The 114332-nt window shown below is 56.8% G+C and carries 110 protein-coding genes and 1 other RNA gene (1 of these 111 cut by a window edge); 69 read left to right on the top strand and 42 right to left on the bottom strand.

Annotated elements, in window-relative coordinates; genetic code table 11:
* Nucleotides 1-127: 127 nt before the first annotated feature.
* The 5 genes from H9X81_RS02250 to H9X81_RS02230 all read left to right on the top strand — a co-directional run bounded on the left by H9X81_RS02250 (nucleotide 128) and on the right by H9X81_RS02230 (nucleotide 4580).
* The gene (locus H9X81_RS02250; protein ID WP_191392935.1) at nucleotides 128-1015 is read left to right on the top strand and encodes an AraC family transcriptional regulator; all 888 of its coding nucleotides are present in this window, start codon (nucleotides 128-130) and stop codon (nucleotides 1013-1015) included.
* A 212-nt stretch (nucleotides 1016-1227) separates the two neighbouring features.
* Complete coding sequence (locus H9X81_RS02245; RefSeq protein WP_204719481.1) at nucleotides 1228-2133, top strand: MBL fold metallo-hydrolase; 906 nt, start codon at nucleotides 1228-1230, stop codon at nucleotides 2131-2133.
* A gap of 177 nt (nucleotides 2134-2310) precedes the next feature.
* Nucleotides 2311-3072 carry a transporter substrate-binding domain-containing protein gene (locus tag H9X81_RS02240; RefSeq protein WP_204719479.1) on the top strand — a complete coding sequence of 254 codons (762 nt, stop codon included), beginning with the start codon at nucleotides 2311-2313 and terminating at the stop codon, nucleotides 3070-3072.
* A gap of 100 nt (nucleotides 3073-3172) precedes the next feature.
* Nucleotides 3173-3856 (top strand): amino acid ABC transporter permease, encoded by a 684-nt coding sequence (locus H9X81_RS02235; RefSeq protein ID WP_177502534.1) that lies wholly within the window; start codon nucleotides 3173-3175, stop codon nucleotides 3854-3856.
* Complete coding sequence (locus tag H9X81_RS02230) at nucleotides 3849-4580, top strand: ATP-binding cassette domain-containing protein (protein WP_177502533.1); 732 nt, start codon at nucleotides 3849-3851, stop codon at nucleotides 4578-4580. The genes H9X81_RS02235 and H9X81_RS02230 overlap by 8 nt, the downstream gene beginning before the upstream one ends.
* 295 nt (nucleotides 4581-4875) lie before the next feature.
* On the opposite strand, the gene H9X81_RS02225 is transcribed toward H9X81_RS02230, so the two are convergent.
* Complete coding sequence (locus H9X81_RS02225) at nucleotides 4876-6282, bottom strand: Na+/H+ antiporter NhaC family protein (protein ID WP_204719477.1); 1407 nt, start codon at nucleotides 6280-6282, stop codon at nucleotides 4876-4878.
* A gap of 204 nt (nucleotides 6283-6486) precedes the next feature.
* Here H9X81_RS02225 and H9X81_RS02220 point away from each other — a divergent pair, with 204 nt between their 5' ends.
* From H9X81_RS02220 to H9X81_RS02210, 3 genes are all read left to right on the top strand, one after another.
* Nucleotides 6487-6993 carry a GNAT family N-acetyltransferase gene (locus H9X81_RS02220; protein ID WP_204719475.1) on the top strand — a complete coding sequence of 169 codons (507 nt, stop codon included), beginning with the start codon at nucleotides 6487-6489 and terminating at the stop codon, nucleotides 6991-6993.
* Nucleotides 6994-7107: 114 nt separating this feature from the next.
* Nucleotides 7108-7656 carry a hypothetical protein gene (locus H9X81_RS02215; RefSeq protein WP_191392940.1) on the top strand — a complete coding sequence of 183 codons (549 nt, stop codon included), beginning with the start codon at nucleotides 7108-7110 and terminating at the stop codon, nucleotides 7654-7656.
* A 291-nt stretch (nucleotides 7657-7947) separates the two neighbouring features.
* A complete protein-coding gene (locus H9X81_RS02210) occupies nucleotides 7948-8739 on the top strand; it encodes a DUF6612 family protein (RefSeq protein WP_177502529.1) in 792 nt (263 codons plus the stop codon).
* Nucleotides 8740-8857: 118 nt separating this feature from the next.
* On the opposite strand, the gene ruvX is transcribed toward H9X81_RS02210, so the two are convergent.
* From ruvX to H9X81_RS02195, 3 genes are read right to left on the bottom strand one after another with little or no spacing between them, the layout of a single operon-like run.
* Nucleotides 8858-9283, bottom strand: a complete 426-nt coding sequence (ruvX, locus tag H9X81_RS02205; protein WP_204719473.1) for a Holliday junction resolvase RuvX — start codon at nucleotides 9281-9283, stop codon at nucleotides 8858-8860.
* A 9-nt stretch (nucleotides 9284-9292) separates the two neighbouring features.
* Nucleotides 9293-10204, bottom strand: coding sequence for a dihydroorotate dehydrogenase (locus H9X81_RS02200; protein ID WP_177502527.1), 912 nt, complete (start codon nucleotides 10202-10204; stop codon nucleotides 9293-9295).
* A complete protein-coding gene (locus H9X81_RS02195; RefSeq protein WP_177502526.1) occupies nucleotides 10204-10977 on the bottom strand; it encodes a dihydroorotate dehydrogenase electron transfer subunit in 774 nt (257 codons plus the stop codon). Before H9X81_RS02195 ends, H9X81_RS02200 begins: the two co-directional genes overlap by 1 nt.
* Nucleotides 10978-11248: 271 nt before the next feature.
* Between H9X81_RS02195 and H9X81_RS02190 the strand changes: the two genes are divergently transcribed.
* The 3 genes from H9X81_RS02190 (at nucleotide 11249) to H9X81_RS02180 (ending at nucleotide 13258) form a co-directional block, all read left to right on the top strand.
* Nucleotides 11249-11788 (top strand): QueT transporter family protein, encoded by a 540-nt coding sequence (locus H9X81_RS02190; protein ID WP_191392942.1) that lies wholly within the window; start codon nucleotides 11249-11251, stop codon nucleotides 11786-11788.
* 220 nt (nucleotides 11789-12008) lie between these two features.
* A complete protein-coding gene (locus H9X81_RS02185) occupies nucleotides 12009-12206 on the top strand; it encodes a hypothetical protein (RefSeq protein WP_204719471.1) in 198 nt (65 codons plus the stop codon).
* Nucleotides 12203-13258 (top strand): hypothetical protein, encoded by a 1056-nt coding sequence (locus H9X81_RS02180; protein ID WP_204719469.1) that lies wholly within the window; start codon nucleotides 12203-12205, stop codon nucleotides 13256-13258. The genes H9X81_RS02185 and H9X81_RS02180 overlap by 4 nt, the downstream gene beginning before the upstream one ends.
* A gap of 434 nt (nucleotides 13259-13692) precedes the next feature.
* Here the strand turns inward: H9X81_RS02180 and H9X81_RS02175 are convergent, their stop codons facing one another.
* Genes H9X81_RS02175 through polA form a run of 4 tightly spaced genes read right to left on the bottom strand, consistent with a single transcriptional unit; the run spans nucleotide 13693 to nucleotide 17978 of the window.
* A complete protein-coding gene (locus tag H9X81_RS02175; protein WP_191392944.1) occupies nucleotides 13693-13833 on the bottom strand; it encodes a hypothetical protein in 141 nt (46 codons plus the stop codon).
* A gap of 43 nt (nucleotides 13834-13876) precedes the next feature.
* Nucleotides 13877-14908, bottom strand: a complete 1032-nt coding sequence (gene tsaD / locus H9X81_RS02170) for a tRNA (adenosine(37)-N6)-threonylcarbamoyltransferase complex transferase subunit TsaD (protein WP_204719467.1) — start codon at nucleotides 14906-14908, stop codon at nucleotides 13877-13879.
* A 15-nt stretch (nucleotides 14909-14923) separates the two neighbouring features.
* Nucleotides 14924-15382 carry a ribosomal protein S18-alanine N-acetyltransferase gene (gene rimI, locus H9X81_RS02165; RefSeq protein WP_204719464.1) on the bottom strand — a complete coding sequence of 153 codons (459 nt, stop codon included), beginning with the start codon at nucleotides 15380-15382 and terminating at the stop codon, nucleotides 14924-14926.
* A gap of 1 nt (nucleotide 15383) precedes the next feature.
* Complete coding sequence (polA, locus tag H9X81_RS02160; RefSeq protein WP_204719462.1) at nucleotides 15384-17978, bottom strand: DNA polymerase I; 2595 nt, start codon at nucleotides 17976-17978, stop codon at nucleotides 15384-15386.
* A gap of 239 nt (nucleotides 17979-18217) precedes the next feature.
* Between polA and dusB the strand changes: the two genes are divergently transcribed.
* On the top strand, nucleotides 18218-19189 hold the full coding sequence (gene dusB, locus H9X81_RS02155; protein WP_243423894.1) for a tRNA dihydrouridine synthase DusB: 972 nt from the start codon (nucleotides 18218-18220) through the stop codon (nucleotides 19187-19189).
* Nucleotides 19190-19282: 93 nt separating this feature from the next.
* Nucleotides 19283-19561, top strand: coding sequence for a hypothetical protein (locus H9X81_RS02150; protein WP_191392949.1), 279 nt, complete (start codon nucleotides 19283-19285; stop codon nucleotides 19559-19561).
* Between the two features lie 83 nt (nucleotides 19562-19644).
* Here the strand turns inward: H9X81_RS02150 and H9X81_RS02145 are convergent, their stop codons facing one another.
* From H9X81_RS02145 to H9X81_RS02120, 6 genes are all read right to left on the bottom strand, one after another.
* Nucleotides 19645-20382, bottom strand: a complete 738-nt coding sequence (locus H9X81_RS02145; RefSeq protein WP_204719458.1) for a M23 family metallopeptidase — start codon at nucleotides 20380-20382, stop codon at nucleotides 19645-19647.
* Between the two features lie 41 nt (nucleotides 20383-20423).
* Entirely contained in the window at nucleotides 20424-20816 is a 393-nt protein-coding gene (locus tag H9X81_RS02140; RefSeq protein WP_204719455.1) for a TSUP family transporter, read from the bottom strand.
* Nucleotides 20804-21163 (bottom strand): sulfite exporter TauE/SafE family protein, encoded by a 360-nt coding sequence (locus H9X81_RS02135; protein WP_204719453.1) that lies wholly within the window; start codon nucleotides 21161-21163, stop codon nucleotides 20804-20806. The genes H9X81_RS02140 and H9X81_RS02135 overlap by 13 nt, the downstream gene beginning before the upstream one ends.
* A gap of 188 nt (nucleotides 21164-21351) precedes the next feature.
* A complete protein-coding gene (locus tag H9X81_RS02130; RefSeq protein ID WP_204719451.1) occupies nucleotides 21352-22083 on the bottom strand; it encodes a tRNA threonylcarbamoyladenosine dehydratase in 732 nt (243 codons plus the stop codon).
* Between the two features lie 88 nt (nucleotides 22084-22171).
* Nucleotides 22172-22364, bottom strand: a non-coding RNA gene (ssrS, locus tag H9X81_RS02125) — 6S RNA.
* 8 nt (nucleotides 22365-22372) lie between these two features.
* Complete coding sequence (locus H9X81_RS02120; protein WP_177504402.1) at nucleotides 22373-22675, bottom strand: DUF1292 domain-containing protein; 303 nt, start codon at nucleotides 22673-22675, stop codon at nucleotides 22373-22375.
* A gap of 937 nt (nucleotides 22676-23612) precedes the next feature.
* Here H9X81_RS02120 and H9X81_RS02115 point away from each other — a divergent pair.
* Entirely contained in the window at nucleotides 23613-24392 is a 780-nt protein-coding gene (locus H9X81_RS02115; RefSeq protein ID WP_204719449.1) for a peptidylprolyl isomerase, read from the top strand.
* 521 nt (nucleotides 24393-24913) lie between these two features.
* Here H9X81_RS02115 and upp read toward each other — a convergent pair.
* From upp to H9X81_RS02090, 5 genes are all read right to left on the bottom strand, one after another.
* On the bottom strand, nucleotides 24914-25546 hold the full coding sequence (upp, locus tag H9X81_RS02110) for a uracil phosphoribosyltransferase (protein WP_177504398.1): 633 nt from the start codon (nucleotides 25544-25546) through the stop codon (nucleotides 24914-24916).
* Between the two features lie 65 nt (nucleotides 25547-25611).
* A complete protein-coding gene (gene rpiB / locus H9X81_RS02105; RefSeq protein ID WP_177504396.1) occupies nucleotides 25612-26049 on the bottom strand; it encodes a ribose 5-phosphate isomerase B in 438 nt (145 codons plus the stop codon).
* A 6-nt stretch (nucleotides 26050-26055) separates the two neighbouring features.
* Nucleotides 26056-26766, bottom strand: coding sequence for a tRNA (adenosine(37)-N6)-threonylcarbamoyltransferase complex dimerization subunit type 1 TsaB (tsaB, locus tag H9X81_RS02100; protein ID WP_345941513.1), 711 nt, complete (start codon nucleotides 26764-26766; stop codon nucleotides 26056-26058).
* Nucleotides 26763-27194: a tRNA (adenosine(37)-N6)-threonylcarbamoyltransferase complex ATPase subunit type 1 TsaE gene (tsaE, locus tag H9X81_RS02095; protein ID WP_224762477.1), complete on the bottom strand. Its 432-nt coding sequence runs from the start codon at nucleotides 27192-27194 to the stop codon at nucleotides 26763-26765. Before tsaE ends, tsaB begins: the two co-directional genes overlap by 4 nt.
* A gap of 31 nt (nucleotides 27195-27225) precedes the next feature.
* Nucleotides 27226-28893 (bottom strand): formate--tetrahydrofolate ligase, encoded by a 1668-nt coding sequence (locus H9X81_RS02090; RefSeq protein WP_204719447.1) that lies wholly within the window; start codon nucleotides 28891-28893, stop codon nucleotides 27226-27228.
* A gap of 329 nt (nucleotides 28894-29222) precedes the next feature.
* Here H9X81_RS02090 and H9X81_RS02085 point away from each other — a divergent pair, with 329 nt between their 5' ends.
* The 7 genes from H9X81_RS02085 (at nucleotide 29223) to H9X81_RS02055 (ending at nucleotide 38932) form a co-directional block, all read left to right on the top strand.
* Nucleotides 29223-30341 carry an FtsW/RodA/SpoVE family cell cycle protein gene (locus H9X81_RS02085; RefSeq protein ID WP_204719445.1) on the top strand — a complete coding sequence of 373 codons (1119 nt, stop codon included), beginning with the start codon at nucleotides 29223-29225 and terminating at the stop codon, nucleotides 30339-30341.
* Nucleotides 30342-30528: 187 nt separating this feature from the next.
* Nucleotides 30529-31905, top strand: a complete 1377-nt coding sequence (glmU, locus tag H9X81_RS02080) for a bifunctional UDP-N-acetylglucosamine diphosphorylase/glucosamine-1-phosphate N-acetyltransferase GlmU (RefSeq protein WP_204719443.1) — start codon at nucleotides 30529-30531, stop codon at nucleotides 31903-31905.
* A gap of 89 nt (nucleotides 31906-31994) precedes the next feature.
* Nucleotides 31995-32954, top strand: a complete 960-nt coding sequence (locus tag H9X81_RS02075; protein WP_191392960.1) for a ribose-phosphate diphosphokinase — start codon at nucleotides 31995-31997, stop codon at nucleotides 32952-32954.
* Between the two features lie 127 nt (nucleotides 32955-33081).
* Nucleotides 33082-33687: an aminoacyl-tRNA hydrolase gene (gene pth, locus H9X81_RS02070; protein ID WP_204719441.1), complete on the top strand. Its 606-nt coding sequence runs from the start codon at nucleotides 33082-33084 to the stop codon at nucleotides 33685-33687.
* Between the two features lie 13 nt (nucleotides 33688-33700).
* Nucleotides 33701-34123: a GNAT family N-acetyltransferase gene (locus tag H9X81_RS02065; protein ID WP_177504376.1), complete on the top strand. Its 423-nt coding sequence runs from the start codon at nucleotides 33701-33703 to the stop codon at nucleotides 34121-34123.
* Between the two features lie 34 nt (nucleotides 34124-34157).
* Nucleotides 34158-37640: a transcription-repair coupling factor gene (mfd, locus tag H9X81_RS02060; RefSeq protein WP_204719439.1), complete on the top strand. Its 3483-nt coding sequence runs from the start codon at nucleotides 34158-34160 to the stop codon at nucleotides 37638-37640.
* 182 nt (nucleotides 37641-37822) lie between these two features.
* Nucleotides 37823-38932, top strand: a complete 1110-nt coding sequence (locus H9X81_RS02055) for a hypothetical protein (protein WP_204719437.1) — start codon at nucleotides 37823-37825, stop codon at nucleotides 38930-38932.
* 191 nt (nucleotides 38933-39123) lie between these two features.
* On the opposite strand, the gene H9X81_RS02050 is transcribed toward H9X81_RS02055, so the two are convergent.
* From H9X81_RS02050 to H9X81_RS02040, 3 genes are all read right to left on the bottom strand, one after another.
* Nucleotides 39124-39870, bottom strand: a complete 747-nt coding sequence (locus tag H9X81_RS02050) for a DUF1624 domain-containing protein (RefSeq protein ID WP_204719435.1) — start codon at nucleotides 39868-39870, stop codon at nucleotides 39124-39126.
* Nucleotides 39863-40378 carry a flavin reductase family protein gene (locus H9X81_RS02045; RefSeq protein WP_204719433.1) on the bottom strand — a complete coding sequence of 172 codons (516 nt, stop codon included), beginning with the start codon at nucleotides 40376-40378 and terminating at the stop codon, nucleotides 39863-39865. The genes H9X81_RS02050 and H9X81_RS02045 overlap by 8 nt, the downstream gene beginning before the upstream one ends.
* A gap of 116 nt (nucleotides 40379-40494) precedes the next feature.
* The gene (locus H9X81_RS02040; protein ID WP_204719431.1) at nucleotides 40495-41025 is read right to left on the bottom strand and encodes a hypothetical protein; all 531 of its coding nucleotides are present in this window, start codon (nucleotides 41023-41025) and stop codon (nucleotides 40495-40497) included.
* Nucleotides 41026-41237: 212 nt separating this feature from the next.
* Between H9X81_RS02040 and H9X81_RS02035 the strand changes: the two genes are divergently transcribed.
* The 12 genes from H9X81_RS02035 (at nucleotide 41238) to aspS (ending at nucleotide 54479) form a co-directional block, all read left to right on the top strand.
* The gene (locus tag H9X81_RS02035; RefSeq protein WP_204719429.1) at nucleotides 41238-41609 is read left to right on the top strand and encodes a cell division protein ZapA; all 372 of its coding nucleotides are present in this window, start codon (nucleotides 41238-41240) and stop codon (nucleotides 41607-41609) included.
* Between the two features lie 12 nt (nucleotides 41610-41621).
* Nucleotides 41622-43700 carry a U32 family peptidase gene (locus H9X81_RS02030; RefSeq protein ID WP_204719427.1) on the top strand — a complete coding sequence of 693 codons (2079 nt, stop codon included), beginning with the start codon at nucleotides 41622-41624 and terminating at the stop codon, nucleotides 43698-43700.
* A 96-nt stretch (nucleotides 43701-43796) separates the two neighbouring features.
* A complete protein-coding gene (dut, locus tag H9X81_RS02025) occupies nucleotides 43797-44228 on the top strand; it encodes a dUTP diphosphatase (RefSeq protein ID WP_204719425.1) in 432 nt (143 codons plus the stop codon).
* Nucleotides 44229-44268: 40 nt separating this feature from the next.
* Entirely contained in the window at nucleotides 44269-44532 is a 264-nt protein-coding gene (locus H9X81_RS02020; RefSeq protein ID WP_177504358.1) for a DUF4321 domain-containing protein, read from the top strand.
* Nucleotides 44533-44545: 13 nt separating this feature from the next.
* Nucleotides 44546-45115, top strand: coding sequence for a Maf family protein (locus H9X81_RS02015; RefSeq protein ID WP_204719423.1), 570 nt, complete (start codon nucleotides 44546-44548; stop codon nucleotides 45113-45115).
* 402 nt (nucleotides 45116-45517) lie between these two features.
* Nucleotides 45518-46549: a rod shape-determining protein gene (locus H9X81_RS02010; RefSeq protein WP_191392970.1), complete on the top strand. Its 1032-nt coding sequence runs from the start codon at nucleotides 45518-45520 to the stop codon at nucleotides 46547-46549.
* A gap of 130 nt (nucleotides 46550-46679) precedes the next feature.
* Entirely contained in the window at nucleotides 46680-47534 is an 855-nt protein-coding gene (gene mreC, locus H9X81_RS02005) for a rod shape-determining protein MreC (RefSeq protein WP_204719421.1), read from the top strand.
* A gap of 30 nt (nucleotides 47535-47564) precedes the next feature.
* Complete coding sequence (gene mreD, locus H9X81_RS02000) at nucleotides 47565-48089, top strand: rod shape-determining protein MreD (protein WP_177502393.1); 525 nt, start codon at nucleotides 47565-47567, stop codon at nucleotides 48087-48089.
* A gap of 13 nt (nucleotides 48090-48102) precedes the next feature.
* Nucleotides 48103-50181, top strand: coding sequence for a penicillin-binding transpeptidase domain-containing protein (locus H9X81_RS01995; protein ID WP_204719419.1), 2079 nt, complete (start codon nucleotides 48103-48105; stop codon nucleotides 50179-50181).
* 310 nt (nucleotides 50182-50491) lie between these two features.
* The gene (locus tag H9X81_RS01990) at nucleotides 50492-50896 is read left to right on the top strand and encodes a methylglyoxal synthase (RefSeq protein WP_177502395.1); all 405 of its coding nucleotides are present in this window, start codon (nucleotides 50492-50494) and stop codon (nucleotides 50894-50896) included.
* A gap of 399 nt (nucleotides 50897-51295) precedes the next feature.
* Nucleotides 51296-52636 (top strand): histidine--tRNA ligase, encoded by a 1341-nt coding sequence (gene hisS, locus H9X81_RS01985; RefSeq protein ID WP_204719417.1) that lies wholly within the window; start codon nucleotides 51296-51298, stop codon nucleotides 52634-52636.
* Between the two features lie 61 nt (nucleotides 52637-52697).
* Nucleotides 52698-54479 (top strand): aspartate--tRNA ligase, encoded by a 1782-nt coding sequence (gene aspS, locus H9X81_RS01980; RefSeq protein WP_204719415.1) that lies wholly within the window; start codon nucleotides 52698-52700, stop codon nucleotides 54477-54479.
* 105 nt (nucleotides 54480-54584) lie between these two features.
* Here aspS and H9X81_RS01975 read toward each other — a convergent pair whose 3' ends face one another.
* Complete coding sequence (locus H9X81_RS01975) at nucleotides 54585-55583, bottom strand: methyltransferase (RefSeq protein ID WP_204719413.1); 999 nt, start codon at nucleotides 55581-55583, stop codon at nucleotides 54585-54587.
* Nucleotides 55584-55745, bottom strand: coding sequence for a hypothetical protein (locus tag H9X81_RS01970; RefSeq protein WP_204719411.1), 162 nt, complete (start codon nucleotides 55743-55745; stop codon nucleotides 55584-55586).
* Nucleotides 55746-55970: 225 nt separating this feature from the next.
* Here H9X81_RS01970 and rbr point away from each other — a divergent pair, with 225 nt between their 5' ends.
* A complete protein-coding gene (rbr, locus tag H9X81_RS01965) occupies nucleotides 55971-56513 on the top strand; it encodes a rubrerythrin (protein WP_177502399.1) in 543 nt (180 codons plus the stop codon).
* A gap of 488 nt (nucleotides 56514-57001) precedes the next feature.
* Here the strand turns inward: rbr and H9X81_RS01960 are convergent, their stop codons facing one another.
* The 4 genes from H9X81_RS01960 to H9X81_RS01945 form a co-directional block, all read right to left on the bottom strand.
* Complete coding sequence (locus H9X81_RS01960; protein ID WP_177502400.1) at nucleotides 57002-57547, bottom strand: ECF transporter S component; 546 nt, start codon at nucleotides 57545-57547, stop codon at nucleotides 57002-57004.
* A 148-nt stretch (nucleotides 57548-57695) separates the two neighbouring features.
* The gene (locus H9X81_RS01955) at nucleotides 57696-59102 is read right to left on the bottom strand and encodes an amidohydrolase (RefSeq protein WP_177502401.1); all 1407 of its coding nucleotides are present in this window, start codon (nucleotides 59100-59102) and stop codon (nucleotides 57696-57698) included.
* A gap of 114 nt (nucleotides 59103-59216) precedes the next feature.
* The gene (locus H9X81_RS01950) at nucleotides 59217-59642 is read right to left on the bottom strand and encodes a hypothetical protein (protein WP_204719409.1); all 426 of its coding nucleotides are present in this window, start codon (nucleotides 59640-59642) and stop codon (nucleotides 59217-59219) included.
* On the bottom strand, nucleotides 59635-59865 hold the full coding sequence (locus H9X81_RS01945; protein WP_204719407.1) for a hypothetical protein: 231 nt from the start codon (nucleotides 59863-59865) through the stop codon (nucleotides 59635-59637). Before H9X81_RS01945 ends, H9X81_RS01950 begins: the two co-directional genes overlap by 8 nt.
* Nucleotides 59866-59966: 101 nt before the next feature.
* Here H9X81_RS01945 and H9X81_RS01940 point away from each other — a divergent pair, with 101 nt between their 5' ends.
* The 6 genes from H9X81_RS01940 to H9X81_RS01915 all read left to right on the top strand — a co-directional run bounded on the left by H9X81_RS01940 (nucleotide 59967) and on the right by H9X81_RS01915 (nucleotide 65212).
* Nucleotides 59967-61412 (top strand): sodium/glutamate symporter, encoded by a 1446-nt coding sequence (locus tag H9X81_RS01940; RefSeq protein WP_204719405.1) that lies wholly within the window; start codon nucleotides 59967-59969, stop codon nucleotides 61410-61412.
* Between the two features lie 108 nt (nucleotides 61413-61520).
* Entirely contained in the window at nucleotides 61521-62963 is a 1443-nt protein-coding gene (locus H9X81_RS01935) for a M20 family metallopeptidase (RefSeq protein ID WP_204719403.1), read from the top strand.
* A gap of 177 nt (nucleotides 62964-63140) precedes the next feature.
* A complete protein-coding gene (locus H9X81_RS01930; RefSeq protein WP_177504619.1) occupies nucleotides 63141-63371 on the top strand; it encodes a DUF896 domain-containing protein in 231 nt (76 codons plus the stop codon).
* The gene (locus H9X81_RS01925) at nucleotides 63349-63678 is read left to right on the top strand and encodes an MGMT family protein (protein WP_177504620.1); all 330 of its coding nucleotides are present in this window, start codon (nucleotides 63349-63351) and stop codon (nucleotides 63676-63678) included. The genes H9X81_RS01930 and H9X81_RS01925 overlap by 23 nt, the downstream gene beginning before the upstream one ends.
* Before the next feature lie 13 nt (nucleotides 63679-63691).
* Nucleotides 63692-65008, top strand: coding sequence for a 4-alpha-glucanotransferase (locus H9X81_RS01920; protein ID WP_204719401.1), 1317 nt, complete (start codon nucleotides 63692-63694; stop codon nucleotides 65006-65008).
* 15 nt (nucleotides 65009-65023) lie between these two features.
* Complete coding sequence (locus tag H9X81_RS01915; RefSeq protein WP_204719399.1) at nucleotides 65024-65212, top strand: DUF4177 domain-containing protein; 189 nt, start codon at nucleotides 65024-65026, stop codon at nucleotides 65210-65212.
* A gap of 77 nt (nucleotides 65213-65289) precedes the next feature.
* Here H9X81_RS01915 and H9X81_RS01910 read toward each other — a convergent pair whose 3' ends face one another.
* The gene (locus H9X81_RS01910; RefSeq protein WP_204719397.1) at nucleotides 65290-66396 is read right to left on the bottom strand and encodes a sensor histidine kinase; all 1107 of its coding nucleotides are present in this window, start codon (nucleotides 66394-66396) and stop codon (nucleotides 65290-65292) included.
* Nucleotides 66397-66654: 258 nt separating this feature from the next.
* On the opposite strand from H9X81_RS01910, the gene gap reads away from it, so the two are divergent.
* On the top strand, nucleotides 66655-67674 hold the full coding sequence (gene gap, locus H9X81_RS01905) for a type I glyceraldehyde-3-phosphate dehydrogenase (RefSeq protein WP_191392980.1): 1020 nt from the start codon (nucleotides 66655-66657) through the stop codon (nucleotides 67672-67674).
* Between the two features lie 340 nt (nucleotides 67675-68014).
* Nucleotides 68015-68347, top strand: coding sequence for a helix-turn-helix domain-containing protein (locus H9X81_RS01900; RefSeq protein WP_204719394.1), 333 nt, complete (start codon nucleotides 68015-68017; stop codon nucleotides 68345-68347).
* A 61-nt stretch (nucleotides 68348-68408) separates the two neighbouring features.
* Here the strand turns inward: H9X81_RS01900 and rsmA are convergent, their stop codons facing one another.
* Nucleotides 68409-69299 (bottom strand): 16S rRNA (adenine(1518)-N(6)/adenine(1519)-N(6))-dimethyltransferase RsmA, encoded by an 891-nt coding sequence (gene rsmA, locus H9X81_RS01895; protein ID WP_204719392.1) that lies wholly within the window; start codon nucleotides 69297-69299, stop codon nucleotides 68409-68411.
* A gap of 193 nt (nucleotides 69300-69492) precedes the next feature.
* On the opposite strand from rsmA, the gene H9X81_RS01890 reads away from it, so the two are divergent.
* The 7 genes from H9X81_RS01890 to H9X81_RS01860 all read left to right on the top strand — a co-directional run bounded on the left by H9X81_RS01890 (nucleotide 69493) and on the right by H9X81_RS01860 (nucleotide 76217).
* Nucleotides 69493-69981, top strand: coding sequence for a deoxycytidylate deaminase (locus H9X81_RS01890; RefSeq protein WP_177505124.1), 489 nt, complete (start codon nucleotides 69493-69495; stop codon nucleotides 69979-69981).
* Between the two features lie 256 nt (nucleotides 69982-70237).
* Nucleotides 70238-70984 carry a ClpP family protease gene (locus tag H9X81_RS01885; RefSeq protein ID WP_191392982.1) on the top strand — a complete coding sequence of 249 codons (747 nt, stop codon included), beginning with the start codon at nucleotides 70238-70240 and terminating at the stop codon, nucleotides 70982-70984.
* Nucleotides 70981-71193, top strand: coding sequence for a YlzJ-like family protein (locus H9X81_RS01880; RefSeq protein WP_191392983.1), 213 nt, complete (start codon nucleotides 70981-70983; stop codon nucleotides 71191-71193). Before H9X81_RS01885 ends, H9X81_RS01880 begins: the two co-directional genes overlap by 4 nt.
* Before the next feature lie 97 nt (nucleotides 71194-71290).
* Nucleotides 71291-72172 carry an undecaprenyl-diphosphate phosphatase gene (locus tag H9X81_RS01875; RefSeq protein ID WP_204719390.1) on the top strand — a complete coding sequence of 294 codons (882 nt, stop codon included), beginning with the start codon at nucleotides 71291-71293 and terminating at the stop codon, nucleotides 72170-72172.
* Between the two features lie 151 nt (nucleotides 72173-72323).
* Nucleotides 72324-74996 carry an FtsK/SpoIIIE family DNA translocase gene (locus H9X81_RS01870; protein ID WP_243423892.1) on the top strand — a complete coding sequence of 891 codons (2673 nt, stop codon included), beginning with the start codon at nucleotides 72324-72326 and terminating at the stop codon, nucleotides 74994-74996.
* 11 nt (nucleotides 74997-75007) lie between these two features.
* Nucleotides 75008-75973 carry a ComEC/Rec2 family competence protein gene (locus tag H9X81_RS01865; protein ID WP_204719388.1) on the top strand — a complete coding sequence of 322 codons (966 nt, stop codon included), beginning with the start codon at nucleotides 75008-75010 and terminating at the stop codon, nucleotides 75971-75973.
* A gap of 13 nt (nucleotides 75974-75986) precedes the next feature.
* Nucleotides 75987-76217, top strand: a complete 231-nt coding sequence (locus H9X81_RS01860; protein ID WP_191392986.1) for a DUF3006 domain-containing protein — start codon at nucleotides 75987-75989, stop codon at nucleotides 76215-76217.
* Between the two features lie 201 nt (nucleotides 76218-76418).
* On the opposite strand, the gene H9X81_RS01855 is transcribed toward H9X81_RS01860, so the two are convergent.
* Nucleotides 76419-77084: an HD domain-containing protein gene (locus tag H9X81_RS01855; RefSeq protein ID WP_224762479.1), complete on the bottom strand. Its 666-nt coding sequence runs from the start codon at nucleotides 77082-77084 to the stop codon at nucleotides 76419-76421.
* A 285-nt stretch (nucleotides 77085-77369) separates the two neighbouring features.
* Between H9X81_RS01855 and cls the strand changes: the two genes are divergently transcribed.
* Complete coding sequence (gene cls / locus H9X81_RS01850; RefSeq protein WP_243423889.1) at nucleotides 77370-78950, top strand: cardiolipin synthase; 1581 nt, start codon at nucleotides 77370-77372, stop codon at nucleotides 78948-78950.
* A 238-nt stretch (nucleotides 78951-79188) separates the two neighbouring features.
* Here cls and H9X81_RS01845 read toward each other — a convergent pair whose 3' ends face one another.
* Genes H9X81_RS01845 through H9X81_RS01835 form a run of 3 tightly spaced genes read right to left on the bottom strand, consistent with a single transcriptional unit; the run spans nucleotide 79189 to nucleotide 82770 of the window.
* Nucleotides 79189-81525 (bottom strand): DUF6449 domain-containing protein, encoded by a 2337-nt coding sequence (locus H9X81_RS01845; RefSeq protein ID WP_204719384.1) that lies wholly within the window; start codon nucleotides 81523-81525, stop codon nucleotides 79189-79191.
* Complete coding sequence (locus tag H9X81_RS01840) at nucleotides 81500-82399, bottom strand: ATP-binding cassette domain-containing protein (RefSeq protein ID WP_204719382.1); 900 nt, start codon at nucleotides 82397-82399, stop codon at nucleotides 81500-81502. The genes H9X81_RS01845 and H9X81_RS01840 overlap by 26 nt, the downstream gene beginning before the upstream one ends.
* The gene (locus H9X81_RS01835) at nucleotides 82396-82770 is read right to left on the bottom strand and encodes a GntR family transcriptional regulator (RefSeq protein ID WP_177505137.1); all 375 of its coding nucleotides are present in this window, start codon (nucleotides 82768-82770) and stop codon (nucleotides 82396-82398) included. Before H9X81_RS01835 ends, H9X81_RS01840 begins: the two co-directional genes overlap by 4 nt.
* A 330-nt stretch (nucleotides 82771-83100) precedes the next feature.
* Here H9X81_RS01835 and pyk point away from each other — a divergent pair, with 330 nt between their 5' ends.
* From pyk to H9X81_RS01815, 4 genes are all read left to right on the top strand, one after another.
* Complete coding sequence (gene pyk, locus H9X81_RS01830) at nucleotides 83101-84870, top strand: pyruvate kinase (protein WP_204719380.1); 1770 nt, start codon at nucleotides 83101-83103, stop codon at nucleotides 84868-84870.
* Complete coding sequence (locus H9X81_RS01825) at nucleotides 84870-85808, top strand: class B sortase (protein WP_204719371.1); 939 nt, start codon at nucleotides 84870-84872, stop codon at nucleotides 85806-85808. Before pyk ends, H9X81_RS01825 begins: the two co-directional genes overlap by 1 nt.
* A 202-nt stretch (nucleotides 85809-86010) precedes the next feature.
* A complete protein-coding gene (locus H9X81_RS01820; protein WP_191392990.1) occupies nucleotides 86011-86661 on the top strand; it encodes a redox-sensing transcriptional repressor Rex in 651 nt (216 codons plus the stop codon).
* Nucleotides 86662-86841: 180 nt separating this feature from the next.
* Nucleotides 86842-87267, top strand: a complete 426-nt coding sequence (locus H9X81_RS01815) for a hypothetical protein (RefSeq protein ID WP_204719369.1) — start codon at nucleotides 86842-86844, stop codon at nucleotides 87265-87267.
* A 155-nt stretch (nucleotides 87268-87422) separates the two neighbouring features.
* On the opposite strand, the gene thrS is transcribed toward H9X81_RS01815, so the two are convergent.
* The gene (gene thrS, locus H9X81_RS01810; RefSeq protein WP_191392992.1) at nucleotides 87423-89339 is read right to left on the bottom strand and encodes a threonine--tRNA ligase; all 1917 of its coding nucleotides are present in this window, start codon (nucleotides 89337-89339) and stop codon (nucleotides 87423-87425) included.
* Nucleotides 89340-90029: 690 nt separating this feature from the next.
* On the opposite strand from thrS, the gene rny reads away from it, so the two are divergent.
* The gene (gene rny / locus H9X81_RS01805) at nucleotides 90030-91574 is read left to right on the top strand and encodes a ribonuclease Y (protein ID WP_204719367.1); all 1545 of its coding nucleotides are present in this window, start codon (nucleotides 90030-90032) and stop codon (nucleotides 91572-91574) included.
* Nucleotides 91575-91830: 256 nt separating this feature from the next.
* On the top strand, nucleotides 91831-93618 hold the full coding sequence (locus H9X81_RS01800; RefSeq protein ID WP_177502641.1) for a M23 family metallopeptidase: 1788 nt from the start codon (nucleotides 91831-91833) through the stop codon (nucleotides 93616-93618).
* A 763-nt stretch (nucleotides 93619-94381) separates the two neighbouring features.
* Here the strand turns inward: H9X81_RS01800 and H9X81_RS01795 are convergent.
* Both H9X81_RS01795 and H9X81_RS01790 read right to left on the bottom strand, forming a co-directional pair.
* On the bottom strand, nucleotides 94382-95656 hold the full coding sequence (locus H9X81_RS01795) for a replication-associated recombination protein A (RefSeq protein WP_204719365.1): 1275 nt from the start codon (nucleotides 95654-95656) through the stop codon (nucleotides 94382-94384).
* 26 nt (nucleotides 95657-95682) lie between these two features.
* Nucleotides 95683-96480: an alpha/beta hydrolase gene (locus tag H9X81_RS01790; protein ID WP_204719363.1), complete on the bottom strand. Its 798-nt coding sequence runs from the start codon at nucleotides 96478-96480 to the stop codon at nucleotides 95683-95685.
* A gap of 290 nt (nucleotides 96481-96770) precedes the next feature.
* Between H9X81_RS01790 and H9X81_RS01785 the strand changes: the two genes are divergently transcribed.
* The gene (locus H9X81_RS01785) at nucleotides 96771-97364 is read left to right on the top strand and encodes a hypothetical protein (RefSeq protein WP_204719362.1); all 594 of its coding nucleotides are present in this window, start codon (nucleotides 96771-96773) and stop codon (nucleotides 97362-97364) included.
* Nucleotides 97365-97439: 75 nt separating this feature from the next.
* Nucleotides 97440-97937, top strand: a complete 498-nt coding sequence (locus tag H9X81_RS01780) for an adenylate kinase (RefSeq protein ID WP_204719361.1) — start codon at nucleotides 97440-97442, stop codon at nucleotides 97935-97937.
* 111 nt (nucleotides 97938-98048) lie between these two features.
* Here H9X81_RS01780 and H9X81_RS01775 read toward each other — a convergent pair whose 3' ends face one another.
* From H9X81_RS01775 to H9X81_RS01765, 3 genes are all read right to left on the bottom strand, one after another.
* Nucleotides 98049-98585 carry an inorganic diphosphatase gene (locus H9X81_RS01775; protein ID WP_177502646.1) on the bottom strand — a complete coding sequence of 179 codons (537 nt, stop codon included), beginning with the start codon at nucleotides 98583-98585 and terminating at the stop codon, nucleotides 98049-98051.
* Between the two features lie 137 nt (nucleotides 98586-98722).
* Nucleotides 98723-99721, bottom strand: coding sequence for a GGGtGRT protein (locus H9X81_RS01770; protein ID WP_204719360.1), 999 nt, complete (start codon nucleotides 99719-99721; stop codon nucleotides 98723-98725).
* A 21-nt stretch (nucleotides 99722-99742) separates the two neighbouring features.
* A complete protein-coding gene (locus H9X81_RS01765) occupies nucleotides 99743-100435 on the bottom strand; it encodes a hypothetical protein (RefSeq protein WP_177504537.1) in 693 nt (230 codons plus the stop codon).
* A gap of 244 nt (nucleotides 100436-100679) precedes the next feature.
* Between H9X81_RS01765 and H9X81_RS01760 the strand changes: the two genes are divergently transcribed.
* From H9X81_RS01760 to H9X81_RS01725, 8 genes are all read left to right on the top strand, one after another.
* On the top strand, nucleotides 100680-100916 hold the full coding sequence (locus tag H9X81_RS01760; RefSeq protein WP_204719359.1) for a hypothetical protein: 237 nt from the start codon (nucleotides 100680-100682) through the stop codon (nucleotides 100914-100916).
* Nucleotides 100913-102589, top strand: coding sequence for a hypothetical protein (locus H9X81_RS01755; RefSeq protein WP_204719358.1), 1677 nt, complete (start codon nucleotides 100913-100915; stop codon nucleotides 102587-102589). Before H9X81_RS01760 ends, H9X81_RS01755 begins: the two co-directional genes overlap by 4 nt.
* A 91-nt stretch (nucleotides 102590-102680) precedes the next feature.
* On the top strand, nucleotides 102681-103709 hold the full coding sequence (locus H9X81_RS01750; RefSeq protein WP_204719357.1) for a hypothetical protein: 1029 nt from the start codon (nucleotides 102681-102683) through the stop codon (nucleotides 103707-103709).
* Between the two features lie 952 nt (nucleotides 103710-104661).
* Complete coding sequence (gene secA / locus H9X81_RS01745; RefSeq protein ID WP_204719356.1) at nucleotides 104662-107316, top strand: preprotein translocase subunit SecA; 2655 nt, start codon at nucleotides 104662-104664, stop codon at nucleotides 107314-107316.
* A gap of 373 nt (nucleotides 107317-107689) precedes the next feature.
* Nucleotides 107690-109321, top strand: a complete 1632-nt coding sequence (locus tag H9X81_RS01740) for a hypothetical protein (protein ID WP_204719355.1) — start codon at nucleotides 107690-107692, stop codon at nucleotides 109319-109321.
* Nucleotides 109322-109499: 178 nt separating this feature from the next.
* Nucleotides 109500-110606, top strand: a complete 1107-nt coding sequence (locus H9X81_RS01735; RefSeq protein ID WP_204719354.1) for a hypothetical protein — start codon at nucleotides 109500-109502, stop codon at nucleotides 110604-110606.
* 187 nt (nucleotides 110607-110793) lie between these two features.
* A complete protein-coding gene (locus H9X81_RS01730; RefSeq protein ID WP_204719353.1) occupies nucleotides 110794-111168 on the top strand; it encodes a hypothetical protein in 375 nt (124 codons plus the stop codon).
* 86 nt (nucleotides 111169-111254) lie between these two features.
* Nucleotides 111255-111623 carry an immunoglobulin-like domain-containing protein gene (locus H9X81_RS01725; RefSeq protein ID WP_204719352.1) on the top strand — a complete coding sequence of 123 codons (369 nt, stop codon included), beginning with the start codon at nucleotides 111255-111257 and terminating at the stop codon, nucleotides 111621-111623.
* 142 nt (nucleotides 111624-111765) lie between these two features.
* On the opposite strand, the gene H9X81_RS01720 is transcribed toward H9X81_RS01725, so the two are convergent.
* Nucleotides 111766-112008 (bottom strand): AbrB/MazE/SpoVT family DNA-binding domain-containing protein, encoded by a 243-nt coding sequence (locus H9X81_RS01720; protein WP_177504547.1) that lies wholly within the window; start codon nucleotides 112006-112008, stop codon nucleotides 111766-111768.
* A 231-nt stretch (nucleotides 112009-112239) separates the two neighbouring features.
* Here H9X81_RS01720 and H9X81_RS01715 point away from each other — a divergent pair, with 231 nt between their 5' ends.
* The 3 genes from H9X81_RS01715 to H9X81_RS01705 all read left to right on the top strand — a co-directional run bounded on the left by H9X81_RS01715 (nucleotide 112240) and on the right by H9X81_RS01705 (nucleotide 114003).
* Nucleotides 112240-112827 (top strand): nucleoside recognition domain-containing protein, encoded by a 588-nt coding sequence (locus H9X81_RS01715; RefSeq protein ID WP_204719351.1) that lies wholly within the window; start codon nucleotides 112240-112242, stop codon nucleotides 112825-112827.
* A complete protein-coding gene (locus H9X81_RS01710) occupies nucleotides 112817-113335 on the top strand; it encodes a spore maturation protein (protein WP_204719350.1) in 519 nt (172 codons plus the stop codon). Before H9X81_RS01715 ends, H9X81_RS01710 begins: the two co-directional genes overlap by 11 nt.
* Nucleotides 113336-113412: 77 nt before the next feature.
* Nucleotides 113413-114003 carry a GNAT family N-acetyltransferase gene (locus tag H9X81_RS01705; protein ID WP_204719349.1) on the top strand — a complete coding sequence of 197 codons (591 nt, stop codon included), beginning with the start codon at nucleotides 113413-113415 and terminating at the stop codon, nucleotides 114001-114003.
* A gap of 129 nt (nucleotides 114004-114132) precedes the next feature.
* Here the strand turns inward: H9X81_RS01705 and trhA are convergent, their stop codons facing one another.
* Nucleotides 114133-114332, bottom strand: the end of a protein-coding gene (gene trhA, locus H9X81_RS01700) for a PAQR family membrane homeostasis protein TrhA (RefSeq protein WP_204719348.1). Its footprint extends 457 nt past the window's final position; the window shows 200 of its 657 coding nt (coding positions 458-657); its start codon lies beyond the right edge, outside the window — the gene reads right to left on this strand; it ends in the stop codon at nucleotides 114133-114135.

Genomic DNA, 114332 nt, shown 5'->3' with positions numbered 1-114332 from the left:
CGATATGAGGCATAATTTACACAATTTATATAAAAAAACAGAAAATTAAGCTCAAAAATTGTCATAAAACCTTGAAGCCTGCCGAAAGATACGATATAATAAAAATAACGATGCGGAGGCGATGAATATGACACTGAAACGAGTAGGAGATCGTCCGATCCAATACCAGGCCGATACCCACAGCAATTTGCTCGACCAGGCAGTGTTCACTGTGCGCAGCGTCAACGAAGCCGTCTGGGATGGCGCCAATCAGCCGGTTACAGCAGTGCTCAGCAACTATGAGCTGCTCTTCCTGCTGGAGGGCGAAGCTGCCTTTACCCAGAAGGATTATCATTCCGACGCGCGGACCGGTGATGTAGTACTGCTCTCCCCGTTTACACCGTATACCGTCTGTCCGGTGGAGGGGCAGCCGCTGCGCTGTCTGTCGATCCACTTCCTGCTGTCACCCAGCTATATGGAACGGGTCTTTGACGGTATGTTCCACAGCAAGTCCGGGCTGGCTGTGAAGCCCTCGGACCCCAATGCCATCCATACGCTCATGCAGATGCTCCTGGAGAGCTGGAACGCGGGCTCCGGCAATGCACCGGCTCTGGCCCGGGCAGTGCTGTATGCCGTGCTGCCCCAGATGGCAGATGAATCCTTTGATCCCAAGGCGGAACCCTATGCCTATACCCGGTCCCAGGCAGACCTGATCGACCGGGCAGTGCGTCTGGCAGCGGAAGGACTGGCAGGTCCGGTGCGCATCCAGAGCCTGGTTCGGCATCTGGGCGTGAGTGAAAGCCGCCTCAACAAGACCTTCAATGATGTACTGGGAATCCCGCCCAGCCGGTACTTTATGAATATGAAGATGCGCCGGGTGGAAGAGATGGTGGCCTTCACCGATATGACCATGGAGGAGATCTCCTCCGGCATGGGTTTCTCGTCGGCGTTCCATCTGTCCCGGGCGTATAAAGATACCTTCGGTGTATCGCCGTCCCAGTTCCGCAAGCAGTTCCGCATGGGCTTTGTGAAGTAGCCCGGTTTCACTGCAAATTTATGCAGCCGATATGCAGATATACTGTATATCGGCTGTTTTTATGCACTCTTTGGGCAAACTGCGGGGAAACAGGGGGATATTCCCAGGGGATTTTGTGGATTTCCCGCCGGGAAAGCGGGGGAATAGGGGTTGACAATCCTCGGGAAGGATTGTATAATTATACATAAATTTGCGGAAAGGAAGTGGCACTCATGCAGGAAACAGCCGTACAGAAGCCGGACAGCGCCATGCAGCCGGAACACTGGTACGATGCCCTGCCCCGTCCGGCGTATGCGTCGCTGGAACGGGTCCCGGTGACAGAGGACTGGTTTGAGGTCTACCGGATTCAGCCGGATCTGTATGCCATCTATGAGCCCGGGCATTTCCAGGAGGTCATCTCCTATCTCATCACCGGCAGTGAAAAGGCCCTGCTGGTGGATACCGGACTCGGCATGGGGAATATCCGCAAGGTGGTGGAGGAGCTCACCAGCCTGTCGGTCATTGTGATGAATACCCATACCCACTTCGATCACATCGGCGGCAATGCCCTGTTTGATACAGTCTATGCCCCCGATCATCCCGAGGCACGACGACGGCTTTCCGCTGGAGCCACTGCCGCGGAGCTGGCAGCGGAGGTCACCGAGGGCTCCAATGCCCGACCCTGGCCCGAGGGCTTTGACCCGGCCCATTACACCATTGCCCCCTGTGCCTTTACTCCGGCGCCGGAAGGAACGGTCTTTGACCTGGGCGGCTGGAAGCTGCGGGTCATCGACACCCCCGGACATTCCCCGGACAGCATCATGCTGGCAGAGGACGACCGGAAGCTGCTCTTCACCGGAGATACCTTCTATCCGGCGGCGCTCTATGTGGCGCTGGCATCGGACCGTCCGGTCCCGGAGCTGCTGAAGATCTACCAGGGGACCATGGCACTGCTTGCCAAGGAGTTTTCCGGATACACCCTGATCTGTTCCCATAATGAACCGGTACGGGGCGGCGAGATGCTGGGAAAAACCGCCGATGCCCTGGCGGAGATCCTGGCAGGCAAGGAGCCGGATGAGATCGGCAGCGCCGGTCTGCGACGATATGAGTTTGATGGTTTTGCTGTAATTACACGATAGAGAATTCTGACTGAAATTTAGATTGAGGAGTGTTTTTGATATGCTGAAGAAGATTGCCGCGGCACTGCTGGCTGCTATGATGGCACTGTCCCTGACCGCCTGTTCCGGCGGTGATGAAAAGCAGAGAGCTACACCGGCAAGGCATACGAGTCGGAGATCCTCACCCCCGGTGAGATCGTGGTAGGCGTATCCGCTGACTATCCGCCCTATGAGAGCCTGAACCCCTCCACCGGCGAGCTGGAAGGCTTTGATATTGACATGACCGAGACTCTGGCTACCTACATGGGCGCCGAGGGCAAGGAGGTCAAGGTGGTACGGAAGCAGATGGAATTCTCCACCATCATCACAGCCCTGCAGTCGGGTCAGATCGACCTGGGTGTTGCGGCCTTCACCTATGACCCCGAGCGGGAATGCCTGTTCAGTGACCCCTATCTGGAGTCCAAGCAGGTGGTCGTTCTGCCGGCTGGTTCCACCATCACCTCCTTTGATGAGTTCGATGGCCTGACTGTCGGCGCTGGCCTGGGTACCACCGGTGAGGCAGCTGCCAAGGAGCAGCTTACCGGCGCCAAGGTGACCAACCCCGGTGATTACACCGTTATGTTCGAAGCCCTCAAGAACGGCGCTCTGGACGCTGTGGTCTGCGATGGCATCGTAGCGCAGAACTATGCCGACACCTATGGCTTTGTCATCATGGAAGAGCCGCTGGTGCTGGAGGAGAACTCGGTGATCGTTGCCACCGGCAATGAGGAACTGCTGGCTGAAGTCAACAATGCCATTGCTCAGTTCAAGGCATCGGAGGCCTATGTGGATCTGCAGGTGAAGTGGGGTCTGACCGCCGCGGAGACCGGGACCACCGAAACCGAAGGCACTGAGGAATCCTCGGAAGCCGAGGGCACTGAATCCACTCCTGAGGAGAGCAGTTCTTCGGAAGCTGCCTAAAAAATCAGCCTGAATCGCTTTGAAAAACAGCCTTGCATCCCAGTTCTGGGGTGCAAAGCTGTTTCCTGTTCTTATAAAAAATCAAACAGAGAGGAATTTTATGGAAACACTGCTGGAAAAATATCTGACTCCCGACAATATCACCTTTATGCTGCAGGCAGCGGTGGTGTCGGTGGTGATCGCGGCCCTGGCGCTGACCTTCGGCCTCTGTCTGGGCATTCTGGGCGCAGCCGGACGCATTTCCAAAAACAAGGTCGCCCATGGCATCGCCACCTTCTATGTGGAAACCATCCGCGGTACTCCTATGATGCTGCAGATTCTGTTCTTCTATCTGGGCGTGCCGTCCATTGTGCGCTCCATCACCGGCAATCCCTTTAACCCCAGTGTCTATCTCATCGGCGTGGTGGCGCTGAGCATCAACTCCGGCGCCTATACCACCGAGCTGATCCGTTCGGCGATCCAGGCGGTGGATGCCGGTCAGTGGGAAGCCAGCCGCACCCTGGGACTCGGATACCGGCAGATGATGCGCTTCATTATCCTGCCTCAGGCATTCAAGCGCATTATCCCGCCGCTGGTGAGTGAATTCATCACCCTGATCAAGGATTCCTCGCTGCTTTCCACCATCGGCGTTGTGGAACTGCTCCAGAGCGCCAAAACCATCGGTACCTATACCTACAACTATGTACCGCCGCTGCTGATGGCTTCGGTGGTCTATCTGGCACTCACACTTACGATTTCCCGCTTCTCCTCGAAGCTGGAGGAAAGGATGGCACTCAGTGATTAGTCTTAAACATGTTTCCAAGAGCTTCGGACCCCTCAAGGCGGTGGATGACGCCAGCCTGGAAGTGAAAAAAGGGGAGATCATCTGTCTGATCGGCCCGTCCGGTTCGGGTAAATCCACCCTGCTGCGGTGTATTGCCGGTCTGGAGGACCCCGAGGAAGGCGAGGTATGGATTGACGGCGAACGCCTGGATCTCCACTCCAAGGACCAGAAGAAGCTGGAAAAACTGCGCATCAAGATGGGCTTTGTATTCCAGCACTTCAATCTCTTCCCCCACATGACCGTGCTGGAGAACCTCACCCTGGCGCCCATTCAGGTGCTGGGCATGGACAAGGCCGCCGCGGAACAGCGTGCTATGGAACTGCTGGCCCGTGTGGGTCTGGCTGACAAGCGGGACGCTTATCCTTCCAAGCTGTCGGGCGGTCAGAAGCAGCGTGTTGCCATTGCCCGCAGCCTCTGCATGGACCCGGAGATCATGCTCTTTGATGAGCCCACCTCGGCTCTGGACCCGGAGATGGTCGGTGAGGTACTGGATGTTATGAAGGAGCTGGCAAAGGCTGGTATGACCATGGTGCTGGTTACCCATGAGATGGGCTTTGCCCGGGAGGTTGCCACCCGTGTGATCTTCCTGGCGGACGGCAAGATGCTGGAGGAAAATACACCGGCAGAGCTGTTTGCAAACCCCCAGAACCCCCGTCTGAAGGACTTCCTGAGCAAGGTGCTCTGATCCTTCCCAGAACTGATACACCCAAGGGACAGCCGTACGGCTGTCCCTTTTTGCGTAGAAGATGGGAGGCCACACAGGAGCGCAGTCCAGTGGCTTCTGTGTGCGTATGGCCTTTTCGCAGGGCTTCGGCAAGATGCAGGCCGATTCTCGCCGCAATGCCCCCAGGGGACAGCCGTACGGCTGTCCCCTTTTGTGTGGGCTGTCCGCCGCATACCGGGGCGAGGCGCAAAAAAATACCGTATCCCGTCAGTTTCGGGATACGGCATTTTGAGAAAGGAGTGAATGAACGGGGGAATCAGCCCTGCCAGCCGATCTGTGCCAGTACGAACAGGCATATATAGCTTACCACTGCCAGGATCACCAGGATGGGCAGTACCCATTTGGCGTACTTGTTGTAGGGGATATTGGCAAGGGCCAGCGAACCAACGGTGATGCCCAGGAAGGGGGACAGGATATTGGTGAGCTTATCACCGAACATGAATGCGCTGACACCCACCTGCAGCGGGATACCCAGAGTTTCGCACATGGGCTGGATAATGGGGCAGAGGATCGCAACCTTGGCGGAAGCCGACGGGATTACGATGTTGATCAGGGTGATGACAAAGGACATACCGATCGTAGCAGTGCCGACGCTCAGTTCCTTGAGGGGCAGGCAGGCGTAGTAGACGATGGTATGCAGGATATTGCCCTGGCTCATTACCAGGCTCATGCTGGCGGCGCAGCCGATGATGAAGCCTACAAAGGCCATACCGCCGGCACCCTTGGCGAAGCGTCCGCCGATCTCATCGGTGGAGAGACCCTTGATCTTGCCGCAGAGGAAGGCCCAGATGAGCATGACTGCCACCATGGCGCCCCGGGGCTCACCGATCACCGATACCAGGATCAGGCTGACGATGGGCTGCAGCAGGAAGAGCACAACAACGATTGCCGAACTGCGGCTGAGTTCCACAGCCTTGAGGGAGTCCGCGGCGCCGGTGGATTCCTGATCCAGCCAGTCAGCGGGGTCCATCACAGAGTTTCTGGGGTCCTTGGCAACCCGCTTGGCATACCGCAGTACAAACAGCATGGCAACGGTGCTGAGCACCAGGAAGATGACAAACCGTACAAAGAAGCCGGAATAGAGTTCCAGGCCCATGGTGAGCTGGGGGAGCATCGCGCCGGTGGGGGAGCTGAGTCCGCCCACAAAGTAGGCCAGGATTACAATGGACATACCGATGATGGGGTCCAGACGGAGCTTCTTGGCGAACATCAGGCCGACGGGGACCATGGCAATGATCTGGTCACCGGAGGCGAATGCGCCGATGAAGCAGTAGATGAAGAATACCACCGGCACCAGGACATTGATACCCTTGTCCTGGAGCTTGTAGATGGCATAGTCCACTGTTTCATCAATGGCTTTGGTGGACAGTACCACGCCGGTATAACCGCCGGCTGCCAGCAGCAGACCGACGATCATGCCCGAACTGGTCAGACCGTCCAGGATCAGGGTCAGGGCCCGCCAGGGATTGACCGGGGTCTGATAGCCCAGCAGATGGAACTGATCGCTCAGGATAGCGCCGGTTTCCGGATCGGTGCCGAACTGACCTGCGGGAATAATGTAGGTCATCAGGCTCATCAGGACCAGCAGCGATAGGATCAGTACCAGCAGATGGGGCATTTTCAGGCCTTTTTTCTTTGGTTTGCTTGTTGCAGCATTTTGCATAATACCCTCTCCTTTTCCGCAATGTAGCATTTTTCATAGTTTTTTATGAAAAATGTGTAAATAATTATCTTTATTTTACCGAGTTGAATCGCGGATTCTCTGTATCATTTGCTACAAGCCGTAAAAAATCTGTCGAATCAGGGAATTGACATCAAAGCGTCTTTGCGTTTATGATGAAAGAAAAACAGAATTGAGGGGATCAGAATGAAAATACGCAAAAGCCGTCCGGAGGATCTCGAGCGGATGCTCCGGCTCTATGCCGATGCCCGTGTCTTTATGGCGGAGCATGGCAATCCCACCCAGTGGGCCAATGGCTATCCGGAACCGGAAATGCTCCAGGAGGACATCCGGGCCGGGGTCAGCTATGTGTGTGAGGACGATCAGGGCCGGGTTGTAGGCACCTTTGTCTTTTTCGTGGGCGAGGACGAGAGCTACAAGGTGATCGAACAGGGGGACTGGAAGGATCACCGGGTCCCCTATGGCGTTGTGCACCGCATCACCAGCCAGCGGGGCGAGGGCGCTCCCAGGGGTGTGGGGAGCTTCTGCCTGCAGTGGTGCTTTGAGCAGTGCGGCAATGTGCGCATCGATACCCACCGGGACAATCTGCCCATGCAGGGCGCCCTGGCGAAAAACGGCTTTGAACGCTGCGGAATCGTCTATGTCCGGGGCGGAGAGGAGCGAATCGCCTTCCAGAAAGTCGCCCGTTCCTGATGGCTGGAAATAAAAGTGAGAATTCATACCCTGTTAAAAATTGACTGATATTTTTGTGCGATTTTCCGAACTATGATAGGGGCATACAAGGAAAGAAAGGCAAGTGTATTGGCTATGAAAAAGATTCTGGCTGTACTTCTGTGCGGGTCTTTGATGATGTTTGCCGGCTGTTCGGCAGAGCAGAGCTCTTCGTCCGAACCGGAAACCGAGCAGAGCTCCTCGTCCCAGGCGGAGGAGAGTTCTTCCCAGGAGGAAGAGAGCTCGTCTGCGGCAGAAGGGGAGATTGACCCCGCTGTCCAGGAGATGATGGATGCCCTGGCGGCTTATCAGCCGGGTACTGCGGGCAGCAGCCTCAAGGTCTATATAGCAGCCTGCGGCGTCCTCAACTATGCCGAGGAGTATGACTCCTCCATGGAGGACACCCTGCGCAGCAGCGTAGAAGCCTGGATGGCCCAGGCCGATGAAACCACCCTGGAATGTCTGCGGGAAGGCCGGGAAGCTGTGGGCATTGCCGCGGCGGAGATCCTCACCGAAAGTGAGGAGAGCAAGGCTCTGCTGGCAGATGCCGGCAACCCCAACAAGTATGAAACCTACCATCCGGAAAAGTATGACGAAGTCGTACTGGTGCTGCATGAGCTGCTGGATGGGGATTCCAACAACTGAATCAAGTTCCCTGTAAAAGAGGAGGACCGCTTGACGGCCCTCCTTTTTTAGTACAGAAAACCGGATTCTGTGAAAAAAAGAAAGCCCCCTGCTTCCGGGAGCAGGGGGCGCAAAAATGGCATCAGTACCGCATTTTTTCAACATTTTGCCCAAACAGGGGAATCTCTGTAAGAATCGGAACGATGATTTTGTATAAAAAAGTACTTGCGCCGCTGGCTGGAATCTGATACCATAAATTTATGGTGTAAACCATGTGGAGTTTCCACAGAAAATGTTATGGAGGGATAACAAATGAAAAGAATCCTTGCAGTTCTGATGAGTACTGCGATGGTACTGTCACTGGCCGCTTGCAGCCAGGAAACCGCAAAGACTCCTGAAGAGATCTATGACGAGGCTCTGGTCAAGAGCATGTCGCTGGATGCGCTGGATGGCGATATGGAGATCGCCATGGACATGGATATGGGCGGCATGACTCTGGGCATGAAGATGTCTGCGGATATGCAGATCAAGAAGATCTCGGACACTGAGTCGGAGATGGCTATGGTGATGAACACCAGCATCCTGGGTCAGGAAGTTGTAATCGAAGAGTACTTCAAGGACGGCTATCTGTATATGAATGACGGCGCCGGCACCAAGGTAAAGGCTCCGTTTGAGTATTCGGAGATTGCCGGTCAGGCTACCATGAACACTGCCACTTCCCGTGACTTCATGGACAAGCTGGAGATGACCGAAGATGAAAACGGCAACTATGTCTTCAACTACACCATTGCACAGGACAAGATGAACGAGTACCTGAGCGATGCTCTGGAAGGCATGGATGAGCTGGTAGGCGATACCGGCAGCTACACCATCGGCGAGATGACCGGTACCTGCGTTATCGACAAGGACTACAATGTTCTGAGCGATAAGGTACACATGGTAATGAATATGACCGCTGAGGGTCAGGAAGTTGCCATGAGCGTGGATGTCAGCATCGTATACAACGCTGTTGGCGACGCTGTAACCGTATCCTTCCCGGACGATCTGGACAGCTACACCGAAGTGGACCACGATCTGCTGGCTGGCGCACTGGCTGCTGCTTAATCGGATATCCTTTCTGGAAAATCAGAGGACACTGCAAAAGCGGTGTCCTCTTTTTTGCGTCAAAAAAGACCGGCTCCCGTTTTATGGGGAGACCGGTCCTTTTTAGTTTCATCGGGGGTCAGGATTCGGGATTGTTCTTCCGCCAGGCCAGATAGCTTTCCAGGATAATGGTCGCAGCCACAGCATCCACTACAGCCTTGCGCTTTTTGCCTCGGGTATCGGTGGCATTGAGGTAGCTGATGGCGGTGACAGTGGTGCTGCGCTCGTCCCAGAGCACCACCGGCAGACCGGACGCTTCCCCCAGCTTTGCGGCAAACTCCTGACAGAGCTCACTCCGGGGGCCCCGGGTGCCGTTCATATTGATGGGATTTCCGACCACGATCCGTTCGGCCCGCTGTTCCCAGGCGGCTTCTGCTGCCTTCTGCACCACTTCGTCCATGCGGTGGGAATGGATCACTCCCACCGGGGAAGCCAGCAGCTCACCGGCATCACAGATGGCAAGGCCGGTGCGGGCATCGCCGTAGTCCACTGCAAGGATCTTCATAGCCGCTCCTTACCAGGGACGCACCTGACCGATGATCTCACCCACATCGGCAATGCCGTTGCGGTCCAGCCATTCATTCATGCCCTCGATGATCTTCAGCGGGGCATAGGGATCATAGAACATGGCAGTACCCACCTGCACACCGGTGGCACCGGCGAGCATCATTTCAATGGCATCCTGCCACTTCTCCACGCCGCCCAGACCTACAACGGGGATCTTCACGGCATTGGCAACCTTCCATACCATGGCCAGGGCCACCGGGAACACAGCCGGGCCGGACAGGCCGCCGGTGTTCTGATGGAGAATGGGACGGCGGGACTCAATATCGATGCGCATGCCCACCAGGGTGTTGATGAGGGAGACAGCATCTGCGCCTTCTGCCTCCACCGACTGGGCAATGGATACGATGTCGGTGACATTGGGGGAGAGCTTGACCATCAGCGGCTTGGAAGTGGCCTTGCGGATCTCCCGGACGATCTCCGAAGCGCTTTCACAGCTGGCGCCGAAGGTCATGCCGCCGCTCTTGACATTGGGGCAGGAAATATTCAGCTCGATCATATCCACAGCGGACTGATCCAGTTCCTCAGCCAGCATCCGGTAGTCCTCCAGGGCGCTGCCGGCAGCGTTGGCAATGATTACAGTACCCTTATCCAGCAGATAGGGCAGTTCTTCCTTGATAAAATGCTTGACGCCGGGGTTCTGCAGGCCAACGCTATTGAGCATACCCGAAGCGGTCTCTGCGATCCGGGGCGGGGGATTGCCCAGACGCTCGGCATAGGTTGTCCCCTTCAGGGACATACCGCCCAGCTTTTCCAGCGGATACATCTTCTCATATTCCCGACCGAATCCGAAACAGCCGGAAGCAGTGATAATGGGGTTCTTGAACTCCACACCGGCGATATTTACCTTCAGGTTTGCCATCAGAAGATCACCTCTTTCGCGTCAAATACAGGACCATCCTTGCAGACATGCTTATAGGTCATGCCGCCATCCGCAGTCCGGATGGGGGTAGCGCAGCCCAGACAGGCACCGATGCCGCAGGCCATCCGCTCTTCCAGCGAAACTTCGCAGCGCACACCGAATTCCTCGGCAATGGCAGCCACAGCCTGCAGCATTCCCTTGGGGCCGCAGGCATAGATGATGTCGGCGCCGCCTTCTTCCAGACGCTGACGGAGCAGGTCGGTTACAAAGCCATGATGTCCCTTGGAGCCATCATCGGTAGCCAGACGCACATCACAGCCGCAGGCGTCAAAATCTTCGTCCAGGATCACATGGGCCGCATCCCGGAAGCCCAGGATCGCGGTACAGTTTTCCGCGTAATGCTTGGCAGTTTCCAGCATGGGCGGGGTACCGATACCGCCGCCGACTACAATCGCCCGGGAATCCGGGGACAGCAGTGTGAATCCATTGCCCAGCGGACCCATGACATCCATCAGATCGCCCACCGACAGCATGGACATGGCTTCTGTACCGGAACCGCGTACTTCAAATACCAGACGCAGGGTACCCTTTTCGCGGTTCACTTCACAGATGGAAATGGGCCGGCGCAGGGTATGGCCTGCCACCCGGATATGCACGAACTGTCCGGCATGGCTCTGGGAAGCAATATCCGGGCAGGCAACGACATAGTCGAATACATCCCGGGCAATGGCGTCCCGTGACTGGATAGGATATACATTCTGTATATACGACATAAAAACGCCCTCCTGTAATAATTACCCGATTTTTCCCCGGACGGAAAAAATCTCTATACAACAGTTTAATGGAATCGGTGAAAATTGGCAAGAGAGGGGGCGAAAAATATTTGCAATTTCCCGACAAAAGTTGTATAATGTCAGACGCCCCTGACCGGAGAAGCTCCCGATCAGGCCTGTATTTTTCCCTGGTTTCTCAGACAGGGGGAGAAAGACAGAGTCAGTCGCAAGTTCCTGACTATAAACCACACTACGAAAGGACATCAGAATCATGACTAAAACAGGTTCCGCGCGGCGTCTTGCCGCAGCCGGACTGATCGGCGCTGCTTATCTGGCACTTTGCGCCGCGTTTCCGGCACTCTCCTTCGGACAGATCCAGGTACGGTTTGCCGAAGTATTCACCCTGCTGCCGCTTTTCACACCGGCAGGCATCTGGGGTGTGACCATTGGCTGTGCGCTTTCCAATATTTATGGATTGGCACTGGGTACCAATATTATTGGTATCTGGGATATTTTCCTGGGTACAGGTGCTACTTTTGTGGCTGCGGTACTCACCTATAAGTTCCGGGATATTCAGTTCCGGGGCCTGCCGATTCTCTCGGCTCTGATGCCGGTGCTGCTCAATGCACTGGTGGTGGGCGGAGAGCTGACCATGGTAATGTCGCCCACCTTTGACCTGCGTATTTTCTGGCTCAACTTCGGCAGCGTAGGCCTGGGTGAATTCATTGCCTGCTTTGTGATCGGTCTGCCGCTTTACCGGTATCTCCAGTCCAGCGGACTGGCTTTCCGGGTATTCTCGAATATTGACTGACGGAACTTGCGGCCTGTCTGTCCCTGTCCTGCCATAGGGCAAAAACACATACAGATCAAAAACCGGTTCTCCCGCTGGGGAGGGCCGGTTTTTTTATGCCCGGGACACAGGATTCCACAGAAAGTTTTCCACAAAGTGAAGAACTCAGGCCGGAAATTTTCCAAAATATGCAGGAAAAATGACAAAATAGAGCGGAAATTCCCCTCGAATTGCCCGAAAAATGCAGGATTTTCCTCCAAAATGGAAGGATCAGGCAGAAAAAGCTGAGAAAATTACAGAAAAATTACAAAAAGGCATCAAAAAAGGGTTGACAAAGTGCGGGGGGGGGTATAATGGCCTTACAGCAACAGATTTTCAATCGACGGGAAAATTTGTTGATTGTTTCACAGAAAAATTTTTAGGAGGAAAACAAACATGAAGAAGATTTTTGCTCTTGCTCTGGCTGCAGTTATGACAGCTGGCATGACAACTGTTGCCTTCGCTGCCAATGAGGAACCCAAGGCTTGGATTGTTCCTGGCACTGGCGCTTCTGTGCTGGTAGACGTTAATGACGATGGTAAGTTCTACACAGACGATGATGACATGGATTCCCATGACAAGGGTGCTATTCCCTATTCCGTAGATAAGGCTGCTGATGTAAGCGTTATCGAGGGCGGTACTAAGGTTGCTCTGCCTCTGTATACCCGTAATGCTAAGGGTGAAGAGGTTATGTTCAGCGATAAGGATACCGTTAAGGGTCTGAAGGTTAAGGCTGACTGGACTGTTGGCAAGCTGGAAGAGAAGCCTGAAATTGAACTGGTGAAGATTGGCGATAATTACTTCTATGCTATTACTTTCACCGTCCCCGAGGGTGAAGCAACCAAGACCACTGATCTGTGCGGTGAAATTTCTATCTACAAGAATTCTTCTGATCTGAAGGATAGCAATGCTTACAAGAAGCATATCACTGCTGCTATTGGTTCTGAGTACGGCTTTGAGGCAGAAAATCTGTATGATATTTCTGACCTGACCGATGCCAAGCTGGTTGCTTTTAAGGACAAGGCTGGCGAGAAGCTGGAAGGCGAAGAGACTCTGACCTTTGGCGACCTGTTCGAGTTCGAAGTTGATGTTACTGGTCAGGGCAAGCTGAACCTGAAGAACAACACTGACTTCAACAAGGAATTCGCTGCTATGTATGACTATGCTAACATCGATTTCCTGACTTTCGAGTACGCTCCTTCCTTCAACAAGATCGGTACTGCCTACATCTACGTTGATGAGGATGCTTATGTATACGAAGTAACCGAGGACGGCGCCAAGGCTATCAAGGGCCTGGAGTGGGACGAGGACTATGAGGCCTGGACCTTCAAGACCCGCAAGCTGGGTGCCTACGCTATCTCTGATGTAGAGCTGGACGAGAAGACCGTTACTGAGGACAACACCTCCAGCACCACCGATGGCGGCAAGACCAACCCCGACACTGGTAGATAAATCCTAGCGGATTTATCCACGCAGCGAGTTTTGCTTCGCAAAACATCGTGGTTTACCTGTGAATTTTAAGCACCTGCCTGTCATGCGTCGAGTGCGGGCAGGCGGCATGGAAGGGAGCGTTCCCAGCCGGGGACGCTCCTTTCTGTTAAAACCGGGAACACAGGCTCCCCGGTTTTAACAGAGGGGATTTCCCTCTATGCAGTCTGCCAAAACAGATACCCGTTGATCCCCTTCAAGAGCAGGTGTCCGGGTGTTTTGGATGAAACGCTGTGCCATTCTGAGCGGCTCTCTCCAATTTATTTAGCTGCCGGTTTCCGGTACAGTCTGTTTCTTTTTCTCCAGGAGCTTCCGTAGTTTTTCTGCGGGGGCTCTTTTTTATGCAGAAAAATACCCCCTGCCCGGGTCGGACAGGGGGCTGTTTTGTCTGTCTGGGGTCAGTCAGCCTTTTTCATAATGAGCATGGCGGAAATGCAGCTCAGTACAAAGCAGGCACTGCCGCCTACTACCATCAGCATGGCAATAATGGCATGCCAGCCCTTGGAATGGAAGCTTTCCTTGCGTACGATCTCGGTCATGTTGATTCCTCCTTGTAATATTATGACTGCTTATAGCACAGAGTTATTGTCCGGCATAGTCGGCAAAGCTCTTGTCAATGGACATGGTTGCCATGGCATTGAGGGAGCTGTCCGCTGTATTGCCAGCCAGGTACTCATAATACGCCTGAGCGCCGATCATGGCAGCATTGTCGCCGCACAGCGAAAGCGGCGGCAGACACAGCCGCAGACCCCGCTTTTCACATTCCGCTGTGAGCATGGCCCGGAGCTGACTGTTGGCAGAGACACCGCCGGCTACAACGATCGTCTTGCGTCCGGTATGCTGCTGGGCCAGGAACAGCTTTTCACAGAGGATGGTTGCCACGGTATGTCCGAAGCTGGCAGCCAGATCCTCCCGGCAGATTTCCTCCCCCCGCTGGGCAGCGTTATGTACCAGATTGATGACATAGGTCTTGAGCCCCGAAAAACTCAGGTCAAATTCGCTGCCGTCCACCTTGGGGTGGGGGAACTGATAGGCATGGATATTGCCCTGTCCGCTGACCTTGTCCATATTCACGCCGCCGGGATAGGGGAAGCCGATGGACCGTGCCACCTTGTCAAAACTCTCGCCGGCAGCGTCGTCCCGGGTGCGTCCGATGACATGGAAATGGGTGTAGTCCTGTACATCAATGATATGGGTGTGACCGCCCGACACCACCAGACACAGGAACGGCGGTTCCAGGTCGGGGTGGGCGATGTAGTTGGCGGCGATGTGTCCCCGGAGATGGTTCACCGGGATCAGGGGCTTGCCGGCGGCGGCAGCCAGACCCTTGGCAAAGCCAACCCCTACCAGCAGGGCGCCGATAAGTCCCGGGGCGGCAGTCACAGCTACGGCGTCGATCTCCGGGAGGGTGAGCCCCGCGTCGGACAGCGCCTTTTCCACTACGCCGCAGATATTTTCAGTATGACGGCGGGAGGCAATCTCCGGCACAACACCGCCATATTTCTTGTGTTCCTCGATCTGGGTATTCACCACCGATGAGAGCACAGTGCGTCCGTTTTCCACCACGGCGGCAGCGGTCTCATCGCAGGAGGATTCAATGGCTAAAATTTTCAAACAATTCCACCTCTTTCAAAGGGAGAGATCCCGTTTGGTCATCAGAATGGCATCCTCGGTGGGCTGACGGTAGAAATTCTTCCGCCGTCCCTCGGGGAGGAAGCCCATGGATTCATAGAGCGCGATAGCGGGGGCGTTGGACTGGCGCACTTCCAGGGTGAGGAAGGAAGCTCCGCTCTCCCGACAATGGTCGATGAGAGCGCCGAGCATAGCCCGTCCCAGACCCTTTCGGCGGCAGGACTCCGCCACAGCGATATTGGTGATATACCCCTCGTCCAGCACCTGCTGCATACCCGCAAAGCCCACCACTTCTTCCCCCAGCACTGCCACTACATAGAAGGAGGAGGGGGTGCGTGCTTCCCGGAGGAAGGCTTCTTCGCTCCAGGCTTCGCCGGGGAAGGTGATCTGATCCAGCCGGGCAGCGCCGGGGGCATAGGCTTCGGTCATGGGGAGGAGAGTGATCCTTGTATCCATATCACTTTGCCTCATACCAGGTCTTGCCCACGCCTACATCCACCACCAGCGGAACCGACAGCTCCGCCGCGCCGGACATCTCCTGCTGAACCAGTGCCTTGACGGTATCGATCTCGTCCGGGGTGGTCTCGACGATGAGTTCATCGTGTACCTGCAGGATCAGCCGGGATTTGAGCCCCTCGGCCTGAAGCCGCCGGTAGACCCGCACCATGGCGATCTTGATGATGTCGGCGGCAGTGCCCTGGATGGGGGTATTCATTGCCACCCGTTCGCCAAAGGCCTTGGTGATGCGGTTGGTGGCGCTCATCTCGGGGAGATCCCGGCGGCGTCCGAACAGCGTCTTGACATAGCCGTGATCCTTGGCGAACTGCTTGGTGTCCTCCATATACTGACGCACGCCGTGATAGGTACGCAGATAGCCGTTGATATAGGCATTGGCCTCCGCCACCGTGACGCCGATGTCCTTGGAGAGGGAATAGGCGCCGATGCCGTATACAATGCCGAAGTTGACTGCCTTGGCCCGGCTGCGCATCTGGCTGGTGACATACTCCGGCGGCATGCCGAATACCTGGGCGGCAGTCTGGGTGTGAATATCGGCGCCGGAGCGGAAGCCTTCGATCATATTCTCGTCCTGGGCGATGTGGGCCAGCACCCGGAGTTCGATCTGGGAGTAGTCAGCGTCCACCAGGGTGCGGTCCCCGGCGGCATAGAAGAATTTGCGGAACACACTGCCCACATCGGTGCGCACCGGGATATTCTGCAGGTTGGGCTCGGCAGAGCTGATGCGTCCGGTGCGGGTTTCAGTCTGCTTGAAGATGCTGTGTACCCGTCCGTCCTCGCCCACCACCTTGATGAGCCCGTCCACATAGGTGTTCTTGAGCTTTGCCAGCTTGCGGTAATCCAGAATGCAGTCGATGATGGGGTGCTTGTCCCGGAGGGATTCCAGCACATCGGCATTGGTGGAATAGCCCCGCTGGGTCTTTTTGCCGTGGGGCAGTCCCAGCTTTTCAAACAGCACATTGCCCAGCTGCATGGGGGAATTGATGTTGAACTGTCCCCCTGCCAGCTCATAGATCTCCTCGGCCCGGGCGGTGAGCTGGGTGTCCAGCTCCTGTCCGTAGGCGGCGAGACCCTCGGTATCCAGCGAGAAGCCGATGAGCTCCATCGAAGCCAGCACCTCTGCCAGCGGCTGTTCCACCTCGGTGAGCAGCCACTGCTGCTCCTGCTGGGCGATCTTCGCCTCCAGTGCCGCAGCCAGGGGGATCAGCTTTGCCATCTCCTGGGCCAGGGGGTCCTCGCTCTCACAGGGGAGCGGAACCACGGCATATTCCGCCGCCAGACGGTCGGTGGTGTAGTCACTGGCGGTGGGGCGCAGCAGATAGGCTGCCAGCTCACAGTCCAGCTTCACCTGGGGCAGCGGGTGCTCCCCTGCCATGCAGTGGCGGTAGAGCAGCTTGGAATCCCGTGTAATGAGCCCCTTTGCCCCGTAGAGGGCAGCACAGACCCCTTCAAAGGCCGGTTCCCCTGCTGCGCAGAGCAGCAGCTCCCCGCCGTCGCTGAGCGCCAGGGCGGTGATGGCATCGTTTTCGTACCGGCCCAGCAGGTAGGGGGTCTCCCCGCCCAGCAGACGGGCTGCCGCCTCTGCCGAAGCCGGGCAGAGCCGCAGCGCGGCGGCAGGCTTTATCTCCTCGGGCACCGGCTCGCCGGCGGCTTCCAGCTCGGCAACTCCGGGGATCTCCATACGCTTCATCAGGCTGAACAGCTCCAGCTCGGTCATCAGCCGGGAACAGCCGGCGGTGTCCCGGGGCTTGGGAATGTAGCGGGTCAGATCCGATTCGATGGGGGCATTGCGGTCGATCTCCGCCAGGGTCAGGCTCATGCGGCAGGATTCCACTCCCGCCTCCAGCTTCTTGCGTACGCCGGGCTTGATGGCGGGGTCGTCCAGATGCTCATAGACCCCGTCCACCGTGTGGAACTGGCTGATGAGCGCCAGGGCGGTCTTTTCGCCGATGCCTGCCACGCCGGGGATATTGTCCGAGCTGTCCCCCATCAGCGCCTTGACCTGGATCAGTTCCCGGGGCGTTACGCCGTACTTCTCCTGGATCTCTGCCACGCCGTAGAAGGTGCTCTCGGGGCGTCCCATCTTGGTGGTGGCAAGGCGTACCGTGGTGGCATCGCTCACCAGCTGCAGGCTGTCCCGGTCTCCGGTGGCGATGACGCACTCATTGCCTGAATCCTCACACAGCCGGGCCAGGGTGCCCAGAATATCGTCGGCCTCATAGCCTTCGCAGGTCACCACCGGATAGCCCAGCTTCTCCAGCAGATCCTTGAGATAGGGCAGCTGCATTGCCAGTTCGTCGGGCATGCCATGGCGTCCGGCCTTGTATTCGGTGTAGAGCTTGTGCCGGAAGGTGGGCGCCTTGAGATCGAAGGCAAAGGCAACCGCATCCGGGGCAGTTTCCTCACAGATCTTCAGAAAGATGGTGAGAAAGCCATAGATGCCGTTGGTATAGATGCCATCCTTGGTGGTGAGAGGGCGCACGCCGTAGTAAGCCCGGTTGAGTATGCTGTTGGAGTCGATGGCGAGCAGCTTCATACTTGTAAAATCCTTTCGCGTAATGGTATAATAACCTGTACCCCTGCCGGAACAGACCGGCGCCGGGGACAGACCGATAAAAACAGGACCGGAAAGGCATCCGTCCCCTCATGGGGACAGGGAGACCTTCACCAGCCTATTATAGCATAAACAGCGGCAGATTTGCACCTTTTGCCGCTATGGAGAGAAAAAACAGGACGGGAATTTCAGCCTGTCCATGGGAGAGGAGAAACGGGAATTTGAAGATCGGGAACATCACATTGCCCCGGACCGCGGTTCTGGCGCCGATGGCAGGGGTGGGCGACCGGGCATTCCGGGAGATCTGCCGGAAGTATGGCTCGGCCTGTTCCATCGGGGAGATGACCAGCGCCAAGGGCCTGATATACAGCGACCGCAAGAGTGAGGAGCTGCTCTGTCTGGGGGAGGCGGAGCGTCCCGGAGCGGTACAGCTCTTCGGGGACGATCCAAAACTGGTGGCGGCAGCGGCACAGAAAGCCCTGGCCTGGAACCCCGACTGGATCGACATCAATATGGGTTGTCCTGCCCCGAAGATTGCCGGAAGCGGCAGCGGCAGCGCCCTGATGAAGCGTCCGGAGCTGGCAGGGGAGATCGTCCGGGCGGTGGTGGAAGCCGTGGACCGTCCGGTGACAGTGAAGTTCCGCAAGGGCTGGGACAAGGACCATGTCAATGCGGTGGAGTTCGCGAAAATCTGTGAGGAGGCCGGTGCCGCGGCGCTGACCATCCATGGGCGCACCCGGGAGCAGATGTACCAGCCCTCGGCGGACTGGGATATTATCCGCCAGGTGAAGGAGGCGGTCTCGGTGCCGGTGGTGGGCAACGGCGATGTCACCGATGCCCTGAGTGCCGCAGCCCTCTATGAGCAGACCGGCTGTGATCTGGTGATGGTGGGCCGTGCGGCTCTGGGACGCCCCTGGGTGTTCCGGCAGATCGAGGCCTATCTCCGGGACGGCACCCTGCTGCCCGACCCGCCGCTGCGTGAGCGGATGGCAGTGATGCTGGAACATGCCGAGCTGGCCTGCCGCTACAAGGGCGAGTACACCGCCATGCGGGAGATGCGCCGGCACTGCTTTGCCTATATGAAAGGGGTGCGGGGCGCTTCGGATTTCCGGCGGCGCAGCGGTATGGTCAGCACCCTGGATGAGCTCCGTTCTTTGGCAGATGAACTGATAAATGCCGCTGAGAATTCATAGTTTTTTTACAATTTACACAACGGCACTCTATATTTATCAGCGACAATGAAGATGCAGAGAAAGAATCTCTCGCAGATAACAGGAGGTAACAGTATGAAAAAGTTAGCGATTATAGCAATGGCTCTTATGGTGGCTTTGGCTGTAACAGCGTGCTCCAACAATACTCAGAATAGTTCTTCGTCCACCCCGGAACAGTCCAGCAGCCAGACTGAGCAGTCCAGCTCCGAGGAGAGCAGCTCCGAAGAGGAGTCCAGCTCCGAAGCCGAGGAAGTATCCGGCGATCTGGATGAGAACATCTCCCAGCCTCCCACGGGTGCGGAAGATGAGCCTGAGGAAGAGATTTCTTCCGATAAGGTAACCCCCGAGGAATAATCTCAGAATACATCGAGCCATTGGCTTAAAAAGCAGCGGAACCCGGAAGAATTTCTTCCGGGTTCCCTGTTTTTGTATGGGGGTCAGGCCAGACCCAGCGAGGAGAGCGGGTCCACCCATTTGCCGTCCTTCTGCACCGCAAAGTGGAGATGGTCCTCCAGCGAAAGTTCACAGGGGATCTGACCCACTGCGCCGATCTGTTCCCGGGCAGCCACTTCGTCCCCCTCATGGACAGCGGCGTCCGCAATGCCGCAGTAGACAGTGGAGAGGCCATTGGCATGATCGATGGTGATGACAGTGCCCCACAGGCCGTCCTCCTTCACCGAGGCCACAGTGCCCTCCGCAGCGGCATAGACCGGGGTGCCCTTGGCGGCTCCCAGATCCAGGCCGTCATGGGTGCGCCATTCGCCCAGAGTGGCGTCCTTGACCAGCTTGCCGCCGGAATAGGGGTTGAGCTTCTCACCGGCTACGGGCAGCGAGAACTGCAGAGCCGATGTGTTCTGCGGCACCGATGAGGCGGAACCGCCGCTGGGCTGTGCGGCAGGCTCCTGCGAGGACGAGGCATCGGAGGAGGAATCCTCCCCCTCGGAGGAGATGGTCACACCGTTCTGTTCGGCGTCCACCTCTCCGGGATCGGTAAAATCCTCGGTCTGAGGCCGGGATTCCAGGATCTTCTGGTTCTGATCGTCAATATCGTCTATGGTGCGGTTCACCGCCAGCCAGGCCGCTGTGCCGGTACCCGCCACACAGAGGGCCAGGGCAATGTAGAAGCCTTTACCCTCCAGGAATTTCTGTACAGGGGATTTTTTATCATTCATCATATTCTGCACCTCCGGTTATAGTTTGGACAGACCGGCAATACTTATGCTTCCGGTCCGGTTTTCTTTTTCTTTGGCTTACCGGGGAAAAGCTGCCGCAATCCGATGAGCAGCAGAAACACCGCAAATCCCCGGCGGAGCAGGCTCTCGTCCGCCAGCATGGCAAGCCCGGTGCCAAGCAGAGCGCCCAGCAGTCCGGTGGGAAGGAACTGCTGTACGGCGGTTTTGTCCACCCGTCCCTGCCGCCAGTGCAGCCACAGGGCAGCGGCGCCGATGGGCAGGAAAAACAGGAGATTCACGCCCTGGGCTTCCCGCTGGGGAACACCGGCGATCAGGGTGAGGTAGAGGATCAGGATACTGCCGCCGCCCATCCCCATGGAGGCCAGCACTGCCGAACCGAATCCGGCCAGGATCGCAACCCAGTCTATGACAGCCACATCCTTCCGGCCGCAAACAGGATCAGCACCCCGAAGATCCGGCTCAGGGCGGTGGAGGAGAGCTTGCCCAGCAGACGGCTGCCCACCCAGCACCCCGGCAGACCGCCGAGGAGGTAGGGCAGAGCCTCCGAAAAATCCACCGACCCGGAAAACAGATAGCTCCCGGCACTGAGAGCGGTGAGGGGCAGGATCACCGCAATGGAAGTGGCATGGGCCCGGGCGGGTTCCAGACCGCCGTGTTCCAGCAGCGGCACCGCAACCATGCCGCCGCCCGACCCGAACAGCCCGTTGAGCAGTCCGGTGACACCGCCGCCCAGCCAGCCCAGTGCCTTCTGTGAGAGTTTCATCGGGGATCGCCTGCCTTTCGCTCTGAAATTTTTCCCACAGCCGTAGTTTCACCGGCAAAGCCGGTTCTATGCGGAATTTTTGCCGGAGGCAGAATTTTCCGCCGTTTTTGCGCATAAAAAACCGCCCGTCCATCCCGGTCAGGACAGACAGGCGGTTCTTTGTTTTTTATAAAGGGGGGGAAAGGGATTCAGCGTCCGGCAGGGGGCAGCAAACCCAGCAGGTCCCGCACCGCATAGGAGGCCATCAGGAATCCGGCAGCTGGCGGCACAAAGGCCATGCTGGCAGGCGGATGGCGTCCGTTGTCGGCGGCAGGTACGCCCGCAGGCTCCACCGGTACCTCCAGGGAGTAGACCACGGTCAGGTCGGTGATGCCCCGGCGGCGCAGTTCCTTGCGCATGATGCGGGAGAGGGGACAGCCGGTGCCGGCGGTGTCCGGGAGGTTCCCCACCCGGAGCATGGACGGGTCCAGACGGTTGCCAGTGCCCAGGCAGGTGATGAGCCTGATGCCCCGTTCCCGGCAGAGGACGGTGAGCGCCAGCTTGGCGGTGACATTGTCAATGCAGTCGAGAATATAGTCGGGCTGCCAGTCCAGCACCTCGGGCAGGTTTTCGGGGGTGAGGCGGCCTTCCCGGAGGGTGAGATCCAGCTCCGGATTGATGTCCCGGAGCCGCCGGGCAGCTGCTTCGGTCTTGTCATGGCCTACGGTGGAGGTCACAGCGATGAGCTGCCGGTTGAGGTTGGTGATGTCCACCTTATCATAGTCCGCCAGCAGCATGGCTCCTACGCCGCTGCGGCAGATGGCTTCCGCCGCGGCACCGCCGACCCCTCCCAGTCCCAGGACTGCCACCCGGCTGTGCCGGAGGGAGTTTACCGCTTCGTCCCCGAGCAGCAGCCGGGTGCGTGCGAGCCAGTTGTCCATATTGATGCTCCTTTCCCGGCAGCTGTGCCGGCTTTTTAAGACAGAAAAACGGTCCCAGGCCAAAATACCGGGGACCGTGTGCAGGTAAAAGAAACCCGCTGTGCCGTAATGCTGATGATTGTAACCCATCGTAAAGACAGGTGGGTGCCTGCCCGCCGGTTTCGTCCTCCCTTCTTCCGCCCTGGGGGCGGGAGGTCTGAAGTCTGCCGGTGGAGCGTAGCTCCCTAATTAAACATGTTGGATTAAATAAAACAGCTTATAGGCGAACACAGCAGGAATCGCGCAGGCCTTATTCCTCGACGAAGTCGAATTCCTCTTCCAGACGCTCCATAAACATATGAGCGATGGTATTGAAGAGATCCTCGTCTGCGATGGGCTCCAGGTAGCCTTCGCCGTCATGCTCTACCATCTCCAGGACCAGCAGTTCGCCGCTGTCCTCGAGGAGCTCTTCGGCTTCATCGAATACCGGAACCAGAGCCATATACTGATGGTCCTCATAGTCCATGGTATCGGCTACTTCAAACTGATGCTCTACGCCGTCATCATCCACCAGGGTGAGGATATCGGCGCCGTAATCCATAGTATTGTCCATTTCTGTACTCCTGAAACAATCATTTGAGCTTGTAATCCGGAACGGGTTTCCGTATCACTGTCTATAATTATAATTCGCCGGTGATGAGAAGTCAATAACAAAGTGCCGGCAGTAAAACTTCACATAAAAAATAAAATTCGTGGAAAACTATTGACAATATCGACTAACAATGCTATATTATAGACAAGGAAAGCAACCAGAGCTTCCGAGCAAGAGTCAGAAGGAAAACAAAAGATAGGAGGCGTCGCCAATGTACGAGGAACCGAAGCATTCAGACGCCTGCACCGCAGGTTCTGACCGATAGCCGCAACGGGCAATATCCGGGGAGTAAAAACAGATGAGTGAAACAGATCTCCCCATAATCCACAGGTGATAACCATAGCTTGCCGAAGGAGCGGTCCGACAGAACACAGGCTGACCCGATAACAGAGAGTCGGGATGTCCTGGCAGAGCAGGCCGAACACGACAACTTGAAAACGGTATGAGAGTGCCAATGTTTTCAGGTCTAGGGACAAGTGAATAATAAAGAAGCAAAAGTCAAGGATACAATTTGATACAAGGTGAGTCCGATGAACGCATAAGATCCGATCATAATAAGGATTCATAAACAAAAGCCCAATCGTAAAACGGAAAACCACGAATGAAAAAAGAGGCAGTCCGGTCGGGCTGGAGTGATTAGTCAGTCAGACCATGGACAGGTATCATAAATGAATGTAGACTTTGCGATATAAAAAGCCACCCCAGATGATGAGGTGGCTTTTTGCTGTGCTTTTTTAACATTCAGCCAAAAATTATTTACAAAAAATTTCAGGGGAAGGCTTTTACAAACCAGGACTTTTGCGCTACAATATTCTGGTACCAAAATTCCAGAAAAGCCTGGTGTCTGTCTGATACAGAATCAGCGCGCCATGGCAGATGGAGAGGAGAATTTCAAAGCATGCCGAAACAGCTTGCATTGCTGCTTGCGGCGGTGCTGACAGTGGGTCTGGTGACAGCCTGCAGCCCGTCGGGGGAGGAATCCTCCCAGAGCCAGAGCAGCTCATCGTCCCAGAGCCAGTCGGCTGAAACCACCGGCAGCTCGGATTATCTTTTTGAGGAGGGTTCCACATTGCTTCAGTTCACAAAACCTGCTGACGACGCACAGATTGCGGTTGTCACCACTTCCATGGGTGAGATTCAGATCATGTTCTTCCCCGAACAGGCTCCCAAGGCAGTGGAGAACTTCACTACCCTGGCAGAAAAGGGGTATTACAACGGCCTGCGGTTCCATCGGGTCATTGATGGCTTCATGATCCAGGGCGGCGATCCCAATGGCAACGGCACCGGCGGTCAGAGCATCTGGGGTGAGCCGTTTGAAGATGAGTTCTCCAAGGAACTGCACAACTTCCGCGGCGCCCTGTCCATGGCAAACAGCGGTGAAAACACCAATGGCAGCCAGTTCTTCATCGTACAGGCCAACACCACCGACCCGTCGCTGATCAGCCAGATGAAGGATCTGCCCGATGTATTCGGCGATGAGGTTGCCGCCAAGTACGAGGAGATCGGCGGCACTCCCTGGCTGGATTACCGTCACACTGTCTTTGGTCAGGTGATCAAGGGCATGGATGTGGTAGATGCCATTGCCGGCGTTGAAACCGATGCAAACGATATGCCCGTGGATGATGTCATCATCGAGAATATTGAGTTCAAGACCTTCGGCGAGCTGTATAACGGCTAAGCCGATTGTCCGGACGATCAAAGGGAGAGGCAGGAATGCCTCTCCCTTTTTTGCTGCGCAGAAGCTGGGAAAGCCGAGGGCTTTTCCGCCAGAGCCGCTGGAGGCACTTGCTTTATGGCTCTCCGCCCCGGAAACCGCATGGCTCATTGTCGGGGCACTGGCGCTTCTGCGCCACCCAGCCGGAAGCAGGAAAGCCGAGGGGGCTTTTCCGTCAGAGCCCGCTGGAGGCACTGATTTACGGCTCGCTGCTTAGGAAACCGCACAGTCCATTGCCGGGGCGCAGTGGGGGCACTGGCGCTTTCACACCATCCAGCCGGAAGCAGGAAAGCTGAGGGGACTTTTCCGGCAGAGCCGCCGGAGGAACACTGCTTTATAGCTCTCCGTCCCGGAAACCGCACAGCCCATTGCCGGGCGCTGTGGGGCTATGGACGCTTCCGCATCACACAGCCGGGAATGGAAGCCATGCCATAAAAGAAAAAAGCGGAGGAAGTTTCCTCCGCTTTTCTGATTCACGACAGGGATTACTTGGTGCCGAAGATACGGTCGCCGGCATCGCCCAGACCGGGAATGATGTACTTGTGCTCGTCCAGATGGTCATCCAGAGAGGCGCAGTAGATCTTCACATCGGGGTGAGCGTCCTGCAGAGCCCGCAGACCCTCAGGAGCGGCAATGATGCACATGAACTTGATGTTCTTGACACCCCGGGCCTTGATCTGGGTGATGGCATCAATGGCAGAACCACCGGTTGCCAGCATGGGATCGAGGACAATGACTTCACGGTTGGCAATGTCATTGGGGAGCTTGCAGTAGTATTCCACCGGCAGAGCGGTCTCGGGGTCACGGTATAGACCGATATGACCTACCTTGGCAGCAGGAACCAGCTGCATAACACCGTCCACCATGCCCAGACCGGCACGAAGGATCGGTACAAAGGCCAGCTTGCGGCCCGAGATCACCTGAGTCTTGGTGACAGCCATGGGAGTTTCGATCTCCACTTCCTTGAGGGGGAGGTCACGGGTTGCTTCATAGCAGAGCAGCATGGTGATCTCTGCGATCAGTTCCCGGAATTCCTTGGAGCCGGTGTTCTTGTCCCGGAGCAGGGTCAGCTTGTGCTGGATCAGCGGATGGTCCGCAATGAAGGGGGTAATAGCCATATAAAAAACTCCTCTCGATATAGGTTTATCAGCAAAAGACGGAACCGCCTTTTCTCATACAGGAATCACTGTTCCAGGGCAGTGAGCTTATCCACACGGCGCTGATGCCGTCCGCCCTCAAAGGAAGCGGACAGGAACTCATCCACCATCTGGCAGGCCAGACCAGGACCTACAACACGGCCGCCCATGCACAGTACATTGGCGTCATTGTGCATGCGGGTGGCACGGGCGCTGAAGCAATCAGAGCAGCAGGCTGCCCGGATGCCCTTGTGCTTATTGGCGGCAATGGAGATGCCAATGCCGGTGCCGCAGAACAGCAGCGCAAAGGTGCACTCGCCGCTGGTTACCGCTTTGCAGGGGGCATCCGCCATATCGGGATAGTCACAGGATTCGGTGCTGTGGCAGCCGAAGTCCACATATTCGATGCCCTTTTCGTCCAGGTGTTTTTTTACTTCTTCCTTGAGCAGATAACCGCCATGGTCACAGCCAAGTGCCAATTTCATAAACCCTCACTCGCCTTTCTGCTGCCGGAGCTTGAGCTCCCGTTCAGCCTGGGGCAGCCGCAGATAGACCGGCGCCAGTTCTCCGGCAGAAACGGTCTTGCCCTCTGCCAGCAGCGATGCCGCCAGCTCTGCCATGGCTCCTGCCCGCTGATGCAGCAGATGATCCGGCGCCATGGAGAGGTTCTCCAGCTGTCCTTCAAATTTATTATAACAGAGCATGGCTCCGTCGCCTACCAGAATTTTCGGTTCTGCCCCATATTCTGCCAGATGTTCCCGCAGCTCGTCCGCCGCAATGGCACAGTCGTCCATCAGCCGGTGCATTTTCCCGTTTTCCCACCGGAACAGGGCGGTGTAGACCTGTCCCACCCGGGCATCCATCACCGGGCAGATCAGTCCGGGCCAGCCCCGGAGATTCCAGGCCAGCCCCTCCAGAGTGGAGAGGGGGATACAGGGCTTGCCCAGGGCAAAGCCCATGCCCTTGATCATCGCCATACCGATGCGCAGTCCGGTAAAGGACCCCGGTCCGGCTGTGACTGCCAGGGCATCCATCTCCTCCAGGGTGCGGGAACAGTCTGCCAGCAGATTTTCTGCCATGGGCAGGCTGGTGACCGAATGGGTGCGTCCAGTGTTCTGCCAGCAGTCCGCCAGCAGGTGACCGTCCTCCCATACCGCCGCCGAAGCCGCCTTGGAGGAGGTATCCAGTACAAAGATCTTCACTTTCCGGCACCTCCTTCAATGGTGATGGAACGGCTCTCGTCCCCGAGGCGTTCAAAGGTGATGTAGATAGTGCCCTCGGGCAGGGCGCCGTCGATATTTTCGCTCCACTCCAGCGCCAGGACGCCGCCGAGGTCGAGATAGTCGAAAAAGCCGGTGGAATAGAGGGCGTCAAAGCTCTCCACCCGGTACATATCAAAGTGCCAGAGCGGGAGCCGACCGCCCCGGTATTCATTGACCAGGGCAAAGGTGGGACTGGATACTTCGGCGGGGTCGATGCCCAGACCGGCGGCAAGCCCCCGTGTAAAACAGGTCTTGCCCATGCCCAGTCCGCCCCGGAAAGCCAGCACTTCGCCGCCCCGGAGGGTCTTTGCAAACTCCGCGGCGATCTGTTCGGTCTCTGCCGGGGAGGAACTGATGAATTTCTGCAAATTGGTTACGCTCCTTTTGATTTGGGAAAAATCAGAACAGACCCAGGATCTGACCGTCCTCGTCCACATCGATCTGATTGGCAGCCGGTACCTTGGGCAGGCCGGGCATGGTCATGATGTCGCCGGTCTGGACGACGATGAAGCCCGCGCCAGCCGACAGCCGTACTTCTCCCACATGGATGGTGAAGCCTTCGGGACGGCCCAGCAGCTTCTGGTTGTCCGACAGGGAGTACTGGGTCTTTGCCATGCAGATGGGAAGGCCGCCCTTGCCCAGGGCAGTGATGTCCTTGATGGCCTTCTTTGCGGCAGCGGAGTATTCCACACCGGCAGCGCCGTAGATCTCCCGGCAGATGGTTTCGATCTTCTCCTCCACCGGACGATCCAGCTCATAGATGGGGTGGAAGTCCGAGGGCTCCTCACAGGCAGCCACGACCTTTTCTGCCAGGTCCATGGCGCCTTCGCCGCCCTTGGCAAAGTGTTCGCACAGCGAGAAGGCTACGCCGTTCTTCTCCATGGCCTCGGAGAGGACTGCGATTTCAGCATCGGTATCGGTGCCGAACCGGTTGATGGCAACCACTACCGGCACGCCGAATTTCTTCATGTTTTCGATATGCTTTTCCAGGTTGGGCAGACCCTTTTTCAGCGCCTCCACATTCTCCTGGGAGAGATCGGCCTTGGCGACGCCGCCATTATACTTGAGGGCACGGATGGTGGCTACCAGCACCACAGCCGACGGCGCCAGTCCTGCCATGCGGCACTTGATGTCCATGAACTTTTCAGCACCCAGGTCGGAGCCGAAGCCGGCCTCGGTGATGCAGTAGTCTGCCAGCTTCAGGGCCAGCTTGGTGGCACGCACCGAGTTGCAGCCGTGGGCGATGTTGGCAAAGGGACCGCCGTGCATCAGGGCAGGGGTGTTCTCCAGGGTCTGGATCAGGTTGGGCTTGATGGCGTCCTTGAGCAGGGCAGTCATCGAACCTTCAGCCTTGAGATCCCGGCAGTAGACCGGATCTCCGGCATAGGTATAGGCCACCAGAATATCGCCCAGACGCTTCTTGAGGTCGGGCAGGTCCGCAGCCAGGCAGAGGATCGCCATCACCTCACTGGCTACGGTGATCTGGAAGCCGTCCTCTCTGGGGGTGCCGTTTGCCTTGCCGCCCAGACCGATGATGGTGTGACGCAGGGCACGGTCGTTCATATCCAGGCAGCGCTTGAAGAGAATGCGGCGGGGGTCGATGCCCAGTACATTGCCCTGCTGGATGTGGTTGTCGATGAGGGCGCAGAGCAGGTTGTTGGCGGCGGTGATGGCATGCATATCGCCGGTGAAGTGGAGGTTGATGTCCTCCATGGGGACAACCTGGGAATAGCCGCCGCCGGCAGCACCGCCCTTGACGCCGAATACCGGGCCGAGAGAGGGCTCACGCAGGGCGATGATAGCCTTCTTGCCGATGCGGGGCATCGCCTCGCCCAGACCTACGGTGGTGGTGGTTTTGCCCTCACCGGCGGGAGTGGGGTTGATGGCGGTAACCAGGATCAGTTTGCCGTTTTCCCGGTCAGCCAGACGCTTGTAGATGCTTTCGGCAAGCTTGGCCTTATAGCGTCCATAGGGTTCCAGTTCTTCGGGCAGCACACCGAGAGACCGCGCGATCTGGTCGATGGGCAGCATCTTGGCTGCGGAAGCGATTTCAATGTCACTGAGCATGATTTCGTTTGACCTCCTTGCGTTTCTTTTGTTTTCTGACTGTTTTTCACTGAGGCACTGGAAACCCTTTCATCCGAAAGGCTGCTGGAATATCCGGCGGAAAAGCCGGGAGAGATTCCCGGGATTTTCCGGAAAGAACTGTAATATCCGCTTTTGGGATATTATATCACGAAAGCGGCTCCCATACAAGAAAGGAAACACCTTCCGTCAGCTGTATCCAAACTGTGAATTCTCCCTTGACCGGCTTGCGCCGGAAAGGTGCGGGGCTTATAATAAAAGGACAGGGAAAAATCCCGTTCCCGGCTTCTGTCCGGGTGTGGAGGGAACAAATGAAAAAAATCTGGAGCGGCGTCGTCCGCTATTATAAACTCACCGATAAGATCATCTGGGGGCTGTGTCTGTTTTCGTCTGCCTTCAGTGTCCTGCTGCTCGCCGGCATCTGGAATTCGGGCTATGTACAGCCCAGCCGGATTGTGGTACAGATCATCGCCGCCGGCCTGGGCTGCTGCGCCATGGTGGTGATCTCCCGCATCGACTACCAGACCATGGCGGATCTGTGGCGGTTCCATCTGCCTGCCGCCTATTTCCTGGTGCTGCTCACCTTTATCCTCGGCATCGGGCGTGCCGATGATATGGCCTGGCTGGAGATCCCCTTTGTGGGGCTCACCTTCCAGCCCTCGGAGCTGCTCAAGCTCTCCTTTATTGTCACCTTTGCCTACCACCTCCAGAAGGTGGAGGAGAACCTCAATCAGCCGGGCGTCCTGATCCCGGTGCTCTGCCATGCCGCCGCTCCGGTGCTGCTCATCATGCTCCAGGGCGACCATGGCTCTGCCATCGTCTTTCTGTTCATCGCCTGCGGCATGCTCTTTTCCGCCGGCCTGGCCTGGAAGTATATCCTCACCGCCGGCGGCCTGACCATCGCCGCCTTGCCGGTGATCTGGTACGGCCTCATGGACGAGGACAAGCGCATGCGCTTCATCACCCTCTTTAACCCCGACCTCGACCCTACCGGCAGCGGCTATCAGCAGCGGCTGGGACGCATTGCCCTGGGTTCGGGCAAGCTCTGGGGCAAGGGCATCTTCTCCGGGAATCATCAGTATGTTCCCGAGATGTACAACGACTTCATCTTCTCCTTCATCGGCGAGGCGCTGGGCTTTATCGGCTGTCTGGCGGTGCTGGGGATCATTTCGGCGCTCTGCCTGCGGGTTCTGCAGGTGGGCCGCCGGGCCAAGGACCGGCTGGGACGGTTCATCTGTGTGGGCGTCTTTTCGATGATTGCCGCCCAGACGGTGATGAATGTGGGCATGTGCCTGAGCGTGCTGCCGGTCATCGGCGTCACTCTGCCGCTCTTCTCGGGCGGCGGCACCTCGGTGGTGGCGACCTATCTGGGCATCGGACTGGCCATGAGCGTTTCCATGCACAACAGCCGCAAGCTCTTCACCCTGTGAGGCGTGAAGAATTTCACAATTCAGCGGGTGTGCCGGGGCGTTTCTTGGGGAAATTGTCCGGAAATTTGACGGGTTCGCTGCAACCTCTTGAAAAAAACGGCGCATATTGCGATAATAAAGGCAGAGAAGATCGTGCGGCATGAGAAATCCGGCGGTTCATATACTCTCTGTGGAGGTGTTATGAAAAATGGATAAAACCTGCGCGCTGGTTCTGGCGGCGGGGGACGGGAAACGGATGAAATCCCGTCACCCCAAGGTGCTGTGCGAAGTACTGTTCAAGCCGATGCTGAGCTGGGTCATTGACAGCTGCCGGCTTGCGGAGATTGAGGAGCTGTGTGTGGTGGTGGCTCCGGATGCCGACGAGGTGCGGGCAGTGCTGCCCGAGGGCTGCCGTACAGCGGAACAGGCAGAAAAGCTGGGCACCGGACACGCTGTGATGATGGCAGCGGACTTTCTGGAAGAGCACCGGGACTGTTCGGTGCTGGTGCTGTGCGGCGACGCGCCTTTTGTGGATGAGGAGACCATCCGGGGGGCACTGCGGGAGCACCGGGAGAACGGACATGACCTGACGGTGGTGGCAGCCCGGCTGGAGGACCCCACCGGCTACGGACGGATTATCCGGGACGAGAATGGCGGACTGCGGGCCATTGTGGAGCAGCGGGACGCCGATGAAAAGACCCGGCTGATCCAGGAGGTCAACTCGGGAATTTACTGGTTTGAGGCGGCGTTCCTTCTGGACGCCCTCAATAAACTGGGCACCGACAATGCCCAGGGAGAATACTATCTCACCGATACGGTGGCGATTGCCGTATCGGAGCACCGTCCGGCAGGGATTTACCGGGCGGAGAGCCCCGATGTGATTCTGGGCGCCAACAGCCGGAAGGAACTGGCCCGGCTCAATGAGATCGCCCGGAAGCGGGTGATCGAACGCCAGCTGGATCAGGGAGTGAATATCCCCTTCCCGGATTCGGTGGTGATCTGCCCGGATACGGTCATCGGACGGGATACCACGGTGCTGCCCGGCTGCATTCTGCGCCGGAGCCGCATTGCCGAGGGGTGTCTGATCGGGCCGTATACCATGCTCACCGGCTGTGAGGTCGGCGAGGGCGCCCGGGTGGAACAGAGCACCGGTGAGGACAGCCAGGTAGCGGGCGGCGCCCGGATCGGGCCCTATGCCCGTCTGCGTCCCGGCAGCCGCATCGGAGCCGGCGCCAAGATCGGCAACTTTGTGGAGATCAAGAACTCCCGGATCGGCGAAAAGACCTCGGTGGCCCATCTGAGCTACCTGGGAGACAGCGATGTAGGAAAGGAAGTCAATGTGGGCTGCGGCGTGGTGACCGCCAACTATGACGGAAAACAGAAGTTCCGCACCCGGATCGGCGACCGGGCCTTCATCGGCTGCAACACCAATTTCATCGCACCGGTTTCAGCCGGAGCGGGCAGTGTGATCGCCGCCGGCACCACCGTCACCGAGGATATTCCCGAGGACGCGCTGGCTGTGGGCCGGGCCCGTCAGGAGACCAGACCCGGATGGGCCAGGGAAAAGGGAAAATACCGCCGGTAAATCCGGTGGGAAAATCAACAGGGATCACAACCGCCGGGACGGAGGGTCCGCCTCCGGGGGAGTGAATATAAAAGAGGGAGAAATGAAAGATGAATTTACACGGCAAGGACATCAAAATTTTCGCAGCCAACTCCGTTCCGCATGTTGCCGAGCAGATCGCGCGGCATCTGGGCCTGCCTCTGGGCGACGCGGAAGTCAAGACCTTCTCGGATGGTGAGATCGCGGTTTCCATCAACGAGTCGGTACGCGGTTCCGATGTATTTGTAGTCCAGTCCACCTGCAGCCCGGTCAACGATCACCTGATGGAGCTGCTCATTATGATCGATGCTTTCAAGCGTGCTTCCGCCGGACGCATCACAGCAGTTATCCCCTATTACGGCTATGCCCGTCAGGACCGCAAGGCCAAGAGCCGTGACCCGATCTCTGCCAAGCTGGTAGCAGACCTGATCACTGCCGCTGGTACTGACCGTGTGCTCACCATGGATCTCCATGCCGCACAGATCCAGGGCTTCTTCGATATTCCGGTGGATCATCTGCAGGGCGTTCCGCTGCTGGCTCCCTACTTCGTGGAAAAGTTCAAGGACTTCTCCCGGGAGGATCTGGTTGTAGTATCTCCTGACCTGGGTTCGGTTACCCGTGCCAGAAAGTTCGCCGACCGTCTGGGCGCTCCCATTGCCATCATTGACAAGCGCCGTCCCCGTCCCAATGTGTCCGAGGTGATGAATATCATCGGCGATGTACAGGGCAAGACCTGCATCATTGTGGACGACATCATTGATACTGCCGGTACCATCTGCAATGCCGCAGCTGCTCTGGTAGAGCGCGGCGGTGCCAAGGAAGTATACGGCTGTGCCACCCATGGCGTACTGTCCGGCCCGGCTATTGAGCGCATTGAGAACAGCGTCTTCAAGGAGATGGTTCTGCTGGATACCATTCCGGTACGCGACAACTCCTGCAAGAAGATCGTTCAGCTGCCGGTAGCCCCCCTCTTTGCCGATGCCATTGAGCGCATCTATGAGGATCAGCCGGTATCTCCCCTCTTTAACTGAGTTTTCAGGCGTTCCCAAGACGGGACGCTTCCATCAATCAATATCCGCTGCAGGCGGGGTGGAGATCGCTCCATCCCGCCCTTGCGGCGTCTCAAGAAAAAGTTTTGCCCACAGGAAAGGAAAACAGATGCTGTTTCGTTCACAGAAAACCACTGCCGGTCAGGCACCGGAATATCTGGTGGTAGGGCTGGGAAATCCCGGCTCCCAATATGAATGCACCCGTCACAATGCCGGTTTCATTGCCATGGACATTTTGGCAGAAAAACTGGGCTTCGACATCAAACGCCTGAAATTCAAGGGCCTGATCGGCGATACTGTCATAGACGGGCATCGGGTGGCATTTCTCAAGCCGTCCACCTTTATGAATCTCTCAGGCGAATCGGTGCGGGATGCCATGCAGTTCTACAAGATCCCGGTGGAAAAACTGCTGGTGATCTGTGATGACATCTCCCTGGCACCGGGACGGCTGCGCATCCGCCGCAAGGGCAGTGCCGGCGGTCACAACGGGCTCAAGAATATCATCTATCTGCTGGGCCGGGACGATTTTGCCCGGGTGAAGCTGGGCGTGGGAGAAAAGCCCCATCCTGACTATGACCTGGCAGACTGGGTGCTGGGCCGGTTCACCAAGGAGCAGGGCGAAGCACTGGAACAGGCCTGCAGCCACTGCGATGACATTGTCCGGCTGTTTGTAGCCGGGCGGCTGGACGAGGCCATGAACCGCTACAACAGCTGAGGAGGCAGTTTTTATGTACACCACACGGATCACCCGTACCCTGGAGGAGAACCCCGGCGCCCGGAAGGTGCGCACTGCGGTGTTCATGGAGGAACAGGGCTACAAGAACGAGTTTGACGACCACGATGCCGATGCGGTGCATCTGTGCATCTATGACGGGGAAGAGGGCATTGCCACTGCCCGCAGCTATCAGAAGCCGGACGGCGTCTGGGTACTGGGCCGGGTGGCTGTGCTCAGGGAGCGCCGGGGCCATCGGCTGGGCAGCCGGGCTGTCCAGGAGCTGGAGGAGTATCTCCGCGGCCTGGATGCCAAAGAGATCGAACTCTCCGCCCAGCTGCATGCCATGAAGATGTATGAGGCACTGGGCTATAAGGAAGAGGGGGACCTGATCTATGATGAGGGTCAGCCCCACAAGATGATGCGCAAATTCCTGTGAGGAATGAGAGACTCCAAAGGAGGGAGGAGACGAGATGAAGGGCTTTTTGACTGCGGCAGAGCGGCTGGGGTCATTTGAGGAGATCCGCCGGAACCTGGCAGAGGGTGTGACTCCCATGCTGGCAACCGGCCTTTCCCAGATCCACAAGGTGCATTTTGCCTGGGCGCTCACCGGGGGCAGCCGTCTGGTGCTCACCCCGGACGAACCTGCCGCTGTGCGGATGGCAGAGGATCTCAACCGTTTTTACGGTGAGGAAAAGGCTGTGGTCTTTCCCACCCGGGAGTTCTCCTTCCGGGAGGTGGAGGGTGTATCCCGGGAATATGAGTTTGCCCGGCTGCGGGTGCTGGAATCCCTGGCCTGGGGGGAGGAAATGGTGGTGGTGGCGTCTGCCGAGGCAGCGCTCCAGCGCACCATTCCCCCGGAAACCCTCCGGCAGCACTGTACTACCCTCACCGCCGGTCAGTCCATCTCTCCCGGGGAGGTCATCGCCCGGCTGCTGGCTGCGGGCTATGAGCGCCGGGATCAGGTGGACGGCGTCTGTCAGTTCTCCCAGCGGGGCGGCATCATCGACTTCTACCCGCCCCACATGCCCGATCCCTTCCGTCTGGAGTTCTGGGGGGACGAGATCGACAGCATTGCCGTATTCAAGACCGATACCCAGCGCCGGGAGGACAACTGCAAGCGCTGTATGATCACCCCGGCCCGGGAAGTGCTCTACGACTCCCCGGAGAGCTTTGCCGATGATCTGGAAGCCCGGGCCAAGAAGCTCCGGGGCAAGTATTCGGCTCCGGCCAAGGAGCATCTGCTCAGCGATGTGGGCAAGCTCCGGGACGGCCTGACCCTCCAGAACATCGACAAATACCTGCCGGTGCTCTATGAGCGCCGCTGCACCCTGCTGGACTATCTTCCCGAGGACGCGCCGCTCTTTGTGTGCGAACCGGCGGGAGTCCGGGAGGAACTGCGCAGCGCCAACCGCCTGATGACCGAGGATATGAAGGTGCTCTTCGAGGAGGGCGTGCTGTTTGAGGGCTGCGACCGGTACCTCATGGATTACAACCGCATTGCCGAGGAAGCGGCGGTGCGTCCCACCCTCTTTATGGACACCTTTACCCGGAGCATCGGGGATATTCCCCTCAAGGGGCTTTACAACATCGATGCCGTCCAGCTGGCGGTGTGGGGCGGCGAACTGGCCCACCTCACCGAGGATCTGGATGCCTATCTGGACAGCGGCTATACCGTCTGCATCTTAGCGGGCACCGAGAAGGCCGGGCGGGCCCTGACCAGCGACCTGGTGGGCAAGGGCTACAATGCCGACTATGCCGCCGATCTCCCGGCCCTGACCCCTAAAAAGGTCTATGTGCTGCCGGGCAGCCTGTCCGCGGGTTTTGAGTACCCGGAGATCAAACTGGCGGTATTCACCCATGGACGGGTGGGTGCCTCCCTTAAAAAGCGCCGCAAGACAAAGCAGAAATCCGACCCCATCCGCTCGCTGGCAGACCTCACCCCCGGGGACTATGTGGTGCATGTCACCCATGGCATCGGCGTGTTCGAGGGGATCATCAAGCGGGAGATCCACGGGGTGGTCAAGGATTACATCAAGATCCGCTATGCCGGCACCGATATGCTCTTTGTGCCGGTCACCCAGCTGGACCTGGTGTCCAAGTACATCGGCGGCGGAGAGGACGGCGGCGTCCGGCTCAACAAGCTCAACTCCGCCGAGTGGAGCAAGACCAAGGCCCGGGTCAAGAAGGCTGTGGCGGATATGGCAGATGAGCTGATCCGGCTCTATGCCCAGCGCATGCAGGCCAAGGGCTATGCCTTTGACCCGGACAACGACTGGCAGCGGGAATTCGAGGCCCGGTTCCCCTATGAGGAGACCGATGACCAGCTCCGCTGCATCGATGAGATCAAGCACGATATGGAGCGCCCCCAGCCCATGGACCGGCTGCTCTGCGGCGATGTGGGCTTCGGCAAGACCGAGGTGGCCATCCGGGCGGCGTTTAAGTGCGTGATGAACAGCAAACAGTGCGCCGTACTGGTGCCCACCACCATTCTGGCCTGGCAGCACTACCAGACCTTCCTGCAGCGCATGGAGGGGTATCCGGTGCGCATCGAACTGCTCTCCCGGTTCCGTACCCCCAAGCAGCAGGAGGAGATTGTCAAGGATATCCGCCGGGGCCTGGTGGACATTGTCATCGGCACCCATCGGGTGATCCAGAAGGATGTGCAGTTCAAGGATCTGGGCCTTGCCATCATCGACGAGGAACAGCGGTTCGGCGTGGCGCACAAGGAGCGGTTCAAGGAGATGTTCCACACCGTGGACGTGCTCAACCTCTCGGCGACCCCCATTCCCCGGACCCTCAACATGGCGATGAGCGGCATCCGGGATATGTCGGTCATCGAGGAGGCACCCCAGGACCGTCACCCGGTACAGACCTATGTGCTGGAATATGACCGGGAGATCCTGGCGGCAGCCATTCGCCGGGAACTGCGCCGGGGCGGACAGGTATTCTACCTCCACAACCGGGTGGAGAGCATTGACGCCTGTGCCCGGAAGATCGCCGAGATGGCGCCGGATGCCCGGATCGTCACCGCTCATGGCAAGATGAGCGAGGAACAGCTCTCCCGCATCTGGCAGCAGCTGGTGGATCAGGAGATCGATATTCTGGTCTGCACCACCATCATCGAAACCGGCGTGGATGTGCCCAACTGCAATACCCTCATCATCGAGGACGCCGACCGCATGGGACTGTCCCAGCTCTATCAGATCCGGGGACGGGTGGGACGCTCCACCCGCCGGGCCTATGCCTACTTCACCTTCACCCGGGGCAAGCAGCTCACCGAGGTGGCGGAAAAGCGGCTTTCCGCCATCAAGGAGTTCACCTCCTTCGGTTCCGGCTTCCGCATTGCCATGCGGGACCTGGAGATCCGCGGCGCCGGCAATGTGCTGGGCGCCCAGCAGCACGGACACATGGAGGCCGTGGGATATGATATGTACCTGCGGCTGCTGGGAGAGGCCATCGCTGAACAGAAGGGCGAAGCCCCCGAGCGCACCAGTGCCGAGTGCATGGTGGATCTCAACATCGGCGCCCATATCCCTGAGAGCTATATCAAGGGGCTGTCCCAGCGCATTGATGTGTATAAGAAAATCGCTGCCATCCAGAATAAGGACGATGCCTTTGATGTCACCGATGAGCTCATCGACCGCTTCGGCGATCCGCCCAAGGCCGTACAGGGGCTCATTGATGTGGCACTGGTCCGGGGCCGGGCCGCGGCTCTGGGCATCCGGGAGATCGCCCAGCGGGATCAGGGTATGTTCCTCTATCCCGAGCGGGTGGATATGACCCTGGCTTCAGGACTGGCCTCCACTCTCAAGGGACGGGTCATGGTGGGTGCTTCGGGTCAGAAGCCCTACTATCTGGTGCGTCCCAAGGCCGGACAGAATCCCATTGCCGCCATTGAGGAAGCTCTGGCAGCCATGGAATCTGTCCTGCCGGCTCCGGCGGCTGGAAATTAAAAGAAAGTTCATGCTTTTTTACCCTCTGCCGGTGGACTTCTTCCACTGTGGTGTGGTAGAATAGCACTTGTATGAAAATCCGGCATTCTGCGCCGGGACAGCAGGATTTTTCTGCCTGCAAAAATATCGGAGTCCCACAGACAGGAGGATTATTTCCTGTATGGGACTGGAGGGAAGAACGAATGATGATGAAGAAACTCTCTGCCGTGGCACTGGCTGTGGCAATGTCCTTTAGCCTGTCGGCCTGTACTCTGGGCAGCACCAGCTGGATTCTCAAGTACGGCGATGACAATCAGGAAGTACCCACCGGCATCTATGTACAGAATATGTATACAGCATACAGCGCGGCAGGTCAGTATGCCACCGGCGGTGATACCCTGCTGGAAAGCTCCATCGAGGATAAGACTGCCGATCAGTGGATTCGGGATACAGCCATGAACCTCACCAAGCAGTATCTGGCAGTGACCCTCAAGTTTGATGAACTGGGTCTTACACTCACCGAGGCGGAGAACACCAATATCCAGAGCATGGTAGACAGCGTCTGGAAGAGCTATGGTGAATCCTATACCCTGATGGGTGTCAACCGGGATTCCTATCAGAAGATGCTGGAGTACACTGCCAAGACCGGTGATCTGTTCCAGCATTTCTATGGCGAAGGCGGCGAACTGGCTCCCACCGAGGAGGAGTACAAGCAGTACTTTAACGACAACTATGACCGTACCCGTGCGGTAAGCTATGCCAAGACCAGCGTGGACACCATGACCGAGGACGAGCTGGCAGCAGCCGAAGCGGAGCTGGAGGAGGGCGAGACCCTGCCTGAGAGCGGCAAGGCCCAGGCAGAAGCAGCTCTGGCACGGCTCCAGAATGGCGAGGATATGATCACCATCATCAAGGAGATGGAAGCCGAGCAGGAGCAGGATTCGGAGGAGGAGACCACCGACGGCGAGGAAACTGCTGAGGAAGAGACCGATCCGTCCGAGTATGACAATGTGGTAAGCATCAACAATACTTCGGTGCCGGAGGTATACCGGACCGAGAGCCATGCCATGGCAGTGGGCGAGGTCAAGATCATCGAGAGCGACAACTACTACTATGTGGTAGAGAAGCTGGAGCTGGACCCGGACGGCAGCGAGCTGACTGCCCGCAAGTCGAGCCTGCTGCAGGAGATGAAGTCTGACGAATTTGACGCCATGGTACAGGAGTGGATCGCAGCCCTGCCCGAGCTCACTGTCAACGAAAAGACCGTTGAGGAGTTCAGCCCTGAAGTGATCGACAAGCGTCAGAACGGCTGATCCCCTTTCCCGGAATAAACAGAACAAAAAGCCCGTCCGTCCCCGATCAGGGGAACGGACGGGCTTTTCTACGCTCCGGCGACGATGCTTTCCACCGGAAATTTTCCGCAAAGGGGAGAACGCAGTCCCGGAATATGCAGGGAATGATAAACCCCCACTTCTGTCCCAGCGGAACAGAAGTGGGGGTTTTATCAGAGAAGCCAGTCGGCGAGCCACAGCACGCCATAGACCACCGGCTGATGCGCCAGGTAGATGATGAGGGCATGCCGCCCGATCCAGCCCAGCGCCGGGAGGTGTTCCCGGTAGCAGAACTCCGGGGCACGCCGCTGGAGAAAGGCCTCGCCCAGCCAGTAGCCCGCCAGGAACAGGAAGATCCAGGGCAGCAGCGGATAGTAGTCCGCTGAGGCAAAGATCAATGGGTGCAGCCCCAGCGGGAAGAGAAAGCCCGCGTCATAGAGCGCCCGGGGCAGTTCCAGCCGGAGGGGGCCCAGCCCGATCCAGCCCTGTCCGATGGAATCGGTGGCAAGGTACAGCACCGCTGAGAACAGTACGCCAGCTGCTGCCGGTATTTTCCGCAGGAGCGGTTCACAGAGCCCCAGCAGCATCATGGCGGCGCCCAGAAAGTGCAGGATGCCGAACAGTATGCGTTCCGAGGGCATGACCAGCAGGGTCACGGCAGTCACCAGCAGGCCGCAGAGGAAGGTTTTCACACCCCGGCGGAAGTTGCTGCGGGAATACCGTCCCATAATGCCGGCGATGAGGATAAAGCTCACAGCGATGTACCGCTGGAGGAAGTCCATGGGGACGCTGGTGAACCAGCCGGAGCCGGTAAACCGGAAGATGTACACAGCGTCATAGGCGCCGTGATAGAAGATCATCAGCAGCACTGCCAGTCCCCGGAGCTCATCCAGCAGACAGACCCGGTTGGGTTTACGCATCGTCCCGCACCAGAACGGTCTGGATGGCGCCCACATACATCCGGTGATAGTCGCCGGTGGGATACTGGTTGGTCACCAGCTCCGAAAGGGCACAGTCCCCGGTGAGATCCTGGGCGTAGATCTTCTTGCAGATCAGCACAGCTTCGGCCTCCTCGAAATAGGGAACACCGTCCTGATGGGCCACAGTAAAGCCGCAGTGTGCGATCTTATCCTCGTCCCGGCCCGAGATGGTGCCGCAGTACTGCAGTTCCTTGCGGTACTTTTCCGGGAAGAAGCAGAGGGAGAATCCATCTGCGGACTCCACAAATTCATAGGTATACCGCTGGGGGCGTACAAACAGGAATGCCACCGGCTGATTCCAGAGGTATCCCAGACCGCCCCAGCTGATGGTCATGGTGTTGGCAGCACCGTCCGGCTTTTGGGCAGAGGCAAGGGCCCACTGCTTGGAGATGCGCTGGATGGCATTGCCCGAAAGCTCCGCCGGGAGAATGGATCTGAAGTTCGGCATAGTTATTCCTTCCTTTCGATGGTTCAGATGAGCCAGAGGTTTCATTGGAACTATTGTACCACATCCACGTCAAAAGAAAAAGGACAGCTGCCGGTACCAGCTGCCCTCTCAGGGCATTATCCCACATTGGTGAAGGCAAAGGTTTCGGATACCACGCCGATCTCGCTGCCCAGGGTCTGGAACAGCTCATATTCCTCGTCCCCTTCGCTGAAGGGGTTCGATTGGAGCGTGTGCAGCACAGCGGTGCGTCCGTCTGCCGATTCTCCGATGGGGGTACCGGTGGACTGGCTGTCGTCCCAGGCGCCGGCAGGCCAGAGCTCCACGGTGAGCAGGTGAATATCCTTCTCCTGCCGTTCGGGGCTCTCCATATAGTAGACGGTCACGGTGTCCACCCGGTGTTCCCCGGCGTTCCGGTCCCCCACCATGATCTTGGAATGTCCCCGCAGGCTGTCCGGCAGGTCAAAAGAGATCCCCAGATCGGCACTTTCAAAGGTCAGGGGTTCTGTCCCGGGCTCTTCCGGGGGCTCCACCGTCTGCATGGAGCTTTGCTCCGGTTCGGACGGGGAGTTCTCCTGTGTACAGCCGCCCAGGCCGAACACCAGGCACAGGATCAGGGTGAGCATCATCATACGGTGAAACAGTTTCATCCGGTCATTCCTCCTCCAAAAAGGCGATTGTGTATTCATATAGTGACAGGCAGGAAGAATTTTACTGCAGGGAAATTGTCGGGATCGGGAAGAATTTCCGAAAAAAGCAGGAAACAGCCCCTTTTTTGCCGGAGAAAAATAGTATATAATAAGGAGAGCAGATTTTGAGCTGACAGTCGTTTTCCGGCAAAAAACGGCTTTGCATCTCGTATGTGGAGGAGAAGATTATGGTCAACAAGGTACGAATTGAAATCGCCGGGTCCCGTTATGTAATCGCCACCCCGGAAGGGGAAGAACGGGTGCTGTCCCTGGGACGGGAGATCGATGCCCAGGTGCGTCAGCTGATGGACGGCAATGACCGGGTGAGCCTCAACGATGCACTGGTGCTGTGCTGTCTCAACTATGCCAATGCCTATAAAAAGAGCGAGGAAAGCGCTGACAATATGCGTACCCAGCTCACCGATTATCTGGAAGATGCCACTCTGGCCCGGATCGAGCTGGACGAAACCAAGCGGGAAAATGAGCGTCTGAAGCGCCGTCTGGAAATGCTGGGCGGTTCCGAGGACGGTCAGACCAAGCTGTAAGGAGAGAAGAGAATGAAGCATCCGGAGATCCTGGCACCTGCCGGGAGCTTTGATTCGCTGATCGCTGCGGTACAGTGCGGCGCCAATGCGGTCTATCTGGGCGGCAAGGGTATGAATGCCCGCCGCAATGCCGGCAATTTTGACGCCGAGGAACTCCGCCGGGCAGTGGAATACTGTCATCTGCGGGGCGTAAAGGTCTACCAGACCATCAACATCGTCATGTTTGAGGACGAGATCGATGAGGCGGTGGAGACCATCCGCACCGCTGCCGAAGCCGGTGTGGACGCGGTGCTCACCCAGGATCTGGCAGTGGCCCGGATGGTGCGGGAGTGCGCTCCCACCCTGCCGGTGCATGCTTCCACCCAGATGAGCATCCACAACCTCGAGGGCGCACGGCTCTGTGAGGAGCTGGGCTTTTCCCGGGTGGTGCTGGCCCGGGAGCTCACCGCCGCCGAGATCCGCCATATCTGTGAAAACACCCCGCTGGAAGTGGAGGTGTTTGTCCATGGCGCGCTCTGTATGTCGGTGTCGGGGCAGTGCTATCTCAGTTCGATGATCGGCGGACGCAGCGGCAACCGGGGACTCTGTGCCCAGCCCTGCCGTCTGCCCTTCCAGGCCGAGGGCGGCAAACCCTATGCGCTCTCCCTGAAGGATCTGTCTCTGGCGGACCGCATCGCCGAGCTCACCGAAATGGGCGTGGCCTCGCTGAAGATCGAAGGCCGCATGAAGCGTCCGGAATATGTGGCGGCGGCGGTAAGTGCCATCCGCACTGCCTGCGAGGACCGTCCGGTGGACTTTGAAACCCTGCGCAGCGTCTTTTCCCGGAGCGGCTTCACCAAGGGCTACTTTGACGGACGCATCGACCGGGAGATGTTCGGCTACCGCCAGAAGGAGGATGTCACCTCGGCGGCGGGCGTGCTGGGCGAACTGGCACGGCTCTATGACCGGGAAAATCCGCTGGTGCCGGTGTCCATGCGTCTGGAGGCCCGTGCGGCACAGCCCACCCGTCTGACCGTATCCGACCGGGACGGACACACCTTCACTGTGGAGGGCAGTGTGCCCCAGGCAGCTATCAACAAGCCCACCACACCCGAGCGGGCAGCCCAGAATCTGGGCAAGACCGGCGGCACCCCCTTCTATGCGGACGAAATGGACTGCGATCTGGACGATGGGCTGATGATTCCGGCTTCGGAGCTCAATGCCCTGCGCCGGGAGGCCCTGGAGCAGCTCACCGCTGCCCGGAGCGATGTGCAGTCCCATGCCTTCACCGACCGGGCACAGCGGGCCTTCCCCCGCACCCGGGACCGGAAGATCCCCACCCTGCGGGCCCGGCTGCGGCTTTCCCAGCTCACGCCGGAGATCGCTGCCCGGTGCCCGGATCTGATCCTGCCCTATGAGGACATTGCGGAGGCAGTCGCATCGGGCAAGGCAAAGCCGGAACAGCTCATCGTGGAGATTCCCCGGCTGCTCTTTGAGGGCACCGACGCGGTGCTGGAAGTGCTCCGTCAGGCAAGGGAACTGGGTGTGACCCGGGCCTGGTGCGGCAACCTGGGCGCCATTGATATGGCCCGGAATGCCGGACTTTCGCCGGTGGGCGGTTACAGCCTCAACATCACCAATTCGGCGGCGGTGCAGGAATACGCGGCGCTGGGCCTTACTGATACCGAACTGAGCTTTGAACTGCCGGTGACCCGGGCCCGGAGCCTGGGCGGCTTCCTGCCCCAGGGAATCCTGGCCTATGGCTATCTGCCGCTGATGGCACTGCGCAACTGTCCCATCAAGGCAGCCATCGGCTGCGGCAAGTGCCGGGGCTATGAGAGCCTCACCGACCGCAAGGGGGTCCGCTTCACTGTGGACTGCGGACGGCATGACGGTCACCCCCGGCAGGTGAGCGAGCTTTACAACAGCGTGCCGCTCTGGCTGGCGGACCGCCTTGGCGAGCTGGAAGGGCTCTCCTTCCTGACCCTGTGGTTTACCCGGGAATCGGCTGCCCAGTGCGAAGCGGTGGTGCAGAGCTATGCCGAGGGCAGACCCATGCCCGGAGCGCCGTCGGAAAAGACCCGTGGGCTCTATTACCGGACCGTGCTGTAAGTCCGGACAGAATCAAATTGACAGTCAGGTCCGTCCGTCCCCGGGGGAACCGCTCCGGGACGGATGGGCTTTTTTATGGATCGAAGGAGGAAGTCCATGCTCATCAAGCGATTTACTGAAACTGCGGCTCTGCCCCGCCGGGCCACCGAGGGCAGTGCCGGCTATGACCTGAGTGCTGACCTGTCCCAGCCGGAGGTGATCCAGCCCGGGGAGTCGAAGCTGCTGCCCACCGGCATCGGTGTGGCCCTGCCGCCCCAGACAGCCGGTCTGGTATTCGGGCGGAGCGGCCTGGGCGCCAGGCATGGCATTGTGCCCGCCAACGCGGTGGGCGTCATCGACTGGGATTACCGGGGGGAGATCAAGGTGCCGCTGCGCAACCAGGGCAGCGAACCCTATACCGTCCAGCCCGGCGAGCGCATCGCCCAGATGCTGGTGGTGCCGGTGCTGACCCCGGAACTGACCCTCACCGATGATCTGGGCAGTTCGGAACGAGGGGAAAAGGGCTTTGGTTCCAGCGGTCGGAACTGACCGTATGTTTTGACATAAAATCGAGGTGTAGATACAGATCATGAAGAAAAATATCCTGCTGCTTTTCTTTATCCTGGCTGGTGCCATGGTGGGTTCGCTCATCGCGTCGGCGGCAGCCGGAGTGCCCATGCTCTCCTGGCTGGCTTACAGTGAGACCATCGGCATTCCCACTGCCAATCCCGCCTATCTGGATCTGGCGGTGGTACGGGTGGCCTTTGGCCTGGAGATGGGGCTTTCCATTGCCCAGATCGGCTGCATTATCCTGTCGCTGTTCGGCTATCGCTGGGCACTGAAAAAGATCTGAGGAGGGAACGGATATGGAGATCATACTGGCATCGGGTTCGCCCCGCCGGAAGGAACTGCTGGGACTGATCTGCCCGGATTTCCGGGTGGAGGTATCCGGCGCGGATGAACATGTCACTGAAACCCTCTCGCCGGAACAGATGGTGGCCCGCCTGGCGGAGAAGAAGGCGTCCGAAGTGGCGTCCCGGTTCCCGGAGGCGGCGGTCATCGGTTCGGATACGGTGGTGGAGCTGGACGGGGAGATCCTCGGCAAGCCCCACAGCCGGGAGGAGGCCGTTTCCATGCTGCGGCGCCTGTCCGGACGGGAGCACCGGGTCCACACCGCGGTGCAGATCCTCTCGCCGACGGGCAGTCGTTCGCTGGTGAGCACGGCTGAGGTGCACTTCGCCCCCATGACCGACCGGGAGATCGAGTGGTATGTGTCCACCGGCGAACCCATGGACAAGGCGGGGGCCTATGGCATCCAGGGCTATGCCTGCCGGTACATCACCGGCATCCGGGGGGATTACTACACGGTGATGGGCCTGCCGGTGCAGATGCTCTACCGGGCCTTGTGCGATTTAGGCATCTTAGAGGAGGCCTGATTCTCTGAGCCCTGAACTCTGTGCGATTTAAGGCATTTCTGGGGAAGCCTGTGCCGCATGCTCTGCCTGTTTTGAGCGGGCGGGGCATCCTGGCTGGCGGTGTTTCCCGGGGGCATCCGGGGCAGCGCTCTTCAGTGTGAAATCCGCACCCGCACCGGAGCCGCACAGAGGCGTCCCCGGACCGGATCAGCCGGTGGAAAATGGCGCAGAGAGCGGATTTTTACGGGGATTTTCCCGGAAGAATGTAAATTTTTTTCGAACCTTGGATTTCCGGTTGTTATCATGGGTGTTTAATTGTATAATAGGTTCGGAACTTGAAAAAATGCTTCAGCCGGTCCGACCCTCCGGGTCCGGACGGCTTTTTGTGAGAGGTCTTGGAATTTGAAAGGGGAAAAACTGAAAATGCGTCCGATTTTTTCGTTCGGAAAAGATATAGGTATTGACCTGGGTACTGCCAATACCCTGGTATTCATGCGCGGTCAGGGCATCATTCTGCGGGAACCGTCGGTAGTGGCGGTGGATACCCGTACTGATACCGTCCGTTATGTGGGCCAGGAGGCCAAGGATGTCATCGGCCGTACTCCCGGTTCCATTGTGGCAGTGCGCCCGCTCAAGGACGGCGTCATCGCTGACTTCGACATCACTGCCAACATGCTGCAGATCTTCATCAAGAAGGTCACCAACAGCTCCTTCTTCTCCCGTCCCAATGTGGTAGTCTGCATTCCGTCGGGTGTTACCGCTGTGGAGCGCCGTGCGGTCCGGGAGGCCACCATCAAGGCCGGTGCCCGGAAGGTTGCCATCATTGAGGAGCCCATGGCTGCGGCTATCGGTGCCGGTCTGCCGGTTGCCGAGGCCCAGGGCAGCATGGTAGTGGATATCGGCGGCGGTACCAGTGAAGTGGCTGTCATCTCGCTGGGCGGTATTGTATCGGCCCGTTCGGTGCGGGTCGGCGGCGATAAGTTCGACGACTTCATCATCCAGTACATCAAGAAGAAGTATTACCTGCTCATCGGTGAACGCACCGCTGAGGAGATCAAGATCAAGATCGGTTCTGCCTATCCCTATGAGGACGAGCAGCCCATCACCATCAAGGGCCGCAACCTGGCAGACGGTCTGCCCAAGAATATCGAAATCTATCCCGAGGAGATCCGGGAAGCACTGGCTGATCCGCTGGCTTCGGTCATCGATGCCATCAAGGGCACCCTGGAAAAGACTCCTCCGGAGCTTTCGGCTGATATTATCGACAACGGCATTGTCCTCACCGGCGGCGGCGCGCTGCTCCGGGGTCTGGACAAGCTGGTGGAGCGGGAAACCGGCATTTCGGTGCGGGTGGCTGAGAATCCGCTGGACTGTGTGGCACTGGGTACCGGTATGGTACTGGAGAACCTGGACGAGCTCCGGGAAGTGCTGGACAATGACGACAGCTCGCTGTAAGCGGCGTTTTTGACACATTCGAATCAGGACCAAAACACTATTTTGCGGTTGACGAAGTAGTGTTTTGTTTTATCAGGGGGATTTCCATATTTGGTCGGAAATTCCCGCAATTCACAGGAGGGCCCCAAGGGTGAAGGATTTCTTCCAGAGTACAAAATTCAAGATCCTGGCGGCAGTATTTGTCGTGCTGTGCGCGTTCATGCTGCGGGCAACCATGTCCGGCGGCCTGACTCCGCTCACCTCCCAGCTGCTCTCGGTGGTCACCACACCGCTGCAGTCGGCAGCTTCGGGCGTTTCCGAAAGTGTGGGCGGACTGTACCGGCATCTGTTCCAGGCCGGCGAGATCGAGGAGGAAAATGCCCAGCTGGAAGAGAAGGTGCGTACCCTTACCCAGCAGGTGGCAGACCTGGAACGGTACCGCCGGGAAAATGAACAGCTCCGGGAGTATCTGGAGATCAAGGAGGAGCACAGCGATTTCAGCTTTGCCAGCGCTTCGGTCATCGGACGGGACACCGCCGAGCGGTTCTACTCCTTTACCATCGATGCCGGCAGTGAGGCGGGCATTGAGAAGTTCGACCCGGTCATCACATCGGATGGCCTGGTGGGACTGGTGAGCGAAGTGGGCAAGAATTACGCCAAGGTGCTCACCATTCTGGATACCACCATCGAAGTGGGCGCCTATGACATCCGTACCCGGGACATCGGCACCACCTCGGGCGATATTACTCTGGCCCGGAACGGACAGCTCCGGCTCAACATGCTGCCCAAGGACTGTACGGTCAGCCAGGGCGACCTTATCTATACCACCGGTTACGGCGGACTGTACCCCAAGGATCTTGCCATCGGCGAGGTCACCGAGATCCATACCGATTCCAGCGGCATGAGCATGTATGCGGTCATCGACCCGCTCAGCGATATTGAAACGGTCAAGGATGTCCTGGTGATCACCTCCTTTGAAGGCCAGGGGGAACAGGTTTTTGAATAATTCCGGCTGGGCCGGGGAAAGGAAAGACCCATGGGACGCAAACGGGCACTGATTGCCGGCAAACATCTGATCTACTGCTTCGGGCTGATCTTCTGCTATGTGCTGCAGACCACTCCGGGCTTTCTGCAGATCTTCGGCGTCAAGCCCTTTCTGGTGATCCCGGCGGTGATTGCCATCGCCATGCAGGAGGGGGAGTTCACCGGGGCGCTGTATGGGGCGCTGGGCGGCATGCTCTGTGATATGGGCGCCAATACTTTTTATGGGTTCTATACCCTCACCCTGTTCCTGTACGGGGCAGCGGTGGGCCTGGCACTCATCTACCTGATGAAAAATGACCGGAAAACGGCAGTGCTCTGCTGCCTGGTGTATACCGGAGGCATGGCGCTGATCGAATACATCTTTTATTACCTGCTGTATGGCTTTGCGGGCAACTGGCAGGTACTGCTGTTCCAGCTCACACCGCGGGTGCTGTATACCTGCCTTGTGATGCCGCTGTTCTACTTCGGGGAGCGGAAGCTGTTCGACTATTTCAGCCGCCGCACCGAGGAGATCTGAGAGAGGAGACCCTATGCCTGCATTTCTGAAAAAACGGGATAATATCCTGGTACTGGCCTTTGGACTGGTGCTGGTATTTTTCATCGGACGGATGCTGCAGATGCAGCTGATCCAGGGCGATGAATACGAAAGCCAGATCTACAAGGGCACCATCAAGACCCAGACCGTGGAAGCGGCCCGGGGTGAGATCACCGACCGGTACGGCAATCCCATTGTCACCAACCGGGTGAGCATGAATATTGTACTGGACAAGGCCTTCCTGCCCGCCGAGACCCAGAATGAGATCATTCTCTCGCTGATGCAGCTGCTGGAGCAGAGCGGGGAGGAGTGGATCGATGAACTGCCGGTTTCGGATACCCAGCCCTATACCTTTGACGGCACCGATTCGGAGATTGCGGCGCTCAAGAAGTTCGCCGGGGTCAACGACTATGCCGATGCCGAGGAGGTCATGCACTGGCTGCTGGAGCGCTTCGGCCTGGACAATGCCCAGGTGAAGAATGAAGACGGCGAGCTGGTGGACCCGGAACGCATCTATACCCAGCAGGAACAGCGCCGGCTGGCTGGCGTGCTGTATACCATGGAGCGCAAGGGCTTCAGCCTTTCCAGCCCCTATACCTTCGCTGAGGACATCTCCACCCGCACTGCCACCATCATCTCGGAGCGCAGCATTGCCTCGCCGGGCGTATCGGTGGAGCAGGGCTCGGCCCGGAGCTATCCGGGCGGCAGCATGGCAGCCCATATCCTCGGACATGTGGGACCGATCACCGAGGCGAACATCCAGGAGTTCGAGGAGAACGGCATCGAATATGAGCTGGACGACATCATCGGTCAGGACGGGCTGGAGAAGCTCTATGAAGAGGAGCTGAGCGGTGAGGATGGTGAACGGCTGGTCTATGTCAATGAGAACGGCGAAGTGACCGATTCCACCATTTCGGTGGAGCCCCAGGCGGGCAATACCGTCATGCTCACCCTGGACAGCCGTCTGCAGAAGATCGCCGAGCAGTCGCTGGAGGACCAGATCCACTACCTCAATGAAACCGCTCCGGCCGGACAGGGTAAGGAAGCCAATGCGGGTGCGGTCTGTGCCATCGATGTCAAGACCGGCGAGGTGCTGGTGCTGGCAAGCTATCCCAGCTATGACCCCAACACCCTCTCGGAGGACTATGCCGAACTCAATGCCGACCCGGACAAGCCCCTGCGCAACCGGGCGCTGCTGGATACCTACACCCCCGGCTCCATCTTCAAGCCGGTGGTGGCACTGGCTGGCCTGATGAGCGGGGAGATCACCTCCGAAAGCATTGTGAACTGCAGCCATGTGTATACCTATTACACCTCGGTCTATGGTTCCCAGGCGTTTACTCCCACCTGTCTGGGCTATCATGGCGACATCACCGTCATGGACGCCCTCAAGTACTCCTGCAACATCTTCTTCTATGATACCGGACGCCGGGTGGGCATCGACGCCATTGTGGAGTCTGCCAAGATGCTGGGCCTGGGCGTGGACAACGGCTTCGAGCTGTGGACCAACCCCGGCACCATTTCCTCGCCCGAGGCCGCTGAGGCTGCGGGAGAGAACTGGTACTATGGTGATGTGCTCCAGTCCTCCATCGGACAGCGCTTCAACAAGTACACCCCTCTGCAGCTGGCAGTGTACTGCATGAACATTGCCAACCGGGGCACCCAGAACCGGGTGACCATTCTCAAGAGCATCAAGGATTACAGCATGTCCGATACCCTGTATGAGCACGAAACCGAAGTGCTGCAGGAGTCCACAGTGGACCCGTCGCTGTTTGATCCCATCTTTGAGGGCATGGTGGCAGCGTCCCGGACCGGTACCGCTGCTTCCTACTTCGGCAGCTATCCGGTGGATGTGGCCTCCAAGACCGGTACCCCGGAAACGGCTGACCTGCCCAACTCCACCTTTATCTGCTTCGCACCGGCAGATGACCCGCAGATCGCCATCAGCGTGGTGATCGAACAGGGCTGGCATGGTTATACCGGCGCCCCGGTGGCCCGGGATATTCTGGATGCCTACTTCTCTTCGGATGTCACAGCCCAGGAGCCCCAGCAGTCGGGCACTCTGCTCCCGTGACAGAAAAAGATTGACAGACCAGGAAAAAGGTTGTAAAATATCAAACAGCTTTTTCGTGTTTTTCTGTATGCAGAAAACCGGAACCGGCTGAATGATCCCATAAAACGGGGATTCAGAAGGTTTCGTTGCTTTTGGACAGTCCGGCGGATTTTCCCTTGGAAAAAGCGCCGGATTTGTCTTTTATTTGGAAAAATCTATTGTGCATTGCATTTTTCTATGATAAAATGAATTGTGAGAAAAAATCCCCTGAAACGGCAAAAATGTATTTGTACTGTTTCGGGTGAAGTATTTGACAGGAGGCTGAGAGAAGATGAATATTGCCCTGATGGCTCATGATTCCAAAAAAGAACTGATGGTACAGTTCTGTATTGCGTACAGCGGCATTCTTTCTCATCACAACCTCTGCGCCACCGGTACCACCGGCAAGATGGTGTCTGAGGCCACTGGCCTGGAGATCTTCCGGTTCCTGAGCGGCACCCATGGCGGCGATCAGCAGATCGCTTCCCGGATTGCCTGCAATGAGATCGACCTGCTGCTTTTCTTCCGGGACCCCATTACACCCCGTCCCGCTGAAAAGAATGGTGCGGATCTGCTGCGTCTGTGCGATGTCCACAATATTCCCGTGGCAACCAACATCGCCACAGCCGAAGCTCTGATCCATGCGCTGGAGCGTGGTGACCTGGACTGGCGTGACATTGTCAACCCCAGCAGATGAGCTTCCTCAGCGGAAAATCTCCGCTGAGGGCCCTACACAGGCACGGCAGAATCTGATATAATACCATAAAGGCGTTAAAACGGGAGCAGTATCCCCGGGCTCCGCACCAGAGAAGGACCGCCGCGGCTGAAAGCGGTCTGCGATCTGACCCGGGAGGAAGGACACCCGATCAGCCGGCTGGTGCGTCCCAGGGACGAAACCGGCCCGAATCCTTCCCGCGTTAAGGGAATTTCTCGAGTGGAACCGGAACTGTGTCCATACAGCCGGTTCAACAAGGGTGGCACCACGGAATTTTCTCCGTCCCTTGCGTTTTCCGGAACCAACCGGGAAGCCAGGGGACGGAGTTTTTTCATATCAAACCTATGATCAAACCAAAGAGGAAGGGAAGTCGGAAATACTATGGCACTGATTACCAAGGCGCCCCGGGGCACACAGGATTTCACCCCGGACCAGAGCGCCCGGATGCGGTATATCGAAGATACACTGATGCGCATCGCCGGTCTGCATGGCTTCGGCGAGATCCGCACCCCCACCTTTGAGCATACCGAACTGTTTGTCCGCTCGGTAGGCGATACCACCGATGTGGTCCAGAAGGAAATGTATACCTTTGAGGATAAGAAGGGACGCTCCATCACCCTGAAGCCCGAGGGCACCGCTGGCGCAGTGCGTGCGGCTCTGGAACGGGGCCTGCTGGCAGAAGCCCTGCCGCTGAAGCTCAGCTACATCACCCCCTGTTTCCGGTATGAGAAGGCACAGGCCGGACGCTACCGGGAATTCCATCAGTTCGGCGTGGAGCTGCTGGGCGCCCAGAGCTCGGCTGCCGATGCGGAAGTCATCGGCCTGGTACAGGAGGCACTGGATACCCTGGGAGTGACTGAGATCCGTCTGTTCATCAACTCCATCGGCTGTCCCAACTGCCGTCCCAAGTTCCAGCAGGCGCTGAAGGACTACTACTCCGCCCACTATGATGAGCTGTGCCCCACCTGTCAGGACCGTCTGGAGCGCAATCCCCTGCGTATCCTGGACTGCAAGGAGGAGCACTGTCACGAGCTGGCTGAACATGCCCCCATCGTCCTGGACTACCTCTGCGACGAGTGCCGGGAGCACTTTGAGGAGCTCCAGGAGCGTCTGCGGGCCATGGGCATTGCCTTTGAGGTAGATCCCACCATCGTCCGGGGCCTGGACTACTACACCAAGACCGTGTTCGAGTTCAAGACCGAGACCATCGGTGCCCAGGGCACTGTGTGCGGCGGCGGACGGTATGACGGCCTGGTAGAGCTCATGGGCGGTCAGAAGCAGCCGGCCGTAGGCTTCGCCATCGGTCTGGAGCGGCTCAAGCTGGTGATGGAGGCCTGCGGCGCTCCCATGCCGGAAGAGCCCCGGTGCGACATCGCCCTGATCCCGCTGGGAGCCAAGGCTTCGGTGCGGTGCAGCGCCATGGCGGCAGATCTGCGCACCGATGGCTTCTATGCCGAAACTGACCTGATGAACCGCAGCCTCAAGGCACAGCTCAAGTATGCCAACAAGATCGGCGCCCGGTACACCATAGTGATCGGCGACAGCGAGCTGGAGGCTGGCAAGGCACGGCTGAAGGATATGGATTCCGGCGAGGAGCAGGAGGTTGCCTTTGACCGTCTGGCGGATGTGCTGATGGAAAAGGAAGCCAGCCGTCTGTACGGCGAGATCGCCGATGCCCAGTTCGGCCTGGAGGAGCTCTCCGGCGTCCTGGGCCAGGAATAAAGTTTGCATGACTGCCGGCGGGGCAAGTCCCCATCGGAGAAGATAAGAGGAGTGAAACAACATGGCAGATACAATGCAGGGTCTCAAGCGTACCCATTACTGCGGGGAAGTGACTGAGGCCGTCATTGGCAGTGAAGTGGTAGTGTCCGGTTGGGTACAGCGGGCACGCAACCTGGGAAATCTGATCTTTATTGACCTGCGGGACCGCAGCGGTGTGGTTCAGCTGGCCTTCGGCGACAAGACCGACCGTGCCATCTTTGAGAAGGCAGCCGGTGTCCGGGGCGAATATGTCCTCATGGCGAAGGGTGTTCTGCGCCGCCGTGAATCGGTGAACAAGGAGATCAAGACCGGTGAGGTGGAGATCGAAGTGACCGATCTGCGGGTACTGGCAAAGAGCGAGACCCCGCCTTTCGAGATCGTGGACAACACCAATGTCAAGGAGGAACTGCGCCTCAAGTACCGCTATCTGGACCTGCGCCGCAGCCCCATGCAGCAGGCTCTGATGGCCCGTCACCGCATCGTCAAGATCGCCCGTGACTACTTCGATAAGAACGATTTTGTGGAGATCGAAACCCCGGTGCTCATCAAGTCCACCCCCGAAGGCGCCCGTGACTATCTGGTGCCCTCCCGTGTACACCCCGGCGAGTTCTATGCTCTGCCCCAGTCGCCCCAGCTCTACAAGCAGCTGCTGATGCTCTCGGGCTATGACCGCTATATGCAGGTTGCCCGCTGCTTCCGTGATGAGGACCTCCGGGCCGACCGTCAGCCGGAATTCACCCAGATCGACATCGAGATGTCCTTTGTGGACGAAGAAGATGTTATGACCATGAACGAAGGCTTCATCAAGAAGGTATTCCATGAGGTACTGGGTGTGGAGGTACAGACTCCCTTCCGCCGGATGCCTTACGATGAGGCAATGAGCCGTTACGGTGTGGACAAGCCGGATACCCGGTTCGGCCTGGAGCTGTGCGACCTCACCGACCTTCTGAAGAACACCGAATTCAAGGTATTTGCCGGCGCCACTGCCGAGGGTTACAGCGTCCGCGGTATTAATGTCAAGGGCGCTGCCGCCACTCTGACCCGTAAGGAGATCGACAAGCTCACCGACTTCGTCAAGACCTACCGTGCCAAGGGTCTGGCCTTCACCCGGTTCACCGCTGACGGTGTATCCTCCTCCTTCGAGAAGTTCCTCACCGAGGACGAGGTCAAGGCCATCCATGAGCGTATGGGCGCCGAGGAAGGCGACGTGCTGCTCATCGTGGCAGACAAGAACAAGGTGGTATTCGACAGCCTGGGCGCTCTGCGCAACCATCTGGCTAAGATGCTGCACCTCTATGAGGAAGGCACCTTCGACTTCCTGTGGGTAACCGACTTCCCGCTGTTCGAATATGACGAGGAGGAAGGCCGCTGGGTAGCCATGCACCATCCCTTCACCTCGCCCAAGCTCAGCGATGTGGACAAGCTGCTGAGCGATCCCGGTCACACCTATGCCCGTGCCTATGATATTGTCCTCAATGGCGTAGAGCTGGGCGGCGGTTCCATCCGGATCAGCGACCCCGAGATCCAGCAGAAGATGTTCGAGGCCATCGGCCTCACCGATGAGCAGGCCCAGGAGCGGTTCGGCTTCCTGCTGAACGCCTTCAAGTACGGCGTACCGCCGCATGGTGGTATGGCTTACGGTCTGGACCGTCTGGTAATGCTCATGCTGGGCAAGGATTCCATCAAGGAAGTCATTGCCTTCCCGAAGGTACAGAACGCCAGCGACCTGATGACCGACTGCCCGTCGCCGGTGGATCAGAAGGATCTGGATGTACTGCATATCCGGGTTCAGGACGACAAGTAAAATTCGCTGAATGTACAGAATCCCCCTGCCAGAAAAATGGCAGGGGGATTCTTGTTGCAGTAAAAAGCTCCCTGGAAACAGTCCCAGTGAGCTTCCATATAAAAGTCAGTCCTGTCGTTCCGGAATCCGTCCGATGCGCGCCAGTTCTTCCTCGAGGTAGGGGCGGATCTGCCAGTCCTTGGCGAAGGCCAGGTATTCCTGGTACTTCTGCCGGTCCGGACGACCGTTGCGCACCGCCTTGATGAGGATATTTTTCGGGGTGTGTTCCAGGGAGATGAACTCCATGATGTTCACATCATAGCCGCAGGCTTCCAGGAGCTGTCCGCGGATGCTGTCGGTGAGCAGCGCCGAGAACCGCTCCTTGATGATGCCATGCTTGAGCATCACCTTCATGCGGTCATTCTTGATCTTGGGAAACAGCTCATGCTGGCAGCAGGGAACGGTGAGCAGGATACGGCAGTCCCAGCCGATGGCCTGAACAATGGCGGCATCGGTTGCCACGTCGCAGGCGTGCAGAGTGACCACCATATCAATGGGCTCGCCGGATACATAGCTCTGGATGTCGCCGGTGAGGAAGGAGAGCCCGTCATAGCCCAGATCCCGGGCCACCTGTTCACAGAAGCGGATGACATCGTCCTTGAGGTCCAGACCGATGATCTTGACATTGAGCCCCAGCTGCCGCACCAGATAGTAATACAGTCCGAAGGTGAGATAGCTCTTGCAGCAGCCGAAGTCCACGATGTGGATGCGCCGGTCCTTGGGCAGGCTGTCCACGCAGCCGGCTACCAGCTCCAGATATTTGTTGATCTGCCGGAACTTGTCATAGTGGGCTTTGAGTACATGTCCGTCGGCATTCATCACGCCGAGATGGATCAGGAAATCACAGGGCTCCCCATCGGGAATGGCATAGGCCTTCTGCTTGTTGTGGGAGAGGTTCTGTTCTCCGGCCTTGGTAGGCGGCTGGGTCTTGATCTTCAGCCGGCTGAAACAGGTCATGTGGTAGTCGTGTTCGGTGGTGTGCAGAATGCACTGGCAGAAGGTGTTCTCCAGCAGTCCGGCAACGGCCTCAGCTGCTTCAGGCGCCGAGAGGTTTTCATGCAGCACCTACTTGTCATAGACATAGGTCAGCTGGAAGGTGAGCTCCCCGCCCTGCAGGAATGGACGGATCTGCACTTTTTTGTAGGGGGCAGAGCTGGTCTTTTTGAGCTGGGTCAGGGTAGCGAACACAAAATGCTCGTCAAAAAACGGCTGAAGCCGGGTGAGCATAAATCAATCTCCTCCTGTCAGATGGGACAAAAAACAGTGGTTGGAACAGCGGACAGAACCGCCGGAAAATCCAGTGTGCTGAGGGTATTATAGCATAAAATGAACCGTTTGTCCCATAACATGAAAATATTTTGGGGGAATCTGTTGACAAAAAATGCCCTTGATGCTATACTGTAAATATATTAGTAGTAATAATTATCATTATTGGAAAAGGGGTATTGAACTATGGAATTCAAGGGTAGCAAGACCGAAAAGAACCTGTGGGAAGCTTTCGCTGGTGAGAGCCAGGCTCGCAATAAGTACACCTACTTCGCATCCAAGGCAAGAGCTGAGGGCTTCAATCAGATCGCAGCCATCTTCGAAGAGACTGCCGGCAACGAGAAGGAGCATGCCAAGATTTGGTTCAAGCTGGCTACTGAGGAGAAGGGCATCGGCACCACTGCTGAGAACCTGAAGGCCGCTGCTGCTGGTGAGAACTACGAGTGGACCGACATGTATGCCAAGTTCGCTGCTGAGGCTAAGGAAGAGGGCTTCACCAAGATTGCTTTCCTGTTCGAGCAGGTTGGTCTGATCGAGAAGGAGCATGAGGCTCGTTACCTCAAGCTGCTGGCTAATGTAGAGAAGGGCGAAGTATTTGCCAAGAGCGAGAAGGTTGTATGGCAGTGCTCCAACTGCGGCTACATCCACGAGGGCGAGAAGGCTCCCGAGGTTTGCCCTGTATGTGCACATCCCAAGGCATTCTTCCAGATCCACGCAACCAACTATTAATCGATCTTTTTCCCATCGATTCAAAAAAGGACAGGCTTTCGGGCCTGTCCTTTTTCTATACAGAAATCCCGCCGGACTGAAGCCGTTTCAGCAGAATGCCCCCGCCTCTGCCAGAGGGGGAGCTGCCCGGTGATAGACCATCTCGGCGGAAGTGACCGCCGCCCTCCAGATCCGGCTGTCTGGCGCACACTGCCCGCAAAAATCCTCCCGGTCTGCGGGACCGCAGGGCGATGCGGAAATCAGAGAAGTGAGGCGAGCAGCCGCCTGCCCTGTCCGGGGTGTTCGTTTTTACAGGTGTGCCTGCCCACATGTGTTCTTTGCAAAAAACTGGCAGGAGAGCAAGGAACACAATGTGAAGATACAGAAATCGGGAGCGGAAGTCTGTCCATCGCCTGCCCTGTCCAGGGTGTTCGTTTTTACAAGTGTACCTGTCACATGCGGTTTTCCGCACAAAAAAATCCCCCGGCGGGAAAGCCGGGGGATTTTTATCAGGCATTTGCGGTGAGATGGGTCTTTTCCAGAGCCATCACAACCGGCGGGATCAGCACCAGCTGAATGATGATGCCGGGCAGAGCGGTGACAAATGCGGCAGTGAGGAATGCCTGCAGGGTATAGGCCTTGCCAGCCATACCCATAGCGGCAGTCATTGCCAGGCCATTGGCGGCACGGCCAGCCAGCATGGCGATGATCAGAGCTGCATAGGTGCGCTTGCGGTTCATGCGGCAGCCGAGGGCCTTATAGGCCACGCCGGATACCAGGCCATACACAGCCAGTTCCACGATCATGCAGACACCGGTGGGGAAGAGCGGGGGCATTCCATTGATGAGAATGGAAAGGGAAACAGTGAGGGCTCCGGCAATGGCACCGTAAAAACCACCCACAGTCATGCCGCAGATGAGAACGGGAATGTGCATGGGCAGAATAATGCTTCCCGCGTTGGGGATCATGTGGAAAGCCTGGGGCAGCACAACTCCGATGGCGGTGAACAGCGCAGCCATCACCAGGTTTTTGACACGGATGTTCTGTGATGTCATAATGTTCCTCCTGTGAAGTTTCTGCGGTAAATTATACCGCATTTCCGCGTCTGCTGTCAAATCCCGGCGATTGTCCCCAGCTCCGCCGGAGCATATAAAAAAGCCCGGAATTTTTCCGGGCTTTTTGGCTGTGGATCACAGCACTGGATCAATCGTAGTAAGGCATCATGTCATCGGGGATGGGGGTGTAGGTGGCGCCATCCAGGTCGGCCTTCAGCTCTTCCTTGGCCTTTTCAATGACATCCTTCTTGTCGGTGAACAGGTCATAGCCGGTGAGTGCCATAGCTTCGCCGGCACGGATCATGCCCTTGGTACCAACCGAAGTACCATAGCAGGAACAGGACTGCCAGGTGTGAGCCGATACGGGAATGGGAGCACAGGCTGTGGTGAACTGGGCAGTGGGGGTGATGTAGCTGACATCGCCCACATCGGTGCTGCCGCCGCCGCACTGGCTCTTGTCGCCGTACAGAACCGGCTTCATGCGCATGCCATGCTCCAGTTCCGCCGGGCTGAATCCGTACTGCTTGCAGGCAGCCGCGATGGCTTCGGGAGCATAGGTGGCAACCATGTCGTCCATGAACTTCTTTTCCTCGTCGGTGAACTCGGTGGGAGTTACCTGGCAGAGGTTCTCATACATAATTTCGTTCATGGTGTAGTTGGGCATCATGTTGTGCATGACACTCTTGACCGAGTAGGTCATGGTGGTTTCGGTCATGTGGGCAGCGCCTTCCGCGCAGAGGATCAGGCGGCGGACAATATCCTGCATCTGATCCATCTTGGGAGCGCGTACCGAGTACCGTACCGCAGCGGTAGCGGGCACAATGTTGGGAGCCATACCGCCGTCGATGATGATATAGTGCATCCGGCCGCCGTCGATGATGTGTTCACGCAGGTAGTTGCAGCCCACGTTCATCAGTTCTACGGCATCCAGGGCGCTGCGGCCCAGCCACGGAGCGCCGCCGGCATGAGCGGGGATACCCTTGAAGTAAAATTCCATCAGTGTATAGGCATTGTTGCTGCCGCCGCTGACTGCGTCCTGGTTGCCCGGATGGTAGGTCAGGCAGCAATCCAGGTCGTTGAAGACGCCGGCTCTTGCCATATAGGACTTACCGGACAGGTTCTCCTCTGCCGGACAGGCATAGAAGCGCAGGGTGCCGGGGAGATTTTCCTCCTTCATGGTATCCATCAGAGCGGCGAATGCCAGTACACCGGCTGTACCCAGCAGGTTATGACCGCAGGCGTGACCATAAGCACCCGGCTCCAGCGGGTCCTGAACAGTCAGGCCGGCCTTCTGGCTCAGACCGGGCAGAGCATCGAACTCACCCAGAATACCGATGATCGGCTTGCCGCTGCCATACTCAGCGATGAAAGCAGTTTCAACCACATCCACCGGTGAAGTGATCTTAGCTCCCATATTCTTCAGATAATCCTGCTGCAGCTTGGTGGCATTGAACTCACGGAAGCCGGCCTCCGGCTTTGCCCAGATGTCCAGAGCCATCTTTTCCAGAGCTTCTCTGTGCTTGGCAATATTTGCCTTGATATTCTGCTTGCCCATGATACTGATCTCCTTTCACTACTTGGTTTGATTGAATAACATTATATACCACCATGAATGTTCCTGCAAGGGATATTTCATTTTTGGCACTGTAAATAGCCGAAATGTCTAATTTTATGCGGCTTCTTTTAGAGAAAATTGCGCTGACAGGGCACAGCTGTTCTTTAACTGAACACAAATCCGGGCAAGACACTCAGGCCGGTTTTGATGGGAAAAAGGGGTGTTCTGTAAATTTTGTAAAAAATCACTGCATTTGCCGGTGAATTTCCAAGCCAAACAAGCTAAATCTACAAAGGAAGCCGGAATTTCATCATGGTGAATCGATAAAGTGAACAACAGAGCGTTCGCATAATTTGAATAAACTGTAAATTTTATACAACAGTGAAATGTGCGGCGGTTCACCTTGCGAAAGGCGGCGGAAAATTTCAGTCTTGCAAAGCGAAGCAAAGTGTGTATAATAAAACATAAACCAGCCGCCGGTGCAAAAAGGCGGCAGCGGTCTATCCAAAAAGCAAAAGCCAGAAGGAGGTTTTCACTCATGCTTAGCGACCGATCTTTTGATTTCGTACGGAATAATGCCAATCGACAGCAGGGCCAGCAGTCCTGCCAGTTTGTGCTGCCTGAACAGCAGCCGCAGCGACAGCAGCGGACCGAACGAAATCAGAATAAGGCGCTGGCTTAAGCGAAAACGCCTTGCTGCAAGGGAATTGGCAGGGGCGGATAAAAGACGAGGGCCAGCGGGCTCAAGTCTTTGAAACGCCATGTGAATCCCAAGGCAGCTTTATAGCAAATCTATAAACTGTTGTGTAGGGACTGTGCGATGCAAAGCACAGTCCCATTTTTTGTTATTTGGAGGAAATTATCATGCTTACATCTTCGCTTCTTACCGAGCTGCTCTGCAGCCTTTCCATTATCGGCGGCCTGCTTCTGCTGGGGACCTTCCTGCGGGCCAAGGTCAAACTGTTCCAGAAACTCTTCCTGCCCGCATCGGTGATCGGCGGCTTCATCGGACTGCTGCTCGGGCCGATGATTCTGGGTGATTATGCCATTCTCCGGGTACCTGAGACCTACATCAACGACTGGTCGCTGCTGCCCGGCACCCTGATCGTTCCCATCTTTGCGGCGGTTCCCCTGGGAATGTTCATGAACCGTTCCCCCAAGGCCGAGAGCGGCAAAAAGACCGCTCCCAATGTGCTCAAGGCTTTCGCCCTGTTTGCGGCACTGAGCTTCATGCAGTCCGCCATCGGCTTCGGAACCAACCTGTTCTTCAGCAGCACCGGTGACTATGATCTCTACCGCACCTTCGGCTATGAGCTGAGCCAGGGCTTCTGCGGCGGTCACGGCACTGCCGGCGCTGTGGGCAAGATCCTTGAGGGCCTGGGCCTGGATTACTGGGCTACCGCTCAGGGCGTAGCGGTTACCACTGCCACCATCGGCATCATCGGCGGTATGCTGCTGGGCATCATCTTCATCAACATCGCCGCTGCCAAGGGTAAGACCGCCGTCCTCAAGAAGCCCGGCGATATTCCCGCTGAGATGTCCAGGGGCTATGTAGCCGACACCAGCCGTCACGCCTCCATGGGCCGTGAGACCTTCATGCCCTCCACCATCGAGACCATCTCCCTGCACCTTGCCATCATTCTCGGCGTCTGCGGCGCTGCCTATGGCCTGCTGGATCTCCTCGCCAAGACCGGTATCTCCGCCTTCTCCAGCATGCCCGTGTGGATCTATGCCATGGTTATCATGTTCGGCGTCAACCACCTCATCATCAAGCTGGGCCTCGACTGGGCCATCGATACCAAGGTCAAGAGCCGGATTTCCGGTGCCATGTCCGACTTCGCCATTACTGCCGCCATCGCCAGCCTGCCCGTTGAGGCCGTTATGGAGTATGCTGTGCCCATCCTGGTAATGTGCGCTATCGGTTTTGTACTCACCTACATCTTCGTATTTAAGCTGGGGGACATCGTCTACAAAGGCGACTATGCCTTTGAGCGTTCCATCATTGCCTGGGGTACTGCCACCGGCGTTATGATCACCGGTATGATGCTCCTGAAGATCTGCGATCCCGACTATGAGACCCCCGCTCTGGCCGACTTCTCCATGGGCTTCTCGCTGCTGTCCCTGTCCGGCCTGATCACCACTCCCCTGACCCTGGCAGTGATCGCCTCGGGCAGCACCATGGCGAACTTCCTGTTCTCGCTGGCTGTGACCGGTGTGTTCTGGGCCATCCTGGCAGTTGTGACTGTGGGCAGCCGGGTCAGCGCCCGCCGGACTGCGCCCGCAGCGGAGACCGCCACTCTGGCAGACTGAAGCAGCGCTTTTCCCCGGTGAAAAAGCGTGCTACAATAAATAAAGGTATCAATACAGCTCCTGTCCCGGGTATGGGGCAGGGGAGAACCGATGGAAGGAGCCTGTATCATGGATAAAAAAGCAGTGTATGAGGTGATTGATTCCAAAGCGTCCGAGTTTGCGGCGCTGAGCGACGCCATCTGGGACTATGCGGAACTGGCCTTTACCGAGCATCAGTCGGCAGAGGCACTCTGCCGGCAGCTGGAAAAGGAGGGCTTTGCCGTCACCCGTGGGGTGGCTGGCATTGAAACCGCCTTCACCGCCCGCTATGGCAGCGGCAAGCCGGTGATCGGTATCCTGGGCGAGTTCGATGCCCTGTCCGGCCTGAGCCAGAAGGCGGGCTGCGCGGTTCGGGAGCCGCTCTGTCCCGGCGCCGCCGGTCACGGCTGTGGACACAATATGTTCGGCGTGGGTTCCATTGCCGCCGCCGTAGGCGTCAAGAAGTACCTGGAGGACACCGGACACAGCGGTACGGTGGTCTACTTCGGCACCCCCGGTGAAGAGGGCGGTTCGGGCAAGGCATTCATGGCCCGGGAGGGCGTCTTTGACGAGCTGGATGCCGCTGTGGCCTGGCACCCTTCGGATCTCAATGCCGTTATGACCGGCAGCAGCCTTGCCAATGTGCAGGTGGCCTACCACTTCAAGGGTGTGGCAGCCCATGCAGCGGCGGCGCCCCATCTGGGCCGGAGTGCCCTGGACGCCGTGGAACTGATGAACATGGGCGTGCAGTTCCTGCGGGAGCATGTGATCCCGGAGGCACGCATCCACTATGCCATCACCAATACCGGCGGTTATTCCCCCAATGTGGTGCAGCCGGAGGCCGAGGTGCTCTATCTGATCCGGGCGCCCAAGAATGCCCAGGTGCAGGAGATCTATGCCCGGGTGAACAAGATCGCCCAGGGTGCGGCTATGATGACCGAAACCGACCTGACCATTGATTTCTACAAAGCCTGCTCCAACCTGATCCCCAATACGGTGATGGAGGAGCTGATCTACAAGAACCTGTGTGAAGCCGGCCTGCCGGAGCACACCGACGCTGACCGGGAATTTGCCCGTCAGATCCGGGAGAGCATCGAGAACAAGAGCGACACCGTGGCAGCCCTGCTGGACAAGGCCACTGATCCCGCTGAGAAGGAGCTCTACCGGAAGCATCTGGGCGATCCGCTCAACGATTTCATTGTGCCCTATCACTCTTCGGAGCTGGCAATGGCTGGTTCCACCGATGTGGGCGATGTGAGCTGGGTTTGTCCCACTGCCCAGGTGAATACCGCCTGCTATGCTTCGGGTACTCCCGGACATTCCTGGCAGCTGGTAGCCCAGGGCAAGGCACCGGTGGCCCATGCCGCCATGCTTCAGGCCGGACGGGTCATGGCTGGAACTGCCATTGATCTGTTCGAGTCCCCGGAGCTGCTGGAAAAGGCCAAGGCAGAGCATGCGGCCCGGGTGGGAGACGGCTATGTCTGCCCCATTCCGGCAGGTGTAAAGCCCCGTCCCATGGGCGCCAAGAAGTAAGTTTTCCCCTTCATTTCCCTGCGTTCAGCGGGGAGAGTCCCCTGTTTTTCTTTTTCCTGTTGAGCAGAAAGCACGAGATGGCTGCGTTGCCGTTTCGTGCTTTTTGCGTTCGCCGTTGCCGGGAACGGAACTTTATGTTACAATACTATTATTATATAGGAACAGGAGTGTGCAGGTTTGGACGAAAGAGTCAAGCGCATCAATGAACTGGCACAGAAATCCCGGACTGTGGGTCTGACCGAGGAGGAAAAGGCCGAACAGCAGCGGCTGCGTCAGGAGTATGTCAAAGCCTTCCGGGCCGGACTGGACGGTATGCTGGACGGCGTATTCGTAGCGGGACAGAATGGGGAAGCCGTTCCCATCAAGGCCTATATGAAGGAGAAGTATGGAACCAAAGAATCCAAGTGAACCATCCTTTGCCCAGCGGGTGGAAGAGGCGCTTCTGCAGGTTCCGCCCGGACGGGTGGTGACCTATGGAGGACTGGCTCTGCTGGCGGGGCGTCCCCGGGCAGCCCGGGCGGTGGGAATGCTCATGGCCCGCAATCCCTATGGGGAACTATTGCCCTGTCATCGGGTGGTGTCCGCCTCGGGAGAACTGTCCAGCCGGTCCTTCCGGCAGGAACAGGCCCGGCGTCTGCGGGCGGAAGGAGTAGAAGTGGTGGATTTTCATGTGGATCTCAGCCGGTATGGCTGGGACGGACGGAGCCGATCATAAAGGGGGGAGATCTGTGCGTACAAGCGGAGTGGTAATGCCCATCTTTTCACTGCCGTCGGATTTCGGCATTGGAACACTGGGCCGGGATGCCTGTGATTTCATCGACTTCCTGGCTTCGGCGGATGTCCATGTATGGGAGATCATGCCCATCTGCCATACCGACAGCAGTTTCTCCCCGCACAATGCTCTCTGTGCCCGGGCAGGCAATCCCCTGCTCATCGACCTGCAGCCCTTTGTGGATCAGGGTGTCTTTTCCAGCCGGGAGCTCTCCCGGATGGACTGGGGACGGGACCGTGCCAAGATCAGCTATTCCAAGGTAGCTGCCGCCAAATACAAGGCGCTGGAAATGGTATTTGATGCCCTGGGTTCCCTGCCGGACAGCAGCTTTGATCGCTTCCGGGAGGACAATCAGGACTGGCTGGAGGACTATGCCCTCTTTGCCGCCATCTATGAGCAGTTCCAGTATCTGCCCCTGCCTCTCTGGGGAGATGGAGTGGCCCGGCGTTCCCATGCGGAGCTGGACCGGCTGCGCATCCGTCTGGACCGGCGCATCCGGTTCTATGAGTACCTGCAGTACCTGTTCTATGGACAGTGGGGACAGCTCCGGCGGTATGCTGCCCAGAAGGGTGTGCGGCTCATGGGGTCGATGACCTTCGAGCTGCCCGAAACCAGTGTGGAGCTGTGGACCGATCCCGCTGCCAATGATGTGAGCTTCCGGGACGCCTTTGCCGACCGCTGGAAGCAGCGCCTTGCCTGGAGCCGCCGGCTCTATGATATTACCAAGGTCTACCGCCGGGTGGACGGGGAGGAGGTCTTTGCCTTCTATGAGCCCACCTGGGTCACAGCCGATGACTTCTGCGAGACCCTCCTGCAGATCGGACGGGCCTCTGCCGGGGATCTGGCTGCGGCAGGCCGCTATACCCATGCCTTCCAGAAGGGGTTCGGGGAACGGGCGGCTGCCCGGCATCTGCCCCACTGGTATGACCGCACTGCCATTGCCTATGTGGGCACCTGTTCGGACGATACCATCCGGGGCTGGATCAAGACCCTGGACAAGGCCACAGCACAGGATGTCAATGAGTACATCGGCACGGCATTGCCCCGGGACCAGGCCTGGTCGGTGCTGCGCACCATGTGGCTGAGCCAGGCGGCGATTGTCCTCTCGCCGGTGCAGGATTTCCTGGAGCTGGGCAGTTCGTCCCGGCTTTCGGGCTTTGAGAACCCGGCGGACAACTGGACCTGGCGGCTGCGCCGTGGCAGCCTGACCAACCGGCTGGCCCAGCGCATTGCCCGGATGAACCGCCTCTTTGACCGGGGCGGACGGCAGTAAAAAGGAGAGCACGGCATGAAACAGTTTGAGTACAAGGTGATCGCACCGGCAGTGAATCTGGCGCTGACCACCCGGCAGTATGAACAGCAGGCCCAGGAACTGGAGAATCTGCTCAATACGCTGGGAGCCGAGGGCTGGGAACTGGTGCAGAAAGCGGATGGATTCTACTTCTTCAAGCGGGAGAAATCCGACCTCTCAGAATAACAGCAGAATAAAAACAGCCTGTCCGCAGGTCCGGTTTATGCCGGAGCGGACAGGCTGTTCTTGTTTTGCGCAAAAATTTACGGCATGGGCGGCTCGATGATGTCCGAGAGCAGGGTGTGCAGTACCGAATCCCGGGCGAAGTAGTCCGCCGAGGCGGAGGGGAGTTTGCCCGAGCGCAGTTCCAGACCGGGCTGGAGGGGCAGGATCAGCGAGATGGTGGTGCCGTAGCCCTCCCGGAAGGAGGCCATCACCCGTCCGCCGGCGCGTTCCAGGATCATGCGGGTCACAGTCAAACCCAGACCCAGGGAGCGGCGGCTCTCGTCCAGGCTGAAGAAGGGCTCAAAGACCTGCTCGGCATATTCCGCAGGCAGGCTGGGGCCATTGTCGGTGAGGGTGATGACTGCTTCGTCCCCGCTGTGCCGCAGGGAAAGACGCAGAGTGGCGGCTTCGCTCTCCATCAGGGCCTGGAGGCTGTTGTCCACCAGGTTGAGGACAGCGCAGTCCAGCTGATGGGGATCGATGCGCACTGCCAGCGGTTCCTTGCAGAATTTGTCCGAGTAGTCAATGCCGGGCTGCAGCCGCAGCTTGGAGGTCAGCGCCCGGGAGAGATCCTCCAGATGGGCGGTGAGATCAAAGACCTCCGGTTCTCCGGACTGTCCTGCTGACAGTCGGGCATAGAGCTCCAGATTTTCCCCGGAGCCCAGCAGGCGCTGGCAGTCCCGGTTGATCTGCCGGATCAGCGGATAGCCCTGCTTATCCTCATAGAGCTCCTCCACATTGCACAGTCCCAGCACCGCCGAGAAGAGACTCCCGACGATCTGCCGCAGATGGGCATTCCCTGCCAGGAGTGCCGGCATCAGGTTCGGGGTTTCGGCTTCCCGGACGCCGGGCAGGTAGGTGATCAAGAAGGGGCCTTCCTGATCCAGCGGCAGGATAGTGAGGGTATAATGGGCCAGTGAAACGGTCTGATAGGACAGGGGCTGTCCGGAATTGCCGGCAATACGGGCAGCAGTTTCCCGGACAGCCGCAGCGGACCATTCCTCACAGGGGAAAAGCTGTGCCAGATACAGCACGGCAGCATTCTGCCAGATCACACTGCCGTCTGCCGCATAGAGAGCTGCTGGAAGATTGGTATTGGTATAGAGTATTTTGATCTGTTCGATGGGAGAGGGAGTTTGCTGCATGATGCTGTCCTCCGCAGTGAAAAAATCAACCGGAACTTAGTATAACCCGTGGTGTACAGATCCATCAGCCGGAGATGGTCGAATTTTGTCGAAAACTGTCATATACCATTATTATACAGAAGGAGAAATCGGATTTCAACCGGACAGCTGAACTTCTGCGGAAGGGATTTCCGGGATATATTGAAAAACGCAGGCAAATCAGGTACAATAAACATAAGCTCATAAACAATGAAACTGTGGATAGGAGTGTTTTATAACATGGCAGTGAAAATTGGCATCAATGGGTTTGGACGCATCGGTCGTCTGGTATTCCGCGCAGCGGTGGCCCAGCCGGAAAAGTATGAGATCGTCGGCATCAATGACCCGTTTGTGGATCTGGACTACATGGTTTATATGACCAAGTATGACAGCATCCATGGCCATTTCAACGGCGAAGTAAAGGCAGAGAACGGTAAGCTGGTTGTAAACGGACGGGAAGTAGCAGTTTATGGCTGCATGAATCCCGAGGAGATTCCGTGGAGCGAATGCGGCGCGGAATACATTGTAGAATCCACCGGTGTATTCACCACCACAGAAAAGGCATCGGCTCATCTCAAGGGCGGCGCCAAGAAGGTTGTGATCTCGGCTCCTGCCAAGGATAAGGATACCCCCACCTTTGTCATGGGTGTCAATGAGGAAGTTTATACTCCGGATATGACTGTTGTATCCAATGCTTCCTGCACCACCAACTGTCTGGCCCCGCTGGCAAAGGTAATCCATGATACCTTTGGCATTGAAGAAGGCCTGATGACCACTGTACACTCCACCACAGCAACCCAGAAGACTGTGGACGGTCCCTCCAAGAAGGATTGGAGAGGCGGCCGTGCAGCTTCGGGCAATATCATTCCCTCGTCCACCGGTGCTGCCAAGGCCTGCGCCCTGGTAATCCCCTCGCTGAAGGGCAAGCTCACCGGTATGTCCTTCCGTGTACCCACACTGGATGTGTCGGTCGTAGACCTCACCGTCCGTCTGGCCCGGGATACCACCTATGAGGAGATCTGTGCTGCCGTCAAGGAAGCCAGCGAAGGCAAGATGAAGGGCATTCTCGGCTATACCAATGAAGATCTGGTATCCAGCGACTTCATCGGCGACAGCCGTACTTCCATCTTTGATGAGAAGGCCGGTATCATGCTCAATCCCCGGTTTGTAAAGCTGGTGGCCTGGTATGATAACGAGTGGGGCTATTCCTGCAAGGTGCTGGAACTCATCAACCATATGTATGAGGTAGACCACAAGTAAGGTTCCCCAAAGATTCATAAACGCAAGCGCAGCCCGGACAGTATCTGCTGTCAGGGCTGCGATTTTTTAGGAGAAAGTCTGCTGGAACATCACCGCAAGCACGAAAACTGTCAACAGGATCGGCAAAAGAGCGCATGCATGGATAAAGATATTTACAAGGTTTTCAAAGAAGGTGTCCGCTGTCCGGGAGGATTTGAACACTGGGCTGCCTCCAGGATTGTAATTAAAAGTATAATTGTATTATAAAGCAGATTGATTATCATTACAAGTATAATAGTACTTATATTTTGTTTGATTCGCCATTGTCCTGCACTATCCTAAACAGGAGAGGTGAAGCAAGATGGCAGTAGACTACAATCGGATCGGAAAACGGATCGCCGAGCTGCGGAAAAGCAGGGGCATGACCCAGGCCAGTCTGGCAGAAAAGGCGGAGATCACCAATAACTTTCTCTCCCATATTGAACGCAGCTATTCCATTCCCAGCCTGGAAACGCTGGTGCGGATCTGCGATGCCCTGGGAGTTACCCCGGACGCAGTCCTGTTGGGGACTGCCACCGAGCAGTCTGCCTATCTTGCCGATGAGTTCACCGGAAAGTTCCAGGCCTGTACTCCGGCACAGAAGCGGTTCATTCTCGATATGATGGACGCCCTGAACCGGGAGAACCTGCGCTGAACCAGAAAAAACCGCCCGGCCTGCATCTGTACAGGCCGGGCGGTTCTGATTTTCTGTGGGGTTATTCGGAAAAGGCGCCGGGAGTTCCCCGGAGGCCATGGTCATACAGGGCTTCGCACAGGGCGCCGAACTGTTCCATCGAGAGCTGTTCCGCCCGGGCGGTGGCTGGGATTCCCGCTGCCTCCAGCAGGGCAGTCACTTCCCCCTTGGGCAGGCGGAAGAAGCCGCTCACACAGTTGGGCAGAGTCTTGCGGCGCTGGGAAAAGGCCGCCTTCACTGTCTGGAAGAAGAGGGCTTCGTCCCGGACCTTCACTGCCGGTTCGGGCAGCAGATCCAGCCGGATCACTGTGGAGTCCACATCGGGGGCGGGCATGAAGCTGCCCCGGCTCACCTGGAACAATACCGACGGGGTGCAGTAGTAGCGCAGAGCAATGCTGATGGCGCCCACTTCCCGGGTGCCGGGCTCGGCAGTGAGCCGGGCGGCGGCCTCCTTCTGCACCATGACTGTAATGGAGCGGATGGGCAGCTTTTCCTCCAGCAGGTGCATCAGGATGGGCGAGGTGATGTAGTAGGGCAGGTTGGCACAGACTGCCACCTCCATGCCGGCGAATTCTTCTTCAATGAGCCGGTGCAGATCCACTTTCAGCACGTCGTCGTTGACAATTCTGATATTATCAAATTCCCCGAGGGTTTCGTCCAGAATGGGGAGCAGACGGCTGTCGATCTCCACACAGACCACCTTATCCGCCCGCTTGGCAAGCTCGGCTGTGAGCACACCGATACCGGCGCCGATCTCGATCATACCGGTGCCGGGCGCAGCGCCGCCCAGTTCTGCCATACGGGGGCAGACCGACGGATTGATGAGGAAATTCTGGCCCAGGGCCTTGGAAAAGGTGAAGCCATAGCGGGTGAGCAGATCCCGGATCACCGAGATATTGGACAGATTCTGCATGGATGCCTCCTGAAAGCGGACAAAGCCGTTTGATGGGAACCGGTCGGGATTGATACAGGACCGTTTTCTCTGTGGATATTATAGCATAAAAGAACCGGGCACGGAATGATAGATTTCTGTTGCGGACCAGAACATTTTGCCGTACAATAGGAGAAAAGCCGAATTTTGTCAAAACAAGAGAGTGAGGACTGTCATGCGCCGGGACAAACTGAATTATTATCTGGATATTGCTGAAACTGTACTGGCTCGGGGAACCTGTCTGCGCCGGAATTTCGGAGCGATCATTGTCAAGAACGACCAGATCATCTCCACCGGGTATGTGGGAGCGCCCCGGGGCCGGGAAAACTGCTGTGACCTGGGCTACTGCACCCGGGAAAAGCTGCAGATCCCCCGGGGAGAGCGGTATGAGCTGTGCCGTTCGGTCCATGCCGAAGCCAATGCTATTATTTCGGCGTCCCGGATGGATATGCTGGGCTCCACTCTGTTCCTGGTGGGACGGGAAGTGCAGACCGGCGAGTATGTCCAGGGGGCGAATCCCTGTGCCATGTGCAAGCGCATGATTATCAACGCCGGTATTGAAACAGTGGTGATCCGGGACGACAAGGAACATTTCCGGGTCTACAATGTCCACAACCAGTACATTCTCCAGGACGAATCCCTGGAGGAAACACGGGGCTATTGAGTCCGTACTGATCCAGGAGCCTTCCCCGGCTGGGGGAGGTTCTTTTTTTGCAATTTTGAACATATTGAAAACGAAGGGGCTGGTAAATTGCACCGGGAATGGGAGTGTGCTATAATATCCTGGCAGCAAATGCTGACGCGTTTTTGAAGCGGGTTCTGTTCTGATTTTCGGACCTTCGCTGTGCCGGTATAAAACCGGCGGCAGTGCACAGGATAAAGGTGTAAAAACCGGAATTTTGTGCAAAGGAGGAGCTGGCATGGATAAGGACCAGAAGCCGAAAAGCTGCGAGGAGGAAACAGAAGAGGAACTGCTCACCGAACGCCGGGCTGATCAGGATCAGCAGATCGTGAAAACCGGGTCGGTGACACCTGCGGGCGGGAAGTATGTGATCCACTGCCTGACGATTATCGGGCAGGTGGAGGGGCATTATATCCTGCCTCCGCAGAACAAGACTACCAAATATGAGCATGTGATCCCTCAGCTGGTGGCGATCCAGCAGGACCCTCAGATTGAGGGGCTCATTGTGATTCTCAATACCGTCGGCGGTGATGTGGAGGCGGGCCTTGCCATTGCCGAACTCATTGCCGGCATGAACAAACCCACCGTTTCGCTGGTGCTGGGCGGCGGACACTCCATCGGCGTGCCGCTGGCAGTCAGTGCCCGGCAGTCCTTTATTGCGCCGTCTGCCACCATGACCATCCATCCGGTGCGTATGAACGGCCTGGTGCTGGGTGTTCCCCAGACCCTCTCCTATTTTGATAAGATGCAGGAGCGTATCGTCCGCTTTGTGTGCGATAATTCCTCCATCTCGCCGGAGCGGTTCCGGGAACTGATGATGACCACCGGCGAACTGATGATGGATGTGGGTACAGTCCTGGACGGCGAAGCCGCAGTGGAGGAAGGGCTCATCGATCATCTGGGCGGGCTGGCGGAAGCCATCGACTGCCTCTATACCATGATCGAAGAGGAGCGTTCCAGCCGGGAAGAGGAGGGGAGAGAATGATTCTCTATACTCCGGTTCCCATGGACATGGTCTTTCCTGTCCGGCAGCCTGAACCGGTCACGCTGGAGCGGGACGGACGGTATTTCACAGGCATCCGCAGCGGGAGCGGGGTGCGGATCACCCGGCTCTGCTCCACCTGCCCGGCAGACTATCTCCGGGCGGATTGGCAGCCCGGCTGTACCCTGCCGGAACAGGCAGATCAATCATAAAAAGGCACAGGCCCGGGACCCGGTTCCGGACCTGATGACCGCTCAGTCCGGCAGCGGCTCTGACCCTGCCGGCAAGTTTTACATAAGGAGGCATCTTATGTCTGTATGGCAAGCAATTCTGCAGGGAATGATCCAGGGGCTCACCGAATTTCTGCCGGTGTCCAGCTCGGGACATCTCTCCATCTTCCAGTATTTCACCGGTCTTTCCGGTGAAAGCGGCGCCTTTTTCTCCATTGTCCTGCATCTGGGAACCCTGTTCGCAGTGATCCTCGCCTTCTTCCCCACCATCTGGGGACTGATCTGTGAGGCCTTTGCCATGCTCGGGGATATTTTCCGGGGCCGGTTTACCTTCCGCCGGGTCTCCCCCAAGCGCAAGATGATCTTCCTGCTCATCGTTTCCCTGCTGCCGCTGGTGTTTGTGGTATTCCTCAAGGACTTCTATGAGAGCTTCTCCACCGATGACGGCATCATTGTGGAAGGCCTCTGCCTGATCGTCACCGGTATCCTGCTCACCCTGGCCTGCCAGTGCCCCGATACCGGCAAGAATGCCGCCAGTATGAAGTATTCCGATGCCCTTGCCATCGGTCTGGCCCAGGCCATTGCCCCCATGCCGGGCATCTCCCGGTCGGGCTCCACCGTGGCGGTGGGCATGATGATGGGCCTTGGCAAGAAGTTCGCCGTCACCTTCTCCTTTATCATGGGCATTCCCGCTGTGCTGGGCGCTGTGATCCTGGAGATCCCTGAAGTGGTGAAAAATGGCCTCGCCCTGCCGCTGCATATTGTCATCATCGGCTTTGTCACCTCGCTGGTGTTCGGCCTGCTGGCAATCGCCCTGGTCAACCGGCTGGTGGTCAGCGACAAGTTCCGTTACTTCGCCTATTATACCCTCATCGCCGGTGCCATTGTGGTGATTCTGGGCATCATCGAACTGTTCTCCGGTCATGTGATCCAGCAGGCTATCACCGGTATGCTGGCGTGATGTTTCCCTGTTTTTCTGACGGGCAGTCCTCCTTCGGGACTGTCCGCCTTTTTTGTTTCACCCTTGGTTCGACTCCGGATTTGTGTTATACTGATAAGGATAGATTTGATCGTTTTCCGGTCTGGTAATAAAAGAGGAGGCCCGTCCGTTCATGGCAACTGGCACAAAAAAATCCACAACCAAAAAATCCACCGGGCGCCGCCGGGAGAGCGCCAAAGCCCGGGAAGCCCGGCTGCGTGCCCAGCGGCAGATGCGCGCCATTATCCTGATGGCAGTGGGTCTGCTGTTCTGCGCGCTGGTGTTCCTGCCCGGCGAAGGCATCTGGAATACCGCGCACAAAGCCATGTTCGGCCTGTTGGGAATCGTGGCCTGGGGTGCGGCACTGATCCCGGTCTATCTGGCGGCCGTGCTCTCCTCGGACAGCCGGTATACCCGCTTCAAGGTGCAGGCGATCCTGCTCACCCTGCTGGCGGTGCTGATTGCGGCAGCGGTACAGGCGGGCGGCGGCACTGTCCCCGAAAGTGAGAAGTTCACTGAGATGGTCGCTGAGCTCTATGCCCAGGGCGCTGCCATGAAGGGCGGCGGACTCATCGGTTCGCTGCTGGGTGTGCCGCTGGTGAACGCCTGCGGCAAGGTTGGCGCTCTGGTGATCCTGGGGCTGGGTATCTTTATCTGCCTGATGTTCCTCACCGGGTCCACCCTGGTGGGACTCTATTCCGGCATGGTGGAAAAGCCCGCCCGGAAGGTGAGCGAGGCATACAGCGGCGCTGTGGATACCCTGAGCCAGCGCATGGCAGAGGCAGAGCCCCGGCGTCCCAAGTTCAATATTGATGTACCCATGCCCACCAAACCGCCGGTGGACCCGCTGGCGGAGGAAGAGGACGAGGAGGAACCGGAGCCGGAGCAGTCCGGCGCGCGCAATGCCCTGACCGAGGCGGCACGGCGGTTCTTCTCGCCGGATACAGCGGCGCCCCAGCCCGCCCGCCGGGAGGTCTCCGCCACAGCGGAAGCCTTCGGGGACGGCAGCCGGGAGGAGCCTGCTGAGGAGGCGATTCCCGCGGAGCCGGAAGTTCCGGAGGCGGCAGAGGCAGCAGAAGTAGAAGTCCCTGCGCCCGAGCCCCAGGCCGTGGAGCCGGAGCCCGGAGAAAAGGAACTGGAAGTGCCGGAAGAGCCGGATCACGAATACATCGACGAGATTATCCGGCGCATGGCCCAGAAGCAGGCCGCAGCCCGGGAGAAGGCGGAAGCAGCCCGACCGGCAGCGGCGGCAGTGGTGCCCCAGCCGGCGGCAGAGCCTGCCGCGCCCCAGGAGAGCCTGGAGCCTGCGGCACCGGCAGCGGTCCAGCCCGAGCGCAGCTATGTGTTCCCGTCCATTACGCTGCTCAATGAGCCCCAGCCCCGCAATACAGCACTGGACGGCGAGCAGCTCAAGCAGAATGCCCAGCGTCTGGTGGATACCCTCCAGAGCTTCGGCGTCCAGACCCGGATCATCGACATCAGCCGGGGTCCGGCAGTCACCCGGTATGAGCTTCAGCCCTCTGCCGGTGTGAAGATCAGCAAGATCACCAACCTGGCAGACGATATCGCCCTGAATCTGGCGGCGTCGGGCGTGCGCATCGAGGCACCCATCCCCGGCAAGCCCGCCGTGGGCATCGAGGTGCCCAACAAGGATATTGCCACCGTCACTCTGCGGGAGGTCATCGACTCGGGCGCCTTTGTGGAGGCCAAGAGCAAGCTCTCGGTGGCGCTGGGACGGGATATTGCCGGCAACATCATGCTGGCGGATCTGGCAAAGATGCCCCATGTGCTCATTGCCGGTGCCACCGGTTCGGGTAAGTCGGTGTGCATCAACTCGATTATCATGAGCATTCTCTATAAGGCCACCGATCAGGAGGTCAAGCTGCTGATGATCGACCCCAAGGTGGTGGAATTGGGTATTTACAACGGTATTCCCCATCTGCTGGTGCCGGTGGTCACCGACCCGAAGAAGGCAGCCGGTGCCCTCAACTGGGCAGTGGGTGAGATGCTCCGCCGGTACAAGACCTTTGCGGAAAACAATGTCCGGGACCTGGAGAGCTACAATGAGATGGCCCGCAGCCATGAAACACTGCCCACCATGCCCCAGATTGTCATTATCATCGATGAGCTGTCCGACCTGATGATGGCTGCCCCCAAGGATGTGGAGGACGCCATCTGCCGTCTGGCTCAGATGGCCCGTGCGGCGGGTATGCATCTGGTGATTGCCACCCAGCGTCCGTCGGTGGATGTCATCACCGGTATCATCAAGGCCAATGTCCCCTCCCGGATTGCCTTTGCGGTATCCTCCCAGGTGGACTCCCGGACCATCCTCGATGCCGGCGGCGCTGAAAAGCTGCTGGGACGCGGCGATATGCTCTATGCGCCGGTGGGTTCGCCCAAGCCGGTGCGTGTCCAGGGCTGTTTTGTATCCAATAAGGAAGTGGAACGGGTGGTGGACTTCATCAAGGAAGGCCAGACCCACAGCTATGACAATCAGGTCATGGAAGAGATTGAAAAGAATATCCCGGCGGAGAAGGGCGCAAAGTCCTCTTCCGGTGAGGATGGCGGCGGCTTTGACGACCACGATGAGCTCCTGATGGACGCCATCGAATGCGTTGTGGAAGCCGGACAAGCCTCCACCTCCATGATCCAGCGGCGGCTCAAGGTGGGCTATGCCCGGGCAGGCCGTCTGGTGGACGAGATGGAGGAGATGGGCATTGTAGGCCCGTTTGAAGGCTCCAAACCCCGGCAGGTACTCATCAGCAAGGAACGCTGGTATGAGATGAAACTGCAGAAATCAGAATAAGGCGAGGCACAATGGCAAAACGAAAGAAGAATAAAGGCGGACTGGCGGCAGCGCTGATCTGTCTGTTTATGGCGGCGGCAACCCTGCTGCGGGGCGGACGGATCGACCTCCCGGCGGTATCGGACGCCCTGGGCGAAGTGAGTGATGCGGTATCGGATCTGAGCCAGACCCCGGCAGAGCCGGTGGACGGGCTGTTTGAGATGATTGCCCTGGATGTGGGGCAGGGGGACAGCTTCCTGCTGCGCACCCAGGAACAGACGGTGCTCATTGACACCGGCGAGGCAGAATATGCCGATACGGTGGTGGGCGCTCTGAAGGAGTACGGGGTGGAACAGCTGGATCTGGTGATTGCCACCCACATGCATTCCGACCACATGGGCGGTATGGCAGAGGTGCTGGAAGCCGTTCCGGCAAAGACCTTCATCATGACCGAGCTGCCGGAGGATCTCACTCCCACCAGCCGGGTCTATGAGAACCTGCTCACAGCACTGGAGCAGAGTCCGGAAACCGAAGTAATCCCGGCACAGCCCGGAGACCGCTATTCCCTGGGCGACGGGGTGACACTCACCATTCTCGGCCCGGTGGCGGACTATGATGACCTCAACCTCACCTCGGTGGTATGCCGGGTGGACGCCGGTGACCGCTCCTTCCTCTTTACCGGGGATATGGAGAAGAAGGCGGAAAATGACCTCATCGCCGCCGGAGCGGATCTCTCGGCAGATGTGCTCAAGGTGGGACACCATGGCGCCTCCACCTCCAGTACAGCGGACTTCCTGGCGGAAGTGGACCCGGTCTGCTCGGTGATCTCGGTGGGCGAGGGCAATTCCTATGGGCATCCCACAGCGGCAACGCTGGAGCGCCTGAATGAGTATGGCCCGGTTTACCGCACCGACCTGCTGGGCGAGATCCGCATCACCACCGATGGGGTTTCCCTGTGGGTGGAGAGTGACAACGGGGAGCCGGAACAGCTCCTGTAAGGGGGAAGGGACCATGCTGGTGATTGACCGGATCGAAGGCGGCATTGCTGTCTGTGAAACGGAGGACGGGCGCAGGGAACTGCCCCTTGCCGGACTTCCCGCCGGGGTGCGGGAAGGGGACTGCCTGGTCTGCGTGGACGGCAGCTGGCAGATCGACCGGGAGGAAACCCTCCGGCGGCGGCAGCAGAACCACAGCCGGGCAGCGGGACTGTTCCGGCGCAAATCCCGGGAACAGTCGGAATAGAACAGAAAAAGGTATGACCTGCGAGGGCCATACCTTTTTATTATGCAGGGAGAAGCGGGGTGGAAGCCGGGGAGTGCGGGTATACGGCGAAATCGGGGAGGCCCCGATGCGGTCCGGCGCACAGCCGGGTTCATCATGCCGGGCAAAGAAAAATCCCCCCGGCATCGCCAGGGGAGCTTTTTTGCGATGGGGCGCAGGGGATCAAAGGAACTGGGTGCCGTTGATCTCCAGCTTGAAGGAGAGATCCAGATATTCCGCCGCACGCTTGGAGAGCATCATGCGGGTGAGGAAGATCTCAAAGTAGTCCATGACGGCACAGATGCTGGTGTCGATGGAGAGGATCAGCGAAATGGTGCGGGCGCTGCGGTTGAGGATCAGCGAGGACTTTTCCACGGCGTAGTTAACCCGGTCGTGAATATCAAAGGTGGTGTTCTCCTTGTTGCGCACCCGGCTGCGGCGCACATCGCTCTTGTCTGCCAGGATCACGGCGGCGGCAATGGCATTCACCGGGAAGGCGGTGCCCTCATCGTGGTGACCGATTGCCGATACCACATAGCCGATCTCCTTGGCGGGCATACCCATGCCGGTGAGCAGCTGGAAGGCCATAATGGCGCCCGACTGGGCATGATCCGCCCGGTTCACCACATTGCCGATGTCGTGCAGGAAGCCGGCGATCCGGGCCAGTTCCACAGTGCGCTCGTCATAGCCCAGGGCGGTGAGGATCTCGGCGGCGCCTTCGGCTACCTTGGTCACATGCCCGAAGGAATGCTTGGTATAGCCCATGGCTGCCAGGTTCCGGTCAGCCCGGCGGATGTATTCCCGGATAATTTCATCGTTCTTGATGCGTTCAAATGTTATATTCTCCAAATTGTCGTTTCTCCTTTCTGATTGGTGGTCTGTTATACTCAAATCCCCGGCAGTTTTTCGGTGCCGGTACAGAAGCTGCGGTTTTTTTCCCAGCCTTATTATAACAATAAATCCCTTCCCTGCCCAGTCCATTCAAAAAACTGTTACTTAGAGTTCACATAAAACCGAAACCCCTGGGAATATTTACAGGGAATGGATTGATTTTGTCAAACAGGGGTGGTATTCTGAAATTGTATGAAAAATTGTATTCCCGTATGACGATTTCAGGAAAAAGGAGTGTTCCCCATGAGCAGGCGCAGTAAACAGAAGCATGACCGACGCACCCTGCGTCAGAAAATATCCCTGCGCAAGATCCTGCGCTTCCTGTTCAGCCGGATGGTCATTGTGGGCGTGCTCATCTTCCTGCAGCTGGCATTCCTGGTGGCGCTGCTGGTCACCCTGGAAGGACATCTGGTCTATGCCTATCCGCTGCTGCTGGTGCTCAGCGTGGGTGTGTCCGTCTGGGTGGTCACCGGCGAGGCCAACCCTGCCTATAAACTCAGCTGGGTGCTGCTGATTTCAGCTGTGCCGGTATTCGGCGGGCTGTTCTATCTGATGTTCGGCAACCAGCGCACCCCGGACGATCTGAAAGCCCGCATCCAGCAGTTCTATGATGCCACCATTCAGCGGGTCCACCCTAATTTCCGCTGCTGGGAGGATCTCTCCAAGGTGGGCCGGGATCTTGCCACCGAAGCGGCCTATATTGAAAATGTATCCGGCTTCCCGGTATGGGACGGCACCCAGGGTGAGTATTTCCCCATTGGTGAGGCGTTCTTTGAATCGCTGAAAGAGGAGCTCCAGAAGGCGCAGAAGTTTATCTTCATGGAGTATTTCATCATTCGGGAGGGCCAGATGTGGGACCCCATCCTGGAGATTCTCAAGAAGAAGGCGGCTTCCGGTGTGGAAGTCCGGCTGCTCTACGATGATGTGGGCACCCTCCAGACCCTGCCCACCAACTACCGTTCCACCCTGGAAAAGGCGGGCATCCGCACAGCTATCTTCAACCCCTTCCGTCCCCATCTCAATATGGCGATGAACTACCGGGATCACCGGAAGATCACCGTCATTGACGGCAATATCGGCTACTGCGGCGGACTCAATCTGGCGGACGAGTATATCAACGCCTATGAGAAGCACGGACACTGGAAGGATACCGCCGTGATGCTCCGGGGACAGGCGGTGTGGAACCTCACGCTGATGTTCCTGATGATGTGGCAGTTCACCACCACAGTGGAGGCGGACTTTGACCGGTACCGTCCCACCATGAACCTGCCCAGCGATGGTTTTGTGCAGCCCTTCGGCGACAGCCCCCTGGACAACCTCAATGTGTCGGAAACTGCCTATATGCAGATCATCAACCGGGCCCATGACTATGTCTATATCACGACGCCCTATCTGATCCTGGACAATGAAATGGTCACTTCGCTCATCAACGCCGCCCAGAGCGGAATCGATGTGCGCATCATTACGCCCCATGTGGCGGATAAGTGGTATGTCCACATGGTGACCCGTTCCTATTATGCCCAGCTGATCCGGGGCGGCGTCAAGATCTATGAGTACACCCCCGGATTTATCCACTCCAAGATGTTCGTATCGGACGATCAGGTGGCAATCGTGGGCACTGCCAATATGGATTACCGCAGCTTCTATCTCCACTTTGAATGCGGGGTTTCGTTCTATCAGTCCACCATGGCTGCCAAGGTGCGGGACGATATTCTCCGGACCCTGAAGGTGTGCCAGCCGGTGGAACTGGATGAGCTGAACCGTGCCCCGCTCCATCACCGGGCTTTCACCAAGCTGCTGCGTCTGATGGCACCGCTCATGTGATTCCCCCAACCGAATCCAGTGCCCCGGCTCTTTCCTCCGGACGAGAGGAAAGCGGGCGTTTGCTTTGGTGCACTGCTCTGTCCCAGGGTGTTCTGCGGGATGTGCCGCAGTATGTGATATACTCTCCGGCCCGGCAGAGAGCAAAAAAACCGGCAGCCCCTGACCCATAGCGGGAAGCAGGGGCTGCCGGTTTTTGTATTGGGATTTCTCCCTCACAGAGGGAGAGGGATTGGGGGGCTTAGTCCTGGTTGGCCTGGGGCCAGTTGTTCAGGTACAGGGCGTTGTTCTGTCCGATATAAACCTGTCCATCGGCATCTGTTTCCACCGAGAGGGTCATGCGCTCCAGCAGACCGGTGTCCAGCGAGCGGAGGGTTTCCTCCGGGATAAAGCGGATCAGCATCAGATGATTGCGTCCGTCGCTGTCGGTGATGCCGGTGTCGAAGAGCAGCAGGCAGTTGCTGTACTCATCTTCTCCGTCGCCGCAGGGGGAGGAGAGATCATAGAGCATCTGGATCTCCTCGGCGGTGAGTTTGCCTGCCGGCTGGGACGGGGTGTCAGACCATTCCACATCTACCAGTTCCATGGTGGAGGGGTCGTCTGCCAGGCCGGAATAGGTCTCGCCCATAACCTGATAGTCGCCGACCCAGTAGTAGGCCAGGCCGGAATTGGCACGGAAGGTGGCGGAATCCATCCACAGATCATAGTGGTCATAGACGCCGTAAACAGCAATATAATCAGTGGGATCAAAGGCTTTACCCTCAATACCCAGTTCACCCAGCAGGGACAGGGTGGTATCAAAGCTCTCATATACCGGGAGCTGGATGGAATCGCTGCCCTCGCCGGCGGGATGCTCCACACTCTTTCCCAGCGCAGCATCGTAATAGTATTCCATCATAGGATAGTGATAGCCGATGTTCAGATAGATCAGCGGCTCGCCCGACTGGTTGATCTTTTCAGCGGCGGTATCGAAGATGTCCTGCCGCACCGCTTCCAGCAGACGCTCGGTCTGGGAATCGCTGACCAGAGTTTCCGCGCCGGAAAGGTTCATCACGGTGATGTCGCCCAGACGGACCTCGTCCTTGCCGATCTGCATGACGGGGTTCTTCTGTTCCAGAGCCTCGGCGGTACTGTACAGGTCACGGAACCGCTCAGCTCCGTCCTCGGGCAGGGCCAGGCCATAATAGCTGCGGGTCACAGTGCTGCCGTTGTAGAGGTGGTAAACCACCCGCAGGCGGGCACTGGTGCTGTATTCAGGATTGCCTTCCGCAGCCTGGTACTGGGCGGCGGCAATGGCGCTCTGATGCAGCTGGGTCAGCGACTCAATGGCCTTCTCATCGGTAAAATGAACGGTATTCTGAATATCCAGGCCGGAGTGAGACCGGTAATAGCGGCTGAGATAACCGTCCACTTCAGCATATTCCACCGAAGCGACAGAGGGCACAGCGGTTTCGTAGCCGAACAGGCCGGTGACTGCCATCAGGGCAATTCCTGCTGCCAGCACGATGTCTGCCAGGCAGATCCACCAGTTGCCGCGGACAGTCTTGAAGCCGCGTCCGAAGATGACTTCCAGCACCAGATAGCCGATGACGGCGCCGGCAGCGCTGCCCAGTACGAAGGCCATTTCCTCCGAGGGGGAGCGGTAGATGCCGCCGGTGGTGATGACAGCGAAGATCATATAGGCAAAGACAGTCGCCAGCAGGAAGGAGGAAGTGATCTTGAGGATCAGCCGGAACCAGTTGTCCCGGGCAACATTTTCCGCCAGTTCCGCGTCCCGATGGGAGTAGAACCAGACGGTGAGCAGGGTGCCGCCGATAATCAGCACTGTCCAGATTCCCACAGCCCAGCCGCTCAGGGGAACCCAGGTGTCACTGAAGATCTGGGTAATGAGCATGGGAATGGGGTGGAGGTAGAGGATATTGCGATTGAGCAGCGAGGAGGGATCGAAGCCGATCACAAAGCTGCCCAGGGTAGCCAGCACTGCCAGGAAGAGCAGCACCGGTTCCAGGTTGAGCATACCGGCATAGAGGACGGTGTCCACGGCATTGCCCATGAGAGTGGCGGTGAGCATAATGCTGATAAACACGCAGTAGCCCACGAGAATCCACAGCAGGAGGTCCTTGGCGAGCCAGCCCAGTCCCACAGCCGGATTGATGACCAGAGCCAGACCGGCAGTAATAGCCAGGTTGAGGACAATGGGCACCGAAATTGCCAGGGTACCGGCGATGAGATGGGAAAGAATCATCTGCCGGCGGGTAAAGGGCAGGGCATAGTAGACATCCACCGAGCGGCGTCCGAAGTTATAGTTCATGAGCTGCATGGCGATGACAGCTGCCGACAGCATGATCACCATGGGGAACAGCACAGCCGAGAGGTTGCCGTAGATCTGTGCATAGGTGGCTGTGCGCAGGGTAAATCCCCGTTCCGGACGGCTGAAGAGCAGGAGCGCCAGCTGCAGGGGCAGGGCGATGAATTCCAGCAGGAAGAACAGGGCGCTCATCAGACGGGTGCGGCGCAGATCATGCCGGAGCATGGCTGTCAGGCCGGCGTATTTAGAAGATGATGTGATTGTAGTCATAGCCCACAGCCTCCATTTCACTGATAAATACTTCCTCCAGGGTAAGGGAGATGCAGTCCAGGATCACCGGATTCAGGGGACGCAGCGCCTGAAAGACTTCCTCCTCGCTGCCTCGGACCAGAAGGGTCCATACACTGCCCACCCGTTCGGTGCGCAGAATGGAAAGTCCGGGCAGATCCAGGGTTTCCACTGCCGGTTTGAAAGCAGTCTGCACCTTGCAGTAGCTGGTGCGCAGATTGTCCATCTCCCGGGTCATGAGCAGGCGTCCCTCATGGAGGATCGCCACATGGTCGCACAGGTCCTCCAGTTCCCGCAGGTTGTGGGAACTGATGAGGGCGGTCATGCCCCGTCCGGATACCTCGTCGGCAATGAGCTTCCGGGCTGCCAGACGGATCACCGGGTCCAGACCGTCAAAGGCCTCGTCCAGCAGCAGGTAATCCGGTTCCCGGCAGAGTGCCAGGATCAGGGCTGCCTGCCGCCGCATGCCCTTGGAAAATCCCGAGAGCTTCTTATCCGGCAGCAGCGGAAAGGCAGTCAGCAGACGGTGGTATTTTTCCTCATTCCAGCCGGGGTAACAGGCCCGGTAAAAGGCTGCCATCTCCGAAAGGGTGGCTCCCGCAAAGAACCACAGATCATCGGGGACCAGTACGATCCGGGATTTGGCAGGGATATGGTCGAAAATGGGATGGTCGTCCAGCAGGGCTTCCCCCGAACTGGGACGGTAAATGCCGGCAAGAGTCCGCAGCAGCGTGGATTTGCCTGCACCGTTGGTTCCCACCAGTCCATAGATACAGCCGGGCTGGATCTCCAGCGAAAGATTGCTTACCGCTTCATAGCGGTCAAAGAGTTTGGTCAGATTCCGTGTGATGATCACTGTGCGTTCCCCTCCTTATATACTTCATCGATCAGGATCAGAGCGGTCTGACGGTCTACCCCCGAACTGCGGGCTTCCCGGATCGCTTCCCGAAGATGATCCAGCACTGAAACTGCAACCTGCCGGTCCAGGGTTTCCTCCCCGCTGATAAAACTGCCCTTGCCGGCTACGGAATAGATCAGACCGCTTTTTTCCAGGTCCTGATAGGCTTTGGCTACCGTATTGGGATTGATGCCCAGTTCCCTGGCCATCACCCGCACCGACGGCAGCGGATCACCCGGACCGATGGCGCCTGCCATAATCAGCCGCAGGATCTTCTCCTTGAGCTGCTGATAAATGGGCGCACGGCTGTGTAAATCAAGCTGATACATCTGCTCACCTCGCTTGCGGGACAGTGCCGGATCGCTTCCCCTATAATAATAGAAGGAGTGCACCGGCATCTGTACTTAGTGTACTAATATAGCTAATACAGTAAGCATAATACAGCCGGGAGCGTTTGTCAAGGGAGAGGGGGCCAAAAACCCCCGGGGACCAAAAAGGGAACGAAAAAGATGCAGTAAAATGGGCAGGGAACGGCACTTTGTAAAAGGACTGCGGTTTTGCAGCCCAGGCGCATTTTCCGTTGCATTTTCCAGGCTGCTGCGATACAATGAAAACAGAACTGCAACAGCGGCGTAGAGAAAGGTGTGGTGAATGGTTTGATGCGCAAGACAAAGATTATCTGTACGCTGGGGCCATCCAGTTCCGATGAGGCAACTCTCCGGCGTATGATGGAAGCGGGTATGGATGTGGCCCGGTTCAATTTCTCCCATGGCACCCATGAGGAACATCTGGAAAAGTTCCGGATTGTGGATCGCCTGCGGGAGGAACTCGGCCTCCCCATCGGTACCATGCTGGACACCAAGGGCCCGGAGATCCGGCTGGGTGTGTTTGAAAACGGTGCGGTTATGCTGCAGCCGGGCGCGCACTTTATCCTGACACCGGAACAGGTGCCGGGTACAGAGGAACGTTCCTACATCACCTATGGCGGACTGGGCCGGGATCTGCGTCCGGGCAGCCGGGTGCTGATCGACGACGGTCTGATCGAACTGACGGTGGATTATATCACCGACAAGGGGGAGATCCACACCACAGTCAAGAGCGGCGGCAGGGTTTCCAACCGCAAGGGTGTCAATGTGCCGGGTGTGCATCTGACACTGCCCTTCCTCAGTGAAGCGGACAAGCAGGATCTGCTCTTCGGCATTGAAACCGGCTTTGATTTTGTGGCGGCGTCCTTTGTGCGCACTGCCGAAGATGTGGGTGAGATGCGCCGGTTCCTGGAGGAACATGGCGGGCGCCGCATCAAGATCATCTCCAAGATCGAGAATGCCGAGGGCGTGGAAAACATCGACGAGATCCTGCGGGTTTCGGACGGTGTCATGGTAGCCCGGGGTGATATGGGCGTGGAGATCCCGCTGGAAGATGTGCCGATCCATCAGAAGTCGCTGATCAAGAAGGCGTACATGGCAGGCAAGCATGTGATCACTGCCACCCAGATGCTCGAGTCGATGAGTAATAACCCCCGTCCCACCCGGGCGGAGGCCAATGATGTTGCCAATGCCATCTATGACGGCACCAGTGCCATCATGCTCTCGGGTGAGAGCGCGGCAGGCAAATATCCGGTGGAAGCGGTGGCGACCATGGCAACCATTGCCCGGCGCACCGAACAGGATATTGACTACCGCCGGCGGTTTTACAGCCATGACTACCATCCGGATGATGTGACCAATGCCATTTCCCATGCCACCTGTACCACGGCATACGATCTGAATGCGGCGGCGATCATCAGTGTGACTCAGTCGGGCCAGACGGCCCGGATGTGCAGCCGGTTCCGTCCGGGTGTACCGATCATTGCCTGCACCACTTCCAAGGAAGTGTTCCGTCAGCTCAGCCTGGCCTGGGGTGTGACTCCCATCATCATGCAGATGAAGTCCAGCACCGATGAGCTCTTTGACGCGGCAGTAGCAGCTGCCATGAAGGAAGGGCTCTGCCGGGATGGGGATCTGGTTGTGCTCACAGCCGGTGTGCCGCTGGGCATTCCCGGCACCACCAACCTGCTCAAGGTGGCGGTAGCGGGATACAGCCTGGTGCGCGGCAGAGGGCTCAACAGCCATAAAACGGTTGGCAATCTTTGTGTTGCAAAAAATGCGGAAGAGGCATTGCAGAAATTCAAACAAAATGATATATTAGTAATACCTGCAATCGGGAAACCGCTTCTGGACCTGCTTGGCAAGGCCTCCGGACTGATTACCGAAGCCGAGGAGCTGGATTTTGACACGGAGGAGATCACCCGTGCCATTCCGGTAATCGTGGGAGCCACAGATGCCACCAAGATCCTGCGGGGCGGGATCTCGGTGGGAGTGGACGCATCCCAGGGCCTGGTATACAATGCGGCCTCCCGAAACAATAGCGAACTTAAAGGAGAAGAGTAATGGAAACAAAGAACTCATTCATTCGTAAGGCCATTGCGCTGGCTATGTGCGGCGTTATGGTGTTTTCCCTGACTTCCTGCACCGGTGACCGGGGCAGCAGTGAGGATTCCAGCATTTCCAACCCCATCACTGAACCCACCAGCGGTGATCCGGTAGAGCCGGAGCAGACCGTTCTGGACAACATCAACGCAGCCTTTGCTGTCAACAATGATGTTGTGGGCTGGCTGACTGTACCCGGCACTGAGATCGACGAGCAGGTTGTACAGGGCGATACCAATACTGAGTATGAGCGTCTGTCCTGGGACCGCAAGGATGCAGACGGTGACGGCGTGCCGGATTATGACTTCTATGGCTGCTACTTTGCCGATGCAGGCAACACCTTCGGCAACCGCAACGACCTGTCCCGGAACACCATTATCTACGGCCACAACATGCACAATGTTACCACTGGCCCCAAGGATACCCTGAAGTTCGGTGCTCTGTTCAAGTTTGTAGACTTCAACAACGACGGCACTATCTTTGGTGATGATGTGGCAAGCGCCAATGACTTCTCCTTTGCTGAGGAGCATCCGGTAATCTACTTCTCCACCACCGATGATGAGATGGTATGGGTAATCTATGCCGCTTACTTCACCGACCTGGGCTTCCAGTACCATCTGGAGAACCCGGACGATGCCACCTTCTCGGCTATGATCCAGGAGGCCAAGGATCGTTCCCGTCTGGACTACGATGTGGATGTCAACACCTCTGACCGTATCCTGACCCTGTCCACCTGTGCTTACAAGTACACCGACAGCGTTGAGAAGCGTGACCTGCGGTTTGTTGTACAGGCCAGACTGCTCCGTCCCGGTGAGGAGATCCCCACCTCTGCCAAGGTAACCCGCAACACCGATGTCAAGGAGCCGGCACAGCATGCCACCTCCACCATTGCGGGCTAATCCAGCAATTCCCTTATTCTGACCGAAAGAGGAACCGGCTTCCAGATCCGGTTCCTCTTTTTTTTCGGATTTTCCAGGGTGAGATTGACATCAAAGTCAGTTTGATATAAAATGAAAACCATAAAAGTGGTCCATATCTTTTTCTGATAAATATACGGACAGCGAATCCCCGGATTCTGCCGGAAAAGGAAGTGTTCAACCAATGAATAATAAACGAAGCGAGGTTTCGGGTGCGGTGATCCGGCGTCTGCCCCGCTATTACCGCTGCCTGCTCCGGCTGGAGGAACAGGGTACGGTAAAGATCTCCTCCCGGGAACTGGCCCGGATCATGGATCTGACTGCGTCCCAGATCCGCCAGGATCTCAACTGCTTTGGCGGATTTGGTCAGCAGGGATATGGGTACAGTGTATCGGCTCTGAAGGAAGAGATTGCCCGTATCCTGGGCCTGGACGGACGCAAGAAGATGATCCTGCTGGGCGCCGGCAACCTAGGCAAGGCCATTGTGGGCAGCCTGGATTTTGAAGGCTCGGGCTTTGACCTGATGGCGATCTTTGATACCAATGAGTGGGTGGTCGGCAGCGAGATCCGGGAATACCCGGTCATCTCCACCGATAAGCTGGAGGATTTCTGCCATGAGCATCACCCCGAGGCAGCAATCCTGTGTATCCCCCAGGAGGGTGCTGAACTGCTGGTACCGCAGTTGGTGGAGCTGGGTGTGCGGTCGTTCCTCAACTTCTCCCACTATGATATTGATATCGAATTCTCCAATGTGGCAGTGGAAAATGTCTACATCGCGGACAGCCTGATGACCCTTTCCTATCGTGCCGCAGCCCTGGAGGAGGAACAGGAATAATTTCCTCCGGTCAATATTCAGAAAAAAAGCTGTTCTCTGCATATTTTTGCAGGGGACAGTTTTCTTTTTCCAAAGCGTTTATTTTTTTCGGCTTGTTTATTCATATATGACCGGTATAATGAGAATCAGAAGAGATGCAAGACCTCCCTGGCAGAACAGGGAAGAAAGGAGCATTTAATTATGGATTACACAGCAATGAGCGCCCAGCCTCTTCGCCGGCAGACCCTGGTTCTGGTCACCGATCAGTTCCAGTGCGAACGCATTATCAAAGCCGGTCGAGCCATTGCAGGCATTACCCATACCCAGCTGCGGGTATTCCATATCTGTGCCGAAGGCCGCACCAGCGATCCTGCTGCCCTGCAGTACCTCTACAATTCGGCAAAGGAGAACGGGTCCGTGCTGGAAATCGCCTATAACAGCGATTTTATGGGCGCCATTACCGAAACCCTCGAATCCACCAATACCGTCAATGTCATCACCGGTCAGCCCGGGGACGAGGATTCCGTCCTCTATACCCTGTGGAGCCGCTTCCCGGGGATCAAGTTCTTTACCGCCGACGCAGACGGGCGTCTGGACATGGTAAGCACCGTCCGTGTGGCAGAGTGATCTCCCCCGGACCGGACCATCAAACAAAAAGGATATATCCAGCGGGCAGTTCTGCCCGCTTTTTTATTGCATAAAAAACCACCCCTGTGCCATCTGGAGCACAGGGGCGGTTTTTCATTTCAGATCACTGCCGGATCAGGCAGCGGTTTTGTTTTTTAGAATACCGACTCCAGGGCCTTGGTGTCGATCTCTTCCTTGGCCTTTGCCAGGAAGGCATCGGGCTCCATTACGCCCAGGTCGCCGCCAGCTCTGGAGCGAACGGCTACGGTGTTGTTCTCGATCTCCTTGTCGCCTACAACCAGCATGTAGGGGATCTTCATCATCTGGGCTTCACGGATCTTGTAGCCCATCTTCTCATTGCGGGTATCCAGTTCGCAGCGCAGGCCGGCAGCACGCATCTGATCGCGTACCTTGGCGGCATACTCGAGATGACGCTCGGAAACGGGGATCACCTCTACCTGTACCGGAGCCAGCCACAGCGGGAAGGCACCGGCGAACTGCTCGATCAGGATACCGATGAACCGTTCGATGCTGCCGAAGGCAACACGGTGCAGCATGATGGGACGATGCTTTTCGCCGTCAGCACCCATGTAGGTGATGTCGAAGCGCTCGGGCATCTGGAAGTCTACCTGGATAGTACCGCACTGCCAGGTACGGCCGATGCAGTCATGCAGGTGGAAGTCGATCTTCGGGCCATAGAAGGCACCGTCGCCCTCGTTGATCTTGTAGGGACGATCCAGGCTGTCCAGAGCCTGACGCAGAGCGTTGGTTGCAGCCTCCCAGTCCTCATCACTGCCCATGGAGTCCTCGGGACGGGTGGACAGTTCCAGGTCGTATTCGAAGCCGAATACCTTGTAAACGCTGTCGATGAGGTTGATAACGCCGAAGATCTCATCCATCAGCTGATCGGGGGTGCAGAAGATGTGGGCATCGTCCTGAGTGAAGCAGCGGACACGCATCAGGCCATGCAGGGCGCCGCTGAGCTCATGACGGTGTACAATACCCAGCTCACCCATGCGGATGGGCAGGTCACGATAGGAGTGGGGCTTGCGCTTGTAAACCAGAATACCGCCGGGGCAGTTCATCGGCTTGATGCAGTAATCCATATCGTCGATGATGGTGGTGTACATGTTGTCCTTGTAGTGATCCCAGTGACCTGAGTTCTCCCACAGGGTACGGGACATGATCTGAGGAGTACGCACTTCCACATAGCCGGCCTTCTGGTGGATTTCACGCCAGAACTTCTCCAGCTCGTTGCGGACTACCATACCATTGGGCAGGAAAGCGGGGAAGCCGGGGCCCTCATCAAAGATATCGAAGAGCTCCAGTTCCTTGCCCAGCTTGCGGTGGTCACGCTTCTTGGCCTCTTCCAGCATCTTCAGATGGGCATCCAGCTCGCTCTGCTTGGGGAAGGCTACGCCATAGACACGGCACAGCATCTTGTTCTGGGCATCGCCTCTCCAGTAGGCGCCGGTGGTCTGGATCAGCTTCACAGCCTTGACACGGCCGGTGTCGGGCAGGTGAGGACCAGCGCACAGGTCGGTGAACTCGCCCTGCTTGTAGAAGGATACCGGCTCGCCGTTTGCGGAGTGCTCAGCGATGAGTTCCAGCTTGTAGGGCTCGTCAGCCATCAGGGCATCCGCGCCGGCACGGTCCAGCTCGAACCGCTCGATGTCATAGGCTTCCTTGACGATCTTGTGCATCTCAGCCTCGATCTTTTCCAGCTCCTCGGGGCCGAAAGCGGGCTCTACATCGATGTCATAGTAGAAGCCGTCCGCAATGGCGGGGCCGATTGCCAGCTTGGCACCCGGATAGAGGCGCTTCACAGCCTGAGCCAGGATATGGGAAGCAGTGTGGTTGAAGGCACGGCGGCCCTCTTCACTGTCGAAGGTGAGCACTTCCAGGGCGCAGTCCTCATTGAGAACAGTGCGCAGGTCGCACAGTTCGCCGTTTACCTTGCAGGCGCAGGCAGCCTTGTACAGGCCAGCGCCCAGACCCTTGACGATCTCCATCACAGAGATGCCATTTTCAAATTCCTTGACCGATCCGTCTTTGAGTGTTACATGAATCATAGTGTGTCTTCTCCTTTTCCGATAAAATAAAGAAAAGCTCCACCCCAAAAATACGGGGTGAAGCTATAAAACTCCACGGTTCCACCCGAATTGCGGACGCAGAAGGCCCGCCACTCGCAGGAAGGATAACGCGTTCCAGGCGGCGCGTTTTGGGAACAGGGTTCCTTGGACACGCATTCCGAGGCGGTACCACAGCCGCTGATTTTTCTGAACTGCTTTCAGCCGATGGCAGTTCTCTCTGGAAGAAAAATGGGGACGCAGCAGGGTTCCTCATCAACAATTTCGCTGTTTGGGATTTTGCTATGCCCCCATATTAGCACGGGGCGGGACAGTTGTCAATAGTGGGAGAACAACTTTCGTGACCGGGTCACACAGACCTGCAGCCGGTAAAAATATCCTGAGCCGGAAGGGTTTCATCTTGACAGATGTGCACCAGTTCTATAAAATAAGAATGATATAATATTTTTTTATAACCCTGATTGTTCGGGTGAGGGACGGTCGATTTTCTCTCCCCTCGGTTATATAGACGGATACAGACAGTAAAAAATCGGGACGCTTTTGGGCGAGCCTTTATTTTAGTGCGGCTGAATTGGCTGTACAGTCTTGGCTCCGGGAATATTATCTATCAAAAAAATTCCATGCACATTTTCAAAACTGAAAAAAGATCTGAAAGGAGGTCTGACAGGATCTATGAAGGACATTCTGATCCCTCTGATCACTCTGCTGGTGGGACTTGTCATTGCATTTCCCGCCGGTATTGCATACCGCAGAAAAGTGGCGGAAGCCGAACTGGGTTCTGCCGAGGAAGAGGCCAAGCGGGTCCTGAGCGACGCCATCAAGACCGCCGAGAGCAAGAAGAAGGAAGCTCTGGTGGAGGCCAAGGACGAGATCTTCAAGCTGCGCAGCGATGCGGACCGGGAGATCAAGGACCGCCGCAATGAGGTGACCCGTCAGGAGCGCCGCCTGCAGCAGCGGGAGGAAAGCCTGGACAAAAAGTCCGAAAATATGGAGAAAAAAGAGGAGCAGCTTGCCGGAAAGCTCCGGGAAGCGGAAAACCGTCTGGCAGAAGCGGAGGAGGTCAAGAAGCAGCAGTTTGAGCTGCTGGAAAAGATCTCCGGTTATACCGCCGACCAGGCCAAGGAATACCTGCTCCAGAACCTTGAAAATGAACTGACCCATGAAAAGGCAGTACGCATCAGCCAGATGGAAGCCCGTCTGAAGGACGAGGCTGACCAGAAGGCCCGGGAGATCATCTCGGGCGCGATCCAGCGCTGCGCTTCGGACTATGTATCCGAAGTGACCGTATCGGTAGTGCCGCTGCCCAATGATGAGATGAAGGGCCGCATCATCGGTCGTGAAGGCCGCAATATCCGTGCCCTGGAGAACCTCACCGGTGTGGATCTCATCATCGACGATACCCCCGAGGCCATCACCCTGTCCAGCCATGACCCGGTGCGCCGGGAAGTGGCCCGGATCGCCCTGGAGCGGCTGATCCAGGATGGACGCATCCACCCTGCCCGCATCGAGGAAATGTTGGAGAAGGCCAAGCGGGAAGTGGACAACAAGATCAAGCAGGACGGCGAACGGGCCGTCAACGAAGCCGGCATTCACAACATCCATCCCGAGCTGGTACGCCTGCTGGGCCGGATGCGCTATCGTTCCAGCTATGGTCAGAACGTGCTGGAGCACTCGCTGGAGGTATCCCACCTCGCCGGCATGATGGCTGCCGAGCTGGGCGCCGATGTCAAGACTGCCCGGCGTGCAGGCCTGCTGCATGATATCGGCAAGGCCCTCACCCATGAGATCGAAGGCAGCCATGTGCAGATCGGTGTGGATGTGGCCCGCAAGTACAAAGAGAGCGCCGATGTCATCCATGCCATCGAGGCTCACCACAACGATGTGGAGCCCCGTACTGTGGTGGCAGCTCTGGTGCAGGCAGCCGATGCCATTTCCGCTGCCCGTCCCGGCGCGCGGCGTGAGAATGTGGAGAACTACATCAAGCGTCTGGAAAAGCTGGAGGAGATTGCCAAGAGCTTTGACGGTGTGGATTCCTGCTATGCCATCCAGGCAGGCCGTGAGATCCGCATTATGATCAAGCCGGATGTCATCAGCGATGACAACCTGGTGGTAGCCGCCCGGGAGATCGTCAGGAAGATCGAGGACGAGATGGAGTATCCGGGTCAGATCAAGGTCAACCTGATCCGGGAAACCCGTGCAGTGGATTACGCCAAGTAAACAGAATCCGATCAAAGACAGGGACTGGAACTCTCCTCATGGAGAGGGACAGCCCCTGTTTTGCTGCAAATGGGGGGAGGGTAGTCAACCTTAACTGAACCCCCAAAAATTCCGCTCAGAACCAAAAACCGCAACAAATTTTCACAAATCGGGGAGAGCGCTTTCGTTAAAAAGCTCTATTTTGGCCCGAAACCTTTGACTTGAAGCCATTTTTGCGGTATAATATCGCTAAGATATTGGAAAGGAGATGATGCGTTTGGCTCGCAACAGTTCTGACACAAGCGAGGAGATCGTGACTGAAAGCTCCTCATCTTGTGAAGACATCAAGGCGGGGAAGAACAGTTTCATCAAATGGACATCGAATCTTTACGAACGATTTGAAGAGACACAGCTCTATCGATATTTTTATGTGACCGGTATTGCGCTGGTGCGCAAGGCCAAGCGGATTCGTCGGCGGACTCTGCGGTTTGTCAGATCCCATCGCCCGCAGATTCATCTCAGCCCGCGGCACAGACGCATTCTGGCCCGTGCCAAGGCCTCTCTGGAACGTGCCAGAGAACCCTTTGCGGAAGGCTTCAACTGGTCGCTGGAATTTGCTGAACAGCTGCGGAAAGCCAAGGAAACCGGCGATCACCGCAAACTGCTCGGCGAAACCCTCCGCAGTGGTGTAAAGCTCTGCAGTGATACCACTTCCCGTGCATTCAACTATGCAGCACCGGTAGGCGGTATTGCCGTACTGCTGCTCACCATCGCAGTTTACAGCAATCTTACCTTTGCCCTGTCGGTAGAGTACAACGGACAGTTTGTCGGTTATGTAACCGATGAGTCCGAGTTCATCGCCGCCAATCAGAAGATGCGAGAGCGTATTGTGTTTGAGGAGTACGAGTATCCCGAAGATGCCGTCCCCAAGTACACACTGACCATCGTATCCCGTTCTTCGGTCAATACCGAAGAAGAACTCACCGACAATCTGATCGCCTCCTCGGGCAGCGAACTCACCGAAGCATACGGCCTGTATGTAGCGGACAAGTTTGTAGGCGCTTCCTATGATGACGAGGAGATCGAAAGTCTGCTGGAAACCATCAAGGACGAATACCGCACCGGTGACCCCGATGAAGTGGTAGAATTCACCGATCCTGTAACCATCAAGGAGGGTCTGTATCCCAAGACCTCCATTGTGAATATTGCTGCTCTGGAAGAGAAGCTCAAGGAAAATGAATCGGAAGAGCAGACCTATACCGTACAGGAAGGCGATGCTCCCACTGTCATTGCCCAGAAGTTTGATATGCTGTATGCTGACTTCAAGGCACTCAATCCCGATGTGGAAAAGTCACTGCTGGTTGGTCAGGAAGTCCTGATCGAAAAGGCAGTTCCCACCCTGGGTGTGCAGGTCAAGCGCACTGAGGTTTACAATGAGGAAGTTCCCTTCTCCATTGAGCATGAACAGGACCCCAATCTCCAGCAGGGTTACACCAAGGTGACCCAGATCGGTGAAAAGGGCATCAACGAGGTCACTGCGGAAGTGGTCTATGTGGACGGCGTGGAGCAGTCCCGTACCATTCTGAGCACCACTGTCCTCAAGGAGCCGGTAAATGAAGTGATGATCGTAGGCGGTAAGCAGCCGCTCACACAGCTGCCCGCTTCGGCTATGACCACCGACAGCTACTTCATCTGGCCGGTAGACGGCGGATACCTGTCCTGCGGCTTCTATGGCTATTATAACCATGGCGGTATGGACATTGCAGCCAAGATGGGCACAGCGGTGCGTGCTTCGGCATCGGGTACCGTTGTAGCGGCCTTCAACTACACCAACGGCGCCTATGGCCGATATGTAATTATTGACCATGGCGGCGGAGTTCAGACCCTTTACGCACACAACAGCCAGGTTTATGTCCAGGTTGGCGAATGGGTAGAACAGGGTCAGCTGATTGCGGCAGTCGGCGCCACCGGTAATGCTTACGGAAACCATTGTCACTTTGAAGTGCGTGTCAATGGGGTGCGGAAGGACCCGGCAGGATACATCGGCACCGTTTACAATCGCTGAGTTTCCTTCAAACAGAATACCAGAAAAGCCGGTCCGGCAAAATTGCGGATCGGCTTTTTTCATGCCCATATCGACCAGCAGCCAGCCCGGCTGAATCGCAATTCTGTATAGAATATGCCATATATTACAGATTGTTGATGGATTGCGGTGCCCGGCAGGCTGAAAACAGGCCAGACGCCCGGGAAAAGCGGCATAGTAAAGCTGTACTGTGCCGCTCGCTGCCGAGGCATAAGCCGGGCACTATCTGGTTTTGTGACTGGTAGTCGGCTGAATCAGCGCAGAGAATAGCACTGTGGTTCTTGCAGCTGGGGTGCGGGCTGGACGCCGTCCGGTTTTCCGATGGGGTGTCAGCTGAATCAGCACAGTGAAACCGTATTGCTACTCTCGCTGCCAGTGCACAGGCCGGGCACCTGTCCGCTTTCCGGTGTGGGGCGTCGGCAGTACAGCGAAATCACACCATGACACTCTCCGCTGGGGTATAAGCCGGGCACTATCTGGTTTTGCGACGGGCCGTAGGCTGAAACAGCACAGAAAACAGGACTGAGGTTCTTGTTGCCAGTGCGCAGGTCAGCTGCTATCCGGTTCTGCCCGGTTAGCGCCTGTGCCCGCCAGTATGTCGGCGGGACAGTCAGATCCGGCTCCAATCAGGCACAAATCCTGTATAGAAAACATACAGTATTACAGTTTGTTGAATATCGCCGTTGTTTATGCAAAAATAAGCCCCCTCCACATAAGCTGACTGGCTCCATGGAGGGGGGTGCTGTTATTTTTGTTCCGGCTTGGGAGCCCGCTGCTGATGTCGGTAGGCCAGGGCAGCCTGTTCGGTCTTGTTCTGTCCGAAGTGGTAGTAGACCCGGTCCCGGAGCTCGTCCGGCAGGTACTGCTGTTCCACCCAGCCGCCGAAGTCATGGGGATACTTGTACCCGATGGCCCGGCCCAGCTTGTTGGCGCCGCCGTAATGCCCGTCCTTGAGGTGGGGCGGCACATCGCCGTATTTGCCCTTGCGCACATCTGCCAGCGCCGCGTCAATGGCAACATTGGCGGAGTTGGATTTGGGCGCGGTGCAGAGCAGGATCACAGCCTCTGCCAGGGGAATCCGTGCCTCGGGCAGACCCAGCTGCATGGCAGCATCGATGCAGGTTTTCACCACCACCACTGCCATGGGATAGGCCAGGCCGATGTCCTCACTGGCGCAGACCAGAATGCGCCGGCAGGGGGAGATGAGGTCACCGGAATCCAGCAGCCGTGCCAGATAGTGCAGGGCGGCATTCTCATCGGAACCCCGGATGGATTTCTGCAGGGCCGAGAGCAGGTCATAGTGGACATCGCCGTCCCGGTCGTACCGGTTGGAGGAGCGCTGGGATACCTCTTTGGCAGCCTGGAGGGTTGCCACCGGCACTTCGCTGGAGCTCACAGCGGACAGCACCAGCATTTCCACCGCATTGAGGGCTTTGCGCACATCGCCGCCGCAGGAGAAGGAAATATGCTCCGCCACGCCGTCCTCGACGGTCAGGCCGGGATATTCCTCGGCACAGACCCGGAAGGCCCGCTCCACAGCCCGCTGGACTTCCGGCGGTTCCACCGGCTTGAACTCAAAGACGGTACACCGGCTGAGCACCGCATTGTAGACATAGAAATAGGGGTTTTCGGTGGTGGAGGCAATGAGGGTGATGCTGCCGTTCTCAATGAATTCCAGCAGGTTCTGCTGCTGTTTTTTATTGAGGTACTGGATCTCGTCCAGATAAAGCACAACACCATTGCGTCCTTCAAAGGTATCCAGCTGGCTGACGATCTCCTTGATGTCTGCCGTGGAAGCTGTGGTACCGTTGAGCCGGTAGAGCTTTTTGCCGGCCTTATTGGCAATGATATTGGCAACGGTGGTCTTTCCCACACCCGATGGCCCATAAAAGATCATATTGGGAATGGTGCCGCCTTCAATGATGCTGCGCAGCACCTGTCCCGGGGCCAGCAGATGGGACTGTCCCACCACATCTTCCAGCGCCCGGGGACGCAGTTTATCGGCAAGAGGTGATGCCATGGTTTTTCACAGTCCTCTCCGGAAAATTATACATAGTAGATGCGTTCCCCATCAAACCGGTTCAGAGCCTCCCGGACAGCCTCGTCCCAGACGCCCCATTCATGGATGCCCTTCTGTTCAAACCAGATGCAGTCCAGACCCAGTTCCTTGAGGAGCTTTACATATTCCACATTACTCTCATACAGGGTGGGGATATTGTCCTCGGTGCCGCAGCTGATAAAGAAACGGCACTGCTGTTCCTTGGGCAGACGGGCATGTTCCCGGGTCAGATGGAGAATATCATCTTCCGGCAGCAGCTGCATTTCGGTCCCGAAAATTCCCTGATACTCTGCCAGGGATTTGGGGTCCAGGGAATCGCCCATGGACTGGAACATCTTGCCCAGATCCACAGCGCCCGAGAAGCTGGCAATGGTGCCATACTGTTCCGGGTGAGTCAGTCCCACCTTGAGAGCGCCATATCCGCCCATGGAAAGACCGGCAATATAGTTGTCTTCCCGCTTGTCGCTCAGACGGAACATCTCCCGGCAAAGACGAGGGAGTTCTTCCGCCACAAAGGTGAAATAATCCATACCATAGGCAGTATTGCGGTAGAAGCTGCGCTGTACTTCAGGCATGATAACAGCGAAGCCATGCTGCATGGCATAGCGTTCAATGGAAGTCCAGCGCATCCAGGAGGAAGCGGAACTGCCCTGACCATGCAGCAGCCAGAGGGTTTTGCAGGGATTTCTGGAATAGTCATGGGGGTGGTCATAGGGGAGAATGACATTGAGGGCAATGTCCATATTCAGTGCCCGGGATTTGATGTCACCTTTGAATGAAGCCATAAGAAAAACCTCCTGTGATGAGAAATTTGATTCTAATTTATTATTATACTACAAAATTGTGAGCAGCTGGAAAGAAAACCGTAAATTTTATCCTTAAACGAGCCTAAAAATTTCTCCGGGGACAATGCAGGAAAACAACGGAAAACCGACACTGAAAAAATAGATACCGGCACTTTACGCCGCCGGTGAAACATGATATGATGGTAAGGAACCTGATTCTGCATCGGGCACGACCGAAACCCGGCATTTTTCATGGAAAGAAGCCGACTGTATGAAGGAGAGTTTTCACAGTGGACAGATTGATGTTGATGGCCATGGGTGGCTATGGAGATATGGGAATGATGGGCGGCAGTACAGCCGGAACGGGTCTGATTGATTCGCTCAAGACCAAGCTGAGCTTCCTGCCGGAATGGGCAGCGATCCTGGTGATTGCGGTGCTGGTGATCCTGGCAGCCATGCTGGTGGGCTGGATCGGCGGCAAGATTATTGGCTCGATCCTCTATCCTGACCCGGATAAGCAGAGCATCCTGAGCAAAAAGCAGAAGTTCATGGTGCTGGGCGGTGCCATTGCAGCCATTGCCCTGACCATCTTTGCCCTGACCTATACCCCGGCGCCGGATACCGGCGATGATGCCCTTCCCACCGGCGAAAATGTGTCGATGGACGGCATGGAAGGCACCGATGGGGAGATCCCGGAGGAGGAATCCACCGACGGTGAGACCACCGATGAGGAGTCCACTGAAGAAGAAACCACCGGGGAAACCGAGGAGGAATCCAGCGCGGCAGCTTCGGATTCCACCGGAAATGCCGGCACCTCCGTATCTGTGGGCGGCGGTGTGATGATCAGCGGCGGCGGTACAGCCATTGCCGTTCCCATGGGCTGATTCTGATTGCAGCAAGGATAAAACCGGGTGGTCTGGGATACAGGCCATCCGTTTTTTTGACGGGAGGAAGATGAGATGAAGCGTATTCTGGTGATCGGCTGCCCGGGGGCGGGAAAGAGCACCTTTGCCCGGGCTCTCCGGGACCGGACCGGTCTGCCGCTCTGGTACCTGGATCAGATCTGGCACCGTCCTGACCGCGCCACCGTCAGCCGGGCGGAGTTTGATGCCCGGCTGACCGGGCTGCTCCGGGGTGATGCGTGGATCATCGACGGCAACTACCTTCGCACCCTGGAGCTCCGGCTGCGGGCAGCGGATACCGTCTTTCTGCTGGACTACCCCACCGGGGTCTGCCTGGAGGGGGCGCGTGCCCGCATCGGTACAAAGCGGGAGGACCTGCCCTGGGTGGAAGAGGAGTTCGATCCCGAGTTCCGCCAGTGGATCGAGGATTTCAGCCGGGATCAGCTCCCGGAGATCCGCCGCCTGCTGGAGCAGTATGGCGAAGGGCGGGAAGTGCATGTTTTCCACAGCCGGGCCGAAGCAGATGACTGGCTGCGGACATTTCCGGGAGTATGAGAAAAGGAGAGGGAACGCCCCCTCTCCTTTTTTATTGCGCCATCTGAATGACTGTGCAAAAAAGCCCGTCCGGCAGCTGCCGGGCGGGCTTTTTGTGATTCATGGGGAATCTTATTCCTCTACATACTTGGCATTGTAGTTGTCCATGCAGTGACGGATCACATTCCGGGCAGCTTCTGCACCGGCAATGCTCTTGATCTCTGTGAACTTGCCCGGCTCCAGCTGCTTGTACACCGAGAAGAAGTGCTTCATCTCATTGAAGATGTGCTCCGGCAGCTCGGAAATATCCTTGTAGGTGTTGTACATGGGGTCGTTGAAGGGAACAGCGATGATCTTCTCATCGTCCTCGCCGTTGTCCACCATGCCGATCACACCGATGGGATAGCACCGTACCAGTACCAGCGGATCGATCTCCTCCGAGCAGAGCACCAGCACATCCAGCGGGTCCTTGTCATCGCCGTAGGTGCGGGGAATAAAACCGTAGCTGGCGGGATAGTGGGTGGAGGTGTGCAGAATCCGGTCCAGAATGATCATGCCGGTATACTTGTCCAGCTCATACTTCTTCTTGCTGCCCTTGCTGATCTCGATGACAGCGGTGAAATCTTCCGGGGAAATGCGGCTGGGATTCATATCATGCCAGATATTCATAGGGGAAAAACGCTCCTTTATCCTTATTTCAAAATAGCTTCTTTCCCTTATTATACGGGATAGCTCCGCAGACTGCAAGAGAAAAACTGTCTATTTTCGACAAAATACATTGCCAATTTTATAACGAATGCCGAATTTTATCGGGAGGCCTGTTCCACTGCTACGGCACAGGCTACGGTTGCGCCGACCATGGGGTTGTTGCCCATGCCGATGAGACCCATCATCTCCACATGAGCCGGCACCGACGAGGAACCGGCAAACTGAGCATCGCTGTGCATGCGGCCCATGGAGTCGGTCAGGCCATAGGAAGCCGGGCCAGCTGCCACATTGTCCGGATGCAGGGTGCGTCCGGTACCGCCGCCCGAAGCCACCGAGAAGTAGTTCCGTCCGTTTTCCACAGCGCACTTCTTATAGGTACCGGCTACCAGATGCTGGAACCGGGTGGGGTTGGTGGAGTTGCCGGTGATGGACACATCCACGCCCTCATGCTTCATGATCTCCACGCCTTCCAGAACATCGTTGGCGCCGTAGCACTTGACAGCAGCCCGTTCGCCATCCGAGAACTTCCGCTCGCCGGTGACCTTCAGGGTGCCGGTGGCAAAGTCAAAGTCGGTGGAAACATAGGTGAAGCCGTTGATCCGGGAGATGATGTACGCGGCATCCTTGCCCAGGCCGTTGAGGATTACACGCAGGGGTTCCTTGCGCACCTTGTTGGCGGAGCGGGCAATGCCGATGGCGCCTTCCGCCGCCGCAAAGGACTCATGTCCTGCCAGGAAGCAGAAGCACTTGGTCTCCTCCCGGAGCAGCATGGCGCCCAGGTTGCCGTGACCCAGACCCACCTTGCGCTGATCCGCAACCGAGCCGGGCACACAGAAGGCCTGCAGACCCAGGCCGATGGCCTCAGCGGCGTCGGCAGCGGTACGGGCGCCCTTTTTCAGGGCAATGGCGGTACCCAGTGTATAAGCCCAGACTGCGTTTTCAAAGGCAATGGGCTGTACACCCTTGACAATGGCAGCCACATCAATGCCATGTTCCTTGCAGAGTGCCTCTGCCGCTTCGAGCGAATCCAGGCCGTTTTCCCGGAGGCAGGCTTCGATTCCGGCCATCCGGCGTTCCATTCCTTCAAACTGTATCATTGTTCGTCGTCCTCCGTCCTGTTATTCCTCTCTCGGGTCAATGATGCGGGCTGCCTGGTCAAACCGACCATAAGTAGCAGTATTCTTCCGCAGCGCTTCCTCTGCCGGAACTCCATGGCGGATATCCTCCATCATCTTGCCCAGCCGTACAAATTCATAACCGATGGTTTCATCATGGTCGTCCAGAGCCAGACGGGTAATGTATCCTTCACTCATTTCCAGATACCGTACACCCTTGGCTGAGGTGCCGAAAATGGTACCGGTCTGACTGCGCAGGCCCTTGCCCAGATCTTCCAGCGAAGCACCGATGGGAAGTCCGCCTTCGGAGAAGGCAGTCTGACTGCGGCCATAGACCAGCTGCAGGAAGATCTCCCGCATGGCAACATTGATGGCATCACATACCAGGTCGGTATTGAGTGCTTCCAGCAGAGTTTTGCCGGGGAGGATTTCACCAGCCATGGCAGCGGAATGGGTCATACCCGAACAGCCCAGTGTTTCCACCAGAGCCTCCTGGATAATGCCATCCTTGACATTGAGGGTGAGTTTGCAGGCGCCCTGCTGGGGAGCACACCAGCCCACACCATGGGAAAGTCCCGAGATATCACCGATCTGATAGGGACGCACCCATTTGCCTTCTTCGGGAATGGGAGCCGGACCATGATTGGGGCCCTGGGCTACCACACACATATTCTCTACTTCCTTGGAATAAACCACCGTGGTAATCTCCTTTCGGGTTGGATTGACGGGTTTGTGACGGCTGCGAGAAAAATCCAGCCGCCGGTTCAGTTCTTATTTATTGTATCACAAAACCCCGGGGGCGAAAATGGAAAAAGCCATTTGTCCTGAAATATTTCCCGGAAAGCCCAGGGGGTATCCTATGTTTCTGGGGCAGAAAAGGGGCTTTTCACAGTGAATTTTCCACAATGTGCAAAAATCAGCCGCAAATTTTCCCGGAAAAATGAATTTTGCGCTTCCAGATCCGGCAAAAACCGGCGATTTCCAATCCAAAAAGGCGCCAAAATGCATCAAAAACTGCGTTTTTCCAAAAAGCGGAGATAAAATTACAGAAGAATTACAAAAATGCATCAAAAAGGGGTTGACAAGGTGCCGGGGGGGTATAATTGCATTACAACAAAGGCTTTCCGGCCCCGGAAAGCAGGAGTTGAAAAACATTAAATGGAGGAAAATGCAATGAAGACTAAGAAGATCACTGCTCTGGTTCTGGCTGCTCTGATGGCTGCCGGCACCACTGCCACTGCATTTGCTGACAGCGATGTTGTCAACAGAGGTGGCGATCTGGATGACAAGCGTCCCCTTACTTTCAATGATGAGACCATCTATGAAAATGAGGACGGCGTTCTGACTCCCAGCACCGACTTCCGTCCCGGCGACACTCTGTACATCCGTCTGGATGAGCTGAATGCCAACGGCGACAAGAAGATCGAGGACGAGAAGGACGACATGAATGTTTATGCTGACTGGAAGGTTGGCAAGGACGCAGTAGAGTCCATCGACATCGTTTACAAGAAGGGCGAAGCCTCTGTAAATGGTATTGTGAGCTACACTGTAGAGGTTGGCGGCCGTACCTTCACCATTGAGGCCAAGGATAAGAGAGCCCTGACAGATCTGATTGTAGATGTAATCAATGAGCAGATTGCCAAGGATCCCAATTTCCTGGCTGATGAGATTGCTGCCCAGAAGGCAACCCATTATGTAGAGTCTGGCCTCCAGGCAGCTGGCGGCACCATCTACACATCGGTAGAGGATTTCGGCGCTGGTGAAAACTTTACCGAGCCGGAAAAACTCTATGTGGCTGACGCAGATGTAGATGCAGTTACCGGTCAGGGCCTCTTCTATGACGAAAAAAATACCTGGAAGAATGAAGTAGCTGATCCTTCGGAATATCTGGTAAAGCACAATAAGGGCAACTTCTATGACTTCATGAAGAAGAGTGCAACCATGGCTGATGTGGATGCCGCAGGCTATGCTACGCTTGTTTACGGCAAGTACATTGATGAGAATGGTACAGATATTTCTGCCACCATTGACGATGTAGCAGAACATGAGGCTGTTGTGGCTGCTGCTCAGGCTGCGGCTGCTGATGCAGGCTTCAACTATGATACTGCCTACACCTACTGGGTAGAGATCAAGACCAAGGAAGATGATACTACCAAGGTTCTGGATCTGGCTGGTGTACTGAGAATCGGTTCCACCAAGAACAAGGCAGAGGACGCCACCAACGAGTTCCAGCTGGATACCTCCATGGACAACCGTGTCTATGCCGGCGGTGTCTATGTAACCGTTGAGGACGAGTGGACCTTCGCTCCTGACAGCCGTTCTGTTGTAAAGTTCAGCGACGATGCTGAGGACGTAGTTCTCTACTTCGGCGAGAACGAGGCTGCCTGGTTCGAATTCGATGCCCGTGGTCAGTCTGCTCTGAACCTGGAGTTCACCTTTGACTTCAACAAGGAGATCGCTGATCTGTTCCCGGAGGCCAACATCGACTTCCTGACCTTCACCTCCAAGCCTGCCACCAACCGCACTGGTGACCTGTACATCGTAGCAGACGAGGATACCTATCTGTACGAAGTAACTGACGATGGCGTAAAGACCGTTGCTTACCTGCCCGCAGGCGGTACTGGTTCTGCCGCTGTCAGCGCAGCTCTGGGTGTGAAGAACATCAACGGCGCTGAGTACGATGAGAAGGAAGGCGCATGGCATATCCGCACCAGAAAGCTGGGTGCTTATGCAATTTCCGATACCGAGCTGGATACTTCCCGCACCCTGGATGGCGATGAGTCTTCTTCCGAGAGCGGCAACTCCGGCAATAACAACGGCACCAAGCCGATTCCGGACACCGGCAGATAAGCTGATTGAATGGATGGAAATACGCGGGAAAAATCCTGCCGGACGGGGGAAGGGCCCGTCACGATGAAACCCAATGAGGAGGAAAAACAAAATGAAGAAGCTGTTTGCTCTTACCCTGGCTGCTCTGATGGCTGCGGGTACTACAACAGTCGCTTTCGCTGCAAATGAAGGCGTTTATATTGATCCCGCTGACGACTACTATGTACTGGGTTCTGACAACAGAGCCAAGGCTGCTGCTTCGGACGATGAGTACGAGGGCGGCGACAAGCTGGTAATCCCTGTACGCGTATACAAGGACGATGTATCGGATGGTGAGTATGTAGCCGGTGATGATACCGACCTGGGCTTCCTGACCTACACCTCGGACTATGACCGCAATGTAACCGTTCGTGCTGACTGGAAGGTTGGCAAGGATCTGGGCGCTGAGGTTGATGTTGACTGGGTAAATTACAGCAAGCTGGGCAACCTGGGCACCAGCGATTCCCAGATCATGAGCGTTATCATCACTCTGCCTGAGAACGAGACCACCAAGGTAGAAGACCTGGCTGGTACCATCCGTGTAGGCCGTACCTCTTCTGCTGCCAAGAAGGGCCCGGCTTTTGATCTGGAAGTATCCTTCTTCTCGGATGCTACCCTGACCAACACCCCCAACTTTGACGGCGGCAACCTGCCCACAGGTTCTACCGGTATCGTAACCTTTGATAAGGAAGCCGGCGAGATCGACATCGACTTCGACGATATTGCTACCTTCACCGTAGATGTAGACGGTCAGGGCAAGCTGAATCTGGCCTGGAACACCGATTTTGACAAGGAATTCGGTGCCATGTACGATTACGCCAACCTGCACTTCTTCAACTTCGAAGGCACTCCTGCTTTCAACAAGACCGGTACCATGATGGTATACGCTGACAAGGATACCTTCATCTACGAGGCAACCGAGGACGGTGCCAAGGAGATCGACGCTACATACGATGAGGACTACGAGGCTTGGGTATTCAAGACCCGCAAGCTGACCAGCTATGTTGTATCGGATGTAGAGCTGACCGACAAGACCGTAACCGAGGACAACTCTTCCAGCACCACCGACGGCGGTAAGGATAACCCGGATACAGGTCGGTAAACCGACCTGTATCCCAGCGAATTTCACGCAAGCGTGAAATATCGCCGGGCAGAGCCGTTTGCCAACCGGGTTTTGAGTGATCAAAACCCGCAGGGAGCAAAATCGGGAACGATTTTGCGGACGGTCGCCGGGCAGCCGGAAACTTTCGGTTTCCGAACTCCATCCGGACCAGGCCCCATGTCCGGCCTCAGCCGGACGGAACCGGGGTGTTCGCCGACAGGCTCCTCCCTGTGAGCCTGCTGCCTCGGGATTCCGGGGCTGGTCTGTACAGATGGACAGTCTGAAGCGCTTTTTGCAGTTCTTTCTTAGTTTTATGCATACGGGAAACAGCTTTGGTTAAGCTGTTATGCAGGAAAACAGGCAGCCTGCCTGTTTTCCTCTGGGGAGAGGGAAGATCCTTTCCCCGGAGCAAAGCAGGCAGCAGTCGGGCAGTTCGGCTGTGGCTCCGGCCTTGCCGGAACACAGCGGACAGTCCAGCGGTTTTGCAGATCATTTTCCCCGGAGGGGCAGAGATGTCCTCCGGGGACAAGGCAAGCAAGCCCATACAATCCCGGAACTACCGTTCAAGAGCAGGTGTCTTCGGGTTATATATGGGAGAAACTTAGGAAATCTCCGTCGAATATCTGCCGGACAGTTCTCTCCAAATTTTTCAGCTGTCGGGTGGATATGATTTCCTGTTCGTTTCTTTTTTCTCCTAATAAGGGTCCCGCACGGAAGTTTCCCTGCGGGACCGAATTTTTTAAGGCAAAAGTTTGAAAAGACCTCCACGGGATGCCCAAAATAGGGTATACTATAATAGTACGGGACTGCATTCTTGAACTTATTATAAACAATCCCCCGCTTCGTTTGACAAAGGCAGGAATAGATTGTAAAATAGTATGTTGTTTGGCTATATTGTTTGGCCGCACTGCGTCCCAGCGGTGTTTTTCACATAGATGTAAGAGGTGATTGAATGGGATTTCTTGAGAAGGTTTTCGGTAACTACTCACAGAAAGAAATAAAGCGGCTCCAGCCTACAGTCAATAAGGTACTGGCGCTGGAAAATGAGTTTGCTGCCATGAGTGATGCCCAACTCCGTGGTATGACAGACAAGCTCAAGGCGCGTCTGGCAAATGGTGAAACCCTCGACGATATTCTGCCTGAGGCTTTTGCCACCTGTCGGGAAGCCAGCTGGCGTGTGCTGGAAATGAAGCATTTCCCGGTTCAGATCCTGGGTTCGCTGGTGCTGCATCAGGGACGCATTGCGGAAATGAAGACCGGTGAAGGTAAAACCCTGGTGGCAACTCTGGCCTGTTATCTGAATGCGCTGGCAGGCAAGGGTGTGCATGTAGTTACTGTCAATGACTATCTGGCAAAGCGTGACTCGGAATGGATGGGCAAAGTTTATGGCTATCTGGGCCTGACAACCGGTCTGGTTGTCAATGGTCTGGACAGTGCCCAGCGCCGGAAGGCTTACGCTGCCGACATCACATACGGTACCAACAATGAATTCGGCTTTGACTACCTGCGGGATAACATGGTAACTTCCAAGGACCGTCAGGTACAGCGGGGCCATTTCTTTGCCATTGTCGATGAGGTGGACTCCATCCTGATTGATGAAGCCCGTACTCCTCTGATCATTTCGGGTCAGGGCGATAATTCTTCGGAGCTGTATACGCTGGCAGACCGGTTTGCCAAGAGCCTGAAGGTCTGCCGTGTAGCGGAAATGGATGCCAAGGAGGATAATGACGCCGTACTGGACGGTGATTACATCGTGGATGAAAAGGCCCGCAGTGCCACCCTTACCCAGGATGGTGTTGCCAAGGCAGAGCGGTACTTTGGCGTAGAGAACCTCATGGACCCCGAGAATATGACTCTGCTGCACCACATCAACCAGGCAATCCGTGCCAATGGTCTGATGCAGCGGGATGTGGACTATGTAGTCAAGGATGATCAGATCATCATCGTGGACGAGTTCACCGGCCGACTGATGATCGGACGCCGGTACAACGAAGGTCTGCATCAGGCGATCGAAGCCAAGGAAGGCGTAACTGTTGCCAAGGAGTCCAAGACTCTGGCAAGCATCACCTTCCAGAACTACTTCCGTTTGTACAACAAGCTGTCCGGTATGACCGGTACCGCTGCCACTGAGGAAAGTGAGTTCCGGGAGATCTATAACCTGGATGTCATTGAGATCCCCACCAACCGTCCGGTCATCCGTAAGGACTATGATGATTTTGTCTACACCACAGCCAAGGGCAAGTACCATGCTGTGATCGATCAGATCGTCGAGTGCCATAAGAAGGGTCAGCCGGTGCTGGTAGGTACTGTTTCCATTGAGAAGTCGGAACTGCTCTCCCAGATGCTCGATCGCCGCGGCATCAAGCACACTGTGCTGAACGCCAAGTTCCATGAGAAGGAAGCGGAGATCGTAGCCCAGGCTGGTAAGCTGGGTGCTGTGACCATCGCCACCAATATGGCAGGCCGTGGTACCGATATTATGCTGGGCGGTAATGCGGAATTCATGGCTAAGCATGATATGAAGAAGGCTGGCTATGAGGACGAGCAGATCTCGGTAGCGACCAGCTACTTTGATACCGATGATGAAGAGGTTCTGGCTCTGCGCAAGACCTATGCCGACCTGCTTCAGAAGCATAAGGAAGCCATCCGTCCTGAGGCGGAAAAGGTCCGGGAAGCCGGCGGTCTGTTCATCATTGGTACAGAACGGCATGAGTCCCGTCGTATTGATAACCAGCTGCGCGGTCGTTCCGGCCGTCAGGGTGACCCGGGTGAAACCCGTTTTTATCTGTCGCTGGAAGATGATCTCATGCGGCTCTTCGGCGGTGACCGTATCCAGGCCATGATGAATTCCCTCAAGGTGGAAGAGGATGTGCCGATCGGTGCCAAGATGCTCTCCAATACCATTGAGAGTGCTCAGGCCAAGGTAGAAGGCCGGAACTTTGCCATCCGTAAGAATGTACTGCAGTTCGACGATGTTGCCAACCGTCAGCGTGAAGTCATCTACAAGCAGCGTCAGCAGGTGCTGGACGGCGTAGATATTTCGGCTGTCATCAGCAAGATGGTGGACGATACTGTGGGTGAAACAGTGGATCGGTTCATTGGTACTTCGGACGATTATCATGACTGGAATCTCCATGGTCTGCGGGACTTCTTCCTGGGCTGGGCCATCACCAAGGATGAGATGGTCTATGCGACCGATGAGGAGAAGGCTCAGGTACAGCCTGAAAAGCTCAAGGACTTCCTGCGGGAGCGTCTGCACATGCTCTATACCAAGCGGGAAGCGATGTTTGGTCCGCAGCTCATGCGGGAACTGGAGCGTGTGATCCTGCTCAAGAATGTAGACGCCAAGTGGATGGATCATATCGACGCCATGGAAGATCTCAAGAAGGGTATCTATCTGCGCAGCTATGCTCAGCGTGATCCGGTCATTGAGTTCCGTATGGAAAGCGGCGAGATGTTCAACCAGATGGTGGATCTGATCCGGGAGGATACCATCAAGATGCTGCTCACCGTACAGGTGCGTGTAACCGCTGCGCCTGCCAAGGCAGGCGTAGCTGATGAGTCCGCTAATGCGGACTCACGCCCGGAAGCTCCGGCTGAAAAGTAAAAATCCAAGAATTGATACTGAAGCACTCAGTCCCTATGGGACTGAGTGCTTTTTTTATGCTTCAAAGGCGAAAGGAAGCGGTTTTCCGGAAAAAGTTTTCCACAAAGTGCAAAACCAAGGCGACAGATTTTTGTAAATTTTGCAGGAAACACGGCATAAATCTGGCGAAAATCAGCAGAAAATCCCAGGATACAGCAAGAATTTGAATCTAAAACTGCAATTTTGCAGAACAGGCTGAGAAAATTACAAAAAAATTACAAAAATGCTTCAAAAAAGGGTTGACAAGGTGCCGGGGGGGTATAATTGCATTACGACAGAGAGTTCCCGGACGGGGGAACCTGTGTTGAAACTTATTAAAATGGAGGAAAAAGCAATGAACACAAAGAAGATCATGGCTCTGACCCTGGCTGCTCTGATGGCTGCTGGTACTACCACCGCTGCTTTCGCTGAAGCCACCAAAAAGGATCAGGCACTGGTATTCACAACCGCTGCTGCCTATGAGGAGAATGACGATGGTCTGCTCGTTCTGGATGACGGTGTTGTAAATCCTGGCGACAGCCTGTACTTCCTGCTGAAGGATGGCGCAGATGATGGCAACGGCATCACCGATAAGGAGCGCGACCGCATCAATGTCTATGCTGACTGGAAGCTGGGCAAGGAGTACATCGAGGATATTGATGTAATCTACAAGAAGGGTAACTCCAAGGTAACCGGTTACACCTACACTGTTAGCGGAACTGGCTACTTCGCTACCGCAAAAACCTTTGATATTCCGGGTACTAAGCTTACATCGGGCGCCGAGGTGGGCAACAAGCTGCCGGCAGATGTACTGGCTGCTGCCCTGGAGTCCGAATACACAAATCCTACAAGTGGTTTTGTATATAACAACAAGTACTACGCTGATACCAAGGAAGGTCTGGAAGCACTGCTGACAGATCATGCTGACTGGGCAGTTGGTACAGGTACTGCCAATGCAACAGTCAATGACAGCGACACAAATGGTCTGGGTTCGTATACCACAAGTGGTGTCCACAACCAGGAAGATTACTTCGTTAACTCCACTAAGTCTCTGAGCATTGATACAGCAACTGTAGGCACAATCACAAATCTGCTTGCTTTGGATGATACTGATACAGAATTCGCAGCTGCAAGTGGCGGTGCTTATACCTTTACTGGTGTTGAACCCGTAGACGCTGATGATTATGTAGCAGGTAAGGCACCCGCCAATAGCGATGCTGTTGTTACCAAGACTGCTGCTGAGGCCACAATCAAGGGCACAGTTTCTACCATTGATAAGACTGTAGAAATCCGTAATTCTTCTTCCTACACCTATTGGGTAGAGGTTAAGACCAAGGACGATATCACCACCAAGGAACTGGATCTGGCTGGTACTCTGTACCTGGGCACCACCAAGAACAGCGCCGAGAAGAACGGCACCCGGCTGCCTGTTGATATGTCCCTGACCAACCGTCTGTATGACAGCAGCAAAAACTTCCTCAGCGTTGAGGATGAAGTTACCATCGATCCCGATGCAAACGGTGCTGTAAAGTTTGATCCTGATGCTGAGGAAGTTACCATCTACTTCGGCGAGAACGAAGATGCCTGGTTCACCTTCAATGCTCAGGGTCAGGGCGCTCTGAACCTTGCTTACACCACCAAGTTCAACAAGGAAATTGCTGATCTGTTCCCCAAGGCTAACATTGACTTCATCACCTGGACTGCTGCTCCTGCTGCCAACCGCACTGGTGACCTGTACATCACTGCTGATGAGGACACCTTCCTGTATGAGGTAACCGAGGATGGCATCAAGGAAGTAAACGGCGCTAAGTACGATGAGGATGAGGGCGCATGGCACATCCGCACCAGAAAGCTGGCTTCTTATGTCATTTCCGATATGGAGCTGGATACCTCTGTAAAGCTGGATAACGATTCTTCCAGCAGCACTTCCAGCGGTTCCAACACCGATGCCGATGGCGACAAGCCCAATCCCGATACTGGTAGATAAGCTTCGCTTATCCACCTGCGAATTTTGCGGATAGCTTATGACGGATAAGCTGTCCGGGGTCTTAGGCGCGGCATCTGCCGGGCAAAGACCTGAAAAAGAGATAGTTTTGTTGGAGAAGGCGGCTGGAAAGCCCGGCCGCTTTTTTCAAAATAAACCTATTATTAGGAGGAAAACAAAAATGAAGAAGATTTTTGCTCTTGCCCTGGCTGCTATCATGACAGCCAGCATGGCAACCGTTGCCTTCGCTGCTACCTTTGACCAGGATCCCGATGGTATTCAGGTGGGTATTCAGCCCGACTCTACTGCCGGTTGGACAACTGCTGATTCCTCAGTAACAGCTGTATATAAGCTGGACAGCTCCAGAGCTGAGAATGTGGTAGACGGTAAGGTTACCTCTGGTACTAAGTTTGAGGGTGGTAACCGCCTGGCTATCCCGCTGATTGTATGGGATGATGACACAGATGGTTCCAAGGTTGGCGAGTATGATAGCGGCGATAAGGTACAGTGGTACACCAAGGATGTAGACTACAAGAAGGCTTCCTTCAAGGTTGACTGGAAGGTTGGCGACGCTGAAGTAGACTTCGAACTGGTTAAGTTTGCTGGTGGTGTCCTGAATGGCCTTTCTAACGACGAGTATGTTTACTGCGCCGTTATCACTCTGCCTGAAAACAATGGCAACAAGGCTGTAGACCTGGCTGGTACTATCCAGGCTGGCACAAGCAGCACCACTGCCAAGAAGGGCAACTCTATGAAGGTTGAGCTGAGCTACATGCCCAATTCGGATGATAGCTACACCAGCACCAACTTCAGCGGTGGCACTCTGGATACCAACGATGGTATCGTTTCCTTCGATAAGTCTGCTGGTGAGATCGATATCGACTTCGATGCAGCTGTTGGTACTGTTGCTACCTTCACCGTTGATGTATCCAGCCAGGGCAAGCTGAACATGGCCTTCAACACCGACTTTGATAAGGACTTCGGCGCTATGTACAACTACGCTAATCTGTCCTTCCTGGAGTTCGAGGGTACTCCTTCCTTCAACAAGAACGGTACTATGTACATCTACGCTGAGGACAAGGACACCTTCGTATACGAGGTAACCGAGGACGGCGCTAAGGCTATCGACGCTACCTGGAACGAGGACTACGAGGCTTGGGAGTTCAAGACCCGCAAGCTGACCAAGTATGTCATCTCTGACGTAGAGCTGGATGAGAAGACCGTAACTGAGGATACTTCTTCCAGCACCACCGACGGTGGCAAGGACAACCCTGATACTGGTAGATAAATCCTAACGGATTTATCCACGCAGCGAGTTTTGCTTCGCAAAACATCGAGGCTTAGGGTAGTTTCTGCGAATTTTGAGCTGACGCTCAAAATGTCGTGGCTTTATCCAATGGATTTATCCACGCAGCGAGTTTTGCTTCGCAAAATATCGTGGCTTGGTTTGATCCATTGATGCTGACAGCATTTCAGTGCATCGGCAGGAAAACAGGCGGGCTGCCTGTTTTCCCCTGGGGAGAGATCCATGGCTCTCCCCGGAGCAAAGCTGGCAGCCCATAGATCCCAAAAAGGCCATGCAAGAGCAAGTGTTTTTGGGTATAAATATGGGAGAAACAGAGGAGATCACCGTCGAATGTTCACCAGCCGGTTCTCTCCAACTTATTGACCGGTTTGGCGGATATGATTTCCTGTTCGTTTCTTTTTCTCCTAAAAATGGCCTCACAGGATTTTTCCTGTGGGGCCGCTTTTTTGCAATAATTCTGCCGGAATCCAGCACTGTTAATACGGAATGCAGCCGGGGTAGAGAAATCCCGGCTTTTTGGAACACAGGAGGATTTCAGCAATGAGAAAGTGGATTTCCGCTGCAGCGGTAGGGATGGTTTTGATGGCATTGGTATCCTGTGGAAAATCAGATCATTTTGACCCCAATACCTTGGAACAATCCACTGTGGGAGAACTCAGTTCCGATGTGACCATGCGTCTTTCTCAGGAGGAGTTCCGGTCAGTACCCAGTGAACTGAGCCTGGTGATCACCAACCACACCGGGGAAGAATACACCTATGGTTCGGAATATCGCCTGGAAGTATACCTGGATGACCAGTGGTATATTCTTCCGGCGGAGGAGGAACTCTATTTTACCTCCATCGGGGTAATGCTTCAGCCGGATGGAATCAACAGTGAAAATATTGCGCCGGAGGAATACCGGGAACATCTGCCTGCGGGACATTATCGGGTTGTCAAGGAATTCTATGGTGCAGGCGGGGAGATCACAGCAGCGGCAGAATTTTCCATTTCCGAATAAATACACAGAAAACGGTCCTGTTCCATACAGAACAGGACCGTTTTTCAGTACGGATTTATATATAAAAGCCAGCCGGCTCAAACGGAACCGGCTGGCTGAACAGAACCCACCAGACAGGCTCCCGGATCATGGACCGATCCAGTTACTTGCCAGAGAGTTCACCAATACATTTCGAGCAGACGAGTTTGCCCTTGAATTCCCGGACATCATCGGCTTCCCCACAGAAAATGCAGGAAGGAGAATACTTTTTCAGTACAATCTGATTCCCGTCCACAAAAATTTCGATGGAATCCCGTTCGTTGATGTCCAGAGTGCGACGGAGCTCAATGGGAAGTACAATACGTCCCAGATCATCCACCTTGCGGACAATACCAGTAGATTTCATAGATTTCACCCTTTCCAGTACGCGGATACCAATGGAAAAATTCCGCGTATACGATCTGACAGTTTTTGCGATTTACAGATTTAAGTATACAGATTCTTACAAATACTGTCAACCAAAGTATATGAATAGAGTTTGAAAGTTTATCAGGGGAATATTGAAGTTTTTGAAAACATATAGATAAGCATCGTTCTTTTTTGGAGGATCTATGAGAGGAGGTGCCGGGGAAACACAATGATGTCCGTATTGTTTGCCGGTATGACTGCCTTTGCTCTGGGCTGTGCCCTGCTGCAAGGGAACCTTTCTGCCCTTTCGGATGCCCTTCTCACCGGCGGAAGTGACGCGGTTTCGCTCATGCTGCGGCTGGTGGGCGGACTCTGCCTCTGGTCGGGTGCCATGGAGGTGGCGGTCCAGAGCGGTCTGACCCGGGCACTGAGTCAGGCTCTGCTGCCCATTACCCGGCGGCTTTTCCCTGACCTGCCCCCGGACAGCCCTGCCATGGGCGCCATCTCCATGAACCTCACTGCCGATCTGCTGGGGCTGGGAGAGGCAGCAGTCCCCTCGGGTCTGGAAGCCATGCGGGAAATGGAGCAGCTCCAGGGCCCGGGACCGGACGCCAGCGGCAGCATGATCCGGTTTGTGGTGCTGAATACCGCCTCTTTCCAGCTGCTCCCGGCGACCATCGCTCTGCTGCGGGCCCAGCATGGGTCGGCAGCGCCGCTGGAGATCCTGCCGGCAGTGTGGCTGACCTCGCTGCTCTCGGTGAGCTGCGGCCTCCTGGCTGCCGCCCTGCTGGAACGGAGGGAATCCCATGGCCGCTGACCTGCTGCTTCCGCTTCTGTTCTGCGGAATTCTCTGCTGGGGCGCTGTGCAGGGGGTGGATGTGTTTGCCGCCTTCCGTACCGGCGCTGCCAGGGGGCTCACAGCCGCTGGGGAGATCCTGCCCTCCCTGATTGCCCTGGTGACGGCAGTCACCATGCTCCGGGCTTCCGGGGCGCTGGAGCTGCTCTGCTCCGTCTTTGCCCCGGCGACAGAACAGCTGGGGCTCCCGGGGGAACTGCTGCCCATGGCGCTGCTGCGTCCGGTTTCGGGCAGCGGAGCGCTGGCGCTGTTTGAGGATATCCTCACCCGGTTCGGCCCGGACAGCTTCATCGGGCGCACCGCCAGCGTACTCATGGGCTCCACCGAAACCACCTTCTACACCATCGCCCTGTACTTCGGCGCCACAAAGGTGCGCAATACCCGGCACTGTCTGCCTGCGGCCCTGCTGGCAGATCTGGCGGGGATCTGTCTGAGTGCCGCCGCTGTGGGATTGTTCCTGGGGCGGTGAGGCCGATTTGTAAAACAGCGGGTTTTGTGATAAAATAACCGGGTGAGTTTTTTGACCCAAAGGAGTGCAAGAAAAGCGTGCTGACAGCCATTGGAACACAGACCATCGAAACCCCCAGGCTGATCCTGCGGCGGTTTGCCAAAGGGGACGGGAAAAGTGCCTTCCGCAACTGGTGCAGTGATGCCAGTGTAACCACCTATCTCAAATGGAGTGCCCACAGCTATCCGCTCATCACCGAACAGGTGGTGGCGCGCTGGGCACGGGAATACCATGATCCCCACTGTCTGCACTGGGCGGTCACCCGCAAGAGCCATGGCGATGTCATCGGCGGGGTGAGCCTGACGGTCAAGGACCTGATGGACGAGCGGGCGGAACTGGGATACAGCCTGGGCTCCGCCTTCTGGCAGCAGGGGTATGGCAGCGAAGCAGTCCAGGCGGTACTGGACTACGGATTCGACCGGGTGGGACTGCACCGCATCGAAGCCTTCTGCGACTGTCAGAACCAGGCGTCTGCCGGACTGCTGCGCCATCTGGGATTCCGGCAGGAGGGTCTGCACCGGGGTATGTGCCGCCTTGCCAATGGGCAGTTTGTGGACTGCCTGAGCTTCGGTCTTTGTGCAGATGAGCGTCCGGAGTCCGAATTTGCAGGGGATTTCTGTATAGACTGATCTGCATATTCCCGCAGCCTTCTGACTAAAGATTGAAAAGCATTATCTGAATATGAAAACAGCCGGTTCCCATCATACGGGACCGGCTGTTTTGCTGTCAGACACAGAGAGTAATATTAAAGAATCTTTTTACAGAATGTAGATAGCCACCACCAGGTAGTGAAGCAGGGAGCCCAGCAGCACAAAGCAGTGGAACAGCTCATGGAAGCCGAAGGCCCGGAAGAGATCCGGCTTTTTGAGGCCGTAGATCACGCCGCCGATGGTGTAGCTCACGCCGCCGGCAGCCAGCAGGACGATGGCACCGGTGGGAATCCGGGTGAGGGGGCCGA

Source organism: Hydrogenoanaerobacterium saccharovorans (genome assembly GCF_016901815.1).
Lineage (GTDB): Bacteria > Bacillota > Clostridia > Oscillospirales > Ruminococcaceae > Avimicrobium > Avimicrobium caecorum.
The sequence above is the reverse complement of the archived record's forward strand: the minus strand, read 5'-3'. Positions and strand labels throughout refer to the sequence as shown.

Bases quoted from the DNA above. Each gene is read 5' to 3' on its own strand.
- H9X81_RS02250 (WP_191392935.1), top strand. From the start codon at position 128: ATGACACTGAAACGAGTAGGAGATCGTCCGATCCAATACCAGGCCGAT.
- H9X81_RS02245 (WP_204719481.1), top strand. From the start codon at position 1,228: ATGCAGGAAACAGCCGTACAGAAGCCGGACAGCGCCATGCAGCCGGAA.
- H9X81_RS02235 (WP_177502534.1), top strand. From the start codon at position 3,173: ATGGAAACACTGCTGGAAAAATATCTGACTCCCGACAATATCACCTTT.
- H9X81_RS02225 (WP_204719477.1), bottom strand. From the start codon at position 6,282: ATGCAAAATGCTGCAACAAGCAAACCAAAGAAAAAAGGCCTGAAAATG.
- H9X81_RS02220 (WP_204719475.1), top strand. From the start codon at position 6,487: ATGAAAATACGCAAAAGCCGTCCGGAGGATCTCGAGCGGATGCTCCGG.
- H9X81_RS02215 (WP_191392940.1), top strand. From the start codon at position 7,108: ATGAAAAAGATTCTGGCTGTACTTCTGTGCGGGTCTTTGATGATGTTT.
- H9X81_RS02210 (WP_177502529.1), top strand. From the start codon at position 7,948: ATGAAAAGAATCCTTGCAGTTCTGATGAGTACTGCGATGGTACTGTCA.
- ruvX (WP_204719473.1), bottom strand. From the start codon at position 9,283: ATGAAGATCCTTGCAGTGGACTACGGCGATGCCCGCACCGGCCTTGCC.
- H9X81_RS02200 (WP_177502527.1), bottom strand. From the start codon at position 10,204: ATGGCAAACCTGAAGGTAAATATCGCCGGTGTGGAGTTCAAGAACCCC.
- H9X81_RS02195 (WP_177502526.1), bottom strand. From the start codon at position 10,977: ATGTCGTATATACAGAATGTATATCCTATCCAGTCACGGGACGCCATT.
- H9X81_RS02190 (WP_191392942.1), top strand. From the start codon at position 11,249: ATGACTAAAACAGGTTCCGCGCGGCGTCTTGCCGCAGCCGGACTGATC.
- H9X81_RS02185 (WP_204719471.1), top strand. From the start codon at position 12,009: ATGCAGGATTTTCCTCCAAAATGGAAGGATCAGGCAGAAAAAGCTGAG.
- H9X81_RS02180 (WP_204719469.1), top strand. From the start codon at position 12,203: ATGAAGAAGATTTTTGCTCTTGCTCTGGCTGCAGTTATGACAGCTGGC.
- H9X81_RS02175 (WP_191392944.1), bottom strand. From the start codon at position 13,833: ATGACCGAGATCGTACGCAAGGAAAGCTTCCATTCCAAGGGCTGGCAT.
- rimI (WP_204719464.1), bottom strand. From the start codon at position 15,382: ATGGATACAAGGATCACTCTCCTCCCCATGACCGAAGCCTATGCCCCC.
- polA (WP_204719462.1), bottom strand. From the start codon at position 17,978: ATGAAGCTGCTCGCCATCGACTCCAACAGCATACTCAACCGGGCTTAC.
- H9X81_RS02150 (WP_191392949.1), top strand. From the start codon at position 19,283: ATGAAAAAGTTAGCGATTATAGCAATGGCTCTTATGGTGGCTTTGGCT.
- H9X81_RS02145 (WP_204719458.1), bottom strand. From the start codon at position 20,382: ATGATGAATGATAAAAAATCCCCTGTACAGAAATTCCTGGAGGGTAAA.
- H9X81_RS02135 (WP_204719453.1), bottom strand. From the start codon at position 21,163: ATGAAACTCTCACAGAAGGCACTGGGCTGGCTGGGCGGCGGTGTCACC.
- H9X81_RS02130 (WP_204719451.1), bottom strand. From the start codon at position 22,083: ATGGACAACTGGCTCGCACGCACCCGGCTGCTGCTCGGGGACGAAGCG.
- H9X81_RS02120 (WP_177504402.1), bottom strand. From the start codon at position 22,675: ATGGACAATACTATGGATTACGGCGCCGATATCCTCACCCTGGTGGAT.
- H9X81_RS02115 (WP_204719449.1), top strand. From the start codon at position 23,613: ATGCCGAAACAGCTTGCATTGCTGCTTGCGGCGGTGCTGACAGTGGGT.
- upp (WP_177504398.1), bottom strand. From the start codon at position 25,546: ATGGCTATTACCCCCTTCATTGCGGACCATCCGCTGATCCAGCACAAG.
- rpiB (WP_177504396.1), bottom strand. From the start codon at position 26,049: ATGAAATTGGCACTTGGCTGTGACCATGGCGGTTATCTGCTCAAGGAA.
- H9X81_RS02090 (WP_204719447.1), bottom strand. From the start codon at position 28,893: ATGCTCAGTGACATTGAAATCGCTTCCGCAGCCAAGATGCTGCCCATC.
- H9X81_RS02085 (WP_204719445.1), top strand. From the start codon at position 29,223: ATGAAAAAAATCTGGAGCGGCGTCGTCCGCTATTATAAACTCACCGAT.
- glmU (WP_204719443.1), top strand. From the start codon at position 30,529: ATGGATAAAACCTGCGCGCTGGTTCTGGCGGCGGGGGACGGGAAACGG.
- H9X81_RS02075 (WP_191392960.1), top strand. From the start codon at position 31,995: ATGAATTTACACGGCAAGGACATCAAAATTTTCGCAGCCAACTCCGTT.
- pth (WP_204719441.1), top strand. From the start codon at position 33,082: ATGCTGTTTCGTTCACAGAAAACCACTGCCGGTCAGGCACCGGAATAT.
- H9X81_RS02065 (WP_177504376.1), top strand. From the start codon at position 33,701: ATGTACACCACACGGATCACCCGTACCCTGGAGGAGAACCCCGGCGCC.
- mfd (WP_204719439.1), top strand. From the start codon at position 34,158: ATGAAGGGCTTTTTGACTGCGGCAGAGCGGCTGGGGTCATTTGAGGAG.
- H9X81_RS02055 (WP_204719437.1), top strand. From the start codon at position 37,823: ATGATGATGAAGAAACTCTCTGCCGTGGCACTGGCTGTGGCAATGTCC.
- H9X81_RS02050 (WP_204719435.1), bottom strand. From the start codon at position 39,870: ATGCGTAAACCCAACCGGGTCTGTCTGCTGGATGAGCTCCGGGGACTG.
- H9X81_RS02045 (WP_204719433.1), bottom strand. From the start codon at position 40,378: ATGCCGAACTTCAGATCCATTCTCCCGGCGGAGCTTTCGGGCAATGCC.
- H9X81_RS02040 (WP_204719431.1), bottom strand. From the start codon at position 41,025: ATGAAACTGTTTCACCGTATGATGATGCTCACCCTGATCCTGTGCCTG.
- H9X81_RS02030 (WP_204719427.1), top strand. From the start codon at position 41,622: ATGAAGCATCCGGAGATCCTGGCACCTGCCGGGAGCTTTGATTCGCTG.
- dut (WP_204719425.1), top strand. From the start codon at position 43,797: ATGCTCATCAAGCGATTTACTGAAACTGCGGCTCTGCCCCGCCGGGCC.
- H9X81_RS02020 (WP_177504358.1), top strand. From the start codon at position 44,269: ATGAAGAAAAATATCCTGCTGCTTTTCTTTATCCTGGCTGGTGCCATG.
- H9X81_RS02015 (WP_204719423.1), top strand. From the start codon at position 44,546: ATGGAGATCATACTGGCATCGGGTTCGCCCCGCCGGAAGGAACTGCTG.
- H9X81_RS02010 (WP_191392970.1), top strand. From the start codon at position 45,518: ATGCGTCCGATTTTTTCGTTCGGAAAAGATATAGGTATTGACCTGGGT.
- mreD (WP_177502393.1), top strand. From the start codon at position 47,565: ATGGGACGCAAACGGGCACTGATTGCCGGCAAACATCTGATCTACTGC.
- H9X81_RS01995 (WP_204719419.1), top strand. From the start codon at position 48,103: ATGCCTGCATTTCTGAAAAAACGGGATAATATCCTGGTACTGGCCTTT.
- H9X81_RS01990 (WP_177502395.1), top strand. From the start codon at position 50,492: ATGAATATTGCCCTGATGGCTCATGATTCCAAAAAAGAACTGATGGTA.
- hisS (WP_204719417.1), top strand. From the start codon at position 51,296: ATGGCACTGATTACCAAGGCGCCCCGGGGCACACAGGATTTCACCCCG.
- aspS (WP_204719415.1), top strand. From the start codon at position 52,698: ATGGCAGATACAATGCAGGGTCTCAAGCGTACCCATTACTGCGGGGAA.
- H9X81_RS01970 (WP_204719411.1), bottom strand. From the start codon at position 55,745: ATGCTCACCCGGCTTCAGCCGTTTTTTGACGAGCATTTTGTGTTCGCT.
- rbr (WP_177502399.1), top strand. From the start codon at position 55,971: ATGGAATTCAAGGGTAGCAAGACCGAAAAGAACCTGTGGGAAGCTTTC.
- H9X81_RS01960 (WP_177502400.1), bottom strand. From the start codon at position 57,547: ATGACATCACAGAACATCCGTGTCAAAAACCTGGTGATGGCTGCGCTG.
- H9X81_RS01955 (WP_177502401.1), bottom strand. From the start codon at position 59,102: ATGGGCAAGCAGAATATCAAGGCAAATATTGCCAAGCACAGAGAAGCT.
- H9X81_RS01950 (WP_204719409.1), bottom strand. From the start codon at position 59,642: ATGAGTGAAAACCTCCTTCTGGCTTTTGCTTTTTGGATAGACCGCTGC.
- H9X81_RS01945 (WP_204719407.1), bottom strand. From the start codon at position 59,865: ATGGCGTTTCAAAGACTTGAGCCCGCTGGCCCTCGTCTTTTATCCGCC.
- H9X81_RS01940 (WP_204719405.1), top strand. From the start codon at position 59,967: ATGCTTACATCTTCGCTTCTTACCGAGCTGCTCTGCAGCCTTTCCATT.
- H9X81_RS01935 (WP_204719403.1), top strand. From the start codon at position 61,521: ATGGATAAAAAAGCAGTGTATGAGGTGATTGATTCCAAAGCGTCCGAG.
- H9X81_RS01925 (WP_177504620.1), top strand. From the start codon at position 63,349: ATGGAACCAAAGAATCCAAGTGAACCATCCTTTGCCCAGCGGGTGGAA.
- H9X81_RS01915 (WP_204719399.1), top strand. From the start codon at position 65,024: ATGAAACAGTTTGAGTACAAGGTGATCGCACCGGCAGTGAATCTGGCG.
- H9X81_RS01910 (WP_204719397.1), bottom strand. From the start codon at position 66,396: ATGCAGCAAACTCCCTCTCCCATCGAACAGATCAAAATACTCTATACC.
- gap (WP_191392980.1), top strand. From the start codon at position 66,655: ATGGCAGTGAAAATTGGCATCAATGGGTTTGGACGCATCGGTCGTCTG.
- H9X81_RS01900 (WP_204719394.1), top strand. From the start codon at position 68,015: ATGGCAGTAGACTACAATCGGATCGGAAAACGGATCGCCGAGCTGCGG.
- rsmA (WP_204719392.1), bottom strand. From the start codon at position 69,299: ATGCAGAATCTGTCCAATATCTCGGTGATCCGGGATCTGCTCACCCGC.
- H9X81_RS01890 (WP_177505124.1), top strand. From the start codon at position 69,493: ATGCGCCGGGACAAACTGAATTATTATCTGGATATTGCTGAAACTGTA.
- H9X81_RS01885 (WP_191392982.1), top strand. From the start codon at position 70,238: ATGGATAAGGACCAGAAGCCGAAAAGCTGCGAGGAGGAAACAGAAGAG.
- H9X81_RS01880 (WP_191392983.1), top strand. From the start codon at position 70,981: ATGATTCTCTATACTCCGGTTCCCATGGACATGGTCTTTCCTGTCCGG.
- H9X81_RS01875 (WP_204719390.1), top strand. From the start codon at position 71,291: ATGTCTGTATGGCAAGCAATTCTGCAGGGAATGATCCAGGGGCTCACC.
- H9X81_RS01870 (WP_243423892.1), top strand. From the start codon at position 72,324: ATGGCAACTGGCACAAAAAAATCCACAACCAAAAAATCCACCGGGCGC.
- H9X81_RS01865 (WP_204719388.1), top strand. From the start codon at position 75,008: ATGGCAAAACGAAAGAAGAATAAAGGCGGACTGGCGGCAGCGCTGATC.
- H9X81_RS01860 (WP_191392986.1), top strand. From the start codon at position 75,987: ATGCTGGTGATTGACCGGATCGAAGGCGGCATTGCTGTCTGTGAAACG.
- cls (WP_243423889.1), top strand. From the start codon at position 77,370: ATGAGCAGGCGCAGTAAACAGAAGCATGACCGACGCACCCTGCGTCAG.
- H9X81_RS01845 (WP_204719384.1), bottom strand. From the start codon at position 81,525: ATGACTACAATCACATCATCTTCTAAATACGCCGGCCTGACAGCCATG.
- H9X81_RS01835 (WP_177505137.1), bottom strand. From the start codon at position 82,770: ATGTATCAGCTTGATTTACACAGCCGTGCGCCCATTTATCAGCAGCTC.
- pyk (WP_204719380.1), top strand. From the start codon at position 83,101: ATGCGCAAGACAAAGATTATCTGTACGCTGGGGCCATCCAGTTCCGAT.
- H9X81_RS01825 (WP_204719371.1), top strand. From the start codon at position 84,870: ATGGAAACAAAGAACTCATTCATTCGTAAGGCCATTGCGCTGGCTATG.
- H9X81_RS01820 (WP_191392990.1), top strand. From the start codon at position 86,011: ATGAATAATAAACGAAGCGAGGTTTCGGGTGCGGTGATCCGGCGTCTG.
- H9X81_RS01815 (WP_204719369.1), top strand. From the start codon at position 86,842: ATGGATTACACAGCAATGAGCGCCCAGCCTCTTCGCCGGCAGACCCTG.
- thrS (WP_191392992.1), bottom strand. From the start codon at position 89,339: ATGATTCATGTAACACTCAAAGACGGATCGGTCAAGGAATTTGAAAAT.
- rny (WP_204719367.1), top strand. From the start codon at position 90,030: ATGAAGGACATTCTGATCCCTCTGATCACTCTGCTGGTGGGACTTGTC.
- H9X81_RS01795 (WP_204719365.1), bottom strand. From the start codon at position 95,656: ATGGCATCACCTCTTGCCGATAAACTGCGTCCCCGGGCGCTGGAAGAT.
- H9X81_RS01790 (WP_204719363.1), bottom strand. From the start codon at position 96,480: ATGGCTTCATTCAAAGGTGACATCAAATCCCGGGCACTGAATATGGAC.
- H9X81_RS01780 (WP_204719361.1), top strand. From the start codon at position 97,440: ATGAAGCGTATTCTGGTGATCGGCTGCCCGGGGGCGGGAAAGAGCACC.
- H9X81_RS01775 (WP_177502646.1), bottom strand. From the start codon at position 98,585: ATGAATATCTGGCATGATATGAATCCCAGCCGCATTTCCCCGGAAGAT.
- H9X81_RS01770 (WP_204719360.1), bottom strand. From the start codon at position 99,721: ATGATACAGTTTGAAGGAATGGAACGCCGGATGGCCGGAATCGAAGCC.
- H9X81_RS01760 (WP_204719359.1), top strand. From the start codon at position 100,680: ATGAATTTTGCGCTTCCAGATCCGGCAAAAACCGGCGATTTCCAATCC.
- H9X81_RS01755 (WP_204719358.1), top strand. From the start codon at position 100,913: ATGAAGACTAAGAAGATCACTGCTCTGGTTCTGGCTGCTCTGATGGCT.
- H9X81_RS01750 (WP_204719357.1), top strand. From the start codon at position 102,681: ATGAAGAAGCTGTTTGCTCTTACCCTGGCTGCTCTGATGGCTGCGGGT.
- secA (WP_204719356.1), top strand. From the start codon at position 104,662: ATGGGATTTCTTGAGAAGGTTTTCGGTAACTACTCACAGAAAGAAATA.
- H9X81_RS01740 (WP_204719355.1), top strand. From the start codon at position 107,690: ATGAACACAAAGAAGATCATGGCTCTGACCCTGGCTGCTCTGATGGCT.
- H9X81_RS01735 (WP_204719354.1), top strand. From the start codon at position 109,500: ATGAAGAAGATTTTTGCTCTTGCCCTGGCTGCTATCATGACAGCCAGC.
- H9X81_RS01720 (WP_177504547.1), bottom strand. From the start codon at position 112,008: ATGAAATCTACTGGTATTGTCCGCAAGGTGGATGATCTGGGACGTATT.
- H9X81_RS01715 (WP_204719351.1), top strand. From the start codon at position 112,240: ATGATGTCCGTATTGTTTGCCGGTATGACTGCCTTTGCTCTGGGCTGT.
- H9X81_RS01710 (WP_204719350.1), top strand. From the start codon at position 112,817: ATGGCCGCTGACCTGCTGCTTCCGCTTCTGTTCTGCGGAATTCTCTGC.